Genomic DNA, 115,343 nt, shown 5'->3' on the forward strand with positions numbered 1-115,343 from the left:
AAACTGAGGAGTGAAAAGGAAATCAGGATACGACTAAACCTCTGAATTTACAGTGGAATAACACGAATAGATAAGAATTCAGTCAGGACACACCTCACAGGGCCAGAGTGATCAAGAATTAATCATGCGTTTGCCCTGGGGAACAACCGATGCTTTCATGGTCCATACTCCGGCTGGGGTTGGGCTACTACCAAAGGCCCGCAAAGCAAATTCAATGCCGCCACGCAGCAGGCTTCCCCACTGCATTTCAAGGGTATTCCAGGGTTTTTTGGAGGGGTGATGTACCAAAACATGGACCTGATGTGCAGGTTTCAAGACGTTGGCTGGGGCTATTTTGCGGGCTTCTGCAGAGTCCTATTGACTTACTTGGGAATTGGTTTATAAGGACCGCATACTCTTTCAGCCAAGGATATTCCCTATGCATGGCGCAATATCAAACAAGTATGCACAGCTTCTAACTTTGGTTTTTTTGATGACAGCTTGCGGCACACCCAAGGACGAAGTTCCGAAGGATCAGGGACCTGTGCGGGTGTCCTGGCCTGAGTTGGACCAACAGGGACTTGTGGATGCCGACCTTCCGCCGTTCGAAATGAACGAAAAAAGCTTTATTGGCACTGGACGTTTTAATAGTATTTTTTGGTTGGATTTTGAAGGGGCCACGGTGACCGCGGCTGAATCCTTTATCGTAAAAAATGCCGGCCTTAATCAGGTAACCGTACCGCCCTTTACTTCGGCCGATATTGGTTCGAAAGAAGATCGCGAGGTCCTGAAACTCGCCTTGGTGCAAAACCTCGTCGCCCTCTTTCCTGACGTTGATATTAAACTCACGACTACCAAGCCTATCGCCAATGTTTTCAATCGTGTGCATATCGGCGGTTCGAATTTTACCGGTCGCCCCCGGGTGGTGGGCATCGCGCCTTTGGATCTGGGCAATCGATCCGGCGATGATATCCTCTTTATCTATTCCAAGGATCTGCGTGATCAGGGCAATGTGGAAGCGATTAAAACCAAGCTTACCCATGTGATCGCGCATGAGATCGCCCATTCTTTGGGCGCCAGACATATTGATAATACCCAGGCCTTAATGAAGACCAGCGTCGCGGTTGAAGCCGACTCGTTTAATGCGACGGGTCCGATTGTGGATGCGCCTAAGGAAACGGAAAATTCCCTGCAGGTTTTGCTCAACAGCGCCGGTTCAAGGAGCGCGGCCTTTGCCGAAAAAACGCTGCCGCAGATCGTGGACCTGGGGACGGTCGCTAAAGGGGGCGTGATTCAATACACCGTCATCACCCGCGATAACTTCGTCGCCAACCCGGGTATCAATCTCAACAGTTTCCGATATACCTGGACATTTGAAGGCAAGCAGACGGATGGGAATTCGGTGCTGATGACCTTTGACGATAAAGACGATCATATCCTGGAGTTGAAGGTCCAGGATGATGCGGGCCAGAGTCGATCTTTTCAATTTTCGGTAGGCCGACGCCGCTGATCGTTTTTATCTGAAATCAAGCCGCTTCGTGAATATGGCCCCATCGGGGCAAAGGACGCTCAAAGACCCTTCGCACGCTGGACTTAGATCCTGAAATTTCTTGCGGAAAGCTTCCGGAAATGGATAGGCCTTGAGCCCGGCTTCGATCCCTGCCTTAAGATGCTCGTGACGTTTGGCAATCCAGGGAAAGGCCTCGATCGTCATAAGGTCAAAGCGCTCGAAATCCTTCAAATCGTTCGATGATAAGCCTTGGGTTTCCATAATAAGATCATTGGACAGCACGCAATCCAGACGACCGGCCTTCAGCATTTGGATGCCGGCTTTTTGATCGGTCAGTGTTTGGATCTCAACACGGCCCGAATCCATATGGTCCATCAGCAGCTTCATGAGCAAATAGCCGAGACCCAGCCCGACGTGAACCTTTGGTTTGGACTTGTCCCTATCCACCCGGCACCATCGCGAAATACGAAACACGACCATAGGAAATTCGATCCGGACGAAGTCTTTGGAACCGAGGACGGTATTGAAGTTCCCGGCTCGGCCCACCGAACCGTCGACTCGTCCTGCCTTGAGTTCCATCAGACCACGTTTGGGTGGATAACTCGTTATCTGCAAGCCATACCCTAAATCCTGGACGACCTTGGTCAGGGAACCGGTGACGACGCGACCCATTTCGGTGTCGGGATTCACGGATATTTCAAAGTTCAGGACAGGCAAATTTTTGGAAGTGCCGGCCGCCAGGCAGAGTTGGGAAAGCAACCAACTGATGGTTATTAGGCTCCACTTGAGCATGGGTCCTCCTCCGGGAAGATTTTATATGAGGTTGTCTCTCTTAGTTTAGCCTGAGGCCTAGTGAAAATCTCCCAGGGTTCGGGAAAAGGCGAGCAGGAACTGCCGACTCGGGCCCAAGCCACCCCATGTTAAAATCGTCCCAAGGGCCGGACAATCATCCATTCTGAGGGTCGCACATGAATATGTTATTCCGCATAACTAAGGGAAGCCTTTTGCTGCTGGCGCTCAGCGCAGGTTGCAATAATGATAAAAGTTCGAGCACACCGAGCGCTTCGACTTTTTCCTGCACCTATAAGAAAGCTGGGGAGCTTACGCTCTGCACGCAGTATCAGGAACTCACCGGTTCCACGCTGACGTCGATTCAAAGCGAATGCGAATTGCGGGGTTCGGAAGGTTACAGCTGGGCTGTGGCAGCCTGTCCTGCCAGCACAATAGGCAGCTGCTCGCTGGACGCGACCAGTCAAAAACCAGCGCCCAGCACACAGTTCTATTATGGGTCGTTTGGTTCCCAGGGCACAGCAGCCGGCATGTGTGAAGCGCAACGCGGCACATTCAATTGATGGGTCGCTGCGTTTTGAGGTGTTGAATCAGATTCTGGCTGAAGTCTTCAGCCAGATCGATCACATGTTCAAAATCCTCGGACGTACCGTAATAAGGGTCGGGCACTTCGGACACGCTATGACGCGTGCAGTAGCTCGCCGCGAGCTTGAGTTTGCTCATCAGCTCGGGCTTGGGACAGATACGGCGCAGTTCACGTACATTCTGCTGATCCATCGCCAGAATCACATCAAAATCCAAAAAATCCTGAGACTGAATAAGACGGCAGCGGCTCCAGAGCTGGTAGCCGCGGGCGCGTAAGGCTTTGCGCATCCGGGGATCCGGTTCCGATCCCACGTGATAATCGAGGGTGCCGGCCGAGTCCACAGTCAGGGCATGGCTCAGCCCCTCGCGTTCCAGAAGCTCTCGCAGCACGGTTTCCGCGGCTGGAGAGCGACAGATATTGCCCAAGCAGACAAACAAAAGACGCATCGCGCCTTATTTCCCGCAATTCAGTATGACGGGATTGTCATAGGACGTGAAGCCAATGATGGCATCCACGCTTGCATAATAACGGAAGGTAATCGACTCCAGGGCTTCGAAATCAAGGCGTACGTCATAGCCATTCATAGCGTAGTACGCCGTTGTGCTGAACACGCTCTCGGTCAGTTGAGCGATATAAACCCGCTCTTCCACCCGTTCGATATAGGACTGAAGCTGAGCATTGCCAACGTTTTCATTCGAGGCTGTCATCATATAATACTGACGCGATTTCACGGGCAGGAATACTGTGTTCGATCCTGAAGCCCAGCTTTGAGTGGCGCTGAGTGATGAAAACAGTAGGAAAATCGCGAGTATAAGCCTGTTCATTCAAGTAGCTCCTGTTTTGTATCCCACTCTTGTCTATCATAAAGTGAGTACATCGTATCACAAAAGAAATGGATGCCCCCTTCCGCTTCTGGCAGGTCTTTGAGGGCGTTTAGGTCTTTAATAAACTTTAAAACGAGTTCTTTCAAGCGCGGGACCATTTCTTTTGAGATCGCACCGGTTGCATGCATTAGACTGGCACCGTCGGTGCCGACCAGAGTTTTTTGGAAATGTTCGGTGGAATGACGAACCTGATCGAGGGCATCATCGATATTGCCGAGCGCCCAGCTGTCGTGGGTATACTTCAATCGGCCGTCCGGTGTCTCGATCAGGAGACCAGCGTCCAGCATCTCTTCGGCAGCATCGATACCCATTTGTCCCGCCAGCTGCGTAATCGCTTTGCGATTCGTACCGGCGCGGGTGGCCGCGATATTAAAAATGCGATTGTGCGGTTCCAAACGCAGGAAGCGGCGCAAGGATTCTTCGTTAGGGTCGCGGCGTATGGCTCCGCTGTAGCACTCCTCCATCAGATTGCCGATGGTTGGGAAATGTTGTTTGAGGAACTCGACACGCTGGGGCACAGTCATGACGATCTCGGCTATGGCGAGCGCCGTATAGGGATGCGGAACGCTTTCGTTCTGAGCTATACGCCGAATCGTTGAATAAGCAACGTTTGTGCGGCGAGCCAGGCTCGAAAGGCTTCGGCTCTTGTTGCCTTGAAGCCAAGCGTTGATTGCATCCACTAGATCTGCCAGCAGTGCTTGTTCATTTACCATGCCCTAGCGCTTCCTAGCCGAAAAAAGACAGGATCCTCTGCCGAGAGAACGTGCGAAAGAGGCAAATACTGTCGATCATGTTTTAAGAAGAACAACATATTCATCCGGCCATTGCAAATGAAATGTGCTTAAGCTGAGCGATTGCATTCCAGTAATGTGCTCACCCCGCTCGAAAATGTTCGGCAGCAATTCATAGTTCATTGACGAAAATCGGTGGGTTTGGGAGAACGCTAACAGGTAGTCAACGCTACGAAAGAACTCCAAATAAACAGCCCTTGCAGAAATGTGGGGATGGGGTTGAGTTTGGATTTTTGTGGTAGGTGAGGAAAGTAGTTACCCCAAAAGAACAGCGAAAAATGGGGTAACTGTAAGGTAGTAGCATATCGTACTCCTTATATCGGGCCGAACCTGAGCGGTCAAGTGGTGAGTCTTAAGCCACCTGGACCGACGCCATGATGTCAGCCGCGAAACTAACATTATGGGACTATCGTTCTCCCCCCGTTGATTTGTTCAGCTGCTATCGGCGGCTGGGTGTCTTGAGGTGAAAGCCTCTGTCAGCGGTAGCCATCCTTAAAGGCCTGTATAAGGTCCCCCTAAATCTTCTGAAGGGCAGAACCTCACGCTGCCCTCCGACCTCTCTCTCGCTCGATTTTGAACCCCAGTCTTCACTCGTATAAATAGCGCGCAATCAATTCCATGTTAAACAGCATGACCCTGTAACGTGTATAGATGCCATGACCAAATACGGTGGGTAGACAGTTAATTTTAAAGCCACCCTGATCACCGTAATCTATGAGAAGAGTCCGTCCAACATCACCCACTCGCAATCTGGTAGCGACAGAATGCACCCAAACCCGTGTGTCGATGCCCTTGCCGAGTAGAGCGTCGAGTTTGCGATTGATCACCCGCTCCTTATGAGACGTGGCGAGCGTATCGGAACCTGGACAGCCCCACTGCTGAACGTAATCACCGCCGGCTGTCGTCCAGAGATTCAGCATATTTTCCGCCAGCTCACCTTTGCCCCGATGATTGATGAGATGCAAAAACCGCATGCGATCGGTGACAGCAAAGGGATAGCGCAGGGGGCTGCCGAGCGTGACGAAATCATAGCAGCCGTGCGAAAACTCGCGGGCGATCAAGGGCAGGTCGGTTGTACCGAGTTGCTCGTCATCGATGACCTTCCACAGGGCCTGACCCAGATCACTGTCGCTCAAAAGCTGGGTGAACAATGCGAAAACCTGACGCGCATGACTATGCCCGATCAAAAGGATGCGACCTTCCGGGCCTTTCGGAAAACGCTGATGCAGATCTTCGATGAGCCGCAGAGCGCCTTGCAACCGTCCCCAATGATGATTGGCCGATGACCAATGCAGGGTATGGCAGGGAATCTGATGATCGGTGGCTTCTTCAAAGAGTTTCACATAGTCGGGCAGGAAATTGCCGATGTCACGGGCCAGTTTATCCACGGCGCGTTTCATCTTGTTTTCAATGATCTGTTCCCATTGCTGGGCAAACTGCGGCATCAGGCCTTTCAACGGTGGGAGCACATTGAAGGGATCCGAGCCTGTGAAGGTGCCGTGCAGAAAATAAATCTGTTTGACGTCGGACTTCTGAATGGTTTGGCCCACCCGCTTCATCCTTTGCCGCCAGTTCGGACTTTGTTGATCGAGCAAACCACTGTCGTGGAATGGGAGATCATCGGTCCATTGCAGAACCTCGGTCGGCAGTTTAACGGGTGGAACGAGAGGGCGTGGCGGCAGACGACCGGGATGCGGCGGCTGCCGTAACCAGAAATAGAGTCCCAGGCCAACGATCAGGAGTGTTACGAAACAAAGCAGCAGATACTGTTCAATTGTCATCATGAAGGAACGGAGCCCTTACGCAGAGGAACGACGCCCTGAAGATCCACGATCTCAAGGCAACGGCGGGGTCACCTGACCCTGCTGTGCATCGATAAGAATGTCATTACGAATCTGATTGTAGTCGTTGTTCGGTGCTTCCGGAATGGTATTTTTATCGCGGGCGATGTCGCGAATTTGATCACCCAGGAGCACGTCGGTTCCCGTAGCATTGGCAACTTTCAGCTGCACGAGGATCTGAGTATTCTGAACAGCCGTAAGCAGGGCTGTGCGATTGGGTCCGAAGAAAAGATAGGCCGCGTCGTAACGTGCGTCACCGGCCAGGTCTTTCGCATAAACCTGGATGTCGGGATTATTCAACGCTCTATAGGTATAGTTGAAGTCAGCTGCCAGTGACAGAGCGGGCAGGCGATTGCCGGCGGCGTCATCAAAACGGCAACCGATGAGAGCTTCCGGTGTACTGTCGGTGGGCTCCTGTTCGGTTACGCAGTGCAGGTAGGCGCCACTGATATTGTTAGGTGGATCGACCTTCTCATCATCAGGATCCGCGTCCTTGGTGTCGTTTGCCACCGTGTTGGTTTTTTGCGCCTGCCCGCGTAAAGCGGTCTGCTCGCAGGATGCGAGACCAGCACAACAAACCAGAATGGCAATTCTTGGGACCAACATGGACATTTCCTTGCTGAGGTGACTCGTAAACCAATACTTTTTATCGGAAGTCGGCGGGACCTTCTGAAGGATTGGGGGAATGGGTTGCGAAATTCAGGCCTTGCGTCAACCCATTGCGACTGTCCGAACCGCGAGCCATGGGTTGGCTCGCTGCAGCTTCGGAACCGCGAGTCATGGGTCGGCTCGCTGCTGAACCGCGCGCTGTTAGGCCACCTCATGGCGGCTTACAGGTGGCGGGTTCCCCTATGAAGGATGGGCCCGCAGCATCGCGATCAGGCCGGATACTGCGATATCCAGGGCGCTGGCCCCGCGGGATAAATCACTGAAGGGTTTGGCTGTTCCTTGCAGGATGGGCCCGTAGGCGTCGAATCCAGCCAGACGCTGAGTGATCTTATAGGCAATGTTGCCGGCATTCAGATCAGGGAAAATAAAGCAGTTGGCGCGACCGGCCGCGGGGCTCCCTGGGGCCTTGCGTTGACCGACAGCGGGAACAAAGGCGGCATCAAACTGCAGCTCACCATCACTTAAAATATGCGGGTATCGCGCGTGAAAGGCAGCCGCGGCGTGGGCCATCTTTTCCGCCTGAGGATGCTGCGCTGAGCCTTTGGTGGAAAACGAAAGAAAAGCTACGACCGGAGCTTCACCAGGGAATAAAGCCTGATGGGTGGTGACCGTGGCACTGGCAATATCCACAAGCTGCGCCACAGTTGGATCAATCACGACACCACAATCGGCAAACATAAAATGCTGCTTCGGTTCATCGGGCCTGTCACGGACCATGACAAACGATCCGCTTACCGTTTTGTTGCCTTCAGCCAGTCCCACACCCCGTAGCGCGGAACGAATCACATCAGCCGTGGTGGCCACGCAGCCTGCGACGACCGCATCGACCTGACCCGTAGCCAGAAGATAAGCGGATTGATCGAGGGGAGCTGGTCCGATGGCCGCGAGTTCGCTGGCCGCAAGTGCCTTGCCACGAGCTGCGGCGCGGGCTTGAAAATGATCACGAGTTTTTTGGATCATGTCTTGATCAGAAGGTGCTGACCAACGCAGGGCCTGCTGGTAACTTTGCAGAGCTATGCCACTCTGTTTGGCGATCTCAAGGATATGATCGCGCTCACCAAAGAGTTGAATGCTGCGAGCCGCACCAAAACTCAGCAAATGCCAGGCGGCTTCCAACACCCGTGGATCTTCACTCTCTGGCAAGGCCAGGATCCGACCCAGGCTTCGTGCATCCTGCCGCAGTTTTCTAACAAATGTCGAAACTTCCGCCTTCATGAAAAATCCCCCTCGGCTCCAGCCCAATTCTTACCAGTCCGCTAATATGCAAGGAGCGAAAACCGAAGTCCAGCTTTCCCCCTGGTTTTTATACCTAAAATGACCGACCTTTGGGCTAAAATCTGGAAAGGTGCTTTATGCCTCAACTTTTCAAAACAAGGTCCGATAGAGGTTATGATTGGCTTAGCTCGGCGTCCCCCCATGAATTGCTATGGAAGTCGTTAGATGATTCTGATTGCGACGAAACATACAGAACTCGCAAAGAAGCTCAACGCAGATCTTGCCCAGCGCGGAGTTAAAGCAAAAGCTATTCAGCTGAGTGATCCCAATTTCCTGCGCGAATGCTACAACCCCGAAGTCACCGCAGTCATAGCTGATGATGAGGCTCCCGGGATCCCCCGCGAAGCCAACCTCGATATATTCAATGCCCTGGGTCGCCGCGTCTCTGTTCTGGTGATCCGAGATAGGCGCTTTGAAGAGGAAAGCCAGGTCCGTGAGACGGATAACTTCACCGATCACGTCACAATTCTTACCAAAGATCAGTATGATGAAATCCTGTCCACCGCTGCCTTTTTCGCGGGGAGCCCCACGGAAGGGCTGAAAGCGCGGAGCACGGTTATCCCATTCTATAATCCACAGATACCCATCACCATGCTGAAGAACTTCGGCGGGCTGGGAATTCTGACTTTGGATGCTTCCGGTTTCAACAAGATCTCTGTCGATTACGGTATCGATGTCTATAATAAGATGAAGCGCGTTTTGCATGATGTGCTGTTCAACCTTTGGGGTGTGCACGGCTGCATTCGCGAAAGCGATGTGCTCTGCCGCCGCTCGGCCACCAGCAATTCGTATCTCATCTTTATGAACCGATCCCGTGAGACCGGTGGTTTGCCGTATCCCGGGGCTTTGGAAAAAGTCGCCGATCGTTTGACCAACGGCATTAATAACGCCATGTGGCAGGAACTGTTCGCGCCGCGTAATGCGCGCCGCATTCCGGACTGCGTGCAGACCATTCCTTTGCTGGGTGTGGGTTTCTTTGGTGTGCTGAATAATCCTTGTATTGACGTGCATGAGATATTGGATAATGGCCTTGAAGCCAGCAAGCAGATGGCGCAGGCCCAGTTGAAACGCGGCCGGGAACGGCAGCGGGAACTGATGCAGACGCTGATTCAATCCGACGACCTGCTCACTGCGCATTACCAGGCTGTCTTCTATCTGCAGAACATCGACCATGAAACCGTGAAAAAAGCTGCTGAGCAGAAGAGCATTGCGCCTTTAAAGCAACATATCTTTGGTTTTGAATCCTTAATCCGCGTGAATCAGGAAGCTGTGGCGAGCCACAACAGTTTTGATAGCGGCATCGATTCCAAATATCTGCGGCCGGACGTCCTCTTCTCCCTGGCCAAATATACGAATGTGGCTTTGGAATTGGATCAGGCCTGTATGAAACAGGCCGCCAAGTCAGCAACCCAGCTGCCTGGGACGCTGATGGTCAACATCCTGCCACGGAATCTGTATTACATCGATCGCCTGAAGCTGCATTTTGATGCCATTCCACACTGTATGTTTGAGGTTTCCGAATCGGAAGCCATTAATAACCTGGATCTGATGCTGAAATCCCGCGACCATCTGGAACGTCATAATATGGGGATCGCGGCGGATGACTTCGGTAAAGGTTATTCGTCCCTGGAACGCATTATCAAGATTCGTCCGGATGTGATCAAATTCGATCGCGGCATGATTCAGGAGATCGATAAGGATCCCGTGAAGCAGGCCTACGTTCGAGGTCTGGTCACCGCCGCCAAGATTCTGAATACGACCATCCTGGCTGAAGGTGTGGAAACCTGGGAAGAGGCCGCTGTGCTCAAAGAAATGGGCATAGAGCTGATCCAGGGCTTCCTTTTGCACCGCCCCATGGCCGCGAAGATCATCAAGGATCAGCTCGGTATCAAGGAAAAAGAGCAGGAAGAGCCCAAAGTTGTTCGCCAAGAGAACGTGGCTTAAGACTCTGACGGCCGGTAAAAGTTTCCCCAGCACTGCCAAATCAATGAACTAATCAAACAGTCGGCGCCAGAAACCTGGATAAGCCGATATTTGTTTTTATGACATTGAAACGAAATTCTTTTAACGAAAACGGTTTTACCCGCGTCAGCGTGCTGTTGGGCGTTGCGCTGGCGTCGGTGTTCATTCTCGTCCTAAGTTTTACGTCACGGCAGCGTCGCCCTGCCAAAACCCTGGAAGAAATGGTGCCTCTGCAGGAGACCCTGCAGGATGCCTTGACAAGTTTTGTCCGCACCAAGATCGTACAAACGTCCGTGCCATGCGCGGATCCAGCCGAATATTTCCGTTCGCACCTTTATCTAAGAAGTTTGACCAGCAGCGTAGGGCAGGCGCGGTCGGCCCCTACAGAGGGTCTATCGGCGGCGGCCTGGGATAACCTTTTTCATGGATCGATGGCTGCCAGTAGTTTCGCAGGCGCGGCTCTGAGTCGCTGTCCTTTGTCTTTGCTGGGGACCGGCGGGCGTTTTCACTTTTGCCTGCAGGTGGAGCGTGATTTGAAGGCACCCAAGACGAGTTTTCTGCATACACCCTTGATTTTTACTGAGGTTTCCATTCAGCTGATTGATTTGAAAACGGGCCATAACCTCAGCTGTGCCCAGTATCTGAATCCGAGACGCACGAGTGCCGGAGCCTCGGTCGAGTACCTGCTTTTTGCCATCGATGACAAAGGCGAACAGTTGGAAGTGACCCGCAAAAAGAAGGTGTTCTCCGTACGGCGTTGATTATTTCTTGGCTTGAATGCAGCGCGGATCGTTATAGGGCAGGCTCAAAACTATTTTATCCTTGCGCCTATCAACAGGAGATGATTTTAAGGTCGTATTGTTCTTCCAGGCGGTTTGCACTTCGGAAGCGCTCAGACCTTTTTTGATCAGATGACTGCTGATGGATCTTTGAAAGTCGCTGCTAAAATCATCCGTGCGATAGGCTTCAACTTTTTTACTGTCGATCACCAGGTTTTGAAAAAAGAAAACCCTGTCCTCGCTGCGAGCTTTATTGGGATCCTCAGCCAACTCCGTGCTGGCCTGGCTATGGGTTTCGATGCCTTTGCGCTGACAGCTGTTTTCCTTGCGACCATCGGTACAAATATAAACACCGTAGGCGGTTGTGTCCTTGGGTTTTGGAATCGTAAAGCTATAGCTCACACCTTTTTGGAGTTCCTTGAGGCTGGTCCGGACGAAGGGGTTCTTTCCACCGCGGCCGATGGCTTCCAACGTGATGAGAAATTCCTTGTTGGTGTCGCTTTTCGCTGCGTATCGCATGGTGTCGAGGTCACCGCCCTGGCACCAGACCTTATTGGGGGCAAAGACCAAGGGAATGGTTACGGTATCACCCTGGCTTTTCAAGGGCATGGATTTTAACCCTAGGGATCGAGCCTGGGCAAACTGAGCGCGCTGCTGATTGAGTTCGTCCTGATACTTGCGCACATCGACGGGAGGCTGATGCGAGGGCAGGACCTGAACCGGATTGCCCTGGCCCTCGACCGCGGGCGGAGTTTCGGCCTGCATGCTGATGGTCGTGTTTTTCCCGCGCAGGATGACAAAGGCGATGCCGATCACCAGAACGCCGAGCAACAGATACTCAGTTGAGATCTTCTGCTTCCCCGAGCCGGATTTTGCTGGACGTTTACGGGCCATGCCCATCTCCTCACCGATCAATTCTGGTTGGCAATGTAGCTCAGAGCTTTTTGCGAATAGGTCATGCGGGTCCCCACCTTGGCTTGCCAGTAAAGGCCCATGGTCACCGCCATGCCCGCTGAACCATCCTTGGGATCGGTCTTTTTGCTGACATAGGATGCGCAGGAAATCGCCTTTTGGGTCTGCAGGTCGATGAGTTCGAGGGCCACCTCAGCAAACGCCAGGTCAGCATTCATGATCGAATCCTTGGGGGCCGCAGTATCCTTGCCGAGGCGTACGCAGAAGTAGGCCTTGTTATCCGTATCATTGTTGCCGTTGGTTGGCAGTCTGGGTGTGGCGCAACGTTTTTGAGCCTCGCTATGCAGCGTCGGCGAACCTGGGCTGAGCGGAACAGCATTGGTATAAACATAAGCGGGCGCGGAACTTTCCTTCACGTTCAGGCCGATCATATTCGCTGTGATCGTACCGACATTAATACAAGGAGCTGCTCCTGCGATGTTGCTGTGGATCAGACTCACCAGGTCGCTGATCAGGGCCTGGTTGACATCGGTATAGGACTGCTTGATTTTGATCGCTTTCTGCGTGCTTTGGTGATTAACCCTTGACTGTGTGATCACCAAAATGGCCAGCAGCACAATACCCATAATTAGCAGTACGGAGATTAGGGAAAAACCCTGTTCAGCCTGCCTGGATTCCGGAGAAGGAGTGGGGATTTTTGCCATAGGTACAGTCCTGATGAAATGGAAGGGACGTGTATATTTTCGGCAGTTAGGGCGAGAGAGTTAAGAAAAATGTGCGCCAGGCATTATTTTCCCCGTCTGGAACGGTTTTGATCATGGGCGAAAAGCATGCTCGTTGGGTTTCTTTTCCGGGGGTTATTCTCCAGGCCGCATCGGGACCGTCTGGATAGCGCGACATTCCTGGAGCTTCGGAACATCCCTAAAACAGAGTCTGACAAACGCGTGCTTTTGAGGCATTCTTCGGGCGAGCAACTCTTGAATAGTTTCCTATCGGATTGTCGGCAAGTACTCCAGCCGTAGCCCGTCCCGAGCCGGCGAGGAACCAGACGGGTTTGGCTGGTGGTGAAAGCCGACTGCCGTGATCCGAGCCAAGCGAGGTGAGCGGCCTATTCCACTTCGGCCTGATTTTCAATGTATTGCTTGAGCACCGAAAGTGGAGCGCTGCCAACGGTCAGAAGGCAATATGTCCTGCTCCAAAAGATCGGTTTCCAATAATATTTTTGAATGTGTTCGGCAAATTCCTTTCGGATAAGGCGGGAGCTTACCGTTTTCAGATAAGAAGGCTCAGGATTCCGTGAAAAAGGCCATGAAGAAGAAGAAGGGGACATTGAAGAGCGGTCGCTCGGGGAAGAAGGTAAAAAGCAGAAAGCAGGCGATTGCCATCGGTCTGTCTGAAGCTCGGCAAGGGGCCAAGGTTCCTAAAAAGAAAGCTGCAGGTAAAGCAAAAGCAGCAAAAAAGAAAACCGCTAAGAAAAAAACCGCTACGAAGAAAACAGCGAAATCCAGCACCAGGAAAAAAGCGGCTCCGCGCAAGAAGACAACCAAAAAGAAATCGCGCGCCAAGGCCTAGTAGGGTTAGCTGGCATTGAAAGGGGAAAGTTTCAAGTTAGCTGAAGTCTTTGTGAAGGGATGGGTGCCAGCTGAAGGGGCAAGTCTCAAGTTAGCTGAAGACTTTGTGAAGGGATGGGTGCCAGTTGGAAGGGCAAGACCCCACTGCCAGGCAGCGGGGCTTTGCGTGTTATCCGCGGAGCGGCAGACCGAGATCAGGGAAACGCTGCGGATCGCGTTCGCGCATCATTTCATAGAGGACTTCGATAACGTCTTCCACGCTTGGCTTGGTGAAATAGTCGCCATCGGAACCATAGGGGCTGCGGTGCTCCCGGGCGGTGAGCGTGCGGGGTTGTGCGTCGAGGTATTCGTAACCTTTTTGAACTTCAATGATTTGCTGCAGCATGAAGGCGCTGGCTCCGCCTGGAACGTCCTCATCGACCACGAGAAGGGCATTGGTGGATTCCAGGGATTCCTTGATCAAACCAAAACGGTCGAATGGCAGCAGAGTTTGAACGTCGATGAGTTCGATATCGATCCCCATCTGGTCAAGCAGGGGCAGGGCCTCGCGAATGATACTGATGCACGCGCCATAGGTCACGACAGTGATGTCACGGCCTTTTTTCAGAACTTCGGGGACGCCGAGGGGAACCTGGAAGTCTTCCAGGTTGGTTGGAACATCTTCCTTCACGCGATAGCCGTTGAGAACCTCAACCACCAAAGCTGCGTCGTCGGTTTGCAGAAGGGTATTATACATACCTGCTGCCTGAACCATATTGCGCGGAACACAGACGTGAATCCCGCGGATGCCATGAATGATCATGCCCATGGGAGACCCGGTGTGCCAGATCCCTTCCAGGCGATGGCCCTTGGTTCGGATAATGACCGGCGCGATCTGACCACCGGCGGTCCGATAGTGCAGGGAAGCAAGATCATCCGACATCAGCTGAAAGCAATAAAGCAGGTAATCGAGATATTGAATATCCACGATGGGACGCAGGCCACGGAGGGCTGCCCCCATGCCTTGACCGAAGATCGTGGCTTCACGAATCCCGGTATCGGTGACCCGGAAATCCCCATGCTTGTCGCTCAAGCCTTCGAATTCCAGGTTCACGCCACCCAGTTTGCCAACATCTTCGCCGATGATGAACATGCGTGGGTCGCGCGCGAGGTGATGGTCGAAGCAGCGCTGGATGATGATGCGACCATCGACTTTTTCCACCGAGCCTTCGTAGGTGGGGTGGATGCCAGGGATCTGCAGAGCCGAACGGGATCCTTCCACCGCCACTCTACTGTTGTAGCGCTGGCGGTTTTCCTGCGTGAACTGCAGAATAAACGACCGCAGCGCCTGCACAGCTTCAGTCTCGCGTTCGCGTAGAATGTAGGCGGCGCGACGGGCACTGGAAAGCACGGATTTGCGCGTGATCGCTGGGTAACGCTGGAACGATTCCTTGATCTTGGTGAAGCCCGGTGAGGCGCCCTCATTGATAATGGCTTCAAAGAGATTCAACAGCTGTTCGCGTTCCGCGCGCATGGGCGCTTGGTATTCCTCCCAGGCCTCATTGCGAAGGTCGAGCACCTCGCGGCGGACCTCGTCTTCCATTTGTTCCAGATCCTTGTCCTTGCTGATCCCATGCTGAATCATCCACTCGCGCATGCAGGTGAGACAATCAATGGTTTGCTCATAGGCAAGACGGTCCTTGGATTTATAACGCTCATGACTGCCGCTGGTCGAGTGACCTTGCGGCTGTGACATCTCAATCACATGCACGAGGCCAGGGATATGCTGCTCGCGAGCCGCCTTGGCGATTTCACGATAGGCTTTCAAAAGCTCGGGATAATCCCAGCCGCGAACGACAGCGATATTGTAGCCGTTGGTGCCCTCTTCACGAGCAAAACCGGCCAGGATCTTGGAGATGGATTCCTTGGTGGTTTGAAATTTGTTGGGCACGGATATACCGTAGCCATCATCCCATACCGAGATCACCAAAGGAACTTCCAGAACGCCGGCGGCATTGAAGGTTTCCCAAAAAATGCCTTCCGACGTGCTGGCGTTCCCAATGGTGCCAAACGCTATCTCGTTACCATTGCGGGTGAAATTCTGTTCCTTATCCAGCTCGGGAAACTGGCGGTAAAGTTTGGACGCATAACCCAGACCCAGAAGGCGCGACATCTGCGCGGCGGTGGGTGAGGCATCGGCGCTGGTGTTATACTGCGCCAGCTGACTCTTCCAGCTGCCATCGGCATTCACAAAGCGGCTGGCAAAGTGACTATTCATTTGCCGGCCACCGGAGTGCGGTTCATGCTCCAAATCAGTATCAGCGTAGAGTTGAGCGAAAAATTCCTTGATGGTCAGGGCGCCGAGCGCGAACATGAAAGTTTGATCGCGGTAGTAGCCCGAACGCCAATCACCTTTTTCAAAGACACGAGCCATGGCGAGCTGTGCGAGTTCCTTGCCATCACCAAAGATGCCAAACTTCGCTTTGCCGGACAGCACTTCCTTCCTGCCCAGCAGACTGGCTTCGCGGCTCAACACCGCGATGCGATAATCGGCCAGGATTTCGGCCGGACTCAGGTCGAGCTCCCACTGCAAAGTCTTCTTATTGCTACTACTCTTCGCCATAGCTGATACGCTCCGAATTGCGAGTTCTTGCGAGGTCCCCGACAATTTCCTACCATAATTACCGGAAATCCGACCACTGCGACTTTACGGATCTTAGTGGCGCAACTGAACGACAGTGACGCCATCACCGCCTTCTTCAGGTTCCCCTGGGCGGAAATCGAGCGCATACGGAGCATCCTTGGTCAGGGCTTTGCGCAATCCGCGTTTTAACGTATCAGTGCCATGGCCATGAATCAGGATCACCCAATTTTCGCCCCGCAAAACGGCCTTGTCAATGAAGCTCCAGGTGCGGTCCAGGGCTGTATCGGTATCCATGCCACGCAAGTCAAGACTGTTGGTTGGCGTAGGAATCACCAATCCTATCTGGGACTTATCTGGAGTCACGGCCGGGCCCCGGCCTTTGCTGGTTTTTTTGGCTTCGGCCGATTCCACGATCATGCGCAGATCCTGAATCGATGGACGAAGTTTAAGCAGGCCCGCGGTCACTTCGAGCGTCGGCTGGACTTTGCTCACCACCGCTTCCTTGCCCATCGAGACGATGTAAACCCGACTGCCAGTGATCAGCTGATTGATGTCGGCTGGTGTACCCGGCAGCTCCGCGGCGGAGCGGAATTCACTGGCCAGCCGGTCGAGACCCACACTGAGATCGCGGCCGAGACCTTCGGCTTTTTTCTGCTTGTCTTTCAACGCTTCGCGAACCGCGTCCGGACCCGCTGAAAGTTTTTTCTGTTCCTGAACGGTTTGTTTGATGTCGTCCAAGATTTCATTGTAGCTGCGCTTGAGTTCATCAATCTGATCTTCATAACGAGCTTTGATTTTAGCTGAGATATCAGACTTGGCATTGGCCAAAGCTGCCCGTTCCTGTTCCCAACGGTGTTTTTGACTTTCCATATCGATTTTCAGCTGCCCGTATTTTTGCTTTTCCCGTTCAGCTTCTTCACGCAGCGTCTGCCACGATTCCAAAATCTGATCCATGGCACTGCTGGAGCGTCCCCGCAGATCCTTGGCCCGCTCGATCACGTGCTTCGGCAAACCGATATGTTCCGCCACCTCGATACCATAGGACTGACCCGGCAGATCGAGAATGAGTTTGTAGGTCGGCTGCAGATTCTTCGTCGAAAATTCCATGGATCCATTGCGGAAACGCTGGTCATTGACGGCGAGACTTTTCAGATTATCAAAGTGCGTGGTCACGATGCAGACCGTTTTGCGGTTGACCAGCTCTTCCAGCACGGCCTGGCCGATGGCGCATCCGGTCTGGGGTTCCGTGCCCACAGCCAGCTCATCGAGCAGCACCAAATCGTCCGGACGGGAATTTTGCAGAATGGGTTTGAGGCCCATCAGGTGACCCGAGAAGGTCGAAAGGTTGGCACTCAAATTTTGAGCATCACCGATTTCCACAAAAATACTGCGAAACAGGAAAATCTCCGAATGCTCGTCGCAGGGCAAAAGCAGGCGGGATTTGGCCATCAGGTGGAGCAGGCCTACGGTTTTCAGAACTACCGTTTTACCGCCAGCGTTGGGGCCGGAAACGATAAGGGACAGTTGACCGCCTTCGAGCGAAACCGAGTTGGCAATCGCCTGCGAACCCTGTTGCAGGGCGAGCAAGGGGTGACGGGCAACCGACAGACGCAGACCAGGTTCCTTGCGCAGAATCACCTGACCGGCATCCAGGCGAACCGCGAGACCGGCTTCGGCCGTGATGACGTCCAGTTCGATGAGACCTTCATAGTCCATCGTCAGAATATCAAGCTCGGCGGCCACATGCGTGCTGAGTTCCTTGAAAATGCGCAGAATTTCGATTTTTTCTGCGGATTCCAATTCCAAAAGGGCGTCATTCAATGGCCTGATTTCGGACAGCTCGATGTACAAAGTCTGACCGCTGTCCGAGCTATCATGGATATAACCCTTCACACGACCCCGGCCATCCAAACGAACGGGCACCACGTAACGATCCGAGCGTACGGTAAAAAATTTATCCTGAATATACGGTTCGAGCTGCTGATCGGTGAGCAGTTGGCGAATGTTCTGCTCAATCTTCTTTCGCATCGAAAGTTTCTGGGCGCGGATGCGTTGCAATTCCGGCGAAGCATCATCGAGGAGTTCGCCATCAGCCGAAATGGTTTTTTCAATCATTCGCGCCAGTTTGGGTAGGGGCTGAATGGTTCGATGAAAACGCGCGAGCGTACGGCAGCGATCCATGCGGTCGGCCGCGAACTGGTGCACGTTGCGGACGGTCTGCAAGAGAACATAGACGTTCCACAGCATCTCACCGTCCAGGATCTGGCCGAGCAAGGCACCACGGAAGATAGGCCGCATTTCAGGCAAATCGCCGATGGGCGGGCGATAACCCGAGCGGAGAAGGTCTCGCACGGGCACGACATCCTGCCAGCGCTTTTCAATATCTTCAGCTGCAAACGTTGGCTTCAGCTCGAGGCAGGCTTCGCGGCCTTCCAGCGTCTGGGCTTCCTGAGAAAGGTTCTCAAGAAGTTGGGGCCATTGCAGTTTTTCCAGGGTCAACTCTTGGATCATCGACAGTAAACTCCTCAGAGGAAAGCTGACGGCACGTGGCCGGTCCTATCCCTTATAATAATTTTCCAGGGTTTTAGAGAGCGAATATGAAGGGCAGACTCCATCATATTGACTCATAGCATGGAACACAGGATCTATGCATCGATTGTCCTGGAATTTGTTTCCCAGGGCACCTGGATTTTTTTAGGGGTTGATTTCGTCCTCATGGACAGGAAAGGTCGAGTTGGGCTTGATGGAAGTGTAACAATCCTGGCTGAGGGGGGCGAACCCCCCTATCACGAATTATTTGGTCACGGGAACTCGCAGCGGGTCACCCGGTTCGGTTTGGGTCAGACCTCGCTTGACGCCTTCGCCATAAGCCTGATCCACTTTCATGAAATGGGTGATCTGCCGATCCTGGATAAAAGACGGCACCGATCGCATCGCACCCACGATATTATCGATCAGAAGCTGTTTTTGCTCGGGCTTCATGAGCTTGAACAGCGCGGCGGCTTGAGAATGATAATCCTCGTCCGTCCGATGGTTGTAACGCGAGACACCACCGACGTGAGCATAGGGAACCGGCGTTTCTTCATAGGTCTGCACTTCATCAAAACTATTGGGATGGTAATTGTAGTCCGAACCTCCCACGTGTTCGACCCGACCGGCGCCGTCCCGATGATAGGTGTAGACATCAGAGCGGGGGCGATTGACCGGAATTTGATGATAGTTGACTCCCAGGCGGTAGCGCTGAGCATCCGCATACGAGAATAAGCGTCCCTGCAGCATGCGATCCGGGGAAAAGCCAAGACCCGGAACAATCACCGACGGCGCGAAGGCTGCCTGTTCCACATCCAAAAAATAATTGGCCGGATTTTTGTTCAGGACCACTTCGCCGACTTCCATCAAAGGATAGTCGCGATGCGGCCAGACTTTGGTCACATCGAAAGGATTGATCTTATACTGGGCTGCTTCGGCTTCGGGCATGACCTGAATGCAGAGTGTCCAGCGTGGGTGATCACCCCGTTCAATGGACTCGAAAAGGTCACGCTGCGAATGTTCCGGATCCGTTCCTGCAAGTTCCAAAGCCCGCTTGGGGTGAAGGTTCTTGATCCCCTGTTGGGTTTTGAAATGATATTTCACAAAGAAGCGTTCATCCTTGGCATTGATCATGCTGAAGGTATGACTGCCGAACCCGTCCATGAAGCGATAGCCATCCGGGATGCCGCGATCGGAAAAAAGAATGGTGACCTGATGCAAACTCTCTGGATGCAGCGAGAGGAAATCCCATTGCATGGTGGCATTTTTCGTGTGGGTTCGGGGATGGCGTTTTTGGGTGTGAATGAAATCCGGGAATTTCGAGGGATCCCGCAGAAAGAAGACGGGGGTGTTGTTCCCGACCAGATCCCAATTGCCCTGTTCCGTATAAAATTTAACCGAAAAACCTCGGGGATCGCGCTCTGTATCGGCTGATCCTGCCTCACCGCCTACCGTGGAAAAGCGTATGAAAAGGGGCGTTTTCTTCCCGATTTTAGAAAAGAGATCAGCGCGGGTATATTGCGAAAGATCCTTGGTGACCACGAGTTCGCCAAACGCCCCTGAGCCCTTGGCATGGACCACGCGTTCCGGAATGCGCTCGCGGGCAAAGTGGGCCAGCTTTTCAAAAAGATGAAAATCCTCGAACACAATCGGACCGCGTTCGCCCGCGGTTAAAGAGTTCTGGTTGTCGGATACGGGAACGCCGTTGGCGGTGGTCAGGAATCGTTTTTTCGTCATCATGGTCTCCTCAAGCTATCGTCAGTGGCAGGAGCGTCTTGATCCCGACGGCTGCTCCTTAGGTAGTTCGCAACATCGTTGCGCCCGAACATTTCGGCAAAGGCCAGAGCATCCTGCTGGTTGGGATTTTTTGCGGCCCCATCGGCTCCGGCTTCAACCAGCATTTTTACGATGGGCAAATCTCCTTTAAAGGCGGCTCCCATGAGAATGGAGTTGCCCGCCTGATCTTGCGAATTGGGATCAGCACCTTCATCCAGCAGGTAGCGAGTCAGTTCGCTGTGACCATTGTAAGCTGCCAGCATCAGCGCGGAATGCCCCTTGGCATCCTTGGCATTGAGAAGTTCCAAGGGGAGCTGCAGCGTTTGAATCGCATCCAGATCTCCCTCACGGGCCAGCCTGAAAAGGATGGGTTCCGTGCGGATTGTCGTCTTAAAATCGTCCCATGTGCGCATGAATTTCTCCTTTCGTCGGGCGAGCGTTTGTCCTGGTTTTGCATAAGTATAGGCCTGAAAATTACTTTAATAACGAGGCGGGCGCTTTGTAAACAGTTTCCCTTGATATGCCATATTGTTTATGAAGATTGATTTATGTGGGCAGCTCGTCGAACTTTAAAAAATCATCCGTGAGTTGAACCCAGGGGGCCTTGCTGCGTGTATAGGTATGAAAATTGGGCTGCAATGGCGGATCACCATCCAGAACGTTCAAGGCAATAGTGACGTCATCTCGGGAATGAATTCCCGAGCATCCCTTGCATCAGGCAATTCGCCCAAGGCTCAGCGTCTCACGTCCGAGACGGAGAATGTTCGTTGCCGCATTGACATCGCGGTCATGGACCGCTCCGCATGGGCAGGACCACTCTCTTATACCAAGGCCACTCAGTCCACACGGACCTGTCTTTTGCAAACAGACCGAGCAAGTGACCGTGGAATTTCGCTCATTGATTTCGAGCAGCCGTCCTCCCCGCCTCAGGGACTTGTATGAGAGGAAGGTTTTTATCTGATGCCAGGCGGCGTCATGGACGCCTTTGGCCATTCTGGTTTTGGCCAGCTTCCCTGATGAGGCATTGCCGAAAAAGATGGTTTGATATTGCCTTGCCAGTTCAAAGGACCTTTTGTGATTCCAGTCCTGACGCGAGTTTTTGATCTTCGCATTGATTTTTTTGGTCTGACGCTTTTTTCGGTGCCTTTGGGCTTTTGCCAGCTTTTCAGCATATTGCTTTGTGATATTATTCCGCTCATAGGCATGGCCATCCGATGTTGTCATGACGGTCTTCATGCCGGGATCTATGCCAATTTCAGAACCGAAAGAGGCTGGTTCCTGAAACCAGTTTTCGTCAGAAATTTCACAGGTTAAATTCACATACCATCGACCGCGTGAATCTTCAGAGAAAGATCCTGTTTTAATCTGATAGCCTTCAGGCAGCTGCCGATGCTGCCACAATCTGAACCTATAGCCATTGCAATCGATATAGCCGCTATGGAATTTGACTGTCTGGCCGTTGAATGGAATCCAGCCCAGGTTCTTTTTTCCTGTCCGGAATCGAATGGATTTTTTGGCTTTCTGGACTCTCAAAAGGCACTCGTAAGCGACCGCCTGGATAGTCTGGGAGTTGATCTCAAGAAGTTTCGACGATCCTTTGGTCAGGACATGCAGATCATTTTTGCTCGTGTAAAAACGCGAATCCTTCCAGCGTCTGCGGATGATTTCGTTGCTGAAGTTCCAAACAAAATTGACATTCCCAGCCAGCGTCTTCAGCTCCTCTCGCCTGGTTCCATCTTTAAGTCTGAACTTGTAAGTCAGCAGCATCCTTGCGCCTCCATGTATGGCTTGTACCATAAACGGTGATTGAGGCAAGGAAATAATCTTGGGCCTGGGAGATTGACGAGGCCCAGTCATCCCACATCTGAAAAAATGGGTATTTTGGTCCTGCATTTATAGATAGAAAATCACCGCGCACTTCAAATTTTACAGTTTCGCAGAGGCAGCTGCCATGGAACATGATGCATTCTCCTTGCCTGGTCTTATATTCCAATCAAAGTTATGGCATAGAGCTGGAATTGGAAAGTAGGCAGGAATTCATGACCTGGTCACCTCGAAGTGACCAGACACATGGGCCGAGCCGATGCAAGGAGGGGTCGTGATGGAGAGTTTGGAACAACCAGGCTGTATGGACGATGAACATGGTGAAACGATTCGCAGGGCTCTTGCCATCATCGGAGGCAAGTGGAAGGTTTTAATCCTGTGGTTTCTTGCCACGCATCGTGTGCTTCGCTTTGGTGAATTGCGCCGCAAGCTGTCCGGGATTTCGCAGCATTCCCTCACAAGTCAGCTGCGCGAGCTCGAAGAAAGCGGTCTTGTCCAGCGGGTCGCCTATCCTGAGGTGCCGCTGCGCGTCGAGTATTCCTTAACGCCCGAAGGATTGGATCTTGGCGAAGTCTACCGGGCCGTCTTCAACTGGAGTTGTCGCAACAAGAGTTTGTTGGACAAGGCCGCTGCAGAGGATGTCGCCCGCTTTTGATCAACGTCACTTGGAAAAAGAGGGCAGCCACGCGAAAGATCCCCAGCATGGCCTCTGACCTGAAATCATGAGCTGACGGGAATGTCCTGGATACGTACAATAAGCCCAAACCCCCAAGAGCCGTTCAAGAAGCGATGGACCCGGACCCAACCGACCCTTTGAAAAGGGTGGCCGCTGATCCCTGATGTCGGTACTTTTGGCTGGGATGGCCGCATTCTGTGCCGCGTCCCCCTGCAGGTGTTCGCGCTCCTGGCTTGCATCATCCGCGAGGCGCGAAGCATCGGATGAATGGTATGTTCCGGGGGCTGTCTGCGGGTCAGGGCCTGAGACTGACAGGTTAATAATTTTATAATTGGTTTCGAAGAGAATATAATGGACGCTGCCACCACAATGACAGGCACCGTCGTCTCCACTCCCAAGGAAGACCTATGCTGCTATCGTTCCTCGAATGGGTGCTGCACCTGCAAAGTCCTCTGACCTGGCTGTTTTTTATACTCGGCGCCATGATGGGTAGCTTTTACAACGTGTGTATTTATCGCATCCCGCGCCGCATCTTTTTCGCTGAGGCCCGATCCATCTGTCCCAGCTGCGGCCAACCTATTCCCTTCTGGCATAATATCCCGATCCTCTCCTGGATTTTTTTACGAGGCCGTGCGCGCTGCTGCGGAGCCAGGATTTCCGTCCAGTATGTGCTGGTCGAAATCATCACGGCCCTGCTCTTTCCGACCGTCTATTGGATCTTTCCTTTTGTGATGAGTTGGGAATCGGGACTCGTGATCGATTCGCCCGAGATGATGCGATGTTTTCATGCCCTGGCCTTCACTTCACTTCTTCTCATCTGTTCTGTGATTGACTTTGAACATCAGATCATTCCCGATGTGCTCAGCATTCCCATGATTGTGGTCACGCCCCTGGTGGTGTATCTGCATCCTGATCTGGACTGGAAGAGTGCGCTCTTCGGGGTTTTGATTGGAGGCGGCAGCCTTTATACAGTGGCCTGGCTCTACTATTTGGTTCGTCGTGATTATGGCCTTGGCATGGGCGACGTCAAGCTTCTGGCTGCGATCGGCGGTTGGCTAGGCTACCAATCGATCCTGACCACGGTTTTTTGGGGATCAATCCTCGGTTCCCTGGTGGGACTTGGTGTTATAATCTTCAAAAGAAAGCTCGATCTCAAAATTCGTTTGCCCTTCGGGCCCTTTCTTTCGATTGCGGCCGTCAGCTATCTGCTATTTGGCCAGTTTTTAGCCGAGTATTTGATTACCTTCTAGACGGAGATCACGAGTGGCGATCAAACCCAAATCGATCCGACGCTTTACGGTCAGTCCCGGCAGTTCGGAAGAAGTATTCACCCAGATGGTGGCTGGTTGCGAGGCCCTCTGGCGTGAAACGCACCTGGAAAGCATGGTGAAGCGAACCATGAAGCTGCTGCAGAATAATTTCGGTATTCCCGATTTGAGTTTGCTGAAACTGCATGGAAATGGAGACGATTTGTGGGCCGAGCTGGTCCCACTCCGCTTGAAGAACGCTCATATTTGGCCCCAAAAGCAGCTCGACGCGATCGTGGAACAATTCAAGCACATGGCCGTACAGGAAGCCGATTATGGATCGGGCATCAATCATCTCGATACAGGGGGATTGAGCCTTTGCTTTGCGCTGCTGGGTGATCCCGTGAATGAATGGTATGTTCTGATTTGGACCGAACCGAGTGCGGAGGGTGAAGAGAATCAGCAACGGAACTACAGCTCCGATCTGGCTTTGGATTTCATGATCAAACAGCTGCAGACCACTTGCCGTTGGCTGACCCGGTTTTCGGAAACGCAGACGCTCCTGCACATGGATGACCTTACCGGCCTCTACAATCATCGTTATTTGGAACAGGCCATCGAACGTGAGATCAAACGGGCCCAGCGTTATGATTCGGCCTTCTGCCTGCTCTTTATCGATCTCGATGATTTTAAACCCATCAATGACAAGCATGGACATCTGGCGGGAAGTCAGGTGTTGCGTGAAGTCGCTCAAATCCTCAAAAGCACACTGCGCGACGTAGACCTGGTCTTCCGCTACGGTGGCGACGAATTTGTCATTCTGCTGATTGAATCGGATGCCCGCAACGGCCTGAAAACCGCCCAGCGTATCCGTGAACGCATCCAGTATACCGGCTTTTCCGTAGGCAACGGCGCCACGGCGCATGTGACGGCATCGATTGGAGTGGCTGCCTTTCCCGAGCACGCCCAGGAAAAAGATCGATTGCTGGCCCTGGCTGATGAATGTATGTACGAGAGTAAGCGGCATGGCAAGAACCAGGTGGTTCTGGTCGGCAATCCCCTGCTGGGGACACCGCCGCGGGAGATGAAGGACAAAGATTCATGGGAAACAAATTGAAAACGGAAACCGGTCGCGCGCCGCGTGAAAGCGAAGCGATCATGACCGAAATGATCCTGCCCCAGCATGCCAACGCCATCGGCACCGTTTTTGGTGGGGTGGTGATGTCGTGGGTGGATATCGCAGCCGCAATTTGTGCCGAACGTCATTGCCATCGGCAGGTGGTCACCGCTTCCGTCGATGCTTTGAGTTTTCTGGCTCCCATTAAACTCGGTTGGATCGTGAGCCTGAAATCCTCGATTAATTATGTATGGAAAACCAGCTGCGAAGTCGGAGTGAAAGTCACCGCCGAAAACCCGCGGACAGGAGAGTCCTTTCATACCGCCACGGCTTATGTGACAATGGTGGCGCTGGACAGCAACGGCCGCCCCACTCTGATGCCACCCATTCTGCCGGAAACAGAGGATCAGAAGCGCCGTTACGAGGAAGCCAAGGCGCGGCGCATGGCCCGACTGGAACTGAAGAAGCAAAATGAGGAGCGGCAGAGACAACGAGCGGCCGCTGGAGAGCAGGAATGAATAGACTGGGACGGATACTGCTGCTGTGGTTGGGACTTCTGAGTGCTGTACGGGGACAAGCGGCAGGTTATGCCTTCAATCAGATGCCGTCCGATCTGGATCAGGTTGATGTTTATCTGCATACCGTTGATATCGGGAACATGATTTATACCAATTTCGGGCATACGGCGCTGCGGATCCATGACAAGGTCTCCGGCCGGGACCTGGTCTTCAATTGGGGCATGTTTTCATTCAAGGACCCGATCAACTTTGGTTTGCAATTTTATCGGGGGATTTTGAATTATCACCTCGGTATATATCCTTATCGGGCGGCTCTCGCAGGCTACGAGGCGGAAGGACGCAAGGTCTGGGAAGACAGGATTCAGTTGACCCGGGAACAGAAGCACAAGCTGTTTGAGCAGTTGATTTTCAATAGCCAACCCGAAAACAGCTCGTTTGCTTATCAGTATTTTTTCGACAACTGTTCAACCCGCATCCGTGATCATATGGATACGGCTTTGGGCGGCATCATAAAACCTGCAACCCATTTCAATCACGCGCCACAAACATTCCGCGATATGGTGTACGAGGGATACAGCTATACACCCGGCATGGATTTGTTTTTGGATATTGCGATGAACAGCAATCTCGATCGGCTGATGACACTGTGGGAACGCATGTTTCATCCCCTTTACATGCGCGAAGTCTATCAGCAGACGCAAAACGGTGGCATGCCCCTCCTGACTGACAGTAAAGTGCTGGTGGATTTTCCAAGGCCGGAATCGTATCCGGGTTTAAGTTTCATCCTGGTCCTGCTCTTCTTCGGTGTACCTCTTTCAATGATCGGGATCCTGTTTTTCCTGCGCAATAAGTTGATTCGCTTCCTGCCGATTATTTATCGGGTCTTTGCCTTGATCAGTCTGCCGCTTTTGGGTTTTGGCGCTTTGGTCGGCTTTTTGATGCCGGTAACATGGCTGGTCTCGGATCACCTGGATTTGCATCATAATGCCAATATGCTTTTATTCTGGCCGATCGATGTGATTTTGATCGTTTGGGCGTTCGCTCTTCTGGTGCAAGGACGCGGCTGGCGCCTGCCGGTGAAGGGGACCTTGTTTTTGCGGCGCTACGTGCTTGTGCATATGATCGTGACACTCTCGATGCCTGTGTTGCGCCTGCTAGGGCTGATCCATCAGGATGTGAACCGGGCTATTGTTTGGGTCTTGCCGCCTTATATGGTGATCCTCTTTCTCCTTTGGCGGGTGGGGACTGAAGTGAAAGTGAAAGTGCAAGAACAGCCGAGTCGAGCCGCATGAGTGATTCGCCCTTGATCATCGATCCGAGCGCCCGTTTTGTGGATGAGCAGCATGAGGATCTGGTGGATTTTATCTTCCGCCTGACCGGTGACCGCAGTCGCTCGGGGGTCATGGCCAAGGAAGTGTGTCGGCAGATGAAGGACGAGCTGCAGTCCCAGATCGAAGAACCGGAAATTCGCGCCCGCCTTTTTCAATTGGCCTATGAATTCAATGAAGAGGCCATGCGGCCCATTCCGCGTGATTTTTTTGAGGCCTGGTTCCGTTATCATCACAAGGATCCCAAGTCGGTGGCCAAGGCCTATCGATGGGAAATCAAGCTCCTGGAATTAGGGCACCATGCCGCGCAGCTTTTATTGCTGCGTTATCGCTATGGGTTTTCCCTGCCGGCTTGTGCCTTTATCGTGTATCGCGAAGAAGTTGATGTTCATGCGGAACTGGAAATTCTGGAAGGCCTCATTCACGAGGATCGGGGCCTGGATTACCAGGACTTAGCCACCCTGCCGCGTTATGGATTTCTGCAGATTCCCGAGCATCAGACCACGGCCTTGAGCCATATCATGAATCAGCTGCGCCCGCGCCAGCGTTGGTGGCCTCAGTTGGCTTTGGTTCTGGCATTTTCCATGCTGGCGTTATTTTTCTGGATGCTGCATGCGTTCGTAGGTTTCCGTCAGATCTGGCGCCTCTTGCGGAGCCTGATCCTGGGATGATCAGGCGGATTTGGGTTCCAGTTTGCTCAGGACACTGGCGGCTTTTTCAAAGCCCGGTTTCAATTCCAGGGCTTTGCGAAGCGATAGGATGGCGTTGGCGTTGTCATTCTGCTTATGATACGCCAGGGCCAGGTTATAATGCAGGGCGTACACGTAGGGGTGGGCGCCGATCAATCCAATGCACTTCACGTACATCGCAATCGCCGCATCAATATCCTGGTTGTGGGATAGGCGCACGCCTTCATTGTTAAGCAGCTGCACCAATTCCTTGTGATCATGCGTGCCGGAAAGCTGCTTCATGGCCGTATCATAATCACCTTCCTGAATCGCGACTTTGGCCAGAACTTCGCTGGCATCCTTGCGCTCTTTGTCGAGACCCTGAAGGCGATTCATCGCATCCTTGGCTTCATCCAGATTCCCAACTTCAAAGTTGGAGAGACCGGCATTGGCCAGGAGCTCAATGTTCAAAGGATTGAGCTTGGTCAGCTCGTTCATCAGTTCCGACGCTTTGGCAAAATCCTTTTCCAGCATATACGTCTGGGCCAGTTTTTGTGCGGCGGATGAGGATTTGGGGTTTACCTTCTGGGCGGCATCGTAATAGCGTCGGGCTTCCGACGCATGATTGAGTTTGGTTTCCACATCACCGAGCAGGAGCAGCAGTTTTTCTGAAGGACCATGGGCCCGAAGATTCTTCACAGCCAATTCCTGAGCCATTTCCATAAGGCCGGAGTTCATGGCGGCATGAGCCTCGCGGAATTCGGCTTCCGCTGGCGTCATGTGAGTTTCCTCTTTCCACAGATGCATCAGCTTTTGATGGGTGCGATCGGCGGAATAGGGTTTGGCCAGAACATGCGTGATATTGTTTTCATTCAGGACGAGCATGATTTCCGGGGTCAAGTGATCCACCAGGAAGAGGTGCGGTTCGATTCCATAATTCCCAGTGGAACGCAGGGTTTGAATCATGGTCAGACCGGTCATATCGGGAAAATCATGATGCGTAATGAAGAGTTGAAATTGATTGCGTTTGGCCACTTCCGCAGTGACACGCGGGCTGCTGAACGTCTGGATCTGATCAAAGCCACAGGCTCGGGCGACGTGACTCAGCATGTCACCTTCATCCTTGGTGCGGGCCGTAATTGCAACTTTGGTCGTTTTTTCCCGATTCGCAGCCACGGATCGATCCCCTTGTTCAGGTTGTCAGACCTTGTGTTCCTTGAGACTTTCGACGCAAATGGAGTCGAAGTTAAGGATCAGGCTCATACCTCTAGGTCACGATCGATTTTATTTTTTATTTGTCCTGTGCATCGTAAACGAGGCCGCTGTCGTTGGACCAGATCTCGACCTTATAGGCCACTTCACTGCCTTCTTTTGCACCTTTGGGCAGTACGCTGGGATCTGCGGTGTAACTGGTGCCGTCCGCGTCCTGAACGCGAGCAAAGCGGCTGTAATCATTGGGTAGGCTGATAACGGTTCCAACTCGCATAGCGGACTCCTCTTGCATAGGGGGAGGATCGGAGTCCGCCTGGGAAAACTTTAAAAATGTGAGAAAACATTTTTAATTACAATGGGTTACTATTGAGGGGCGACCTCGGCGAACTGGAACTGCTGCATGATAAATTTATTGTTTTTGACCTCGCCAATCAGGACGATTTGCAGGTTCTTTTTCTTGCTGAAATCAGCCTTGTAGTAAACCTGAGCCTGACCGGAACGGGATCGGGAATCCACCAGGTTGAGGGTCTGGAATGTTCCATAGTCCTGAACTTCAGCTACTTTTTTGAGCAGTTTGGTCGCGTAGTCACTGGTCAATTTTTTCAGATCGTCGCTGGTCATCTGCTTAATCTTTTTGACTTCCACCGGTTTGAAATCGCCGATGATATCGACGCTCAGGATCTTGATGTCCTTTTCCGGCTTCGAGCCATTGGCCTTGGCGTTAACGATGGCATTCACCACATCCATGCCCGCAGTCACTTCACCAAAAACAGAGTGCTTGTTATCCAGATGAGGCGTCGGGGCCACGGTGATAAAGAACTGACTGCCGTTGGTATCCGGACCAGCGTTGGCCATGGACAAAATACCAGGTTTATCGTGCTTCAGATCCTTGTGGAATTCATCGGCAAAGGTATAGCCGGGGCCGCCCGTGCCATCACCCTTGGGGTCGCCGGTCTGGACCATGAATCCCGGGATCACCCGATGAAAGATGATGTCCTTATAGAAGCCCTGTTTGGCGAGATTGTAAAAATTCGAAACCGTTTGCGGAACCTTGTCGGCAAAAAGTTTGATTTCAATATCACCCTGCGATGTTTTGATTTTGGCTTTCAGGTCCTGTTTGGTTTCCTGCGCCAGGGAAAGTGGGGCAAAAAACAAAGCGAGCCATGCACATAGTGAAATGAGGCGACGGGACATACACGCTCCTAATCAATCATACCAGCTCGGGGATGGTATCATAAAATCGGAGCATGTCCTAGTGGTTCGGACTTATGGAAACCGGGGATTGGCTTCAATCACGACTTCATAATAATTGCTGAGGGGTGGAATCTGATGATTCGGGCCCATTTCCCAGGCGGCCTCCTGCCCGTTGAGGCCCAGCGTGGATTGATCGGTCCAGTCGGCCACCAGCAATTTATAGGACGCGCCCACCGGCAGATTTTTGAGGAGCTCCCAGCGACCGTCGGCCCAAGCCGTCAGTCGTGTGGCGACCTGCCAGTGACCCAGGTAGTCGCCTTCACCGGTGATATAAACAGCCTTCCCATAGGGAACCTGGATCGGGGTGCTGAGGCGCACCGTGATGGGCGCCAGGTGCAGACGGGTGACGGTATCTAGCCTCGGGGTCACGTCAAGGAATTGGGGTTCACTCCAAAGTGCTGAATGACTCGACGTGAGCTTCATGACACTCACAGCGGTGGACCCGACTTCGAGATCAAGGCTCACCATGCCTTCGTTATCAGTTTCACCGAGCTTATGGCCGGCGTGCCAATCTCCGGCATAGACTGTGACATTCGGCAGGGGCGAGCTCACCCTTGTTCCCTGCACGTACTGATCACCCAGGACCTGGATGCGGACTCTGGCTTTAGGATAAGGCGTTTCCACCTTGCAGCTCCTGAGGGTGATGGGGCCGTTATCCCACTGAATCAGGGTCTTGCTATTGGCCATGGCTGCGTTGCGCAGATGAACCACCCAACCATCGGCAGTGGGTTCGAGGGAGGGGCGATACTGTCCAGCCAGAAATTGAAGCTGTGTTCCAAAATTCCAGCGTTTCAGGTCATCGATGATCAGACTCTCGTCCTGCCAGTGCGCATTCCCAGCGAGCTCTTTTTTCAGGCAAATCAGATCATGGGTCGGTGAGTAGTAATTCTCTGCGCAGGCTTCCTGGTCAAGGGACGCGCGTATCCGGGAGAGTGATTCCGAATCGCGGAGTCGCACCTGCACGGTTTCCGTTTCCGGCAGCCAATGGATTTCCGATTGGCCACCGTCGCAGATCCACAGGGGAGACGCCTGCAAAGATCCGGGGACAAGAATGAGAGCAGGCCAAAGAAGGTTTCGTGTTGTGGTTGCGATATTACGGCGCATGGTGGACTCCTCTGCTTGTAGTAAATTTACAAGACGCGAGCCTGATATAACCTTGAGCAATGCCGATATCAAGGGCATTTGTGGCCTTTTGCCTCGTGCCGGCTTGGGAAAAAATACAACAAGCGTTGGGTAAAATCAGGGAGCAGACTTCAAAAGGTTTTGGAAATGCAGATCATTTCAAAGCCAAGCTTTTGATAGAGGCGATTGGAATGAGGATTGGTCTGGTCCGCATACAGAAAGACCAACTGCATGGTGGGATCCTGAAAGAGGTGACGACAGAGATATTCCACGGTAAGCCCTGCATAATCATGTCCGCGCAGCCGGCTCGGCGTATAGACGTAGGAGAGACAGCGAGCATGAGCGAGACGGCGGGTCACAGCCGCAATGGAAAGGAGTGTGTCCCCCTGAAAGAGACCAAAAAATTCCTGACGTGTGAATCGGCTTCTGGCTTCATCTTCATCGATCTTTTGATGCAGGGCGTCGTGCATGAAACCCTGAATGAAACGACAGATGGGTCGGCTAAAGTGTGGCAGGCGTTCAAAACGCAAGTCCGGTGGCAAAGGTTTCTGCCGCAACTGATGCGGGGCCACCTGGTAGAGCCAGGTGCAGAGCAGAGGAACATCCTTGATGCTCAAAGTCTGCGCGGCCTTTTCCCAACTCTCACACTGCCCGTCATGACAGGTCAGGACCCAGGAACCCGGAAAGTGTCGATGAATGGCCACCACCTGAGACGCATCGAGCGGCAGATCGGGATGATTGACCAACGCAATTTCCCTGGGCGCGTGCACCATAATTTGCAAAATCCGACCATCCGGATGGCGAAGGACCCAGGCGCTGGCGTCAGCCATCGGTTGATAGGGAATCTCAGCCAGTCCAAGCAGGCCAATGACTCGATTATTGAGGACCAGACGTGGCGTAATCCAGGTGCCGTAGTCCTGCAGAAGGGTTGTGGGTGGGATGTTTTGCCAATGCATGAGGCTCTTCTGAGAAAGCCCCCATCCCCAAGGGGAAGGGGGCCTGCATCGTGAGGTCGTCAGGATCTCATTTCATATCAAGAAACTTGAGGATGACCCCACCATGTTGCACAAAGAATGGTGCAAACACGAGGCTGAGGATCGCCATCAGTTTCATCAGAATGTTGATCGATGGACCCGACGTATCCTTGAAGGGGTCACCGACGGTATCGCCTACGACGGCCGCTTTGTGCGCGTCCGACCCTTTACCGCCGAGTTTACCCGTCTCGATATATTTCTTCGCATTATCCCAGGCGCCGCCTGAGTTGGAAGCGGAGAGCGCCATCACCAAACCGGACACGAGCGAACCAGCCAGCACACCCGCCAGGGCCTGCGTGCCGAAAATGTAACCGACAACCAGAGGCGTGGCCAGAACGAGGATACCTGGTGCAATCATCTGCTTGATCGCGGCTTCGGTGGAAATGGACACGCAGGTTTTATAATCCGGACGATCATGGCCAGTCAGGATACCTGGCTTTTCACGGAACTGCCGACGCACTTCGTCGATCATCGCATAGGCCGCAATACCCACGCCCTTCATGGTTTGAGCCGTAAAGAGGAAGGGTAGAACCCCACCGATCAAGAGACCAGAAAAAACCAGTGGCGACAGCAGGTCCAGGCTATGCATGTTGGAACGAACCAGGAACGCTGAGAAGAGCGCCAGTGCGGTCAGAACTGCCGAACCAATCGCAAAGCCTTTCCCGATGGCCGCTGTGGTATTACCGGCTGCATCCAAAAGGTCAGTCCGACGACGGACCTCAGGACCAAGTTCAGACATTTCCGCAATACCGCCGGCGTTATCGGAAACAGGGCCGTAAGCATCGATGGTCAAGCCCGTGGCAATGGTCGAAATCATCCCCAAAGCCGCAATGGCAATCCCGTACATGCCGGCCAAAGTCCACGAGACATAAACGGTGACAGCAATCGCAATGACCGGAATCACCGATGACTTGTAGCCCAAAGCCAGACCGTAGATGATGTTTGTGCCGGGACCGGATTGTGAGGCATCGGCCACTTCCCGTACAGGTTTGTAAGCATGCGACGTGTAATATTCCGTGACGACACCGATCAAAAGCCCTGCCCAAAGACCTGATAGAAGCGAGATCAACACGCCGTTATTGGTGATGATTTGACCGTGAATCTCAAAGGTTTCCACCATGGCCGCTTTCGTGACGAAAATCATCACGATCGACATCAGAACGGTGGAGATCCAAAGCTGCTTTTTCAAAACCGGTTCAGCGGATGTGGCATCAGCTTTCAGGCGAGCAAAGAGAGCTGTGAAGAAACAGACCGGTACACCCACGGCAGAAATGATAATCGGATAGTAGAGGGAACTGTCTGAGCCGACGATGGCAGCCGACGTGGCACCAATCAGCAGGGCGGCACAGGTGGCCTCGGCGCAGGAACCAAAAAGGTCAGCACCCATGCCGGCAATGTCACCGACGTTATCACCGACGTTGTCAGCAATTACGGCTGGGTTACGTGGGTCATCTTCTGGAATGCCCTGCTCAACTTTACCAACAAGGTCAGCGCCGACATCAGCAGCTTTTGTATAGATCCCGCCACCGACGCGGCCGAAGAGAGCGACGGCGGATCCGCCGAGACCAAAGCCGGCCACCATCTCCATCAGGAGTTCCTGCTCTTTGATGTACTGACCGAACACAAGAACGATCGACATCAGACCGACGATCGCGAGACCGACAAGGCCAAAGCCCATGACAGAGCCCGATTCAAAGGCGACCTTGAAGGCTTCGGACAAACCTTTGCGCGCGCGGATGGTCGTGCGGACGTTACCCATGGTCGCGATCTTCATGCCAAGGAAAGCCGAAAGGCTGGAGGTCACGGCGCCCAGCAGAAAGGCCAAGGCGCTGAACATGCCTTCATGGTGATCGATCGTGGCGTCATTATCCAGGAGCAGATACATCAGCACCGCGAAGAAGGCGACAAAGCCCGCAACGTAGCGGTACTCGCGCGATAGGAAGGCCATGGCACCTTCAGCGATGGCGCCCGAGATTTCATTGAATTTGGCAACCTGCTGCGGATTGTCGCCTTCGATAGGAACTGACACAACGCGCCGGGCGTAAAATGCGGCGGTTAACATGGCTAGGGCCGCAGACCCGTAAATCAAAGTAACTACCAAAACCGACCTCCTGTGCTGCAACAAAGATAAGGCGTAGCGCGGACTCTTACAATTATGAGGGACAAGGAGAGACTTTTATGCCCAGCCTGAACGCAAGAGGCAAGATGAATTTACCAAGGACCACGCGCTTTCTGTGGGTCCTGGCCCTAGTGAGCCTACAGGCCAGCGTTCCGGACGGTTTTCGTTATTTTAATTTCCTGTAATAACACCATAAAAACAGAAATTTTTGAAGGTTTGCCAAACAGTGCCGATCACACTGCAGGGGCGGATAAGTACGCCTTGGAGGAGTGGACGTGTATTTTCTTAAAACATACCTCTTGGCAATTTTGCTGATGCCGTGTTGGGCTGCTTCACTCCAGGCTCAGGGTAAACGCGTTGTGACTTATATTGAAGATGTGCAGGAGGAACGCAAATCCACCCGCTGGACCTTGACGGAATGGCTGCGCATCAAAGAGCGCATGAAAATGATGGACGTTTGGCTCGCGATGTTCTCCGACCCGCGCAAAGATAAATTCGCGCCCGAGCTCAATCTGCAGTACGGTCAAAGTCACGGATCAATTGTTTTGCAATACGGTGACGCCACGGATTTTAACGATAGCACCTGGGCTTCCAGTGAAAGCGATCATTCAAAAGAACATGGACGCCTCCAATTCTGGTTCACCAACCTGGTTTCGTCCACAACCGGATTGCGCACGTTGGATATCGATTTGGGCATCGAAGCCAGCTTTGTCAATCGCTTCATGGCCGAGCAGCAGACGCTCACACCCACGACCATGCCCTCGATCACCACGGCGACCGACAAAATCCAGTTGGGCGGTGTCAACCTTCGCCTCTTTGGTGCCAACGAGCAGGATTCATTCCTGGTCGGTAAAATAGGCAAATTCAATCGCAGCTCAGGGTTCGTCGACTCGCCATTCGCAAGCATCAGCGGGACCTATTATGGTGGCGAGATGGCCCTTTATTTCCTGCGTATTCTGGGGGCGGAAGGCCAATACCTGGCGTTTAAGCCTCAGGTCAGCGAAGACGAGAAAGCCAAGGCTTCGAACGTGGAGTACGGTGCGTTTTTGGAAATCTATAACGTACGCTTCATCTATGGGGTGTACGACCATATCTGGAGTCAGGAAAATCAGGGGTTACGCCTCGACAGCCGCGAACGCGGCCGCATGCTCACCTTCCGCCTTTATTTTTAAGCCCAAACGGTTTAGCCTTGTCCTTTAAGTTCCCATTTTTTAGGAGCGCCCCCTGATGGCTGAGCAGTTGAACCTGCCCTCGCTCTTGATCGCGTTACCCGGGCTTATGGATCCTCATTTTGTAAAATCAGTGGTGCTTCTGATTCAGCACAATCCAGATGGGGCTCTGGGTTTTGTGGTCAACCGACCCATGCCCATGTCGCTGCGCGATATGGTCTTTCAAAACCGCTATCAGATCCCCAATCACGTTCCTGTTTGGATGGGTGGGCCGATCGGCAGCAATCAAGGGCTGGTCATTCACAATCAAGGTGGGGATATAGCGGCCACCGCCTCATCCGGCGATTTGCGGGTTTCATCATCCGAAGAAGCTGTGGACGGCCTCGTGCAGCACATTGAAAATGTGGCGGCGCAAGGTCAGAAAAAAGGCGAGCCCCTTCTGCCTTATCGCTTCGTCATCGGCTATTGCGGGTGGGGTCCCAAGCAACTGGATCTGGAATTGAAATCAGGCCACTGGTATCAGAAGCCTTTGGATTTTAACCTGCTGTTCAATACGCCCTGGCAGGAAATCTGGTCGCGAGCCGTCGCCGAGCTGGGTGTGCATCCGATAGACATCGCCCCGAATATTCAGTCCTATATGAATTGAGTCCAGACGTCAGGTCGGTTCCCGCAAACGACGCAAGGCGCGGCGACTCTCACGAACTTCGCTGAGCTTGCGTTGAAATCCCAAAGCGACAATCAAGAGAGGTAGAAGCCCAAGGTGCAGCGTCACGATCAGGCGGCGGATGTTATCGGGCTGAAAGCGGGCCTTTTCCCGAACCAAACGTCGTTCGGTCCAGAGCCCCGCTTCGGTTTCACGCAGGCGACGGAGTTGACGCTCCTGTTCCTTGGATAAAATGCTGGCCGTGTTTTCTTCCTGCACCTGGAGATCCCCGATCTGTCGTTCGATCTCGGCAATCCGTGCGGAAAGCTTATCTTCGCTATCCAACCATGGTTGGCGTGTTTGTTCCTCGAAACTTTCCAGTTTGGTCAGCGGCCGATGCACGCTGCCGCCACTGCGAATGCTGATCAGGTCCCGATTACCACCCAGAAATTCCACCGCGTGAGTCAGAAGACTGAGGTTATCGTTGCGCGGGCGGATCAGCATTTGACTCATCACCTGCAGTTTTTCCACAGCATGCGGATCGGCCAGGAAATCGGTATCGGCAAACAGCACGATACTGTTCGGCTGCTCGGTTTTTTCGCGGTGCTGCGCAATGGGACTGCCGCTGGGTTTGTCCGGGAACGCCGTCGTCCATTGGCCTGAGAGGATGCCGGCGACCGTACGGATGGTGCCGTCGGGTTTCAACTGTTGCGTCAGCTGCTGCGGCGACATGTAGGCTGCTGTCTCGGTGGAAAGCAAACCGCTTTTATCCGAACTTTGCACCAGCGCTTCCCATTGACGATCGGGTTGATCCTTGATTTCCAGCCAGCCTGGTTCTGGGAACAGAACCTGTTGAATGGTCCTGGTGATTTGATGCTGACGATTGAGATCCTTGCCAATCAGATTCACATGGAAAGGATTGTTGGCCACTTTTTGCAGGGTCATCTGACGTCCAGAGCGGGCCGCGTCACCCACCATGCGCGTCGGATCAAACTCGACCCCCCAGGCTGGGAAAAGCTTGGGCAAGGTGCTGCTCATTTTCAAAGGATTGGCGCCACCGGGATTATTGTAGGAAAGCTCGGTTTCACAGAAAGGATCCACGGCCACGACGAGGTGTCCACCGCGCATGACGAATTGATCGATCGCATATTCGGTCAGTTCCGAAATGGACTTGGGATGAATGACAATAAGGGATGAAATATTTTCAGGGATTTCCTGTACATCGACAGCCAAACGCGTGACCTGATAGAAGCCACGCAGGGCCTCCACAACAGCCCAGTCCGGACGTAGACGCGGTCCGTCGTCGTCACGTTCACTGACCATGGGGAGTGAGGTGATGACTCCGAGGACGGGTTTGACGCTTTGATTCAATTTAACAAAGACTTCCGAGAGCTCATATTCGATTTGGGTTTCCTTGCGCGGATCGAAGAACGGAACGCGCAAAGTTTTCTGACCTTGCGTGAATACAGCGCCCAGGTAAATGTCGCCCTTATTGGTACGCAACCCTTTGAGGCCCTCCCAGCGTGCTTCCGCTTCGAGGGATGTATCAGGGCGCGGATCGAGCACTTCCACCGAGATTTTATCGGGTGCAAAGGCGACGTAACCTTCCAGCAATTCCTGGATGCGATGCCCATGGATACGCTGCAGCGGTTCCATCATGGGATGCGAGCGCGAAAAATAGAGTTTAATGGAGACGGGGGCATTCAATGCCTTGAGGAGCGATCGGCTGCCGTCCGACAGGGAATAGAGTTTTTCCGTACTCAGATCAAAACGCAAAAATTGTTTTTGAGCCAGTGCCACAAAAAGAAGCCCGGCTATCAACCAGATATCCATCAAAACCCAGAACGCCCGGGGTGGGACGTACTGCCCGCGAAGCGACAGCGTCCGCTGTTTTCTTTGCAAAAGGATCTGGGCTGCCAAAAGCCAGAGCGCGCCGCCAATGAAAAAGCTCAGATTGCGATTATCCACCACGCCCCGTTTCATCGTATCCAGATGGGAAAGCGGGCTGATGGCATTCAAAACATGACCAGGGACCAGGGGGAACATGCGCGTGATCTGATCCACCAGATCAGGCAGACCCAGCGCCTGCAGAATGGAAAGTACGATCATGCTGGCCAGCAGTGCGGTCCCGATGCGTTTGAAGAGACGCATGAAAAGGCCGCTTAAAGCAAGTTGCCAGACGCTGAAGCACCAGAGCCCCAGGAGGGATGAAAGCCACATGCCAAGATCCAAAGGACCCATGAGCATAATAGTAAGTGCCATCGGTACGGTGCCGACAATCAGAACCAGACTGACGAGACTGCCTGCCACACACTGAGCGGTCACACGCTTCAGACCGCCGAGGCCGGACGACTGCAGCCATTGTTCATAACCAGGGCGCGCTTCCGGATGCCAGAGCTGACTCGCCAGAAGAGGCATCATTGCGGTCAAAAGCCAGGGCAAAATCTGAAGGGCTTCCCGTAAGCTGGCTTCTCCTGTTTCAAAAAAACGAGCGCCGAAGAAGGTCCATAGGGCAAAGCAGAACAGCCACATCGCAGCCCAGAGAGGGACGAAGCGGATGCGAAAGATGCTCTGGCATTCCCGAAGGATGAGGGTGAAGAGAGTTTTCATGGACTCCCGCTTTCGGCAGAAAATTGCAGCGCGGCTTGCAGCTGCCTTGGCGTTTTCAATTGATCGGGTTCATAGCTACGTATGATCGAGCCCTCATGCAGAACCAAAATGCGCTGGCAAAGGGGCGTCAGATCCTCGAGGACATGACTGCTTAAGATACGGATCGCAAAGGGCGCAGGATTCTTCAGCCACTGCAGAAGACGTTCCTTTTGCCAGCTATCCCGAGGCTGCAAGGGTTGATCGAGCAGCAAAATCTTAGGATCATGAATCAAGGCTTGGGCCACACAGATCAGTCTTTGCAGACTGGGCGGCAAATGGCCAAAGCGTAAATCCCAGCAATCTTCCAACTGAAATTTTTCATTGAACGTTTGCGCCACATAACGAGGGTTCGGCATACCGCGAAGGCTTGCGGCAAAGTGCAGAATATCGCGCACGCGCATGGCCGTGGGCAAGGCCAGGCGCTCGGGGACATAGGACAGGACCTTGGTCACATAAGGGCGATCGCTTACCGCATTGCGATCATCGATCAGAACGCGTCCCGTGGTTGGCGTCAGTATTCCGGCAATCATGTGCATCAAAGTCGTGAGGCCCGTTTTTGGACGACCCCAAATACCCAGTGTCTCGCCCGGATGAATGGCGAGATTCAGCTCCTTGATGATTTCATCGTGAGCAAAATCCTTGCGAAGATCCTGAATTTCGATCACGCCCAACTCCCAAGGTGTAGTGAGGCCTTCTTATAGTTTAGGGGACCCGGGTGAAAGCTGGGAGGGCAGGAATTGCCGGCGTCGCCCGAGGGGGGTGGTTGAGTTGGTTCAAATCTGAATTTTACGGCGAGACACCTTGTGCTGCCATGCGTTGGCATAGACGTTGCTGGTTATGTCGTCATTAGCGCACATCAATCGAGGAGGTTTTATGGAGGTACTGGTCACGGTTTTGGGAGCGCTCATTGCCACCCTGGTGATGGCCTCAGTGATGTATGCAATGATCTGGGACGGATTTGAGCATGGCGACATGATTCGGCTTTTGGGATCCGATATCACGCAGCAGCCAAGGCGATACTTTGTCATGGGCATGTTTTTGTATCTGGGAACGGGCCTCGCGCTTTCATGGTTATATTATAAGGCCCTCAACGTTCTTAAGTTTGATTCTGTGATTATTTCAGCGGGTCTCGGTGGCTTCATGGGGTTCGTGCAGGGCTTTGTTCTCATGTATTTCTACATTTTGGAGCTCGGCTCAAGGCACCCCAATGAGCAGTTTAAAACGCACTGGCTTCCCTTGTCGTTCGCACACTGGTTCGGCCATATGGTGTTTGGAATGGCACTGGGGAGCATCATTGCTTCCTATCTGATTTATGGTCCTCGTGGGTTTCTCATCAGTGCCTTGGTTAATATTCTCATTGCAGGAGGTGTTGGCTTCTTTGCGAAGAAATCGGAAATCAGGGCTCTCATGCATCGGCAGCGTCAGGTTCGCTAATCTTTAAAAGCAGGAGGGTCATGATTCCCTCCTGACTCCGTCTCTGCCTCACTTCAATCGATTATTCTCCAACGTCTCATCACATTTAAAATCACATTCTGCAAAAAAAAATGCTTTTGCACGCAATATGATTTCACCTCTGACGTCATCTCAAACGAACCGATTGATTACAAACTTGAAAAAGGAAACAAACCATGACATCGAAACTCATCCTCTCTCTTCTGCTGACTGCTAGTTCAAGTGCTTGGGCATCAACGTCGACAGCCCCTGCCGGACTTCCCACAACCGATGATATCGCAGAAGCTGTATCGACTGTGAGTGCCATCCAAGGTTCCATTGAAAGCCTGATTTCTCAAGCGGAAGGCGGCAACCTGGAAAACGATCGTTTGGCTCGGGATATCCTGCTCCGCATGTCGGCAAACATTGAAGGCATCGTGGATGACCTCGATGCACTTGACAAACTGGTGGCTCACAAGAAATTTACCGAAGCTACCAAGAAGCAAAAATTGATCTGCACTGACCTGAATAAGGTCAAGTCAGACAACGGTAACGCCAGACTGGGCGCTGGTTTGCCAGATGAAGGCAACATCCTCGGCAGCGATCCCCTGTTTGATGACATCGATCACGATGTGAAAGACACTCGTAAAGTTCTGAAGTGCAAGTAATTGTCCACGATCAACCCTGACAAAAATATTTTTTAAAATTTTAGGAGTACGTTATGAAAAAGTTTTTCGGTATGGTTCTGGCTCTCTCGACTCTCGCTGGTTCGGCTCAAGCGGCTTCCCCCGAATCGCAAACTCTGCGCGCTGGTATCGAACGCGTGAAGGCCAATGTGGACTCGGTCATCACCCAGATGGGCGGCAGCGTGTCTTTGAATGAAGCTGACGCTGACCTGCTGCGTTACCTCCTGACCTCCAGCAAGCGTTTCGAACAAGGTCAGACCGCCCTTGACGACTCCGATGAAGCTCTGGATAACGGCGACACCGATGGTTACCTGAACGGTTTCGCAGAAGCCTGTAACCGCGTGGCCGCCGCCCGCGCTCAACTCGGCAACGCAGCCCGTCGCGCTCGCGATATCAAGTCCACCTTCCCCAAAGCCGACTTTGTTGAAGAGCAAAAAACCGACATCACTGATACCCGCGATCTGGCGAAATGCCCACACTAAGCGGTCTATCCTGAGGCGGAGTCACTGGCCCTTGTGGCCCGTGACTCTTCCATGTCCAAGGAGTGCGTGATGAAAAAGACTCTGATCGGTCTGGTTTTGATGACGTCGTCTCTGATGATGACACCCCGAATTTTAGCAGCAGACGCTTGCACGGTACCTGCCGAGCATGCGGAACTGACCAAAGTCCTGCAGGGCGCCCTGAGTATTCATCAGGATGTGAAACAGGAAATGGTTGAATTGCAGGCCCTCGTCAAGAATCTGGATGGTTCTGCGGCGGAAGTGGCAGAACAGATTCTGAAGCGCGTGGGTGAGAGCAAGGCCAACCTCCAGGATGCCTTCTCCCAGCTCGACAACACCGCTGATTTACCCTTGATTTTGGCTCAGGCACAAGGCCGTTTAACGGCAGCATTGGGCAAGTATCGTGGTTTTAAGACCATGACATTGGACGACAGCAAGCGTGAACGCATCCAATGCTCGGAGCAAAGGCTCCAGGAATTGAATCAGCGCTTGCAGGAAATTTTGAAGGCACCTCTATGAAACCGATCACAACGCTGAGTCTTTCCGTCTTGATTCTGGGCTGTCAGCCGACGCCCTCAGAAACGTCACGAACCCAGTCCATGATCGAAACCTCCGATCTGCGCCTGGTGTCCATGGAACAGAGCCGGACCGGACCGGCGTTGTATCAGTCCCTCGGCGCACTCAGTGAACCGGTGATTGACCCTGAGTTCCCTGAGTTCGCCGAACTTTATGCGCTTTGCACCGGCATTCAGATCAGCCCCAAATATGTGCTGACAGCTGGTCATTGCAAGAGTCAACGTTATGTTTTCAATAAAAATTACTTTGCCGATCAGGATTCTCTCGATCAGTTACGATTTAAAGCCTTTGGCAAGATGATTCGGCTGATTTTTGATGGGGAAGCCGTGCCGGAATCCAATGCGGCTCTGCAGTATCCCACGGAATCGGCTCCGGTCTATGCAAGTGCTGATTTGGATTTTGCGATCTGGGAATTTAAGGATCTACCCGAAAATGGATGGATCGATATTCGGCACTACAGCCAGAACTGGCAGCAGCTGAGCCTTCTGGGATATCCCAACGGTGCGCCGCTGACCGTCGCCGAACCGTGCCGGGGTCAAGCGTCTGCGGAAGATCCCACCCGCATTCTGCACGATTGCGATTCGCTATCCGGCAGCTCGGGGGGACTGGTTTGGGATCAGCTGTCAGGCCTGCCCGTAGCCCTGCATGTGCAGAGTACAAGTAAGAACGATGCAGATTACTGGAAGAAAGAAGGAATTTTTGAAGGCAGCAATCAGATCGGTTTGAATCAAGCCGTTGGCTGGTCCTCGATTCTCGACGATATCACCCGGCACCATCCGCAACTCACGAAAGAATTAAAACTCACCCTTAAGAAGGATTGTCCCTAATGAACGCTCGCTTGTCTTCGATGATCGCTGCTGGAATTTTTATGCTGTCCACTTCGCATGCAGCCTTGCAGGCCAATACCTTGCCCAAGCCGTCCCAGGATACGCTGCAGGCGATGCAGGCCCAGGTCGGTAACCTCTTTGCGCGCTGCAGTGAAATGCTGGAGCTGACGGGTGATGGCAACCTGGAAAACGATGCCAAGGCTCGGGTTCTCATTCTGGAATTTTCCAAGAGCCTGGAAAAACTCCAGGATGCCCTAGACCAAGCGGACGCCAACTATCATGATGATTCGCAGTATGGCCCGGCGATCAAGAATTCATGCCTTGCGACGCGCAAACTCTTCCTCAGCAATTCCCGGGCTCGCAGCGCCGCGGGTGAACACAGTGTCGGAGGCTTGCGGCCTGATAATCCAGCTTTTGATGATAACCGATTCGATGTGCAGGATATCCGAAACACGGTTTTCTGCGATGACATTGAGAAGACTGTGAACGCTCATGCGCCTCATGATCTGAAAAACACGCACTGGAATTCCGGTTATTGGGTGAATGGGAAAAAAGTTGATGTCAGCCTGCAGCTGAACGGTGGAGTCGGAGGCTATCAGGCGAGCGGCCTGCAGGGACGGTTCTTTGATGTGGTTTATTTTCCAGGGCATGTCTCAGGACGCTGGGAGGCCAATGGCAACAAGGGCTGGTTTGAATTTCCTTTGAGTGGCGATCAACGCAGTTTCTCAGGTTTCTGGGGACGCGATCATCTCGGAAGCCCCATTGGTGGTGAGTGGAGCGGTCGGAAGAAGTGAGCCCAGGATAGGGCTCGAAAAGACTAACTGGGGTTGAATGTCTCAGCCTCGGGGTTGTCTCGATTCAGAGCCCGAAAAACCAGGAATCCAATTCCACCAATGACGGCCAGGGTGACCAGTTTTTTTGTGTTCATGGTCTTGATAACAGGCAAAGCTTTGTCCAAGGCCACATCAGCAAATTTTCTTCCGGCCAGGCCAGCCACGCGACCGACCGCAAAATCAGCGACTCTATTCGTTACATAGGATGGTGCGCTCGAATTCATGTATCCTCCCTATCCATGTGTTGGGCATCACAGGTCATCTCTTGCCATTTATATTCAGTTCGTAACATTTGTCGAGACAGGACTTTACGAACTGCAGGAAAGTGCGGAGCAACCGGCTTTGTTCTCGGCCCAGTCGGGCCTTCTGCTGGCCAAATCCTTGTGTTGCGGATGCTCATCATAAGGCCTCTGCATCACCTGCAGCAGGCGCTCGATCAGGCTAAAGTCGCCCTGGTCAGCGGCATCGATCGCCTGTTGACTCAGATAATTTCGCAGAACGTATTTGGGATTGGCCAGATTCATAGAGCGGCGTCGAGTTTCCAGGTCGATATTATCGGCCCGACATCGCGCAGCATAGCGATTCAACCAGGCAGCGATCGCCTCGTCATGTTCAGGTCGCCTGGTTTGAGCATAGTAAGCTTCGTGGACAGCTTGCAGCCGCTTCGCTTCATCCCCCTCAGCCAAGGGAAGATCGGCCAGGGCCCGGAAGAAAATTGTCATGTCAGTGGGTGTGAGGCGGAGCATATCCTCCAGATCGCGGACGAGATTAAGGTCATCCTGATCCTTGAGCCCCGGGAGCCCCAGTTTGTCGGCCATCATGTGACTGTAGTATTCGGAAAACCAGGTTTGATAGTCATTCATGGTTTCTTCAACCACATTGGGATCCGGGAAGAGAGGAATCAGAGCCTGACCCAGTTGAGCGATATTCCAAAGCGCCACGGCCGGTTGGTTGCCGAAACGGTAGCGACGTCTTTGAGCATCGGTCGTGTTAGGTGTCCAGTCCGGATCAAACACATCCAGCCAACCGTAAGGTCCATAATCAATCGTGAGACCGAGGATCGACATGTTGTCGGTGTTCATGACACCGTGCACGAAACCAACCCGCTGCCAATGCGCGATCATGAGCGCGGTCCGTCGGGCTATTTCCTTGAACCAACTTACGTAGACATCGGGTGCTTTGAGATCGAATTCCGGATAGTGCTGCTGAATCACATAATCAGCCAGCTGCCGCAGTTCAGCCTGTTCTTCATAAGCCGTCAGGATTTGAAAGTTGCCGAAGCGGACAAACGTAGGGGCAACCCGGGTGACAATCGCGCAGGTTTCCATTTCAGGATGACCATCATAGAACATATCGCGAACCACCTGATCATCAGCCTTGATCAGGCTGAGAGCACGCGTTGTAGGAACGCCGAGGTGATGCATGGCCTCGCTGCAGAGGAATTCACGAATCGATGAACGCAGCACGGCGCGACCGTCGGCTCGCCGCGAATAGGGTGTGGGTCCGGCGCCCTTGAGCTGCAGTTCCCAGCGTTGATTCTGAGCATTGATCGTTTCCGCGAGCGTGATGGCACGTCCATCACCCAGTTGTCCAGCCCAATGCCCGAACTGGTGTCCACCGTAGCGAGCCGCATAGGGCCGCATGCCAGGGAGAATGCGATTGCCAGCCAGGACCTCGACCGTAGGATCCTGATCGCGCGCGGGACGAGCGAGACCTAGAGTCTGTCCCATCGCATCCGACCAGGCTATCAGTTTTGGGTTGTTCACAGGAGTGGGTTTCACAAAAGAAAAGCAGGCATGATAAACCGGTCTGGTCCCTTTATCTTCAAGCGGATCAGCCGGCAGAGTGCGGACGAAGCTATCATCCAAGCGCAAGGCGCTCAGTTCGACCAGAGTAGGATTCGAATCAGCTTTCATAGACATTCCGATGAATGGCCCTGAATGTGATTCAGCGAGCTTTTGGGCCTTTCTCAAGCTGCTGAATTTTTGCGTGCAGGAGCGGCTTCAGATCGGAAGTCTCCGGCTCAATTTTGATTTGTTTCAAACGTTTGAGCGCGGCGTCCTGCAAACCAAGTTTTTCGGCGTTGATAGCGGTCACCAGATCATCGGCAGCGCCGAGATCACGATCACCCAAAAGATTTCGATACTGCAATTGCGTGGCAATGGCTTCGCTGGTCATGCCTAATTCGGCCTGAATGGAAGCCAGGGTATTCAGATTAGCCACCGATTCCTTGGCGGTTTCGGTTGCAGATTGGGCCAACCGGAGCGCCTCCTGATTGGTGCGACCGCTGGTGAAATAAAACCAGGCGAAATTATTTTGTGTCAGTCCGTTCGGGGCCGGGTTCTTGAGCCACTGTTGAAATACCTTTTCGGCGCCTTGTTCATCACCGAGCAGATTTTTGATTTCTGCTAAAAGGCTCAGGCGCTCCTCGACTTCAGATTGTTCCAGCTTGTTGAGCAGCGGTTTAACGTCCGCAGCGCGAACCTCGCCGCGGCGTGCCAGGTCCAAAAGGTTTTGCACCATGGCAAATGTGAAGGGGCCTTTCTCGCTGCGCGCCGTGAGCCTTTTTAAAGCCTCCTGCGATTTCTTCATGCTGACCAGACGTCCTGTAGCCAGAACATCGAGGATGTCCGACTGTTCCGGTTTATAAGTGCCCTTGGCCAACTCACGATCCAAAATGCGCACAGCCTTGTCATTTAAAATATCAGGCGCGTAGATGGCGGCGACAACCTCCTGTTCCGCAGGGCTGCCTTGGAGCAGCTGCCGGAAATTGCGCACGACATTGCGATAATGCCGAGCCTCCGCGCTCATTTTGGATTCATCGGTTTTGGCATTCATGGATCGGTCCAGAAGATCACCAAGCAGCTGCGCATAATCCTGGGCCGCCTTGTTGTTACCTGCTTCATGAGCCCGGAACCACAGCACACTTAAAACGCTGGGCGCGTCGAGGGCAATGAAACGCCAGCCGCTTTTTTCCTGCACGGCCAGGAGTTTGGGTTCAAACCCGGATTCCGGCTGTTCCGCTGAAAAAGGCGAGGCTGCAAACACCTTGGTGTTTTTCAAAACCAGAACCTGCCCTTCGTGTAATTTGGATCCCTGCACCACATCATAGGCGGTGCTGGCGGAATCAATGAGGAAGTATGGGGGCAATGATGGATCGGCGCGCGACGAATCAAGACGCCTCTTCCATTCCACCTCTTCGAAGTATTTCTGATAATCCACATACTGTCGGGCAAAGCCTGGCACGAAATCCTTGCCTTCAGCCAATGTACTATCGGGGGACAGCATGGTGCAGATGTAATAACGCACGGACATTTTCAGATCCGGATCCGGCTTGCTTTCTTCCGGACACGCTTCCATCGCGCCCAGAGCCTCGGCCGCACCTTTGGTGTCGGGCAGCCGATCTTTCAGCAGCGTGAAAAGCTGGGCCGCTTCCTTGTAACGACGATCCTGCATCATTTCCTTGATCAGACCTTGCATGCTGGCCTGACCATCATTGCGTTCCAATAACTGATCGAGCTCAGTTTTGGCCTCTTCGGGATGCTGGTTGCCAATCAGGGTAATGACCCGCCAGGCACTCACCACAGCCGGTGGCATGGACTCGGGGGGGCGCCGCAGGACCTGATCCAAAGCGATCCATTGACCGGTGAAGGTCAGATGCTGGAGATAGGTGTTAAAGAATTCCTGATCCTCGATCAAGGAACTCTTCATGGCCTTGGCAAACGCGGCATCCGCTTTTTGCAGATCGGCTCCACGTCCATAGCGTATGCCTTTATCGTTATAGACCAAAAGCAGGGGCAGCGTTCTGAGGGCCACGCGATCCGAGGGATCCAATTTCAAAGCCTGCTCATAAAGCTTGCGGGCCTCCGGGCAGTTCGAGCCGGGGCTGCAATCCTTTTGATTTTCGCCACGGATGAAAAGTTCGGCAGCATGCAGCAGAATGCGCTTTTCCTGGGGCTGTGCTTTCACCGCATCACGGGCCATCTGCTGGGCTTCCTCGATCAATCCAATGCGATTCATCAGCTGGGCCAGTGTCAGCTGGTCAGCAGGCTGATTGTCCTTACTTCGAGCTGCTTTCTGGGCAAACTGCACCGCCTGACGAAGTTCACCCTGTTCGAGCAGGACAAAGGCCCGGGGTTTGATCGAAAGCGTATAGAGTTTATCATCCAGAACTCGTGCGAGGCCGTTCGCATAATCCTGGGCGTCCTGCGCACTCCACACCTGAGCCGGTCCGGTGCTGAAGGTATAATGAAGCTCCAGGCAGGACGTCCCGCATTCTTTGGTTTTCAAGGCAAACGATGCCGGGCCCAAATCGAAACGGGTTGCGTCCGGCTTGCTACTGACCTCAAGATTCGGCGGCATATTGTATTGAAAAATGTAATCGCGTTGAAAGGGGAAGGATAACGTCAAAGGCTGCTGACGACTTTCCAGCTGTTTTCTGAGCTCGACTATTTTTCCGCGCACGTCCCTTTCATTCAAAGGGTCCAGAGCTGCTGGCATGCCGGAAAAAAGCTGATGCGGAAAGGCAAAGACCTGGACCCCGGCTGGCCAGACGTCCACTGAGCCCATGTTTTGAAAGCGTCCTTCCAAACGGATGGGTTGATTCAGATCCTTGTAATCTGAAGCGGTGGCGCTTTCCAGTTCGGCCGCCGGATCCACGGTGAGTTCAATTTCCTTCATCAATTCAGCCGCGGTTTCCGTAGCCAGAGAACGGCGATAGAACGTATCAAAGATACCCTTGGCTGTTTCCGTGCGCACCATGCGGGACGGTCCCAAACGCGAGAGCTTGAAACTTTTTTGAATGGTCAGAGCATTATCTTCCAGGCGACCGACGGGAATGGTGCGCAGCTCGCTGCCCTCGGGTCCCACCAGCAACGCTTTCTGACCAGCAACGGCCGGTGGCAAAAGACCTGGTTTAAAAAATTCCGCGGTCAGGTCGATCCAGGTCCAATCCTTGCCTTGCTGGACTGCCAGGATCACATGATTGAATCGATCGAGTCCTGGCATGTCATCGCTTTGCTGGGGATGCGGCGCCGCGTGGAGCAGGGCGAGACGGGAGGTAATCCCGGCTTCCTTCAATAGGGCCTGAGCGAGCGTGGCTTTATCTTTGCAATCACCATAACCACGTTCGATGGTTTCATCAGGACTGCGCGGAACAATCGAAGCTTCACCAAAAGCCAGGCTCGTATAACGAATTTCCTTTTGCACATAGTACGTCACGGCAGCGATGATATCTTCTGATTTTTGGCCTTTTTTCAGCTTCTTCAGCACCGCAGGAATTTTACTCCTCTGCCTGGCCTGTTCATCGACGATCTTTTGATATTCGCTGGCGGCCTGTCCCCAACTTTCCGCACTGGAAAGCTCCAGGTAGCTGCTCCCGCTATCTTCAAAAGCCGACAGAGCTTCCTGCGGAGGTTCGGCCTCGATCTGCTCGCCTGTAAGTGTGACGAGCGGCCAGCCGGCGGCATTTTTACTTTCGGTTTTTTTCAGGCGTATGCCATCAGGCCAACGATAACGCAGCTTCTGTGAAGGATGCCAACTGAGAGTGACCTGCAGGCGTTCCATCGGGAGCATGGAACGCAGAGGAGATTGATCGTAACGTCCGGATTGAAAGCGCGCCTTGCTCTCATGTTCCTGCACAGAAAGTTCCAGAATACTGCCTGGAGCCAATGCAGGCGGCAGGACTTTCAGGACAATGGCATCGGAATAAACCCCACTGTCCACTTCACCGGCGGGTGCCTCAACCACCGTTGCCGGATCCAACATGCGGACTTCGCCGTCAGGTCGGATGACGCGGGCTGCGATTTCAGGTCTTGTTTCATAGGCTTTGCGCCAGGGGATATTCAGACTGCTCCAGCGCTGCACATCGCGATCGTCGCGAATTTCAATGATGCGATGAATGCGCCGATGAAAACGACCAGCCTCGTCCAGCTCGATGTTGAGTTCGTGCTGCAGAATATGGCTATTCTTTTTATCACGAGACTGAGCTTCCTTGGCCCATGCTCGTAGACGTTCTGGAGATTCAACGAAAGGAGTTTTGCCGGGAACCTGTGCCAGACTGCAGGTTGCAAACATCAAAAGCGCAACACGAATTGTCCAATGAAGGCCCACGCTGCAGTTCTCCTTGCTATCAGTTCTGCCTGAATTCCGTTATGTCAGGCGTTTTCTGAGAATAGCATAAGTATTAAAAACTGCGGTGAAAAAGAGGCCGAGGGCGAGTCCCACCCATAAGCCCCAGAGACCCTTGTCGAACCAGAAACAAAGAGCGAATCCGATTGGCAGACCGATGCCCCAGTGCGCAAGCAGATTGGTATAAAGCGCGGTTTTGGTGTCGCCCAGGCCGCGCAACGCCCCGGCTGATACCACCTGGATGCCATCAAAGATTTGGAACAGAGCACAGAGGAATATGATCGACACACCCAGTGTGATCACAGCGGTGTCCTGGGTAAAAAGACGGAGCAGCTGATTCGGTATAGCAAAGAGAATCAAAGCTGAGCTGGCCATCATAAGGGTGCCAAGGATGATGGCTATCCAGCTCGTGCGCAAGGCCTGAGGACGGTCCTTGCGACCCATATGATAACCCACGCGGGTTGCCGTCGCGCCTGACAAACCTAAAGGAAACATGAAAGCGAAGGACGCAATGTTCAAAACAATCTGATGCGTGGTCAGCATTTCAGCGCCTAGCCGAGCGATCATCAGCGTCGTCAATGAAAAGGCGCAAACTTCCAAGCCCATCTGCACGGACGAAGGCAGGCCCAGTTTAAAGATGCGACGGTGCATATCCCGATGAATGCTTTTCAGCAGCGGCCGCAGACGGGCAAAGTCGGGTCGATAGTAAGGGCGCCGGCGCCAGAGCCACAGGGTATAACCCACAGCAGCGCTCACACTCACGATCCGCACCACAAAGGTAGCCCATGCGGCTCCCTCCGCTCCCATCGCTTCGAAACCCCAACGACCTTGGACGAAGGCGACGGCGAAAAAATAGTTGATGACGTTGCTCAGCACCATGATCAAGGTAAAGGGCAGGGCAATTTCCATCCCTTGCCAGTAGCGCTGCAAAACTTGAAAGATCATAAGTGGCAAAAGTCCATAGGCCATCGTCCGCAGAAAAGGTTCGGCTGCGGCTGCCACATCAGGAGCCGCACCGGTCCAAAGCAAATGCGAGGCCATAAAAAGCATGATGGGCGTGGCGATCAGAGAATAAACCACGGCCTGTTGCAATGCGGTCGCGAGACATTGCAAAGCCTGTTTCGGTTCACGCGCGCCGTGCGATTGCGCCACAATCGGATCCATTGCGCCTAGAAAACCAATGCCGATCATCGCGACGGTCCAGAAAATGCTATTGCCCGCAGCCACCCCAGCGAGTGCGAGCGATGAGTACTGGCCGACGACCATGGTATCGACAAGTCCCATCAGCATGTTGCCGACAGAGGTGAAAATAACGGGAATCGCAAGACGGAGCAGGCGTCCGGTCTCACGCGAAGTAACGTCTGTGAGCATGAATGAATCTCTTTACGGAGTCAGAAGTTGTTCCACGGCCGGGATCATATCAGAAAATGTTTCGAGGACGAAATCAGGCTGCGGCGCATCCATGCTCGCCGGATCCAGAGCCACGTTTTTTGCGACGTTGTTGAGCGGACTGAATTCGAGCAGGAGTTTTTTGGAAGCATCCTGGATTACGGTGCCATAGCGGGCCCATCCGGTGTGGACGCCCAGGCGTTTACCCAGGCCGACATCCTTGCGAAGGTTGTCGCCGACCCAGAGCACATCCGCCAGATGCGATTCCATTTCGAAGTCCATGAGGACGGTTTTTAAACCCTTGGTTCCTGGTTTTTCGTAATCATCCGGTAATACACGAATGCGGCCGGCGAAATCAAAATTGCTTTTCTGCAGATGCTTCATCAGGATTTCCGGATCGACTTTGACCTTTTGCGAGGTGAAATCAGCCGGGATACGTGGATCGGGCAGTCCATAAACCGCATCGAAAAATGGCAGAAGATGGAGTTTATTGAGTTTCCACATGGCCACATAACGGGGCGCATCCGTCAGCGCTATGACGGGGATGGAGGGCCAGCGTTGCTTGATGGTCTGCATCGTTTCCATAACGCCGGCATAGGGAACCAGGGTGTTTTGCGCCGCGGCATTAAAAGCAATGCGACCGGGTTCCACGGCTTCACGCAGCATGCGTTCGATGTCGCTGCCATAAAATTGAATGACTGAGGGAAGTTCCTGGACCAGGAAAGGATATTCAATCGATCCTTCCTTTTCAAAAATCAACCGCGCTTCGTGGAAGAGGGTTTCCGGCGTGACCCCGATTATCTTCGCCACCGTCTGCGCCAGAGCATTCATGCAGGACACATAGTATTCAACCCAGTTGAACACGGTGTTGTCGATATCGAGCACAATGAGTTTGCCGGCTTTTTCCAAGGTGCTGCTCCCGTCCACAGGGCGAAGCCTGAGCTTCGCTTTGGTGATTCACGCTGTTCTATACCAGATGGAAACGCTTTGCCAAAAAAAGTTTTGCAAACCGGGGACTTTACCCCGATACGCGGTTTAAAAGCGGCAAGGCGGCATTTTCTGCAGGGTTATCAGGGAGATGGGTAGTATGTCATATTGTGTGATCATGCTGACCTGGTTATACTGATGGAAATGAAATCATATCAGGGTGGGATGATGAAACATGTTTTGATGAGCCTCGGGCTCGTGAGCTTCCTTTGGACTGGACCAGGGTTGCGGGCACAAACCGCGGAGCTGATTCACCAATCAGCCAACCCTGAGCCAACAGCAGCCTATCGTTGGTTGGATATCCTCCTGGAAACCAGTGCCCGCGAAGTGGACAAGGTGGGCGCGCGTCCCACGATTCTGGCCCGTTCGATGGCGATTGTGGAAACTGCGATGTATGACGCCTGGGCCGCCTATGATGCCAAGGCCGTGGGCACGCGTTATGGCGATCAATTGCGCCGTCCTGAAAAGGAGCGGACGCAAAAAAACAAAGAAATCGCCATTGCGTATGCTGCTTATCGCACGCTGCTCAACATCTATGCGGATGATCAGGAATGGGTTCGCGAGCAGATGAAAAAAATGGGCTACGATCCCGATAATAATAGCTCGGATCGCACGAAGCCTGAAGGCATAGGTAACGTAGTCGCCTCGGCTGTGCTGCAGTATCGGCATCATGATGGCGCCAATCAGCTCGGTGATGAACCTGGCAGCAGCGGCAAACCCTATTCAGATTACACCTACTATCGCTCCGTGAATAAGCCTGATGCTTTGCAGAACCCCACGCTGTGGATGCCGATTGCCTTTAAGAACAAGGAAGGCAAAAATTTCTCACCCAATTTTCTGACCGCGCATTGGTATCGGGTGAAACCCTTTGCCTTGGAAAGCGCCAGTCAGTTCCGGTCTCCGCCACCACCTGAATGGGGCTCCAAGCTTTTGGAGAAAGAGATTGCGGAATGTGCCGAGATCAACGCCAACCTCAGTCTGGAACAAAAAGCCGTTGTCGAATTTATGCGCGATGGACCACGTTCCACGGGACAGTCGGGCCATTGGCTCCGCTTTGCTCAGGATGTTTCGCGTCGGGATAAGAATGATCTCGATAAGGATGTAAAGATGTTCTTTGCGGTGGCGAATGTGGTGCATGATACCTTCGTCTCCAGCTGGGATACCAAACGTTTTTATGATACCTCCAGGCCCTATCACTGGGTGCGGCAGCAGTATGCAAAGAAACAACTCGTCGCCTGGAAGGGACCTGGTCAGGGTTTTGGCAAAATTCCTGGTGAAAAGTGGCATCCATATTCACCTGACGGGTTCGTCACGCCTCCATTCCCAGGCTATGTGTCCGGTCATGCCACCGCCAGCGCAGGGGCTGCAAGAATTCTGGAGTTCATCACGGGTTCAGAAAAATTTGGAGCCGTTGCGATTCGTCAGGCTGGTGAGTTAACCGAAGAGAATTTTACCACAGCGCAGATGCAGGCCCGCGACGGTAAACCTGCGAAGGATGTTCCGGCGTCCAAGGAAGTGCGCCTGGCTTTGCCAACGTTTATGGCAACAGCGGAAATGGCGGCGACTTCCCGGATGTGGGGCGGCTATCATATCCGTACGGATAATGAGCAGGGTCTAATCATGGGCAAGAAGATTGCAGATTACACTTGGCCGAAATACCAGGCTTATTTTGAAGGCAAGGCTTTGGTCGCACACTGAGCGTCAGGCCTTCCAGTGCTGCCGGATAAATTCATCCGGCAGTCCCAACTCCCGCGCATATTCAATATCAATTCCGATCAGACGCACACTCAGAAAATGCTTGACCCAATCATCCGCATTGAGAATCAGATCTTTCCACGAGCCATCGGCTACGACTTCGCCTTCATGCACCATGATCAACCGTTCGGCAAAGCGTATCGCAATTTCCACCGAGGATGTGGCGACCAGCTGCGAGCCCGTTTCAGTTTGAACCCCTAGCTCCTGAATCATATTCAGAATGATGGTGGACGTCACAGGATCGAGGCCTGAGGTCGGTTCGTCAAAAATCGAAATCACGGGATCGGTGGCCAGGGCCCGGGCAATCCCGATGCGCCGTTTCATGCCGCCGGAGAGCTCATGGGGATACATGGTCCGGGTCCGGGTGAGCTTGACTGTCTTCAAAAGCGCATCGATGCGCTGCGACATCTGCTCGGCATCCATATCCGTCATATGTTCCATGGCAAAGGTCAGATTTTCCTCAACCGTCATAAAATCGAACAGCCCGCCCTGCTGAAAAGCCATTCCCACTTTACGCAGGGTTTGCTGCTTTTCCTCCTCGCTGGCGGCCACCATATCCCGGTCCATAAGCTGAACCTTGCCGCCGTTGGGAGGCTCCAAACCCAGGAGGATCTTAAGAATTGTCGATTTTCCACAGCCCCCCGGTCCCAAAAGGCTTACTCTCTCACCTGGCTTGATTTGAAAGCTGATGTTTTTCAAGACAGGGATCTTGTCGTATGATTTGGAAACGGCTTCGAGGGTCATCACGGGTGTTGGGCTCCTGCAGCGTCGCTTCGATTGTAGCCCAACCAGCGCCCGGTGAAAAGCGGAACACACGTAAGGGGACCTCATGAAAAGGATCATCTGGACAAGACCGGCCGAGGATTGGGCGCAGGATCAGAAAATCGTGAAGCTCGACCTGCCTGTGCTGCGGTTCCCAGTCACCAAACAGGTTTGTATCGCTCCACAGCTGCCGCCGAAGCCCTGTGACATTGTGGTCCTGACAAGCCGCAAGGCGGCCGAGGGTTTTCTGCATCAGACGACCTCCATCCGGGACCAGCTGCAAAAAGCCGAATTTGTCACTTTTGGGATGGAAACTTATAAATTCCTGGTGAGCCAGAATCTGAAGGTTCGGCTCATTCCAGTCCATAATGGCAAGGACTTTGCGAACGCTTTGGTGCATGAGGTCAAAAAAGGGCCCGTGATTTGGTTCCCAAGGCCCGCCGAACCCGCTTTTGCCATCGGGGACTATCTGCGCACACACGATCTTGAAATTCACGATATTGAAATGTATCGCACCGAGGGCATCAAACACTTCGAACATGATGCCTTGAAGCGTCTGAGCAGTGAACCTTCGGTAGTTTGTTTGGCCAGCCCGAGCACGGTCAAAGCCTTCGTGGATGTCATACGCACGTCCGATGACGCACGCTTTTACCGGTATACCCCGGTTGTCATCGGCAGTACGACCTTTATGGCCTCTCAAGGTTATTTTCCCGACGTCTTTCAGGCTGCGCATCCCACTCTCCAGTCTCTTTGGGATAAGGCCCTGGAAATTGCCCGACATGAACCGACTTTGAACAAGGACTGAGCGGAGCTTTCTTCCTCTCTCCTCAGGATTACACACCATTCGGTGTGATTTGCTCGGGAATCATCACCCAATCGTTCCCACCTGTCGCTCCTCAAAATCGTCTTGTCCGTTTCCTCGCCAAGCTTTTTTCCCCATAAAGGGAACTGAAAAAAGCTGCCGAGGTGAATCGTATGACAAAACAAAAGTTGCTTCTGGTCGGGCTGGGTATGGTGGGGCATCGCTTCTGCGAGCGCTTTTTGGAAGAAGATCAAACCAGAACATGGCAGCTCACTGTGCTCGGCGAAGAACTCGTGGCGCCCTATGATCGGGTGCACCTCAGTTCGATATTTTCCGGTAAAACTCCAGCGGATCTGGAGCTGGCCCCGGCGTCCTGGTATCAGGAGGCGGGCATCGATCTGCACCTGGGTCAGCGGGCCGTTGGCATCGATCGCGAACGCAAACAGGTGATGACCAGTCAGGGTCAAACCTTTTCCTATGATCACCTGATCCTTGCCACCGGATCGTCGGCATTTGTGCCGAATATGCCGGGCACGCAGATGAAGGGCGTTTTTGTTTATCGCACGCTCGATGATCTGGCCGCGATTCAAAACTATAGCCATGATTGTCAAAAGGCTCTGGTCATCGGTGGTGGACTCCTGGGTTTGGAAGCCGCCAAGGCTCTTTATGATCTAGGCCTGAAAACAACGGTTATGGAAGTGGCAGATCGTCTGATGCCGCGGCAGCTCGATGATCAGGGCGCCGGGTTGCTGAAATCCAGCATTGAGTCCCTGGGCGTGCAGGTGCTCACGTCGCAAAAAATAAACAGCATCGTCGGCGTGGGTCAGGTGCAGGGCCTGGCTATGCAAAACGGCGAGATTTTTCCCACCGATATGGTGGTGATTTCCGCTGGTATTCGGCCTCGTGATGAGCTGGCGCGAGAAAGTGGACTTGGCATGGGGTCGCGAGGCGGCATTCGTATTGATGCCAACCTGCGAACCAGTGATCCCTCGATTTCAGCCATTGGTGAATGCGCCCTTTATGAAGAGATGATCTACGGACTGGTGGCGCCGGGCTATAAAATGGCTGAGGCGCTCGCTCAACAGCTCTGCGGCGGGAACCAAACGTTCACTGGTGCGGACATGTCCACGCGGCTTAAGGTGCTGGGCATTGAAGTGGCCAGTATCGGTGATCCCTTTGTCAGCGGGTCCAATATAGGGTTCTGGACCAGCTGGGACGCCGGGCGCGGGTTCTATCGCAAGCTCGTTTATGAAAAGGCTGGACGGAAACTGCTGGGAGCGATCCTGGTGGGAGATACGGCTCCTTATAATACCAGCCTCTATCAAAGAGGAGCGGCCGTTGATGAGCAGCCGGAGAAACATTTTGTAACGGGTGGATTGATCGGCAATTCCACTCTGGAAACCTTGATCTGCAGCTGTGAGAATGTGGCCAAAAGCAGCATTGTCGAATGCATTGGCAAAGGTGCAAGGGATGTCAAGGCTGTGCAAAAAGGCTGTCGCGCCGGAACAGGCTGCGGATCCTGTCTGAGTCTTGTCAAAGATATTCTGAATGAGGAAATGGAAAAACTCGGCGAAGAGGTCGATCGCTCTCTCTGCGAACATTTCGCCTTTTCCAGGCCGGAACTTTATCAACTGATTAAAAGCACGCGGATCAAGAGTTTCGATGAACTGATCAAACGCTATGGTCGCACTGGCTTTGGCTGCGAAATCTGTAAACCCACAGCGGCGTCTATCTTTGCCTCGCTCTGGAGTGAGTATGTGCTGAAGCCTGATGTGGCGACTCTGCAGGACACCAACGATCGTTTCCTGGCCAATATTCAGAAAAACGGAACGTATTCCGTAGTGCCGCGCATCCCGGCCGGGGAAATCACGCCGGCCAAACTTTTGGTCATCGGCCGCATTGCCGAAAAATACGAACTCTATACCAAGATCACGGGAGGTCAGCGTATCGATCTCTTCGGCGCGCGTCTGGAACAGCTGCCGATGATTTGGGCGGAACTCATTGCGGCGGGATTTGAAAGCGGACATGCCTACGGCAAGTCGGTTCGCACCGTAAAATCCTGCGTGGGTTCCACCTGGTGCCGCTATGGGGTCCAGGATAGTGTGGCCATGGCCATCCTCATCGAGGAACGCTACAAGGGAATTCGATCCCCACACAAAATAAAGATGGCGGTATCGGGCTGCGCGCGTGAATGTGCCGAGGCCCAGAGCAAGGACGTTGGTGTGATAGCCACGGAAAATGGCTGGAACCTTTACGTCGGTGGCAACGGGGGCATGAAACCTCGTCATGCTGATCTTTTGGCTGCGGATTTGGATGATGCGTCCTTGATTCGTTTTATCGATCGTTTTCTTATCTATTACATCCGCACTGCAGACCGGCTGATGCGGACTTCCACATGGATCCAAAAATTGCCGGGGGGACTGGCTCACGTGAAAAAGGTGGTGCTGGAAGATGCCTTCGGCATCGGGGCCGAGATGGAGGAGGAGATGGCCTCGCTGGTGGCTTCCTTCCAATGTGAATGGAAAACCACCCTGGAGTCCCCGGATCGGTTGAAGCAGTTCCGCAGCTTCATCAATACCAATGAACCTGATGACAGTATTCAATTCGTGCGCCAACGCGGGCAGATCGCGCCGACGCCCGCAACCCTTCCTACTTGAAATAAGGAGATCCTTATGTGGATTGCCGTTTGTAAGGTTGATGATGTGCCAGGAGATGGCGGAGCCTGCATCAAATGGGGTGAGAAGCATATCGCACTTTTTAATGTCACGAGCCGTGACGATTGGTACGCCATGGATAATCGTTGCCCGCATGATGGGCAAACGGTCTTGGCTCGTGGCATTGTGGGTGACGCGGGTGGATCCCCCAAGGTGGCCTGCCCCCTCCATAAAAATAGTTTCTGCCTGAAGGATGGTCGACATCTGGGCGGACAGGATGATTGGCGTCTGACCACCTATCCTGTGAAGGTGGAAGGAGGGCAGGTGTTTATAGAACTGCCTGAGGAGAAACATCGTGGCGCCAGCTGATCTGCAAAGAACGGTCACGGAACTTTTGCGGCAGCAGCAGGACACCTCGCTGCAGAGTGCGGTGGCGGTCTTTGCGGAGCGGCAGGAGTCCGGGACTGGCAAATATCAGAGCCTCATTCCTTTGGATAAACCGGGCCCGGGGCAGCAGTATCGATTTGAAGTGGACCTGGATGAATGCACCGGCTGCAAATCCTGTGTCACGGCCTGCCATAATTTAAATGGTTTGGATCCACAGGAAACCTGGCGGAAAGTGGGGACCCTGGAGCAGACCCAGCCCGGACTCTTTCCCTTCAGTCAGACGGTGACGAGTGCGTGCCATCATTGTCTGGAGCCAGCCTGCGCCTTGGGCTGTCCTGTCAAAGCCTATGAAAAAGACCCGGTCACCGGCATTGTTCGACATCTTGATGATCAATGCATCGGCTGTCAATACTGTCAGATGATGTGCCCCTATGATGTTCCTGTTTATAATCCCAGGCTCAAGATCGTACGCAAATGCGATATGTGCAGCTCACGATTGGATCAGGGTGAAGCGCCGGCCTGTGCGCAGGCCTGTCCCACGGATGCCATTCGCATTGGGATTGTGGATCAGTCGGAACTCTCGCAGCAAACATTTTTACCTGCGACCGCGGATCCGCATCTGACGATCCCTTCCACCCTTTATAAAAAACGTGGCGTGATGCCGGAAGGCCTGCGTGCTGCCAATCATTTTCAACTGGCGGCTGAAGCTTCGCATCAGCCCCTGGTCTGGATGCTGATCATTTCCCAGGCGGGCGTCGGCATGCTGCTCTGGGAAGTGCTGGCGGTCCTCATGAACATAAAACTGACCCCTTGGGTAAGCCCGGTCGCCGTGGGTCTGGTGGCCCTGGCCTTGGGTCTCGCCACCCTGCATTTGGGGCGACCTTTGAAGGCCTGGCGTTTTATGCTGGGCCTGAAAACCTCGTGGATGAGTCGCGAAATATTAGCCTTTAATCTTTTTATGCTCACGGCCGCTGTGGAATTTTGGGATCAGGGTTTTCAGGCTTCAGGTTGGACGCTCGGTAAATCATTCATGCTGATCACAGGGCTGCTTGGTATTTATTGCAGCTGCATGATTTACATTGAAACTCGTCGCGCAACCTGGAGCCGTTTTCGCTGTTTCCTGCGCTTTGGCGGTACCACGCTGCTCCTGGGATTGTTCGGCGTTCTGCTCGTCGCTCTGGTGGAAGGATCGACCTGGGTTCATGATGTGGCGATCGCGGTGACCCTCTTTCTTCTGGTTGTGAAATGCGGTCTGGAAGCGCGTGAACACCTGCCTTTACGTTCTGGCTATTCCTTGCACCTGCGATCCCTGCTTTTGCAGTGGAAGCTCCTTGGTTATTGGACCTGGACCCGGTGGATGGCCGCCTGGATTTGTGCCAGTGCTTTGGTTCTGGCTCTTACAGAAGTCGGACCTCCCACCTTTATTATTCTGGCTGCGGCTGCGTGTTTACTCGGTGAATTTTGCGAACGTTCCCTGTTTTTCCGGAGTGCCCTGTCACGTGGTATGCCCGGTCTTTGATTCGCTGGCGGAGATCGTATGTTCAGTTTATCTGATATCAGGGAGCTGCTGCGTTCCCACGATGGAGTTTTAACCGAGGAGCTGCGGCAGAATCCCAGCCAGCTGGGTCTGGGCCAATTGCCCAAGCATCGGCAGCCGGATGCGCTGACCACGATGGTCTGCGGTTACTGTTCCACGGGCTGCAGCCTCGTGATCCATATGAAGGACGGCCAGGCGATCAGCCTGAGTCCCGATGGGCGCTATCCCGTGAATCGAGGCATGGCCTGCCCCAAGGGATGGGAGGCGCTGCGGGTTTTGGATAGTCCGGAACGGGCGGTGGTGCCTTTGCGTCGCAATGATGATGGGGGTTGGTCGGAGGTGAGTTGGGAATATGCGATCCTCACCTTTGCCAGCCGTATGAAAGCCATCCAGGAAAAACATGGGAAAGGCAGTGTCGCGTTTTTGGGAACGGGACAGATTCCTACCGAGGAATTGGCCTTTCTCGGGGCGCTGGCGAAGTTTGGAATGGGTTTTCAGCATGGTGATGGCAACACCCGACAGTGCATGGCGAGTGCGGTGGTCGCATATAAACAGAGTTTTGGTTTTGATGCTCCGCCTTATACCTATCAGGATCTGGAGGAGAGTGACACCATCGTACTGGTGGGTTCGAATCTTTGTATTGCGCATCCTATTTTGTGGGAGCGCATTACGCGGAATCCCCATCAGCCCAGGATCATTGTGATCGATCCGCGCCGAACCGAAACAGCTCAGGTGGCAACGCATCACATAGCGCCGATGCCGAAGACGGATTTGACCCTGTTCTATGGAGTGGCCCATCTGCTCATCGCCTGGGGAGCGTGGGATCAAAAATTTGTTGACGAGCACACGAATGAATTTGAAAAGTTTCGGGAGCATGTGGCGCCCTATACACCTGATGATGTCGCTCGGCAATGCGGTTTGGCCGTTGGTGAGGTTGAACAGCTGGCTCGTCTGATTGCGGACGGCCAGCGTGTTTCCTTCTGGTGGACCATGGGTGTCAACCAAAGTCATCAGGGGGTGTTGACCGCGCAGGCTTTGATAAACCTGGCGCTGATGACGGGCAATATCGGGAGGCCGGGGACTGGGGCGAATTCCATAACCGGACAGTGCAATGCCATGGGGTCGCGAATTTTTTCGAATACCGCGAGTCTTTTAGGTGGACGGGATTTTACCAATCCCGAACATCGGAAGAAGGTGGCCGATGTTTTGGATATAGCCGAGGATCGAATCCCTCATTCCAGTGGGTATGCCTATGATCAGATCATCGAGGCGATTGAACGTGGAGAGATTAAGGGCCTTTGGATTATTGCAACCAATAGCGCCCATTCCTGGGTCCAGCAGACTCGGCTGAAAAAACTTTTACCTCAATTGGATTTTCTGGTTGTGCAGGACATGTATGCAACCAGTGAAACGGCGCAGCTTGCTGACCTGGTTTTGCCGGCGGCTGGCTGGGGAGAGAAGGAGGGAACTTTCATCAACTCCGAGCGGCGCATCGGACGGGTGCGCCGCGTTTCCAAAGCTCCGGGCCAAGCCCTGGCGGATTTTTATATTTTCCGTCTGATTGCGGAGGCCTGGGGTTTGGGGCATGAATTTGCAGCCTGGAAGGATCCGGCCGCTGTGTTTAATATCATGAGCCGGCTTTCCCAAGGTCAGCCCTGTGATTTTTCACGCATCGCATCGCATGATGAACTTGGGCCTTTGGGTATCCAGTGGCCTGTGCATGATGGTGTGAATGCCACGGAACGGCGGCTCTTTGCGGATGGTCAGTTCTTTCATAAGGATGGCCGGGCACGATTTATGTTTGCGTCACCCGTGTTGCCGAGGGAGCGCCCGAGCCGGGAGTTTCCTTATATTTTGCTGACCGGTCGTGGTACATCAGCGCAGTGGCATACGGAAACACGGACCCGACAGTCGCCCATTTTGAAACGTCTCTATCGAGACGAGCCGATGATTGAGATGTGTCCGGAAGATGCCAAGCGGGAGGGATTGGAAGCTGAAGATTATGTTCAGGTGACATCAGCCTATGGCCAGGCTCGATTTCTTTGTGTGATTACCAATAAGGTGAAGCCGGGACAGGTTTTTATTCCCATGCATAAGGATGGGGTGAACCGGTTGATTCAGAGTGAGTTTGATCCGCAGTCGCGCCAGCCGTCTTATAAAATGTCGGTGGTGCAGCTGAAAAAGGCGACCGTTTAAAAAAAAGGGAATGCTCGTAAACGGAGCATTCCCTGGGGTATTGAGGGATAATGGAGTATTCCAGCGGAAGCCTAAAGTTGACTCACCTTCACGGAATAGATTCCACTTTGATAGCTTTGTATTTGAATTTTCACACACGTGGTGCCATCTCCGATGGCATAAACATGCTGCTTGGAAACCACCGTGTGGGTTATAAAATCATAATCATACCAGACATTCAAGACAGCATTGCCTGAGTAGGGTTGTGAACCCGGTGCGCCCGATGCGGGTAGCATCTCATCATACGTATAAGTTAGGTTCGCACAGCTGCTGATCGCCGCAAAGTCAGTCGATGCGGAATTATAAACGCCAACACCAAGGGTGCCGCTGGTGCCAGAGTTGGTTTGAAACTGCGTGCGTTTCACAGCGAAGAGCCAGGGTTGATCGCTGGTCGTTGTGACGAGTTGTCCTTGATCCAGTGTCAGGTAAACAGAATCCAAAGTGGATGAGGCATCAATGGTTTGCTCATGGATCACGGGTGCTGGCGGTGGCGGAACTGGTACGGAATCAGTCTGCACTTTATATACGCCAGCAGAGTAACTCAGGATCTGCATTTTATAGCAGGTGGTGCCGTCGCTGATCAGATAGACCAGTTTTTTCGAAGACACGACATGGGTGGCAGGATCATAGTTATACCAGGCATTCAAAACAGAGCTGCCGGAGTAAGGTAGGGATCCGGGTGCGCCGGAAGCTGGCAGCATTTCATCATAGGTGAACGTGGTGGCCGTGCAGCTGGTAACCTGGGCGTAATCGGTGGAATCCAAAGCCGCGACGCCGAACTGAAGAGTCCCGCTGGTTCCGGAGTTGGTCTGAAATTGAGTGCGCTTGACGGCCATCTGCCAGGTGGCATCCGCGCTGGAGGTGACCAGACGACCCTGATCGAATTTCAGATAAAGTGAGGCAGCCCCGGAAGAAGCATCAAGGGTTTGCGACGGATCGATGGCAGCAGGTGGCTCCGGTATGGCCATGGGATCGGCCACGACCTTATAGAGGCCTGACGCATAGGAAATGATCTGAAATTTGAAGCAGCTCGTTCCATCGCTAATGAGATAGACGTGTTTTTTTGAGGACACGACGTGCGTGCTGGCATCATAGTCGTACCAGCTGTTTAAGATAGCATTGCCTGAATAAGGCAGAGAGCCGGGCGCGCCGGAAGCTGGCAGCAGTTCATCAAAGGTGAGCGGACCTGCGCTGCATTGAGTAAAGCTTGCGTAGTCGCTCGTATTACTGTTGAACACACCAAAATTTTGAATGCCGCTACTGCCCGAGTTGGTTTGAAACTGGGTGCGCTTCACCGCCACTTGCCAGCTTTGGTCACTGCTGGACTTGATCAGACTGCCATTCTCCAATTTAAAATACACAAAGTCTGTCGCCGATCGAGCATCGAGTTCAAATTCATTGGTGGCCGTAACCGCTGGTGTTTCCGTTGATGGGAGCGGGTCAGCTACGGGAGAAAGGGGGCCGGTCGATTCAGATTCCGGGAGAGGATCGGCCGTGGCGCTTTGCGTTTGATCGCCAGCTTCCTGGAATGGATCCCCTTGATCCCCTGATTTTTTTCCACAACTTACTATAATTACTAGGAAAATAAGAGATATGAATTTCATGAGGTCCTCACACATGATAATGATTTTCAATATCACTTATCGGGTCTTCTTGTCAAAACTTTAGGTGTGTAAGGACCCACGGATTTTGCGCTTAGGACTGCCCCAAGGACGACAGCAACTCGCCCCAGCTGTCGGATGGCTGAGCCTCGTCTTTACGATAGCCGAAAAAGCTGAGGATCAGTTCGCCTTGGGCCGTGAAGACTTCCAGGCTGCTGATCAGTCCGAAGCGGGTTGGTTTATGCACCACGAAAACGCGATGTATGCCTTTTTCATCGATATGCAGGTTGAAGGTTGGGTCGAGGACATTCATCCAATCACCCATTCGCTTGGTGTTCATGACTTTCCCGCTATAGATTTGAATCATGCCTGGATTCCCGACAAAAGCCATCAAAGGCTCACCCTGGGCTTGAGCCTGTTCCAGGAGGTGGGCCACGGATGCTTGGCTCACTTCGCGCACGAATTCCGGTCCGGCGATGTCCATCGCCTGCAGGCGTGGGACGCGGTGTTTACGCAGCATGCTGAAGAAATCATGGGTATCCTGCAGGGCGGCCCAATCCTTGCGGAAGCCCTCGATTGCGGCGGTTTCAATCTTTCTGGCTGCTTCAGGTGCTGGCTGCGGAACGAGCTGGTCTGGTAAATCCGGACGGCTGATCCTGAGCGCCTGAACAATGGCGCGATAGGCATCCAGATCACCACCTTTCTCCAGATAAATTTTATGAACAGCAGACCCGCTGCCGTCAAAAATCTGCAGGCTGTGCAGGATGCCACGAGGATTTTGCACCTGTACGGCATAGAGATATGTCCACCGACTGGAGAACATGCGCAAATCGATGTTCTCACCGTGCACGAGACCCATAGGGCCTTGCCACGAAGCCGGAACATACTGGCCTTTGCACTCGTGAACGACGAATTCATTGCGGGTCAGGGCCATGATGGGTCCCAACGTGGGCAGCGCTGCAAAGAGCTTCTGCCAATCCGCTTGTAAAGCGACAATGGTGTCGTCATCGACCTGGCAATGGATGGCTTCCATCTCACTCACATTCAACGCCTTGGCTATATCCACGAGGCGGGCCTTGGGATTTTCTTCCTTGTAAGACACGAGGCGATCCTTCAGAACACTGGTTTGAAGACTTTGCATCATAAGCTCCGGAGTTTGGGTTCGTTAGCGAGTTGCTGATGTTGAGGGCCGAGAGTAAAGATCAACGGATGTTCGAGTCGTGGGTCATGGACGGTGTGAATTTCCACGGAAAAAACATCTCGCAGGATGGACTCACGCATCATGTCGCGCATGGGCCCGGCTCCGGCCAGACGGCCTTCCTTTAAAAAAACAATGTGATCTGCATAACGCGCGGCCAGGTTGAGATCATGGAGAATGGCAATCACGCAGACACCCTGTTCGGCCAGCTTTTTAGCTTTCAGCAGACACAGGTGTTGATACCCCGGGTCCAGGCTGGCTGTTGGTTCATCGAGAAGAAGGATACGCGGGTGCTGCGGATGGTCCTCCCAAATTTGCGCCAGGATGCGCGCTGTCTGCACTCTTTGCAGCTCGCCGCCTGATAGAAATTGCGTGCTGCGATCGTTAAGATGTTTCACACTGCATTCGGCCAGCGCCTCCTGCACAATGTGTTGATCGTGGTGATCCAGCGCAGCACGCTTCTTATGCGGATAGCGTCCCATCAAGACAAGTTCCGCCACATCCATTGGAAAGGCTACGGGATGGGATTGCGACAGGACGCCGCGAAACAGAGCCATATCCTGTGTCGACCAGTTTTGTAAATCCTTGCCGTGCAACTCAATCATGCCTGATGTGGGCAGCATTTCCTTGGAGCACAGCCGCAAGAATGTGGACTTACCCGCTCCGTTCGGCCCCAGAACGACTGTCAACTGCCCGGCCGGCATTTCCACGCTAATATCCTGAAGCAGAAAGCGGGAATTCTTCACATAGCTGACGTTATTCCATCGAATCATGGGTTCATTCTCCGTGCGCTGCGTTGGAGCAAATACAGAAAATAGGGAGCACCTATCGAAGCTGTCACGACACCAAGCGGCAATTCCAAGGGAGCCGCCACAGTTCTGGCGATAATGTCCGAGGCCAGCAGAAGACAGCCGCCAAAGATGAGGCTGGTGGGGAGAAGCCTTTGATGATCAGCTCCCAGCCAGAGTCTTAACAGATGGGGAACGACCAGTCCCACAAAGCCAATGACACCGGTAAAAGCTACCGAAGCACCGACGGCGAGAGACACACAGACCAGTATTAGTCGTTTTTGTTTTTCCACGGGAAAGCCTAAGAATTGCGCTTCCTGCTCGCCGAGGAGCATGGCATTTAGCGAGCGACCCATCCAAGGTAGAATCAGGATAGCCGGCAAGGAGAAGACTGCGATGCAAAGAACCTGTGACCAGGTGGCTGTCCCCACACTTCCCATATTCCAAAATGTTATGCTACGCAGCTGAGCATCGTCAGCGATGAACGTAATAAAACCGGTTCCTGCACCGGCGAGACTGGTAATCGCCACACCAGCCAAAAGCAAAAGGGCGGTATTGGTTTGCCCTGATTGTCGAGCCAGTCCGTAGAGCCAGAGTGAAGTGAGAAGACACCCCACAAAGGCTCCCGCCGCAATCATGGATTCCGCCCAGGCCGGATGCAAAAAAGACAGAAAACTATGTTGGGCGATGATGATAATGGCGGCGAAAAGTGCGGCGCCTGACGTCATGCCCAGGAGACTGGGCGAGGCCAAAGGATTGCGCAAAAGACCTTGCAGGCAAACGCCGGTCAAAGCCAGAATTCCACCGACCAAAAAAGCCATCGCTGCGCGCGGCAGACGCAGATCCCAGATGATCATGGCCTGAGCCGGTTCCAGATGACTGAAATTCTCCCAAGGAATCGATACAGCACCCATTTTGATGGACGCCACGACCAGAACCAGGGCCAGGACAAAACCAGCCAGTAAAGTCACTGTGTAGCGTACCGAGGGTTTCATAGGTTATTTCCTTGCAAGATACAGTTCATCCATGAGCTGGAGCGCGGCCTTGCCCAGGCGAGGCCCCATACCCAGTAAAAAGAGATCTTCCATCACAACCAAGCGCTTCTTTTGAAAGGCCGGAGTCATAGCCAGGCCAGGCAGTTTCCAAACAGCTTCCAGGCCACCGACACCGGCGATGCCATCCTTGGTCATGAGAATGACATCCGGTGCTGCCGCCACCGCGGCTTCAGGTGTTAAACCCTTGTACTCGTTGAATCCCGTGAAGGCGTTTTTACCGCCAGCGAGTTCAATCATGCTGGCTGCTGCCGTATGATCACCCGAGACCTGCAGGACTTTGGCTCCGCGTGCATAGATGAACATCACCTTCAATGGTGTTTTGATTTCCATCCGACGCATCTGCAAGGCTTGCAGATCTTTATCCAGGTCCTGGAGAAGATTCTTCGCCTCGGCTTTTTTGTCGAGAATATCGCCCAGTGCCGTGATGCGGGCTTTCGCGGCGTCCACGGTGATGCCACCGTCGACCGCCTGAAACTTAATACCGGTCACTTTCACTTTTTCAATCACACTGTCAGGACCGGCACTGGCTGTGGCAAGGACCAGGTCCGCTTTCTGCGCAATCAATCCTTCGGCATTCAAAGACCTGGCATACCCGACCTGGGGCAGCTTTGTCAGCGAGTTGGGATAAAGGCTTGAACTATCCGTGGCCACGATATTCTCACAATAGCCGAGGGCGCATGCGGTCTCGGAAACGTTGCCACCGATTGTGATAAGGCGCCGGGCATCTTTGGCACTGGACAGAGTCGAGATCAGACCCAGAGTTACCATTAGAAGTTTGTTCATGGTTCCACCTCTTTCAATTCCTGGAATTCGAAGTTTAAATAAGCTGGAAGTCGGGCGGCGTTATAGTAGTCCAGGATTTTTAATTTGAAGTGGCGGCCTTCATTCGTTTCGATCCCATAAACGAGGCCACGGCTGCTGACGACATGAGTGTTGATGTCATAGGCATACCAGGCAGGATCCTTGTGAAAGGCGAGGCCGGTTGTCTCGACAGCTGCAGGATCCGTGGAAGGCTGGTCGATCTCATAGCCTTCTTTCGGTGCCACATCAATCGCGGCAAAGTCCTTGGTGATGACCTGCATTTTCACATTGGCGCCATTCATTTTGATGCTGGTGCGTTTGAAGGCCAGATCCCAGCTGCTGTTGGCAGACAAGTCCGCGGCTGCAATAAAAGTTGCCGAGTCGAAATCAAAGCCAACCCAATCGGTCCGACTGGTCGCGTCGACTTCAATCGCTTGGGTTTGTCCGGCCGCTTCGAGAGGCGTAAAAGCTGACTCTTCCTGAACGGGATCCGACTTGTCTTTGCTTTGCGCGCAACCGACAAGGCCAAGAGCAAGTATTAAACTTATGGTTTGACAACGATTCATGTTTCAGTCCTTTCTTTCGAGCTGATGATTCCAATTCAGAGTCAGGATATAGCTGCGCGGTCGCACCTGGAGGATGCGATCCTCCCAGCTGTTGGTAAGATTTTCGATTGTGAGTCCACTCGACCAGGTTGGGTTCCAGTCGTAGAGGGTTCCTGCGCTGGCGACATGGGCACGGGGCGTTTTCCGGGCGTCGCCATTCGTATAATAATACTGGGGACCCATCCAACGGGAACTGAAATGCAGCCGCCAATCATCGGTAAGCGAAAGCCGATTGATCTGGAGCGCCACGGTATCCCGGGAACGAGCCTCAAGGGCTTGATCGGTAGACCGGTCACGCGCATCCAGGTATTGATAGCTGACCATCGTATCCACAGATGTCTCGCTCCATCGCCACGAAATATCCGCGCCTCGGGTGCGAGCTTCGGCAACGTTACCATATGTGTAATGGATCACGCCTTCGCCTTGTTCTGCCAGTTGAGTCGCCTGAATCAGATTGGAAATATCGTTCTGGAAGAGGTTGGCACTCACCGAATGATGGGGATTGAAGCGATGATCGACGGCGAACTGATAACTTTTTGAGGTTTCAGGCTGCAGCCCCTCGTAGCCAATCACATCATAGCCCACAGAAAGATTTTCAAAGCGCAGATAGAGTTCTTTAAATGCAGGGGCACGATAGCCTTCTCCGTACGACGGGCGAAGGATGGTGTTCTCAGTCAAGGCATAGCGGAGGGCGAATTTCCCAGAGGCATGGTCACCGAACTGGCTGTCGTCATCCAGACGGAAACCGGGAACCAGAGTCCAATTCGAACCGAGCGACCATTCATCCTGGCCAAAGAGAGATGTGCGCTGGCGCTGGACGTGATCGCTTTTCAGACGATCGGATGCGAGATATTCCTGGATATGCGTCAAGCCCCAGGTCAGGAGATGCTGGCTGGTCAGCTCATGCTGATAGGTCAGCGTGTGTTCCTGGAGTTTTTCCCGGGTTACCTCCTTGGTATTCTCCGATTTCTGTAGGCGGGCGACGGTTCTATAAATATCGTCATATTGCTGAAACTGGGAATCCAATTTGAGTATGGAGCCATTATCAAAACGTTTTTCTGGACTCAGTTGGAGGCTGAGTCGGCTCGTTAGATTCTTGCGATCCCAGATGGCCCCGGCTGCGGACACGTCCGTACCTTCGATGGTATTGCTTTGATACCCGAGGCGCGCTTTCAAAGCCCAATCGGAAGCGATATCCCAGTTATGCTGTGATGAAATTTCCGAGAGTTGTGTGCCGCTGAAATGGGTGGCAGGACTGCTGGTCCGGCGCCAGGGCTCCAGTTTTGAAATGCTGGCGTTGAACGTATGATCATTTGTGTCACCGACAAAACTGACTTGACCACCTAGGGCTGTTTCCTTGTCCGTTCCCCAACGCAGGCGAAGATCCTGGCTGCTCTTGCGGGGGCGACGCAAAATTACGTTCACCACACCACCGATCCCGTCTGAACCATAGAGGGACGAGACGGCGCCTCGGACAATTTCCACGCGTTCAATCTGGTCCAATGCAATGGATTCCAGGTCAAAACTTTCGCCGACTTTTCCTGTCACGCGCTGACCATCGATCAGGATCAAAACATATTTACTATCAAGTCCCTGCAGGCGAATGGTTTGTCCCCGAATCGCTGGAACCACTTCGACTCCAGGCTGTTCGGCCAGAACATCGGCAAGGGTTTGCTTCCCCATTTTGCGGGCATCCTCGATGGGAATACTGTCCGTCGGGATAGGGGAATCCCATGAACCATGCTGGCTGCGGGTCCCTGTGACCACGACAATTTCGCCTTTTTCGGTGGCTCGCAGCTCCCCCGCGTGGAGCGTAACAGGCTGTAATAATAGTAATATCATTGATTTCTGCACAAGAACATCCCGCCCGGGTCCAGCCCGCTAGATAATTGTGATAATCAATATCATTATCAATATCGGTTGGAAAGGGCAAAGCTTGAGCACTTTTTTGAACAAAGCTTCATTATGCCGGCTTGGAAAGTTTTATTAGGGACTTGGGAAAATTTTGGGGCACAGGGGGTGAGCCGGAGTCATGCACTATGAATTCAGTCGAATTTTTAGGAGGGGATCCACTGGCCGATGCCAGTGGATGCGAGTCGCTAGGATTCCACAGCGGCTCGATAAGCGAGAGCTGCTTCGGGGGAGCGACGAGGTTCTCTTTGACGAACGAAAAGGGCAAGGCCCGAGAGGACAGTCGTGGCAAAACCGAGATACAAAAGGGCAGTGGGCCAGGCGATGCCACCTCCAAATAAAAGGCCGGTGGCGATAGCACCGACGTTGCCACCGGCACCGACGAGACCAGCGACGGGACCGAGTGCTTTGTTTTGGATAAAGGGAACGACAGCGTAGGTGGCGCCGCAGGCCATCTGACAGAAGAGGCTAAAGACGAGCATGAGGCCGATCGCGGAGCCGAGTGTGGACATTTGGGCGAAGCCGATGAGTGAGAGACCTTCGCCAAGGATCACCAGGGCGAGCCAGGACACACGACCATTGAGTCCGCGGCGTCGACCCCAGACATCGCCGAGATAGCCACCCAGCGCTCGCGAGAAAATATTCATCATACCGAACGAGGCCGCGGCAAAACCCGCCGTCTGAATATTGAGCTGAAAATAATCGATGAAATAAAGGGCCGCAATATTATCGATGGTAAGTTCCAGGCCGAAGCAAAGCCCATACATGAGAGCTAAAATCCACACGCGGTAATCCCGCAAAGCCAGAGAAAAATTCTGTGAAGTTTTCTGCGGGGGCGGCAGCCGCCCTTCACGACGCAGGTCGATCAAGTCACCATCGGGTGTGTCCTGCGTAAAACGATAGTAGAGAATCCCCATGATACAGCACAAGATTCCCACCACGATCATCGACAGACGCCACGAGAGAGACTGGGAAAAGCCAAGCATCATGATACCTGCAAAGAGAAGCGGCATGACCAGATGAGTTGCACCGCCGCCCATATTGCCCCAACCCGCGGTGATGGCGTTCGCTGTTCCGACAATGCGCGAACTGAACATCTGCGTTGTATGATACTGGCTGATGACAAAGGAAGCCCCGATCGCACCAATGGCTACGCGCGCCATCAGGAAGGTTTCATAAGTATGAGTGAAAGCAATGGCGATGACGGGGATGGAACCGAGGATCAAAAGCCCAGCATAGAGACGACGTGGACCGACGCGCTCCAGCAGCCCACCCATCAGGAGGCGAAAGATGATCGTAATGGCAACTGAACCCGTGATGATATGTCCGATCTGTGATTTCGATAACTGCAATTCCTCGCGAATGACGCCCATCAACGCTGCGGACCCAAACCAGGCAAAGAAGCACAGAAAAAAGGCCATCCAGCTCATGTGGAAGGCGCGCATGGGCGCCGAACGAAAATCCCAGAAGGATATGGAATCAGCCTGATGATGCGACAACATACATGCTCCTCTTTGCTTGATGATCCGGACACGCTGTTTAAGAAACGTGATTTAGGTCGGGATATCCAGTCATTCCCGACGCGAAACACCCAGGTTTTTCGCTTCGTAATGGTAGGGAAAGAGGAAGGTCCTACCGACTCGTCCACTGCGCGAGCATGCTATGCAAAGGAGGCGGTTGCGGGAATTCTTTATTCAATGACGCTGGGAAATCCCACCATCCATCGACGCGGGTAAGTCGAACCGAGCTGAATGAATAAACCGCAGGAGAAAGGAATTGACAAGAATGGAGGCCAGTGAAATAAACGCCATGCGTATAGTCGCATAGCTTTGGGTTTCCGCAAGGAAGAGAAGGGAAGACGGTGAAAGACCGTCGCGGTCCCGCCACTGTAAGTAGTTAGACGCCACCAGGACCACTCAGTTTTCTGGGGAAGGAGGGGGCGGCGCCGGACACACGACCGGCTTCACTACAAGCCAGGAAACCTGCCCAAAGTGCACAAAATTCAAAACGTCCTCGGGGTCTGGGAGGTTTTGGCAGGAGCTTGTCCGCCAAGCGCGTTCTTGCCTTATCTACATACAGATAGCAGTGGAACTGTCAGCCTGATTTCGGGACTGGGGAGCCGTGCTTATGAGCTTTGCGACCGTGATCGTCGGACACGGGAGTCGCGATGCTGAAGCCGAAGCCGCGTTTTTGCAGTGGATGGATCTTTATCGATCCCTGCATCCGCACCGGATCTTTGCGCATGCATTCCTGGAATTGAGTCCGCCTTTTGTCGGCGATGTTTTGCGCGAGCAAGCCACGGAGGCTGATAATATTGTGGTCGTGCCGCTGAGTCTTTTGCCAGCCGCCCACGTAAAGAATGATATCCCGCTCGCTCTTACGGCTCTACGTCGGGACTTTCCCCAGCAGAATTTTACCGTAACACAGCCGCTGGGATTGCACGCGGCCTTGATTCAGGCCCTGCAGCAGCAGATTAAAAATGAACCTGATTTTGATCCGAAAGAGTGGACTCTGCTCGTCGTGGGGCGAGGGGCCAGCGATCCTGATGCCAATGGGCAGCTTTACCAGATCGCGCGCGTGTTGGCCGAAAGCGTGGGCATTCGGCAGCTGGAGTTGGGCTTTATTGGTATCACCTGGCCCAAGGTCGAGGACGTTCTGCAGCGCCTGGCTCGGCTGAAACCGAAAGGGGTCCTTATGGTCCCCTATCTGCTGTTTCCTGGCATTCTTGCCACCAAAATCGCGCAACTCTTCGATACATTTCTGGACCAGCATCCCTGGATATCCGGGGCACGAGTCCGGCCTTTGGGTGTCACAGCCGCTCTTTGCGAGGCTGTTGAGGATCGTATTGCCGAAGCGCGAGGGTCGCCTCGGTATGCTTTGCCTTGCGTCACCTGTCAGTACCGGGTTCCACTGGGGACTTTGCAGGAGCAGGTGGGTGGACTAAAAAGTTTGCTCTGGAGTCTGCGGCATCAGGCCACGCATCAGCAGGGCAAACCGCATCAGCATGCCCATGCAGCCATGAAAAAGCACATCCTGATTTGCACAAATCATGATTGCAATAGCAAGGGTGCCACCGTGATCGCGGAGCAGCTGCAGCGCGATCTGCGAAAAAAATCCTTGCACCGAGACTTTAAGGTGACCCGCACCAGCTGCCTCGGACGCTGTGGGGAAGGGCCAACGGTGGCTGTGTACCCCGACGGGATTTGGTATCGCAACTTTCAACAGGACGATGTGCCGACTTTGGTCGATGAGCATTTGCTCAAGGATCGATTGCTCAGTGAGCGTATCGATTCCATTTTATAAGGAGAACGAAATGGCTTGTCATGAAATCGCAGCCCTGCGCCTGGGAATGATGCGTATTCTAGGAATTCAGGATCCCGGCCTCGTGGAACATGAACTGGCTGAATTGGGCGACGCCGGTGAAAAGCCCGGGCCTTTGAAAATGCTGAGCCAGGCCAACGATATGCGCAGCCTGAACTACGCGTTCGAGCTGGCTCGCACAGACCTGGAAGATCGGTTGAGCCGTATGAACGCCGCTGATCCTGAGCGGAGCTATGTGCAGACGCTGGCTGTGCTCAACAAGAAAATTGAATCCGATCTGACCAATCTTTATAACTACTATTCTCAATTCTTTGAAGATCTGGAGCAGGTCCACGATCACATGCACGTCATTTACCCAGCTGAATAAAGAGGGAAGCCATGGCGGAACCCCGACACGCGCGCGTGCTGGCCGATCTTTCAGATGAAGAGAGTGGAGCGCTTCTGGCTTTGCAGCTGGAGGGTCATCCGGAAATCGTCCTGCAGGGCGGCCGTTATATTATCATCAATACCGGCCTGGAAAACGCCGAAGGTAAATTGATCAAGCGCGCTTATAGCCTGTTTGCACCCAAGCCTGAAGCCCAGCAATTTTTTCTGGCCGCTGCCCCTGTAGCTGATGGAATAGCGTCCGGTTATCTGGCGTCTTTGAAGGCCGGCGATGTCATCACATTTTCCGGTCCATGGGGACGTTTCCATTGGCCAGCTGAAGCCGAGGAGGACAAGATGCTGGCTTTTGCGTTTGGGAGCGGCATTACGGGTGTTCTGAGTTATATCGCGACTCTGCCGCACGGCTGTGCCGTGGAATTTTATTGGTATAAGGATGAGTACAAAGGCCTCGTCAGCGAGGACATCGTGCGGGAATGTGCGGCGCATGTCGAACTCGAACTCCATCACCGGGACATGCGCGATGATCCGATTCTGGATCTGCACGCCATGGACGCTAAAACCCGTTTTGTAGCCGCTGGTGAAGGCACCCGTATTGATCGCTGCGTGAGCTTTTTGAAAGGGTGCGGGTACCCCGAAAGTCAAATACAGACCGATATTTTTTATCGTAGTCAGGACCAGAGCGATGCAAAAGCAGACCGGTGATAAACCTCTGCGCAGTGGATTCACCACGGGAGCGTGTGCGGCCGCAGCCGCTCGTGCCGCCAGTCAGTTTTTTCTGCGAGGGGTCCCCTTGCAGGAAATCGAAAGCATACTCCCCAACCGCCAGACGGTGCGTTTCGCCCTGAATCGCTGTCAATGGGATGAAGGTTTTGCGCTGACCAGTATCATCAAGGATGGGGGAGATGATCCGGACTGTACCCATGGGGCCGAGATTATAGCGCGGGTTCGGCTGCATCATGAGAGCGATCTCAAAATATATGGTGGCGTCGGCATCGCTCGTGTCACCAAACCCGGCCTCGGATTGGATGTGGGCACTTCGGCCATCAATCCTGTTCCCAGGCAGAATATAGCCGAGATGGTGCGACTTGAACTGGACGACAGCATTTATCGCGGGGCAGATGTAGAAATATCCTGTCCCGATGGGGAAGAACGCGCGAAAAAAACCCTGAATGCCCGTCTGGGTTTGCTGGGTGGCATTTCGATACTGGGGACCACCGGGATTGTCTTGCCTTATTCCACGTCAGCCTTCATTGCCAGTATCGTGCAAGCCATTCAGCTGGCCGAGGCCGAGGGGCAGAGGCAGCTGGTGTTTACCACCGGGGGACGGTCGGAACAGTATGCGATGCGGCTTCTCCCGCATCTGCCGGAATGCTGCTTTATCCAGGTCGGCGATTATGTGGGCATTGCCCTGCGCAATTCCGTGCGTTGCCACATGGAAGGCGTGCACATCGTCGGTATGATGGGCAAGCTTTCGAAGATGGCCGATGGCCGCATGATGACCCATGCCTCGGCGTCGGAAGTGAACATGGAACTGCTGGCATCGATTGCTGCCGAACACGGCAGCCCGATCGCAATCCAGGAGCAAATCCGCGCCGCCAACACCGCCCGTCATGTCCTCGAAATCTGCCAGGCGCATGACCTGGAAAAAATGCCGAGTATGATCTGCACCCGAACCCGCAGCATTTGTGAAAAATTCGCCCGTGAAAAACTTTGGGTCGAAGTCACGATGGTGGATTTCGATGGCAAAACTCTGGGCTTTGATGACATGCGAAAGGAGCCGTCATGAGCGATATGCGCCAGATGACCGAACAGGGTCGTCGCATTGAAACCGATAGTTTTGCCATTATCGACAGTGAAGTCGGAGTCCACAGCTTTCCTGCTGCGGAGTGGCAGATTGTAAGGCGTGTGATTCACGCCACGGCTGACTTTGAATTCAAGGAACTGATGGCTTTTCATCCGCAAGCGGTTGCTTCAGGGGTCGCAGCCTTACGTCGCGGTTGTCCTTTGGTGCTTGATGTTCAGATGATCGAAGCCGGCCTGAACCAGGAACGCATGAAACATTTTGGTTGTCAGACCTATTGCAGTATTTCGGATCCGGATGTGATCGCGCGCGCCAAGGAACTCAATAGCACGCGGGCCATTGAATCGATGCGCAAGCTCCACCTGCTCGGTAAACTTGAAGGTTCGATCCTAGCCGTCGGCAATGCTCCCACGGCCTTGCTGGAGGTGCTGCGGCTTATCGATCAGGAGGATGTTCGTCCTGGTTTGATCATAGGGGTGCCGGTTGGGTTTGTCTCTGCCGCGGAATCAAAAGAGTTGTTGACCCAGAGCGCCGTGCCATGGTTGGCCGCGCGCGGCAGGAAAGGCGGCAGCACGATCGCAGTGGCTATCCTTCATGCGCTCTTTGCTTTGGCCGTGGAGGCATCCTGATGAGACAGCCAGCCGTGATTGTGATTGGGATCGGCGAGGATGGATGTCTCGGACTTTCCAGCCGCGCGTACAACTGCATTCGCCAGTCGCAGATTCTGGTCGGTGGACAACGGCAACTGGATTTTTTCAATGACTATCCGGGGCGGCGCGTCGTACTCGCAAAAAAGGTCAAGGATACCCTGGAAGGTTTGCGCGATGAATCCGGGGATCATAACATCGTTATCCTGGCTTCGGGTGACCCTCTCTTTTACGGCGTTGGCAGCCTGGCTGTGAAAATATTTGGGGCTGAATTCTGCGGTTTTATTCCCCAGCCCAGTTCCATGCAATTGGCTTTTGCGGCTGCCGGCCTTTCGTGGTCAGATGCCACGTGTCTCTCGGTCCATGGTCGATCCATCGAGGGCCTCTGCCAGAAGATGCGGCGCCTCAGCAAGGTCGCGTTGCTGACCGATCAGGAGAATTCTCCGGTTCGTGTGGCGCTTCACTTTAAGGAATATCATGATGCGCAGTGGGATGCTGTGCTTTGTGAAAACCTGGGTGGCACCGAGGAGCGGGTTCGGCGCTTGAATCTGGAAGAGCTGAGTCAGCTGACCGATGTATCGCCCTTGAACGTACTGATTCTGACCCGGCACGCGAACTGGCGTTGCCCGCCCGCTTTTGCTTCAGAACCCGAGGAAGCCTATGCGCGCCGCATCCCGAAACTTGGCCTCATTACCAAACGGGAAATTCGTGTCCTCTCTCTGGCCGCGCTCCAGCTTCCATCCCATGCGGTAGTTTGGGATATCGGCGCCGGGTCCGGATCGGTCTCCATCGAAGCCTCACGCATTGCAAACGAAGGCCGGGTCTTAGCCATCGAATGCGAAGAGGAAAGCCAAGGCTTCTGTGCTGAAAATATTCTCAAACACGGAGCCGATAATGTGCGGCTCATCGCCGGGGAAGCTCCCGCGGCTTTGGAAGGTCTCGATAGCCCGGATGCTGTTTTCATCGGCGGATCCAAGGGCAAGCTTGATGCCTTGATCCAGTTCGTCTGGCAACGACTCAATCCCGGTGGACGACTGGTCATCAACGCTGTGACCATGGAAAACGTCAGCCAAACCGTGAATACATTGAACGGCATGGGCCTGACTTACGATGTGAACCTGGTTCAGATCGCTCGCAGTTCACTCCTGGCCGGCAAATATCACCGCTACGAAGCGCTGAATCCCATCCATATTTTTTCACTGAGCAAGGATATATCCCTATGAAAACGGGCAAACTCATCGGTATCGGTTTGGGGCCTGGCGCCAGCGATCTTATTACGCTCCGGGCGCTGCGGCATCTGCACACGCTGCCCGTTTTAGCCATTCCCAGGCCGAATCCATGGACACCGTCCCTGGCGTTTCGCATTATCAAGGAACACCTCTTAACGGATAACGGTCAGGAACATCTGTTTCTGGAATTTCCGATGAGCCGTGATCCCGAGATTCTGATTCCAGCCTGGACCAAAGCCTTTGCTGCGATCCGGAGCCGGCTTGAGGCGGGCCTTGATGTTGGATTCGTAACGCAAGGTGATCCCTTTGTCTTTAGCACCTTTATTTATGTCTATGAATCCTTGAAAGCGGATATTCCGGGCCTGGACGTCGAGATGGTCCCTGGTGTGAGTTCCATCAATGCCGTGCCGAACGTCGCCGGGCGACCTTTGGTGGACGGGCAGGAGCGTCTGGCGGTGATACCAGCGACCTATGGCATCGAGGATCTGCGCAGTATCTTGCGCAGCTTTGATTCCGTGGTTCTAATGAAGGTTTCGAGCATCATGCCGCAGATCGTCCAGGTTCTTGAAGAGGAAAATCTGTTGGAATGCTCAGTCTATGTGGAGAAAGCCACCACCGAAGACCAGCGGATCATTCATGATCTGCGCAGCATACGCAATGACCGTTGCGTGTATTTTTCCATGGTGGTCGTCACGAAAAAGCATCGCAATGGCATTCTGCGTGGTGATGCCCCGAAATCCGAGCGGGAGGCTTTGCATGTCCAGTAAAAAGAAACTGGCCATTCACGCCATCACGCGTCACGGTTTTGCCCTGGCGCAAAGACTCCAGGCAGCTTTTCCTGATAGCACCCTCTATGTATCGAATAAAATTTCGCAGGAAGAAAAGCCCGGCGTTGTTCCGGTGAAGTTGCCGCTGGGCCCCCTACTCGAAGACGTCTTCCATGCCTATGAAACGCATGTTTTTATAATTAGCGTCGGCGCTGTCGTGCGCATGATCGCTCCGCATCTTCGCGATAAAAAACAGGACCCCGCTGTGGTCTGTATCGACGATGCCGGGCAGTTTGCGATCTGCCTCCTGTCAGGGCATGTAGGCGGTGGCAACCGTGAGACTTTACGGATAGCCTCGGCCCTTTCGTGTCAGCCGATTATCACCACAGCTTCAGATGTGCAGGGAACCCTGACCGTTGATATTCTGGGCCGCGAGCTGGGCTGGGTGCTTGAGGACCAGGATCATAATGTGACAACCGGCTGTGCGGCCGTGGTGAACGAAAGGCCGGTACTGATCGTTCAAGAATGTGGGCAACCCGATTTTTGGCCTTTGAAAAAATCCTGGCCGCCCGGTGTTGCCTACACGCGGGATATCGATACGGTGGACCCGCAACCTTGGGATCATATCCTGATCATATCGGATCGGGATATTCCCCGGATTTATCCCGACATCTATGCGAAAGGCCTTGTTTTTAGGCCTCCCACGTTATGGATCGGTATCGGCTGCGACCGCGATGCGCCTTATGAACTGCTGAAGCGTGGTCTGCAATCCTTATTACAGGAATTCAGGCTTTCGGAAAAATCCATAGCCGGATTGACCAGCGTTGATGTCAAAGAGGATGAGCCAGGACTTTTGCGGCTGTGTGCGGACTATGGAAAGACCTTGAAAGTTTTCAGTGCCGATTCTCTGGATCGCGTGGGGCCGATCCAGAATCCGTCGGAAAAAGTACGGGAACACGTTGGTACCCGTTCCGTTTCCGAAGCCTCGTGTCTTTTGGCTGCCGGGGCTTCGGATCTTTTGGTACCGAAACAGAAATATGGCGAAGCCGGCATCAAGCAGAAGATGACTCTGGCCATCGCCAGGCAGCCTTTTGCAACGCGCGAAGGAGTCTCGGGATGAGTGATCACGGCAAACTCTGGATTATCGGCATTGGACCCGGGGCGCATGACTTGATTGCTCCCCGAGCGCTCGCAGCCCTCGAAGAAGCCGAACTGGTGGTCGGTTATCAAACCTATATGACCCTGGTCCGTAAACTCATCAAGGGCAAGGACAAGATTCGCACAGGCATGACTGAGGAAATCGGTCGCGCACGGGCCGCTGTGGATGCGGCGCGATCGGGTCGCAAGGTGGCGGTGATTTCATCCGGTGATTCCGGTGTCTATGGGATGGGGTGTCTGGTTCTGGAAGTCCTGAAGGAAATCGGCTGGAAACAGGGGGAATCCCCCGAGGTGGCTTTGATTCCCGGTATTACGGCCTTGAATGCCTGCGCCTCGCTGGTGGGAGCTCCGCTGGGACATGACGCTTGCATGATTTCCTTGAGCGATCTTCTCACGCCCTGGGAGCTGATTGAAAAACGCATCCAGCATGCGGCGGCCGCTGATTTTGTCATCGGCTTTTATAATCCAGCCAGCGGTCGTCGGCAAAGGCAGATTGCCCGAGCTCGTGAAATCCTGTTGGAACATCGGCTGTCCACCACACCGGTGGCTCTGGTGAAAAGCGCCTATCGTTTTCGCCAGGAAATCGTACACACCGATCTGAATTCCATGCTGGACTATAACATCGGGATGCTCACGACTGTTCTGGTCGGATCCACGCAAACCTATTGTTACGAAGGACTGATGATCACACCACGTGGTTATCGCAATAAATATGATTTGGACAGCAGCGCGGTCCGTCCGGGCCAGACGCCAGGGCATTCGCTGACTGTTCCCCTTTCCGAGGTGCAAAGACCATGGCTCAAGTCGGCCGGCTCGTCGGAGCCATCATCGCTGTAAGTGGGGAAGATATTTATCTGGTCGGTGATTGCAAGGAACCTTGTGACTTTCATCGATACGGTCTGGAAAATCCGGCGGAACGTAACGTCCTGGAACAGCCTTATATCAAGCTGCAAAAGCGTGGCGCGTTTCAGATCGAAGGGCAAAAACTCCATATCGCGTTGGAAGGAGAAGCCCTGCCGCAGTTGCTGGTGGATACCTTTCTCATCTTTCGCAATGGTTCGGTTAGTGAAAGGCTTTGGCGTCTTTGTCTGCAGTATAGTCCTGAGCCCATCGACGGCTTGATTGATGCGGACTGGCTCCGGCACACGCCGCGCGGCGTCTGGGAAATCGTACGGGATACCATTTTACGTTGTTCATGAGGTGAACCTTGACCGTTTATATCATTGGGGCCGGACCGGGTGATCCGGATCTCATTACTGTCAAAGGCCGCAGGTTGATTCAAACCTGTCCGGTTGTGCTTTATACAGGATCGCTTGTTCCGCGGGCTCTCCTCCAGGATACCGCTCCGGATGCTTTCATAGCCGATACCTCCAGCATGAATCTGGATGAAATTATCGGGCATATGAAAGCGGCTCATGATCGTGGCCAGGATGTGGCGCGCGTGCATACCGGTGACCCTATGATCTATGGTTCGACCGCGGAACAGATGCGGCGCTGCGATGCGCTTGGCATTCCCTATCAGGTCATTCCAGGCGTTTCATCCTATGCCGCTGCCGCCGCCGCTCTCTCGCAGGAATTAACCCTGCCGGAACTTTCGCAGACGGTGATCATATCACGCTGTGAAGGTCGAACACCCATGCCCGAGGGTGAGGATCTGGTGGCTCTGGCCCAGCATAAGGCGACGCTGGTTCTGTTTTTAAGCGTAGCCATGATCAAAAAAATTACCCGGCAGCTGCGACCGCTTTTGGGTGACGATTGCCCTGTGGCCATTGTTTATAAAGCGACATGGCCTGACCAATTGATTCTGCGAGGCACCCTTGAAAATATTTCAGCTCAGGTCACAGATGCGAAGATCACCAGCCATTCCATTATCATTATCGGGCGGGTTTTAGGCACCACTGATTTTGCAGAATCCCGTCTCTATGCATCTGACTTTTCGCATGGATTCCGTAAAGCCAAAGTCGAGGAATCACTGACATGAAACCGCAGCAGGGTTGGGTTTACTTTGTGGGAGCCGGTCCGGGACCCCTGGACCTTCTGACCTTGCGAGCCGAGCGTCTGCTCCGCACAGCGGACCTTGTTGCTTACGATCACCTCGTGGAACCTGAACTTCTTACAGTCGTCAAACCTGAGTGTGAACTCCTATCCATCGGTTATCGAGCCCGGTCCCGAGGGGGGCAGCATCCCATCCTTCATGAACGGGTGATCGATGCGGCTCGGCATGGGGCCCAGGTGGTGCGCTTGAAATCGGGTGATCCGATGATCTTCGGTCGCGCGGCCGAGGAAATGGCCATGCTGGATGAGGCGGGTCTTTCTTATAGCGTGGTGCCCGGAATCACGGCGGCTCTCGCTGCAGCGGCTGCCGGATGCTGGCCCCTGACGCGCAAAGGTCACTCGACATCTCTGCGGCTGATGACCTGGAGTTCCGACGAGACTTCGCATCATCCGTCCGAAACGCTGGCTGTGTATATGCCTCGGCATGGGCTTGAAAACCTGATGCATGATCTGCTCGACCAGGGCTGGTCCCGACACACACCCGCGGCCTATGTGCAGTCTGCATTGCGTGGTGATCAATCGGTTGTGATGTCGGACCTTTCTGAACTGCAACGTATTGTGGAACAAACCTGTGATCATCGGCCGGGCATTTGCTTAATCGGTGAATCACTCCGTCGAGGCGTCGAACCTGTGCTGGCCGACATTCACAGAGGTTACGGGCTCGACTCAGCAATCTCGCCATAAGGAATGATATGGGACAAATATTGGTTTATACCGGCCAGGGGAAGGGCAAAACCACAGCCGCCCTCGGTCTGGCGTTTCGAGCTCTGGGACGCGGCCACAAGGTGGGTGTGGTGCAATTTATCAAAGGCAAGTGGATGACGGGCGAACGACACCAGGCAGCCCGTACCGAAGGTCTGGATTTTTATGTGATGGGTGAGGGCTTTACCTGGGAAAGCGAAGACCTGACCCGCGATCAGAAAGCGGCGCAAAAAGCCTGGGAAAAAAGCCAGGAAATGATCAACGGCGGTGCGCATCAGGTGGTGATCCTCGACGAGATCACCTATGCGATCCATTATAACTGGCTCGCGCTCGATGATATTTTGCAGACACTGGCGGCTCGTCCCGAGGGCATCAGCGTGGTGCTGACCGGTCGTCATGCGCCGCAGGGTTTGATGGACGCAGCCGATTGTGTGACCGAAATGAACAAGGTCAAGCATCCCTATGATCACGGCCAGAAGGCCCTTATCGGAGTCGATTTCTAATGCCCTCCCTACCTCGCCTGGTCATTGCGGGTGCCGGCAGCGGTGTGGGAAAAACCACGATCGTAGCGCTGCTGGCTCTCGCCTTTCGAGCCCGCGGGCTTAAGGTTCAGTGTTTTAAATGCGGCCCGGATTATTTGGATCCAACCTGGCACAAGCGGGCCAGCGGTCGCGATCCCCAGAATCTTGATAGCTGGATGATGGGTCGGGATGCTGTGCTGCAAACGTTTATGGAGGCTTCGGCCGACGCTGACATCGCTTTGATCGAGGGCGTCATGGGGCTTTACGATGGCGCTGAAGCCACGAGCGATGTTGGGTCAACGGCAGAAATTTCCCGTATTCTGCAGGCACCAGTGATCTGTGCTCTCGATGCCAAAGGTGTAGCCCGTACCCTTCTGCCTCTTTATTTGGGACTCAAGCAATTCGATCCTGAAGTCCGAACGGTTGGACTTCTTGCCAATCGCGTGGGTTCGAAAGGGCATTTGGATCTTCTGAAAAAGGCCTGCGGTGAGGAACTGCTCGGCGGCTTGCCCAAGGATCCCAACCTTGCCATTCCCGAACGGCATCTGGGATTGCATGCAGCCCTCGCGGATGTTTTTGATGAGGCACGCATCCAACATTGGACCAGCCTGGCTCAGGAATGGTTGGATGTGGATCGGCTTTGGGACCTGGCCTGTTCAGCGCCGGCTCTACCGGATCCGGCGCCATCCCATCAAGCTGTGACGCCGAAGCGTTGCCGCATTGCTGTGGCCTATGATGAAGCCTTTCATTTTTATTACAGCCATAACCTCCAGCTTTTGCAGAAAGCCGGTGCTGAGCTGGTCTATTTTTCCCCGCTGAAGGACCAGACTCTGCCGCGTCAGATTCAGGCCGTGATTATTGGAGGGGGTTACCCCGAGCTGTACGCCCGAAACCTTTCTGAACAGCATTCCATGCGTAAGGAGTTGCAGGATTTTGCAGCCCAAGGTGGAACCATTTTCGCGGAATGCGGCGGGCTGATGTATTTATGCCGAAGTCTGCAGACTCTGGATGGCACTACGTACCCAATGCTGGATCTACTGCCCGCCAAGGCCATCATGCAGGATAAAATTCAGGCGTTGGGCTACACGGAGGTTGAACAGGATGCGGATACCATTCTGGGTCCCGCTGGTCTCCGTTTCCGAGCTCATCAGTTCCGCTATTCCTATCTTGAAACGGATGAAACGATTCCAACGGTCTGGCGCTTGCGCGGGAAACGGCAAAAAACAGTTGTGCAGGAAGGTTATGCCAAGGGCCGAATTCTGGCCAGCTATGCGCATGGACATTGGGCTTCGAATCCAGCCGTGGCCAGGAATTTTGTCGACGGGCTGATGTAAAAAAAAACGGTGTTGACCCCTGAAGGCCAACACCGTTCCGTTATATCAACACCCTCTTAGGGTTGAATAGCTTTGTAATAGAGCTTCTTCAGATCCCTAAATTCCGGGCTGAAAACCGGGTTGGCAGCGTCCCATAGGAAGTCAGGACGCAGATCTGAGATCCAGCTGCCACCGATGATGTTGCCATTGCTATCGATCTCAATTTTGTAACGATAGCTCTGAGGCAGGTGGTAGCGCTTGTCCAGGTCGGTGCCGTTGCCAAACGGTTCCCATGCTGGATTCATCTCGCCTGTGTAATAGAACGTGGTCGCGATTTCGACTTCCTTGACTGTGCCTGGGGCAGCGGTCTTCGAAATCTTGTCGCCTGTCAGGGTACGAATTTCTCTCGACGTGTAACCTGCAACAGCCTGGTTCCAGACTTCGCGATCGCGGGTGATATCAACCACAAAACTTTGCTTTTGAAGGCCGACGATGTTGGCGAGGACCAGGTGGAAGGCGCCAGCGTTGGTGTCACTGCAACCCGTAGTACGCATGGCTTCCTGCAAGCCTGCCAGGCGTTCGGCTGGAGTCAAAGTTCCTGTGCCAGCCAATGCCAGAATTGCAGGAGCTCTGTTATACGCTGTTTCGAAATCAGCGCGGACGCGGTCTCTCACATAGCGACGAAGGTTGGTGCTGACTTCACCAAAACGTTTCTGGGCATATTCCACAGAATCCGAGTAAGCCAGAATATAAGGAAGCATTCCCACCTTGATGGCCACATCAATCGATGTTTCTTTCAGCAGTTTCTCGATCGCCTGCTCGACGTGTGCATTGTTCTTGGCTTCCAGCGTTTCAAACCACTCCTTGTCGAGTTTGGAAACGTTGGTTTGGCTGATATCGCTGTCACAACGGACACCCATAAAGCTGTTGTAACGTGTCACGTTGTCATCAACATCGATCATGTGCGAGAGGAGTGCTTTCACATCCGAGGCGCCGAAGTCAACTTTGATGTTGTCCTTGGTTTCGACGCTGATGGCCGCTGGTTCCTTGAACATGATGGTAGCAGGAGCCCAGGCATGGCAGATACCAAACCAGGTCTCGATTTTCTTGTCCTTTTTGTAATCCGGCTGATCGCGCAGAGTTTGCAGAATACCGGTCCGCGCGCGCTCTGATTTCAGCGTCGTGTACTCAAAATCACCGCGGTAGATATCATACTTCTCGGCAGGCGAAAGGCTGCGAATGGTGGCTTCGCGTTCAGCTTCCGGCATGGCCAGCAGCTGCTCCTTGGTATAAGGCGTGTAGCCGTAGACTTCGCTGCGCAGTTTCTGCAGTTCGGGATTCTCATCCAACTGGCCCCGGTACAGACGATCGGTTGATTTCGATTCGAGCCGGCTCAGTTCACGGCTGTTTTCTGCATTCCAACGATAGCCGACGCCGCCTTGATAGGTAGGCCAGTAGTTATCGCTCCAGGGCGCAAGCGCGGGGCGACCGCTTTTCGGCAGAGCGTCGTAGCTCGTTTCGAAGGAATTGTCAGTCGCCATCATGGTGACTGGATTATTGGCGGAATCCCATCTGTCTTTGACGTCTGAAGACTGAGGCGCTTCACAACCAGCAAGGAGGGCGAGCAGAAGACCGGCCGATATTTTATGATTCAACATATTGCTTACTCCTGAGTACAAAGATTTTTCAAAGGTTTATTCGTCACTTCACTCTTTTTGCAGTCGATCTTTTCCGCGTCCGTGTCGAAGGATTTCATAGCGCTCAAGAGGTAGAGTGGGCTGAAGTCCTTCACGTCTGTAAAGTCCACGTCGAGGCGTGTCAGGCTTTTGAGAGATGCCAAGGGGCTGACATCAGTAATCGGGTTGTCCGTCAGGATCAACTCACGGAGTCCAGTCAAACGAGCCAGGGGCTCCAGGTTGGTCAGATTCCTACTGTCCAAAGCCAAGGTGAACACTGCGTTGCGGAAATAGACTGAATCGCTGTTCAATGTACGGAGCGCTTTGTCCATGCCTTTGCAGTCCTTGGCGCGCAGGAGTCCGTTGATGGCTCCGATCGTCAGCTTGATCGCGGGGTCTCTGTCGGCACAAGTGTCAAGGAAAGGACGATATTTCGAAACAGTCAGCTGCTCGCGAACGGTTTCCTGTTTACCATTGGTGTCCAGCACATAAGTCAGGAAGCCAGCGCAAAATTTCGTTTCGGGAGCTGCTGTGATATCAGCCAGAACTTCGACGACGCCGTCTTTCTGCTGAGCGGAAAATTTGCAAGTCGCAGGTGACAGTTCTGCAATTTTGTGCGCGACAACAGCGAGGTTCGTGAGTTTCACATTGCTCGACAGTTTATAGGTCAGGGTTGCGATGAGGTTGTCAGGCTTCGAAGCATCTTTCAGAATCGATTCCTTGAAGTCGATGGACACAAAGCGAACAGGCACATCCACAGTCAGAACAGGCTTCTGGCCAGCAGCTGAGGTTACGGAAATTTCAGCCTGACAAGCTTCGGGAATGACCTGGCTTGGCGCGGCCTTGAGGTTGACGTCCACCATCCACCGACTTTGGCTGAGGTAAATTCTGAACGAGCAGACTTCATTTTTCGACACGATAACGGGTGTCTTTTCCACAGATGGGCCTGACAAGGTTATTTGCGCCGCTGCTGTGACGTAAGGGTGGTCAGCCGTCACGGTGCCTTCATCCTTAGGATCCCGGGTGGCTGCAGTTTCCAGTTTCAGTTCGTCTTCGATGGTCAATTTGGTTTGGGCGGTGATCGCATCGCCAGCATACTTGGCTGTGATGGTCACGCTGGCGCCAGGAGTCAGGACCTTGGCAACGTTATTTTCGATGACCACTTTTTGAGTGTCGCTCGATTCGAGCACGAGTTTGGCAGAATCGACGGCCACAGGCTTATCGGCAGCAAAGCCCAGGACTTTCAAATCCAGAGTGTCACCGTTCTTCAGCAGGTAGGTTTCCTTTTCAAAACTGATCCGAGTGGGTTCAATCTTGACCTTGGCCAGGCTGATGGTTTTGGTGAAGGTGAGATACTGAGCTTTGATCGAGGCATCTTCCACGAGGTCAGCGGACAGCGCAATGTTGCCGTCGGCGACCGTGATCTTGCCTTGATCCGCAGCGGCCGCTTCAACGGTCCACTTGACGTCAGCAAAGTTCAATGCGCCTTTGAATTCAGATTCATCCACCGCTTCGGCCGTCACAGGACGGCTCTCGCCACCTTTGAGAGCCAAGGCTTCGGGGTTGACGCTGAACGACTTGACTGGGGCAACCTTACACTCGGTGATGGAGTCTTCGGGTTTGAAAACAAATTCGCCGTTATCGCAGAGGGCCTGAGCCTGGTAGGATTCACACTTCGATTGGAAGTTCACCAGAGCGGCTTTGAAACGTGGGAATTCCTTGGTGGCGCCGTCCTTGATTTCGCCGCAGTCCTTGCGAACTACGGGAGGAACACTGACGATGGCCGTTACTTTCACTTCAGCCACAAGATCTTTGACCACGGCTTTGATCACAACATCGTTGACCATCGCTTTGGCCGTAACATGGCCGTCGGCGGTCACTGTCACCAGCTCGTTGGACGAGGTCCAGGTCGCGAGGCTGTTATCGACCACAACGGTTTGACCATCCTGATCGACACCTTCCAGCGTCAAGAGCAAAGGAGCTTCATCCACCTTGACTGTAGTGGACGTGGCTTTGATGGTCACTTTGGATAAAACAGTTTCATCACAGGCAGGAAAACCTTCGCCCTGGATGTTGAGCTTACCCTGCTGACAGGTAGCGGTGACCTGCAGTGCAAGATTGGAACAAGTCTCATTCAAGGCAGCACGAGCTTTCTTGTAATAAGTAAGAGCCTTCTCCTGTCCTTCTGCAACGTCGCTACAGCCGGGGCCCGCAACGGGCGGGATGACTGGGTCTTGCCGCTTGTCTGAATCATTTTTACTACAGGTGATCATGAGCGAAGCCAGTACAAAGGCGTACGGAAGCCTTTTTGAAACCATCGAAGCTCTCCAAAAGAAATGAATGGTCCATCAAATGTGACTCACGCCTTGGAATCTGTTGCCAGATTCCGCGTGTATTCCACCCTGGATAAACAGTGAAATTTTAGAATATTGCGGTTGAATAACGTGGTGCGTGAGAATTAAGAAATTGCTGCCCAACCGTTTCAAAGCCGCATCAGTCGGAACATCCGAGAGCAAGGGTTGTGCCACATAAAGTCAGTCCGATGATGGGCCTTTATGAGAAAGTGCGACCCAAGGCAGACAGGCTATCCCAAGCAGCACGAGGGGCCATAGTTCACCACGCGCGATGTTATAGGTGTCGAAAATCTGCTCCCAACTCAAATGAGAAATCCAACGGTTCAACACAAACGTCTCCGTTAGGATGGTCAGCACCAACCAAAGGAGCCCGATCATGACGGCTTCGCGTGAATTTTTGATCCTGGTCCTGTTCCAAATTCCAAACACGTAGAGAGTAAAGATCACAAGCGCGGTCAAAGCGGAGAGGTGATGAGCATAGGGTTCGGGAACGAAGCGCTTGATTCCAAGTTCGCGCAGGGCTCCGTTCAAAAATCCGAGGCCAAACAGGCCAAGCCATATAAGCGTATTTCGCGGAATGAGAGAGAGATGCATGGCTTTCTTCCCAGGTGAGATAGGTCCTGCCACGGCTTTAAGATAATCCTCTGGAACGGATCATGCAGCTTCCTATCGCGTTTTGATGAGAGCTGTCCCACGAGGAGGAAGCGCAACGTGAAGCGACTTATGTTCAGTGGTTTCGGCTGTCCCAAAGAGCCCTGGATCGACTTCCTCGGAGCGGGCACGACTGTGATCTCTCTGCATGACGTTTTGAAAGCGACCCAGTCGCCTCAATTGGATGTCTGGGGTGATTTCGTGGCGGCGGAGATCAGTCGGATCCGTCCTGATTCCATCGTGGCTCACGATTTTGGTGGGATCATGACGCTGAAAGCCCTTATGCAGCTTCAGGAGAAAAAAAACCGTATCTCTGCGACGCTAACACTCCTGAACACCGCCTTTCGCGACTTCGATGTCCTTAAGAATCCACACCCATTTCTGATGCAGATCTCGCCCTGGAGTTTAACCCAACATATGATTCGTGTTTCCGGTGGTGAGGTGGACCCTGCATTGAAACCCTGCTACGGCATGATTCGCGAGGTCTACCGTCAGGTGATTGCGACCAGCCTGGCCAGAAAAATTCAGCTGAAATTATATTCACGGGAAAAAGCCCGTCTCGATACTCTTGATTTCGATCTGCGAATGCCAGCGCAGATCATTGCGTCGCCGAACGACCCTTATATCAGCATGCACACCATCAAGCGGATTCAGGAAGACTTTCTGATTCCCAATTTTCATGCCGTTGAGTATGGGCATTTCCCTTACTCATCTTCCAACCGTGAGTCCGTGCGGCAGCTCATCCAGACCTTCGAGGTTGGCCCTAGAGCCCTTCATGCAAAAAACTGATTCCGGTCGCCAACCGATCGACTGGCGTAAACTTTCTGATCGTGCGCGCGACCAGTTCGGCATCCGCCGCTTTCGTCCCGGACAAAAAGAGCTGATGGAAGCTGTTTTTAAGGGTTATGATGCCATCGGCGTTCTGCCCACAGGGGCCGGTAAATCCTTGACGTATCAATTGCCCGCGTTGCTGCTTGAAAAATCTGTGCTTGTGGTCTCACCGCTCCTGTCCCTCATGCAGGATCAGCAGGAGAAATTGGAAACATTCGGCATCGAAGCGGCCCGGCTGGATTCCACCCTAAGCACCAGCGAGAAAAAGGAAACCATCCTTGAGATCAAGGCCGGCGTACAGGATCTCATCTATGTGACGCCGGAACATTTGGAAAAACCGGTTCATTTGGAATCCTTTCGCGCTCGCGGCGTATCACTCTTTGTGGTGGATGAAGCGCATTGCGTCTCGCAGTGGGGTCATGATTTTCGGCCGGCTTATTTAGCTCTCCGGCATGCCATTGAACAGTTGGGCCGACCGCCTGTCCTGGCGCTCACGGCGACAGCCACACCTGAAGTCATCGACGATATTATTCGGCAGCTCGGGATGCGCAAGGTGCGGCGGACCACACTGGGCGTGGAGCGGACCAATATTTTTATGGAAGTCGCGTTCACGGTCAATGCCCAGGCCAAGCACGATAAGATCCTGGAGTTGATCAGGCGTGAGACCGGCACCGGCCTAATCTATGTGGCCACAGTGAAAGCTGCGGATGAGCTTCGTCAGTGGCTCCCGGAGCAGGGGATCCAGGCTGGATGTTATCACGGCAAGATGAAGGCGAGTCTGCGGCAGGATACGCAAAGACGATTCATGGATAACGAATTTAAAGTCGTGGTGGCAACCAAAGCCTTCGGTATGGGCATCGACAAATCCAACATTCGCTTTGTCATTCATTATAATTTCCCTGATTCCGTGGAAAGCTATTATCAGGAGGTCGGACGTGCCGGACGGGATGGTGCTCCGGCTCGCGCCATACTCCTCTTCCAGCTGGAAGATAAGCGTATCCAGTCCTATTTCCTAGGCGGCAAGTATCCCGGCCCTGAGGAGTCGCGGCGCTATTTTGAATTGATCCGAAGGCTTGCCACCAGCCGCCCTGCGGGCATGGGCATTCGCCTGACGGAACTGAAAAACCTGTCGGGTCTGTCCGAGAAGCGGAGCAAGGTTATTGCCGCTCAACTGGATGGGGCTGGGATCATCAGAAGGGAACGACAGAGCGTTCACCTTCTGCGGGATTTCCAGACGGATGAGGAGTTTGAAAGCTTCCTCTCAGCCTATGAGGATCGGCACAAGACCGATCATGAAAAGCTGGAGGCCATGATGAAATATGGTCAGACAGCCCAGTGCCGCACGGCTTACATTCGCACGTACTTCGGCGAGGAAAATCCGCAAGCCTGCGGGCACTGTGATAACTGCCTTGTGCCTCTCGAGGACCGCCTGGGCATTCACGTGGCTCCAACGCTCGGCAGCGAGGAATCATCGCCTCTTGAAGTCTGAGGACCAGCCTCGACCGTGATCCGGTTGAGGACATTGGTCACACCACGGATCTCCGTGAGAATATCTTCGATACGGCTTTTTTCAATCCGGCCGCTGACAGTGCCAGTGAGCGTGACTTCACCATCCTGCACCTGCACCTCCACATCGGACGCATCGATGACGGGATCCTGAGTCAGGCGTTCGCAAATGTCATCCTGAATGCTGTCATCAGACCGGTGATAGCCTTTAGGGCCCAGGCCTGAGTTTCCGACTCTCGATCCTCGGAGCTGGCCTTCCTCGTCCTGGTTGAGGCGTGGTTCCCCACCTTCCCAGCCCTGCGCGCCCATGACATCACTGGCCCGCAGAAAGTCGATGGAGCGCCTCCGCTCGTTGGATTGTTCATCCTCGAGCGGAATGGTGCTGTCCCCATCGGAACCCATTCCGCCCAGCCCTCTTTCTTCGCTCATCCCTGCTTCTTTTTCAGTCTTCTGATTCTGTTGTTCGGACATGGATGCCTCCTTGCCATGATTGCTAACTCCAGGGAAGCAAGACTCGTGCGAAAGTGTAGGCTCGGTTCCTGCAGGCATCTCGTGCCTCCTTCTCGAAAAAATATCCGGGAAATTATGCATGAAAACGATCGATATTCAGACGCGTGAACATCTTTTGAATACACTGGCTGAAGCGGCGGAGTTGGAGCACAATTTAATGTGCCTCTATCTCTATGCGGTTTTTACTTTGAAAGAGTCAGAGGCGGAAGGTTTATCCCGCCATGAAATGGAAGCGGTAGGACGTTGGCGTCGCTCCATCCTGGATGTTTGTGTTCAGGAAATGTCGCACCTCGCTTTGGTTTCGAATCTCACCACGGCGGTCGGCGGCACAGCTCACTTTTTTCGCAGCGACTTTCCGATGAAACCCGGCTATTTCCCCGCGGAATTTGTCATGGAGCTGGCACCCTTTGATCTGGATACGATCCAGCATTTTATTTTTTTGGAGCGGCCTCAGGATCTGGCGATTGAGGACGATGCCAACTCGAAGGAAAAGGAAGATTACCGACGTGGTGCACCACGTGGGCGGTTGATGACGCATGTGGGAGATTATAAAACTGTAAGCCAACTTTATCAGGCTGTTGAAGATGGAATACATTTCCTGAAAGACAGGATTGGTGAAGCTGCTTTGTTTTGTGGACCTGCCTCGCTGCAGTTAGGGCCAGCCGATGTTCAATTGGAGGGTCTTGAGCTGATCACGGATGGAGATTCCGCGGTGAGGGCGTTGCATGCGATTGTGGAGCAGGGTGAAGGGGGGCAGGGGCAGGAAGGATCTCACTTCGCAGCGTTCTGTCACATCAAAGACGAATACATGACCCTGCTTGAAGCCAATCCCCACTTTCAGCCGGCTCGACCGTGTGCTCGCAATCCTGTCATGCGTCGGCCTGCTGAAGATGATGAACGTGTTTGGGTCAACGCTCAACCGGCTGCTTTGGTTTTGGATCTGGCCAACGCCCTGTATGGTTTGATGCTGCGCTTTTTAGTTCAGATTTATTCCATGGAAAGTCGATCGGCGGATCAGAAAAAAATTCTTTTGAATGCCGCCTTCACCCTTATGCACGCCTTGTCCGCCACGGCCCGATACTTGTGCCGCCTTCCCGCCGATCCCAAGCGTCCAGGCGTGAATGCGGGTATGAGCTTTGCCTTGAATCGACATTTTACGCCGTTTGAAGTCGGCAATGAAAAAATGCTCCTGAGTGAGCGTCTCACTGAAGTCATGGCGGGCATGGAAGCCATCATGAAGGAACCGGGCACAGATTCTCTTCGACCTGTGCTTCAGTCTCTGGAAGCGATTCGGGTTTCGCTCCAGAAACTGCCAGCTGTTCAGTAAGCAAAGGTATCGTAGGTCTCATTTTTGGGATTTTGGCCGATGATATCCACGACCGGATTGTAACGCAACATGCGTCGGGCTCGATGCGAAAGTTCACCGAGCGTCGAGCGTGGCATCTCAATCGAAACTTCCGGTCGGAAGAGCCATTTTCGACTGTAGCCAATCACCGCCATGGGTCGGGGAATCGGCGTGTGGTTGGGCGTGCCGCGGTGCAAGGCGCGCACGTCCCGGATCATGACATCGCCGCGTTTCATATAAACTGGCGCGATCTTGAGCTGGCCTTTTTCCACGAGCTCCGTGCGCTCCGCTTTGGTCAGTAAATGCGTCCCGGGAGCGATTTCAAGGGGACCATTTTCGGGCGTCACATCCACCAGCGGGAAGTTAATGGCCAGCTGGAACGGTGGTGTCTCGATGCCGGCTTCTGGAAACAGCGGTGGAGCATCGCGATGAATATCCTGAAAGTCCGAGCCGAGGAGAGGCGTGTCGGTTGCGAGCTGACACATGACAAAATCCTCGCCTACCAAGCTTTCGACAATGCTCAGGATGTCATCGTCTTCAAAAATCATGGGATCCGCAAAAGGCTGCGTAAAAGGCAAGGTCACATAATAACGAGCCGCGCCGCGACCCACTGTAGTGCCGCCAGCATCGATGTACGAGCGTAGCAGAGGCATGAACTGCTCATTCCAATGTTCCAACACGGCCGGTGAAAAATGATTCTGCAGGACGCAGTAACCATCCTGCAAGACTTTCTGGGTAAAACCAGTGATTTCCTGGGGACTATATCTATGATTTGGCATAATGAATTCCTGCTCTATGAGGGGCCGGCATGATCCGTTCGCCGATCCCATGGGCGATTTATAGCAGATTTTCCGTACGTGAGTCCAGGGTCGCCTGATCGGCTCGGATTCCTGGAAGGTGACCATGCGAGCGTCGGTCCGACGTTTCCTGGGCGGCTGTTAATTTAACGTCAAAAGGTGTGGCTGATCCGTGGGCCCGTTGCGAAAGAGGCAGATGCACCTCAAAAGTTGACCCCTCACGCACGCGACTATGCACTTCAATCGTTCCTCCATGCGCCATGACAATTTTTTTTGCCGTAAAAAGACCAAGTCCTACACCTGGTATCGTATCCTTCGTAGCGGATGCGCGGCGGAAGGGTTCAAAAATAGTTTCTTGATCCTCTACGGAAATTCCAATTCCAGAATCTCGAACCGAGACCACAGCCTCGGTCCGACCTTGTAAAACCGAAACTGTGATCTGCCCACCGTAAGGAGAATACTTTATGGCGTTGCTGATGAGGTTGTTCATAACTTGAGTCAGACGAGTCGGATCGATCTCCAAAAGAAGCGACGTTCCACATTCAAATACGACCGTGTGCGAGCGGGAGTAACAAGAAAATAGGTCGACACAGCCCTTGATGAGGGAGTTCAGATCACAAAGGGACTTTTTGAGCTCAAGGTCACCGCTTTCCGCGCGAGTCGTATCCAGGAGATCTGATACCATGCGTTCCAGGTGAACGGACTGACGCTGAATCAACTCAAGCAACTCTTTGGCATCATCGGGGATTTCAGACCCATACTCCACCAAGGTGAGGTCGGTGCTCATGATGATCGCAGCGATCGGATTGCGCAGGTCATGAGCCACAGCCGATAGGTACCTGATTTGTGTTTGGCTCTGCTTTGTGAGTTCAGAAGTCATATCGGATAATTCAGTTGAAATCGCTTTAAGCTCCACAGCACCCGAAGTCGGCTGCCCTGCGACACGATGCTTGCGAAAACTGCGGAGCGAATTCGCGATTTCAAGAACAGGTCTATAGATCATGCGCCTGAGAAGCCAGATGATCGTCGGTATGGAAACAAGCACCAGGACAACCACGACGGCGCCCATCAGAGTCGCCAGGCTATCAGTACGTTTGGACTGCCTGATCAACTCTTTGGACTGTTCCAGGTTGAGATCTGTGACTTGCTGAAGTCGACGGATGGCCTCGTCGGCCTCGTCCGCGATACCCGTCGCAATATCGTTGAGTGAGGCGTTCGACTTTTCAAGCTGGTTTTGGACGTCAAAATATTGATTTACCGCGTCTTCGGCAATTTTAATGAGCGTACCTTCATCCTCGGAACCAATGTGGAGATGGCTTTCTTCGAACCACTTTGTGAGATCTTCTCGCGCTTTGTGGCGATTGGCTAAATGCACTGCATCGCCCGTAATCGTCCAGAGTAAACTCTCCCTGCTGTGAACATGAAGGCTGGTCTCAAGCTCTTCAACTGCAACGATACTCTGCGTCGAGCTAAGCAAGTTTGCTGAGGAGTGATGAAGAGCGTTGGTTATCGTGATGAGGGCGAGAGAAACGACGAGCGCGAGTGTGCTCAAAGTTCCAACAAAAAGAAGAGCGATCGATTTTAATTTCATGATGGCACGCTCAATGAATAGGGAAGAATCGATAAAGTCTCTAATATTCATCATAAAAATATGATGAGAGCCGATTTGAATATCGAAGAAGGAAGGCTAGGATGTTGCTGGAATGACGTTATAATTCTGTACGGTGCTCGTTGGGTCATGCTCCACAGCGCCGGTTACCTGAGAAATTTAACCAGCTGCTCGCGATAAGGACTCTCAGGATCGCCGAAGGCACGGGTGTGACCGTCCCACTCGACATCCACCCAGACCTTGGGTGCGGTGGCCTTTTCAAAAAGGTCCTTGCCAAGGTTATAGGGCACCACGGGATCATGGGGGCTATGGAAAAAAATCATTCTCATTTTGAGTTGAGCCACGCTGTCGATCGGACTCCAGTCATCGGTCACCAGAAACGAAAGCGGATACTGCAAAGGCCAGGTGACAAAAAAACCGCCGAGCTTTTGCCTGGCGATCTTTCGATAGGAAGAAAAGGTGCTATCCAACACGAGACCCTTGACCTGATCCGTTGGGCAATGAGCCAGCACACTCACGGCCACAGCCCCGCCTAGGCTCTGACCGATCACATACAGTTCATAGTCCTTGAGGACAGGATGCTGCTGCACCCAGCGAAATACGGCGCAGCCGTCCTGAATCAATCCTTCCCGTGTGGGTGCCACGGCCGACGAGCGACCATAGCCCCGGTAATCAAAGGTCAGAACATCGAAGCCCTCCTGGGTCAACCAGGCGGTAAACATAAAGTGGCTGGTCATGTTTTCGGCGTTGCCATGAAAGTGGACAATCAGTTTCTTATAGCTTTCCTTGGCTATGGATTTGAACCACCAGGCTGCCAGAGTTAGGTCCTGATCCGACGGGATGCGTTCCTCGCTGTGCTGCAATCCCAGCTTTTTGGGATCATAGAGATCCTGCTGCAACGGTTGATAAAACACACTATTGCAGGCGCCGAGTAAAGATGGAAAGAGCAGTGGCAGGAATTTCTTTTTCAAAAACAGCCCCTCAAAAATGCTGCAAAATCCCTAGCTGTATATCACTCCGTGTGGGTTCCTCGCGATCGGAATTTTTCTGTTCCCAGCTGGCGTTCAAGCGAACCTGCTGCAGGCGCGCCAGGCGCAGACTCATCTGCAGATCACTTTTTACATACCAGTCGGCGTAGCCTTCGGCGTTCCAGCGACGGGCCCAAAGACCACGCAGGGCATAGGATTGTGACCAAGGGGTCGTGCCATGCAGCAGAACCTCAGGACCGGCCTGAAAGAAGGCCACGTTCTGCCCTTCAACCTGTTCAGCACCCGTGGACAGGGATAAGAAACCAGCTCCCAGCGGTGCATAGGATCCCTGACCGAGCGAGGCGGCCGCGCCACGGCTATAGCTCAGTCGACTTTCCGGACAGATGCGCTGTATCTCGCTCTGGCAAAGGACCTGCCGCTCGTAGCCGAGCTGGAACATCCAGCTCTTGGGCTGCAGGCGCCGATTATAGGGTTGAACGGAAATCACATTCAAAACATCCACCTTATCGAGGGCCACGGTCTGTGACTCCAGATCCAGTGAAAAACTCATGGGCATGATCTGCAGCTGCATATCATTCGCGTAGCCTTTATTTTCCCCTAAAAGATCATGGAGGACCGGTTGCCAGCTAAGACGCAGGAAGGATTGATCGTCCCGCTCCGCCCCGCTGAGCATGACCCACGACTCGGAAACGGCAAGACGGGGATCACGGTCGGCGGGCCGACGCTCCAAGGCCAGCGGAGCTTCGCCGGCTTGACTCCGCTGCAGCAGAAGATCGTGACGAAGCGCTGCAAATCGGACCGGAGCCTGGGTGCCGGCTAGCTTTTCCTGGAAATCAATGTACTCAAGGACAGAATCCAAGACCCGAACCGAGGTCTCGCGCTTTTCACCGGATTTTTTAGGGTCGATGAGCTGGGCAAAGCGATGTTTTTCTGAGCCGGACAACTGATCGTAACGCTCCTGATAACGACTCAGGGCGGAGGGGCGAAAACGGGTTTCCAATATAAAGCCGGGTTGATCGACCACGGCCTTTAAAGACGAACTCGGAGTGGACCAGACCCGATTTTGACCTGTGAGATTCCAACTGACATCCCCCGTTTCCATGAGCATCAGCATTACATAGGAGCAGTTATCATCGAAATAATAATAGTTCGCAAAATGCGGCCCGAACTCCCAAAGACTGAGGAGGATGCGCTGCAGCTGCTCCTTGGAAGCCTTCAGCGGATACTCCCATAAGTCACGGCTTTCGAGATTATTATATTCCTGAATTTTCATGTAATAGGGCATCAGGCTGAAGCGGCCGGGAAAATAACCCGAAACGCCTTTGATATTATAAAGCAGGGGATTGTTGGTATTGGTAAAGGCTGCAAAATTGATGGAATCATCGAGCAGGTCAGAGCTTGCCCCCCGTTGGGATCGATGCAGACGCAGAAAAATATGGCCAAACATCGAAGCCGGATTGTCCGGATAAAAGGACGAGAACACGAGCGAGACCGATTCGTAATGCCGATCCTTCCACCAGGTTTCAAAACGTGGACAGGAAACCTTGGGCAGGCTGGTAGCAAGACCCTCCATCTTTTGCTCCAGGTAAGAGCGTCGCGCCGGAAAACGGCAGAGGGCATGCTGATCAGGTTCGGTGGCAGTTTGAAGCTGAAAAAAGGCTTCGAGCGTGGCCGCAAGTTCCGCTGAGGCATTCGACTTGCCATCCCGCGCCAGGTAAAAGAGAGGATCATCGACCAGGCCATGCGGCCCACGCACGAGGCTATGTCGCTCGTAAAAAAGCAGACGTTGCCAGACTTCATCATCAGCCAAGGCCAGCTTGTGAGCCTGTTCTGTGTAAAGACGGGAAAGCGCCTCCCCGTGGAGGGGGGCGCCGTAAACTGATAGCCATATCAGGAAACCAAAGACGGTCACGAAAACTTGCATGAGTTATCAACTGGCCTTTGTACAAGATTTTGCGAGCTGAGGATCCGCGTTGACCACGATCAGGTAACGCTGGAGGACTTGTTCAGGCTCAGGTTGGGCAAACAGTTCGGAATAGTGGTTCTGGCTCAACTGACCCAGACGAACTTTATCCGCTTCCTGGCGGCAGCCAAAGACTTCAGCGAGGGCTTCGATATGCTCGCCCGATCCCTGAGCGGCTTCGCGCGAAATGGAATTAAGGTTCGCGGTGAAATACACTTCCTGCTCCATAGCAGCCATGTCCGAGCGGTTTTCCACGCAGTTACTCGTGCCCGAGGTCATGCCGTAGGTCTGGTTGGAGTAGATGCCATTCAAGAACCAGGCACCCACCTGAGGTAAAAGTTCATCACGATCGACAACCAGAGCGCCAAGACCGCAGCCAGCCATTCCGTATTTTCCGCCAGCCGGTGCGCTCCGCGCGGCCATGGTCGGGGGCGCCTCCTGTGCGGCAGGCTGCTGGGATTTTTGCTGTGGGGTGGATTCGGTGGTCGCGGCGGGTTTGGGAGCGGCTTTTTTGGGTTTAGGGGCCGCCATCAGACTGGACGAGACAAGCGCAAGGCAGGAACCGATCAGAATATGTTTCATAGTGTCCTCAATAAAGCTGATTTGCAGTCAACGCGAAAGCTTAGCCAACGATGGTGCACTGGTTCTTCAGAGTCTCGTCCTTCTTCAGCTCTTCCTTGGCTGTGTCGAGGACACCCTCAATTCCAGGTGATTTGAAAATGGTTTGATAGCCTTTGGCCAGCTTCTCTGTCGCTTCTTTTTGCACTGCAGATGGGCAGCCGAGAATATCGGCAAATGCGCTCAGGGTTTCGCCGCGACCTTGGGCCATTTCCTTTTGCAAGGTGTTAAGGTTGGCAGCCAGGAATTCTTCCTGCTTCATCACAACAGCCATTTCCTTGGAGGGCAGGCAGTTCGAAGTTCCTGAAGAGATGCCGAATGCTTGTGTATAAGTCGATTGGTTGGTCGTTGCCGCGGAAATCTGATTGCCGCCGGGGCCCATCATCTGCGACCCCCAGCCGCAGCCTGCCGTGCCGTAGTTTCGCTTGGCCCAGGCGTTGCCGCTCAAGCCTATTCCCAATACCAAGCACATGCCAATTCTTGTTCCATGAACGCACCGCATTCGGATTCTCCTTAATTGGGGACTTTGAATGCCGATTGTGCCAATTTTCGCGTGGGTTGACAAGTTCTTGAGTGTTTGAGGAGAAAACGAACTCACTTTATGGCAGGTTGGAACAGATCTAAATATTGTTGTTAAATTTTAGGCAGGGATACATGGAATTCCCAAACACCCGCAGAACTCAGGTTCTGCGGGCTGCTTTGGGACTTTTTCAACCGGCTCTTTCCTGAATCGCTAGGGGCATCAGCTCTTCCGCCAGCTGCTCAGCGTCAGCAGGAGTTAAGTGAAAGCGTGGCAGCAACTGACCAAAGTATTCCCGATCGATCTGATGCGGCTGGAGCCAGATCCAATGCGCAAATTGGTTGGCCAGACCGATGAGTTCATTGGGAGTCGGATCGTTGGTGGTGCCGATGCTATGGTGACCCCGGATCGCGTTGATGGATGATTCCGATAAACCCCAAAGAGCGCCTCCAATCTCGCCCATCACCGTATGTTGAAATCCGGCATGTCTTTGTTCGGCTGTCGTCCACGGACCCATGGTGTGGATGTCGTTGACCTCGACTTGAAAGCGATCGGCAATATCGGGCCGGCATAAAGCCAGGACCAGCTTGCCCAGATTGCAGAGACAGCCGGTGATGTAGGCTTCATCATCGGCAAGTTCGGTTTTGAATTTTTTCGCCAGATGTTCGGCAATGCGGCCGATAGCCATCGAATGATCCCAGAACTCATCGCTGTGAAAGACGCGTGTTTTCGCTTCGACGCTGCTGATGGCCGCCAGCAGGACGATTTCCTTCACATGATACCGCCCGACCAAGGAGATCGCATGCGAGAGCGATTTGGGTTTGGCGCGGTAATTCATGGTTTGATTTTCTGCAATACGCAGAATCTTGGCCGAAAGCAGCGGATCATTGCGCGCCAGCGCTGCCAGTTCATGCGAACTTGCATTTTGATCATCAATTTTTTGCAGAAGTTCCATGACCGACATCGGCAGTCGCGGCAGCGTCTGGAGATTGGGAATCTGATTGAAGATCGACTGGGCCTGGGGACTCAATTTGCTGAAGGGGTTATACCATTCGTGGCTGCCCTTTTTGATGACATTGGTCGATTCACAGGCGCAGTTAAACCACAGATGGCCAGCTGAGCAGACCCGCCAGCGGCTGGTGTGAGCGAGGAAATCCTCGGTCGAGAAAAACAGGCGCCCGCAGTTATTGCAATCCATGATCGGGTGCTCATTCGCTTCCATGTATCATCCTTGATTAAAAGCTCATGGTGAGTTGAACACTGACAAAATATTTAGCACTGGCTTTCAGCGCCAGAGTCTGCTCGTTATTGTCATGCACAGGAAGCTTGATGAACACCACCTGTTCCACAGATTGGGCTGGGTCCGGTTCCAGCCCCAGGAGGCGGGCGAGGTCGCCTTCATTCACGATCAGCATATCGGGGTAGCCCGCAGGCGTTTGCGGATCGGAGGCAATGCCGACCACGCGGGCTCGACCCCTTGGCGTCAGGAGATCGATTTCATCCGGGTTCATATAAAGGATGGCCCAGTATTCCGCATAACTCTCGGCCTCCAAGGCCACATCAAGGGCATTGAACCCCGATCGCATCAGCTCCCAGGTCACGGGAAAGCGGAAAAAGCGATGGCCAGGACGGATGAAATTGGGCTCATCGGGACTGGCAAGGGCAGCCGCATGCAGGGCTTCTGCCCAAGGCAACAGAAGCAAGGGAAGAAGGATGCGACCAAGAAAAAAACCCATCAAACCGCCCGGACTTGGTGAAGTTGATCAAACCCTGACTATTGTATGTTAAAATACGTCCTGATTCCATGGCCCAGATCATGGAGCGGAGTGGAGGGTCAAAGATGGCACGATCGGTTTGGGTCGCTTGCATCCAGCAGGGGCTGATGCTGTTTCTGATAAGTTGGATGGCGCCCCTGAAAGCCGGCATTCATCGCGCTCCCATTGTCATTCCATCGCACAAAATGCGCGCCATTGCCCAGTACCCGGTCAAGACCTATCGCGTGTTTCGCAGCGGTACGGCGGGTGAAGCGGTGCCGATTCCCTTTCAAATCGATGAAATCAACGGCATTGGCGATTATGTCCTGAATGAGGGACCACAGCCCAACCTGCAGACGGGTGACGGCGTTTTCAATAATCTGGATGAGCTGAGTTTCATGGGTGACGACGTGGGGCCGGTGAGTCCGCCCAAATCGTGGCCCAGTGGGCAACAGCCGCATGCCGTTTTTGAAATCCGCATCACGCCTCCTGCGGGTGTGCCCGAGACGTCCGAAGGTGCGGTTTATGTCGCTGTGTTCCTGCAGAATATTCCAAGCCAGGTCGATCAAAAGTATGTCATCTTCAATCTAAAATCCGGCGAAATCCAGACCTCCCGTTACCGCTATCGTTTTGATCAGAAAAATTATCTGGTGGTCAATGGGGTGGAAATGGTGAAGCCCGGGCAGGTGTCAGGTCCCGCAAATGTGCCCTTGATTGATTCCTCGACGTTTTATGCCAAAGCCGATTTGAAGTATTTTCTGACCCTGCAGGTCAACCACCGCTCGGTCAACAGCCGCCTGGAAGCCTTTAAAACAGGGCCGGTCCGCACCATCGTACGGGTCACCTTCATTTATCAGTTTTTGAAATTGAACTTTGAAGTGGGGATGTACACCGAGGTCAGTTTCTTCAGCAACTCGGTCATCCTCCCCGCCATCATCTATAATCCGCTCGATGGGGTGAAAAGCCTGAACAAGGGCAGCGGGTTTTATTACGGTTTTGCACTGCACGAAAGCCCGAACCGGTATGAATTCAGCACCAACATGAAACCCTATGAAGAGGCTCACGAGGGCAGCGGCCTCCTCAGTTTCCTGAAAAAAGAGGTCAAGCCGGAAAAGGAGTATTGGGCCAGTCTGATCGGTGACGACCGAATGATGTATGTCCTGATGCGGCCCTCGCAGCAAATGCTCCAGGATGGCAATATTCCTTATTACTATGTGAAGGATATTCAGGGTGAGGCTCTGAAAAAGCGCAATAACAACGAAACCAGGCCGATCGTCGAGAGCCCGGTGAACCTGGGCCTCTATTTCGACCTCACCCGCTTTCGTGAAGGCGAGCATTTCATGTCGTTCCAGCTTTTCTTCGAGAACAAGAAGGACTATAAAAACATTGAGCTGTTCAAATCACTGGACCGCTGGGCTATCAAAGCCGCTCGGCTTTTCTAGAGGAAACCTGGAATGGAGCACGATATTCCCGCTTCGCAGAGAGATCGCCAGCTGCCCATGATCATCAACCTGCGGGGGGATGAGGAGCTGGTGGATGAGTTCAATTGGGATGCGGACCAGGTCATGGAGTTCCTAGGTATTAAACGATCCCGATTGACGCAAATTTCCGGCAAGGAATTGCGGGTGGCGCGGATTCGCCGGGATCGGTATTTGCGGCCGATTTATCGGGAAGCGGACGTGCGGGATTATCAGGAGTGGACCCGCGCCACGGCCACTCATCAAAGTTCCTCACGGGCGATCGAGCAGGCGATCGATAGTCTGGATGATCGATTCAGCGATATTCTGGTCGTCCTGCAGGAAAAGCTGATGCAGTACGAGGATCGATCGACGGCGCTGCTGAAAAAGCAGGTTCATAAGCTGAATGAGGCAGATTTCGAGCGCTATCAAACACTTTTGGAGCAGGCTGAAGTCCAGCATGCCGCCAGCGATCGGCACGAGAAAAAACAGGGCCGGGTCCTGGATCAGCTGACCAAACAGAGTGGAGTCCTGGAAGACTGGCAAAAGGAACTGCAGGATATGCGCGGTTTGCTGGGCAGTTTTCATCAGGATATCCGGGCGCTTCATGTCGCTCAGCAGGCGCTGCGGCGCGATATGGAAGAGTCCCAAGCGGCTTTGCGCGAGGCTTTGGAACAGCAAACGTCCCGTTTTACTGAATCCTGGCAGGCGCTGCAGGAAACCCTTGCGGTTCTGAAGACCGGCCAGAATCAAATTCTGCAGCAAACCGAAAAAGAGACAATACCCCCACGCCCATCCCCGATCCGACGCACGAAGCATCGTCCGATTCGGACCCTATTGGCCCCAAGACAGCCCGAAATTCAGGCTCAGATGTTACCCGCGTCCCCCGAGCCCGACACAGAGCCGGCTTGAGACGCAACACCGAACCTGCATGCTTTAGGTTGAGACATCATCCGCGTCCCCGAGCCTGGCACACAGGCGGCTTAATCTCGGGGTTCGAGTGGACTCATGCGAAGTTCAGACTTTAATTTGAGTTTTGATGAGTTGAATCATGGCGTCGATCGAGCCTTTGATATCCAGATCACTGGTATCAAAAACAATCGCATCGGGAGCCTGGATCAAAGGTGCCGTGCCGCGTTTGGCATCCTGCTGGTCGCGGTGCAGAATGCTCGACTTGATGGATTCGAGCTCCGCCGGATCCGGCATCTGCCCTTCCTGAAGCTGGCCCATGCGCCGGAGGGCGCGCACTTCCAAGGATGCCGTCATGAAAATTTTCAGATCCGCATCCGGAAAGACGACCGTTCCAATATCACGTCCATCGACAATAGCTCCGACCGGTGATTGCAAGGTCAGCTTGCGTTGGAGTGGTAGCAGCAGTTCCCTTACCAAAGGATTCTTGGCAATCAGACTCGCGTCCTTGCCGGCTTGATCCGTATACAGCTGCGGGGTCAGATTCTGTCCATGAAAGCCCACAGCCTGGGTCTTGGGATCCCATTGCAGAGCTTCGCAGAATTCATTGATGATACCGCGCAGGGATTCATTGTCATCGAGGGTTTTTTGTCTTTGCCGCGCAATCAAGGCAATGGAGCGGTAAAGAAAACCAGTGTTGACGTAGGTCCAGCCCAATTGTCGGCAGACTTCACCACAGACGCTGCTCTTGCCGGAACCAGCGGGACCGTCGACAGCTACGATTTTACAAGCTCGGGATGAAGGGGCAGAGGGAATCATGCAGTCTCCCGAAAAAGCACTGTTCAAACGATACTGTGCAACACTTCATAAAAGTCAGGAAAGCTAACACCTACACATTCCGAATCCAAAATACAACAGGGCTTTTTGCTGCGTCGAGCCATGATTGCCGCAGCCATGGCCAGCCTGTGATCACCTACGGAATCATAGGTGAATGCTTGAACCTCCTGCAGGCGGCCAGCGATTTTGAGCGAGTCACCCTGAACGGAAACCTCAGCTCCCGCCAGACGCAGAAGTTCAGCGGTCTTGCTGAGGCGGTCGCTTTCTTTGACGCGCAACTCTTCCAGACCATGAAATGTTGAAGGACCATCCGCAAACGCAGCCGCAACAGCCAGCACCGGAATCTCGTCCACAAGGGTTGGCACCTCAGCCGCGGCAATATCGGTGGCGCGTAAGGAAGTCCCGCCTTGGAGCGTGATCTGCATGACCGGTTCCACAAACCGCTGATCGTTGTCCGGCGCCAGAGACAGGGCCGAACTCATTCTTTGAAGTACTTTCAAAAAGCCGGTGCGGGTGGGATTGTCCAGGACCTCGGGCAAGCGCAGGGTTCCACCTTTGCGCAGGAGGCCGAGGACGCAAAAAAATGCGGCCGATGAGGGATCCACCGGAATCATATAGCGACCCGGAGGCGGGGCAAATGGGCCTTGCACGCGCACATATTCCCAGCCGTCCTGAATCTCACTGATCAATTTTGCACCCATGCGTTGCAGCATGCGTTCGGTATGATCGCGCGAACCCGCGGGGAGACGCACGGAGGTTTCCCCCCCACAAAAAAGCCCGGCCAGGAGCAGCGCTGATTTTACCTGAGCGCTAGCTTTGTCGACTTCGTGCGACAGGGCCCGCATTTTTTGTCCTCGGATGGCAAGTGGCAGAAAATTTCCCTCTTCAGCGCCATCAATCATGGCTCCCATACGACGCAAAGGATCTACCACGCGGCGCATCGGACGACTGGAAAGACTGGCATCACCGGTCAGACGCACATTCAATCCCGGCTGCGCCGCTAAAATCCCGGAAATCAGACGTGCGGTGGTTCCGCTATTGCCGCAGTCGAGATCGACCGTCGGGGTTTTAAACGCAGCAAAACCTTCCGAATGGACACGAATGCTGCGTGCATCCAGGGCATCGATTTTCACGCCGAGCGCCCGAAAACAACTCATGGTTGACAGGCAATCGGCGCCGAGCAAGGGTTCACGAATGATAGTTTCGCCAGGGGCCAAAGCCGCAAACATCACCGCGCGATGGGTCAGTGATTTGTCCCGACCGCAGAGTATGGTGGCATCGTTGGGAAAAGCCGAAGGTGAAGCCTGAATGGAGCGCTTAGGGGTGACGGTCGACTTCGTCATGATATCTTGTAATCCTCCAGATTCCGGGCCGTAGTCTGCGGGTCAGTATGGCGAGAGAACTTCGGCTTGTCCACATCCCAAAGCTTGTCTGCTACCAGGACGTTGCGATGATGAAGCCTTCAAAAGGCCACGAAGTCTGGCTAAGTTTCAGTATCCACTGCTAATAGTTGCGTCTCGTCACAAGGTCTTGATAGAATAGGTCTTGGGCCTCCGTTTCTAACAAGGGGAAATCAATGGTAAAGTCTGAACTGATCGAGAGTCTGGCCGAACGTGCGGACATAACGCTGGCCAAGGCTGAGGAAGTGGTCGATCTGTTTTTCAACAGCATAACCGAAACCCTCGCGCAGGGCGATCGTGTTGAAATCCGCGGATTTGGTGCGTTTACCGTCCGCGACTACAAATCCTACAAAGGCCGTAATCCCAAGACTGGGGAGCAGATCACCGTTCCACCGAAACGTTTGCCATTCTGGAAAACGGGTCAGGAGCTGAAACAACGTGTGGACTCCGCCTTCATGGATAAGATTAAGCGAGGCGAAGCCTGAATCGGGCTTCTTTTCCTTTGTTGGAGCCTGCCTAAACGGCCATTAAAAAATCTCAGCCCGCGCGGGACCTTTCAGGTTAGCGCGGGTTTTTGATGCTCTCCCCTTGACAACCGGCTTAAGCGGCATGATTTAAATAGCGTTGAAGTCACGTTTCGAGGAGATTTAGGGATGCCGCTTTATGAGTTTCGCTGTGGTGAGTGTAGTAAGGTCTCGGAATTTCAGCTCAAAATGTCCGATCCGGCGCCTGCCGTTTGCCCGGTCTGCGGCAAAGGGACTCTCACCAAGATCATGAGTGTGCCGGCTTTTCAGTTAAAGGGAAGCGGCTGGTACAAAGATTCTTACGACGGCAAATCGAATAAAAAGCCGGAAAGTCCTGCCAGCTCTGGAACTGAATCCAGCGCTGGCAGCACGCCTGCGGCTCCAGCGGCATCTCCTGCACCGGCAGCTCCTTCAGCACCGGCGCCTGCGGCTCCGGCGAAGTCATCGGACAGTTGAGCTAAGGCTTCAACTCATCGGTGATCAGGGCCTTGATATCGGCAATGCCATGTCCCGCGGAAGGCACTGCATAGATGCGGTGGATGGCAACCGAATCGTTGCTGGCAATCAGTGACGAGTGATCTTCAATGGGAGCGATACGAGGCAGCTGCCTTTCATCCTTGCGGATCAACCGCAGGTAGTTGCGACTCCGCGACTGCGAGCCCCGTGGTTGAAATCGGGTCAATGAATTGCCCGACGAAATCAGCTGATGCCGAATCCCATGCCGGGTCAAAATCCTTTGCACTTCCTCGACCGTTTGCATCGAAAGAGTCTGGGCCGGTCCGGATATTTCGTAAACCCGTTTCCACAAACGCCGATTATAAAGCAAATCAGCCACCAGAATGATCACACCGTCCCGCTCCGCCGGTGAACGAAGAATCCTGGCCGCCTCATAAAGGGCCTGGCCGATGTTGTATTCGTCAATCGCAGCATAGCTTTCAACCCGCGCCGGCAGCCGCCAGCCCTGCAGGATATCGGTGAGATGCCGCATCATGGCTTCCGCAGCCACGGATGATTTATGGAAATAGAGCTGCAGATACATCGAATATCGCGCCCGCAGGTAATCTTCAAAGGCGGATAAACCCGAAAGAAGGATGGCCACGTGCAGCTGCTGGTCATTATCATCATAATAAACACAGAGCGAATCCAGGATCCGGTCCACATCGAAAACCCCGTACACTACCCCGCATTCCCGGCTATCACGCAGAAGATAATCCATGCGATCGATATCGAGTTCCCCTGAAATCAATTCACGGACCAGGGGATAGGCTCCGACTTTTAAGAGAGGGGACTGCTCCGATGGAGCAATGGCGGGATTGATGATCGCAATCACATCGCGGACATCGAATTTGGGCAGATTATCCACCGAACTCCGATAGATGTCGCGGAACATTCTTTCAATCAGCAGGATCGAATATATCTCGTGCCGGACCCGGGTCAGAGCCGGATCCTGGCCTTTGCTCTGCAGATCTTCAATGCGATCGCGCAGGTATTTTTGCAGGTAATCCGGCAAATCCGGATTGGCCTGAAGAACCTCGGTCCAGGTCGGCATGAAATGTTCCCCGCTATGGGAAAACGGAGGATGACCGACATCATGCAGGAGCGCAGCCAGACGAAAGCATTGCAGAACGTAGTCCGAGGAAAAGACTGTATCCATAAGCCCAAACGTGGGCGCGAGGCGTCCATGGCTGCCTTCACCCCGCGGTTCTGAGCCGGCGAAATCCTGATAGCGGGCCAGAGAATTGCGCAGGCGGGCCTGATTGGTTTTTAATTTTTCCCAGGCCAGAGTTCCCAGATGCAGGACCCCGAGTGAATGCTCAAAACGGGAGTGCGTGGCACCAGGGAAAACATAGTGCAAAAACGCCAGCTGTTTGACCCGCCGGAGCCTTTGAAAGAAGGGGTGAGCGATGACCGCATCTTCGAGTTCCGTAATATCAATGCTGCCATGAAGATTGTCACGGATTCGACGAACGAGATTTAGACTCATAGTAATAGCTGCCCTTCACATCCGACAGAAATTTGACGCCTCGCAGATCCATTTCGTTTCGCAGTTCCTGAAGCATCAGAAACACAGCCAAAGGACCGCGATACACAAGACTTGTATAAATCTGCACCGCGGATGCACCACGGGCTATCCTTTGATACACATCCTGACCAGAAAGAATACCGCCTGAAGCGATCAAGGGCAAGGCTCCCCGGGTCACCTCATAAGCCCATTCCAGGCAGGCATTGGCTTGCACTGCCATCGGATGTCCACTCATGCCGCCTTTTTCAGGGCGCTCGACCCGATGGGTATTGGTCAGCACCAATCCTTGAAAACCCGCTTCAGCCAAGGCTTGCACCAGGGATTGAAAGGTGGCCTTGGGCATGTCGGGATCCAGCTTCACCCAAATTTTTCCCAGATCTTTTTTATGGCGGAAGGCCAGTTCCTTGAGAAAATGCTCGTTGGCCAGCCCCCGCAATCCTTCGGTGTTGGGTGAGGACACGTTGATCACAAAATAGCGGGCATAGGGGGCAAAAACCTCGAGCCCATGCGAGTAATCCTCGATGGCCGCATCCTCGCGGGTGTCCTTGTTTTTGCCTAAATTAATACCCAGGGGAACGGGATCGTGATTCCACGCAAGTTTTTCCAGACGACTGCGCACGCGCTCGGCGCCATGACTGTTAAAACCCATACGATTGATCAGTCCATCCTGATCTTCCAATCGAAAGAGTCGCGGTTTAGGATTACCATCCTGCGGCCGCGGTGTGATGGTCCCCAGTTCCAAAAACGACAAACCCAGGCGGGAAAACCCCCTGGGAGCGCGGGCATTTTTATCGAAACCCGCAGCTAGACCAATTGGATGCGCCAAATCTCCGATACCAGGTATCGGTGCATCCATTCCATCCAGTAGTGGCGACAAACTTGGCAGTGGCAAAAAATCGATGAGATCCCGTTCCAGCATCCACATGCCAACATCATGCGCGGCTTCGGCCGGCAGGAGTCGCAGAAGTGCCGTGCCCCAGCGGGCCAACAGGGCCGTGGGGCTGTAATTGCGAAGAGCGAGACGAGATTCCATGACATACCCATGCAGAGAAAAGAAAAAGTTTGATGACGCTTATCAATAACTCCTGAAGCATAAAGTTGTCCATGACACTCTCTGTGCTCCGGGTCAACACCTACGCAAACCGCTGAGTAGGATGTTATACTGGAAGAATAAAGCCTATCGTTTCGTCTAAAGTCAGCCCGCCTCGCGCAATGCAGGCCAACAGGGCTCAGGTCCTTGGGACAAGGAATCCGCATATGTTTATCGAAGGAATGAAAATCATCCTGCAGGATGGCGACACACCGCGTCTCTGGCGTTTTCGCAATGATCAAGGCGCGCATCGGAATATCTGCATCATCCAGGCTCCTGAAGATGATCAGCAACTCTTCATGGCCGCGCTGCGCTGGGGTTTTGGAGGACCACGTGATCCTCGCATCAAAGCCGCCATGATTCACCTGACCGATAATGATGGCGATTCGTGGGTCCTTGATCGCAGTGTGGATCAGCTCCGCGCCTATAAAAACCGTCAGGCTTTTGACGGTCGTCCCGAAAATTTCCTGAAAGAAATTTTGAAAGATTATCTGCCCGCTGCGCATCAGGAAGCCGTAACGCTGACGGATGTTTTGCGCGAGTACGATGTGAATTTCGATGGCAGCGCCGTGCAGGCAAGGCCACGGTCCCTCGGTCGCGTCCGAAAATCGGCCATGGAACGCCAGGGTCGTGAGCGTGCCGATGAACTTCGGCAGAGTCTGCAGACACTTTTAAATCTTGAACAACTGCCGAATCGTTTGCAGATCGAACAGCTTCTGCAACATGGTGAAAGCCTCATGCGGCGAAGTCTGGCCTTAAGACAGCAGGCACGGGATATCACCGGCGCCACAGCCCATCTCAGCCAGCTGGACTCCAATCTCAGTGCCCGGCTGGAGCAGGAGCTGAAGCAGCTGGAGCAGATCCAGGACACCGCCGCGCCTCTGCTCGATCCTGCTCGCAACCCCAAGGTTGTGAAGGAACGCCTCGTGGAAGTAGAGACGGAACTTTTGGCTTTGAGCACCCAGCTCGAGCTGAAAATTGCCCCGACGGCCGATGCTGATGTCGATTGGAGTCTGATTCTTCAAACGCTGACTCGTTACCTGGCCTACGAAAAACTTGAAAAGGCGGCCCGCAAGACCGTTCAGGATGCCCGTTCGCTGGTGAAGCCGGCCTATGATGAATATCGCGCGTCCGTGAGTCGGTTCCTGCAGATTGATCGCGACCTGATCCGGGAGCTGGAACAATGTCTGGCCGAGATCGCTGATGGTGTGCGGCGTTCCGAAGGTGATGAAGCCGGGAAAAAGGATGGACTCGCGGTCAAGCTGAACAAACTTTTGGGCTGGCAGGCGAAAGAGGGCGAGCAACCTGGACAGCCTGCCCCAAGCGCTGCGCAGCAGCTCGATCAGTCCCGCTCGGCGGTGAATCTGTGCCTGAACCAGATCGGCAAGCTTTATGCCGACCTGGAACGTCATGGCGAGCTGCATGATGAAAAATTACAGGACCTGGATGAGCGCTATGAAAAAGTGGTCGCTGAATACGGCAAGGCCCGTGAGCAGTGGCTGGCTGTCAGTCGCAAGGCGCAACTTCCGGCCGAAACCAGCCTGAAGTCACTCATTAATTACATTAATAATTATAGTAAGATAACGCTCCTTTCGCAGAAGAAGTTGCGACTGGAGGAAGAACTCTCGACCTATCGCTCGCAGGTGAAGATTCTCGGTCGACTGCTTCAGGATTGGAGAACCCATACGGGCAGTCAGAAGTCGCTCGCCCTGGATAACATCCATTTGATCCTGGCCGAGGCGCGCGGAGTTCTCCAGTATGTGGCCAAGAAGAAGAACCAGCTGGAAAAGATTCGGGCCATCGAGAGCAAGCAGGACGCCTTCCGGCAGCTTCGCGAAGGCATCGAGCAGGATTTTGCTCATCTGTCCGCCCGCTGGAAAAAACTTGCCGAACAGATCGGGCTCGGCGAGCTGGCGATGCCGGCCGAGCAGTGGGGACAGATCTATGCTTCGGGTATTGAATGGATCACTCTGGACCGCCTGCTCATCGAAGACAGCAAAGCCCTGAAAAATGAGCAGATTTTTGCTGCTGAGACCCTTGATCATCCTCTGCTTTCCTATCATTGGAAAACCGGGGCTCAGGGTAACAAGGCGAGGATCGCTTTGCTTCAGCAGCTGGAGCATGCGGATGAAGGTGGCCTCGTCCTCCTCCTGACCGAGGATTCGGTGCTGGTGGAGATGATCCAGAAGCTGGGCGTGAACCTTGGAACACGAAGCACACCAAAGGCTCCACAACCTCAGCCCACCCCTCAGCCCGCGGTGAAGACGGTGATGTCCGAGAAGGCCAAAGCCGCGCTTGAAGTCTTCGCCAGCAGACACGGAAGTGGTCAACGCGATCGAAGCTGAGCAGCAGCGCTGAGAAATTCACCTGAAATCGGCAAAAAAATGGGGCCAAAAAAAGGCGGAAAGCGGCGCCACCAAAAGGCTCCAAGGCAGGGAAAACTCAGCGGAAAAAAATGCTAAAGGTTTTTTGAGAGTGGATTTCTCGAAGAAAATGCATCACGAACTCTTTAGTTCTTAGCATGTGGTCCGATAGGTAAACATCAAGTTGAAGAGAAGGTGACATGAGAACCTTCTCACACACAAAAGATGTGTGCTAAGATTAAAAACAGGTTCAGCTCTTCCGTAAGGTGGTAACCGGGGTCCTTAGAGATCCCGTCGGTCCCGGGTGGGACTTATATCACATCCCAAGTTAGGAGGAATTGAGAGTTATGGCGAAGAAGACTACAAAGAAAGCTGGCAAGAAGAAGGCAGTTAAGAAGGCGGTAAAGAAAGCTGTGAAGAAGAAAACAGCCAAGAAAGCCACCAAAAAAGCTGCTGCCAAGAAGAAGCCAGCCAAGAAGAAGGCAAAAAAAGCCTCCAAGAAAAAGGCCACCAAGAAAGCCGCCGGCAAAAAAGCCGCTGGCAAGAAAAAAGGCCGCAAGAAGGCCAAGCGCAAAAGCCGCAAGACCTCTGTAACGGTCGACGGTGGAATGCCACAGCCGATGTAATCGGATACTGCTCAAAAAATATTAAACACCATCCAAACTTGGATGGTGTTTTCTTTTTTTGGCTGTGAATATGACGTTTGGGATGAGAGGGACGGGCAAACTTTACCCAAAGGTCAGAGTCAGGTCAGATCCAGAGCCTTGGTCACCCGATCGATCAGGTCCTGCAGCTTGATGGGCTTGGCAAACACATCTTCAGCACCTGCCGCCAGCGCTTCCTCGCGCGTTTTATCGCTATAACCTGTGATCAAAAAAACTTTTGGTCTTTTAGGGTTATGCTTCTTGATGTCCTCGAGCAGCTTCATACCGCCACCCTTGGGCATGCGAATATCACTGACCACAAGGTCAGGGTCCTTGGCTTTCACGATTTCAAAAGCCTGGGCGGCATCGTGAGCCACGAAAGTTTCAAAGCCCTGGCTGTCGAAGGTGAAGGACATCATTTCACAAATGTCGATTTCATCATCCACGATAAGGATCTTGGCCATACAGCACTTCCCCAACTTTACCGGCGGTCTTGTTTGAAGGCTATCATCTCATCATTGCTCGGCAAAAGGAAGCAGGAACACAAGGGGAAAAGACGAAAGGGACGCAATGACGCGTCCCTTGATAGCGGCCCATGAGGCGCGAGGATTACAGCTTTTCGAAGATGCCGGCGGCACCCATTCCGGTCCCGATACACATCGAAACCAGACCATACTTCTGTTTATCCCTTTGCATGCCGTGCAGAAGAGTGGCCGTGAGTTTGGCTCCCGTCGCACCCAGAGGATGGCCCAAAGCGATGGCGCCGCCCGATGGATTCACGATGCTCGGATCGATTTCCAAATGCCGCATCACAGCCAGAGCCTGGGCCGCGAACGCTTCATTCAGTTCGATCCTTTGGATCTCTTTCAATGACAGTCCACCGAGTTTCAAAGCTCGGGGAATCGCCTCGATGGGGCCAATCCCCATCACCCTTGGGGGTACGCCTGCAACGCTGAAGCTCACAAAACGGGCCATGGGTTTCAGATTATATTTTTTAACGAATTCTTCGGACACGACCATGCACATGGCCGCGCCATCCGACATCTGCGAGGAGTTCCCCGCGGTCACGACGCCGCCGGTTTTGAAGGCTGGTTTCAACGAAGCCAGAGCTTCATAACTGGTATCGAGACGCGGACCTTCATCCGTATCGACTGTGACTTCCTGAAGGGCCACAGCACCGCCCGGACCAGGGGCCCGAAGGGTCGTTTTCACCGGCACGATCTCGGCTTTGAAAAGGCCTTTCTGAATGGCTTCCCCGGCCTTTTTATGGGACTCATAGGAAAAGCGATCCTGATCTTCACGACTGACTTTGTAATCCTTGGCGACGTTTTCTGCCGTCAGACCCATGCCAAGGTAATAATCGCCGCGACCATCTTTCATGATGGTGCGACTGCCGACCGCTTTATGCCCCATCATAGGCACGAGCGACATCGATTCGGTACCACCGGCCAGAATACAGTGTGCGGCCCCCGCCTGAACCTGGAAAGCAGCCATGGCTATGGTCTGCAGACCAGACGAGCAGAACCGGTTGACCGTGACACCAGGGACGTTGTCCGGCATGCCAGCCAGCAGAACAGCAAATCGGGCGACGTTCATACCCTGTTCCGCTTCCGGCATCGCACACCCGACGATACAGTCATCGATCTCATGCGGATCGATACCAGGGTTGGCAGCGACCACCGCGCGGATGAGATCAGCGCAAAGGTCGTCGGGACGTTTGCTGCGCAGGTTGCCCCGGAAGGCCTTGCCCACCGCAGAACGCATAGGACTGACGATATAAGCAGTTTTCATGGAAAAGTCCTTTCTGATCAATTGCGCAAAGGTTTACCGGTCTTCAGCATGTGCTCGATGCGTTCCTGAGTTTTGCTTTCTTTGCAAAGCTCGACGAACACCCGGCGTTCCACTTCCAGAAGGTATTCTTCCGAAACCAGCTGACCGCCATCGATCTCACCGCCGCACAGAACTGTCGCCACTTTTTCACCGACAAAGGCATCATAAGGCGAAATCTGCCGCGCCTGCACCATGTTATGAAGCATCATATTGAAAGTCTGAATGCCAGGATCACCCGCGACTTTAATTTGGGCCATCGGCAGTGGCGGTTGATAACCGTTTTCCACCAGCTCCAGCACCCGACGCTTGGCGCGAATGATCTGATAATCACGGGCGATGGCAACGGTGGCTTTATGTCCATAAAGGCCCATTTCAATCGCTTCGATACCCGAGCTCGAGGTTTTTGCCATACCGATCAGGAGGAAGGCGCGCTGGAGGAAGGGCATCGGATCGGCGTTTTCGCCGAGCGCTGCATTTCTGTAAGCACGGACAGCCAATTCCTTGGTCCCGCCGCCGCCTGGAATCAAACCCACACCCACTTCCACCAGACCGGCAAAGGTATCACCGGCCAGGATCTGTTCCGAAGTATGCAGAGAGACTTCGCAGCCGCCGCCGAGCACGAGGCCGTGAGGGCAGCTGACGCTCGGGAAGCTCGCGTATTTCACCATCTGCATCACGCCCTGGAAGCGGCGGATCAGGGTATCGATATCGCTGAACTTGTTTTCCTTGATCGCGCCCAG

At 53.5% G+C, this 115,343-nt stretch carries 104 protein-coding genes, 2 pseudogenes and 1 riboswitch (1 of these 107 running past the window's edge); of the genes and pseudogenes, 48 read left to right on the forward strand and 58 right to left on the reverse strand.

Annotated features, from left to right (window positions below; genetic code table 11):
* Nucleotides 1-111: 111 nt before the first annotated feature.
* A complete protein-coding gene (locus VE954_RS20185; protein WP_324956093.1) occupies nucleotides 112-246 on the reverse strand; it encodes a hypothetical protein in 135 nt (44 codons plus the stop codon).
* A 172-nt stretch (nucleotides 247-418) separates the two neighbouring features.
* Here VE954_RS20185 and VE954_RS20190 point away from each other — a divergent pair, with 172 nt between their 5' ends.
* The gene (locus tag VE954_RS20190) at nucleotides 419-1,489 is read left to right on the forward strand and encodes a matrixin family metalloprotease (protein WP_324956095.1); all 1,071 of its coding nucleotides are present in this window, start codon (nucleotides 419-421) and stop codon (nucleotides 1,487-1,489) included.
* Nucleotides 1,490-1,495: 6 nt separating this feature from the next.
* Here VE954_RS20190 and VE954_RS20195 read toward each other — a convergent pair whose 3' ends face one another.
* Entirely contained in the window at nucleotides 1,496-2,281 is a 786-nt protein-coding gene (locus VE954_RS20195) for a hypothetical protein (RefSeq protein ID WP_324956096.1), read from the reverse strand.
* Between the two features lie 176 nt (nucleotides 2,282-2,457).
* Here VE954_RS20195 and VE954_RS20200 point away from each other — a divergent pair, with 176 nt between their 5' ends.
* Nucleotides 2,458-2,841 carry a hypothetical protein gene (locus tag VE954_RS20200; RefSeq protein WP_324956098.1) on the forward strand — a complete coding sequence of 128 codons (384 nt, stop codon included), beginning with the start codon at nucleotides 2,458-2,460 and terminating at the stop codon, nucleotides 2,839-2,841.
* On the opposite strand, the gene VE954_RS20205 is transcribed toward VE954_RS20200, so the two are convergent.
* The 6 genes from VE954_RS20205 to VE954_RS20230 form a co-directional block, all read right to left on the reverse strand.
* Entirely contained in the window at nucleotides 2,834-3,310 is a 477-nt protein-coding gene (locus VE954_RS20205) for a low molecular weight protein-tyrosine-phosphatase (protein WP_324956101.1), read from the reverse strand. The two genes, VE954_RS20200 and VE954_RS20205, sit on opposite strands and share 8 nt — an antisense overlap.
* A 6-nt stretch (nucleotides 3,311-3,316) precedes the next feature.
* The gene (locus VE954_RS20210; protein WP_324956103.1) at nucleotides 3,317-3,688 is read right to left on the reverse strand and encodes a hypothetical protein; all 372 of its coding nucleotides are present in this window, start codon (nucleotides 3,686-3,688) and stop codon (nucleotides 3,317-3,319) included.
* Complete coding sequence (locus VE954_RS20215) at nucleotides 3,685-4,461, reverse strand: hypothetical protein (RefSeq protein WP_324956105.1); 777 nt, start codon at nucleotides 4,459-4,461, stop codon at nucleotides 3,685-3,687. Before VE954_RS20215 ends, VE954_RS20210 begins: the two co-directional genes overlap by 4 nt.
* Before the next feature lie 665 nt (nucleotides 4,462-5,126).
* Complete coding sequence (locus VE954_RS20220) at nucleotides 5,127-6,323, reverse strand: hypothetical protein (RefSeq protein WP_324956107.1); 1,197 nt, start codon at nucleotides 6,321-6,323, stop codon at nucleotides 5,127-5,129.
* 51 nt (nucleotides 6,324-6,374) lie between these two features.
* On the reverse strand, nucleotides 6,375-6,986 hold the full coding sequence (locus VE954_RS20225) for a hypothetical protein (protein ID WP_324956109.1): 612 nt from the start codon (nucleotides 6,984-6,986) through the stop codon (nucleotides 6,375-6,377).
* A 243-nt stretch (nucleotides 6,987-7,229) separates the two neighbouring features.
* Nucleotides 7,230-8,264: a phosphate acyltransferase gene (locus VE954_RS20230; RefSeq protein WP_324956111.1), complete on the reverse strand. Its 1,035-nt coding sequence runs from the start codon at nucleotides 8,262-8,264 to the stop codon at nucleotides 7,230-7,232.
* A 225-nt stretch (nucleotides 8,265-8,489) separates the two neighbouring features.
* On the opposite strand from VE954_RS20230, the gene VE954_RS20235 reads away from it, so the two are divergent.
* Nucleotides 8,490-10,268 carry an EAL domain-containing protein gene (locus VE954_RS20235; protein WP_324956113.1) on the forward strand — a complete coding sequence of 593 codons (1,779 nt, stop codon included), beginning with the start codon at nucleotides 8,490-8,492 and terminating at the stop codon, nucleotides 10,266-10,268.
* 98 nt (nucleotides 10,269-10,366) lie between these two features.
* Nucleotides 10,367-11,047, forward strand: a complete 681-nt coding sequence (locus tag VE954_RS20240; protein ID WP_324956115.1) for a hypothetical protein — start codon at nucleotides 10,367-10,369, stop codon at nucleotides 11,045-11,047.
* Here VE954_RS20240 and VE954_RS20245 read toward each other — a convergent pair whose 3' ends face one another.
* The 3 genes and pseudogenes from VE954_RS20245 to VE954_RS20255 form a co-directional block, all read right to left on the reverse strand.
* Nucleotides 11,048-11,959 (reverse strand): hypothetical protein, encoded by a 912-nt coding sequence (locus VE954_RS20245; protein ID WP_324956117.1) that lies wholly within the window; start codon nucleotides 11,957-11,959, stop codon nucleotides 11,048-11,050.
* A 17-nt stretch (nucleotides 11,960-11,976) separates the two neighbouring features.
* On the reverse strand, nucleotides 11,977-12,681 hold the full coding sequence (locus tag VE954_RS20250; protein WP_324956119.1) for a hypothetical protein: 705 nt from the start codon (nucleotides 12,679-12,681) through the stop codon (nucleotides 11,977-11,979).
* A 404-nt stretch (nucleotides 12,682-13,085) separates the two neighbouring features.
* A pseudogene (locus VE954_RS20255) lies at nucleotides 13,086-13,250 on the reverse strand (transposase); the annotation flags it as partial.
* A gap of 35 nt (nucleotides 13,251-13,285) precedes the next feature.
* Between VE954_RS20255 and VE954_RS20260 the strand changes: the two are divergent.
* A complete protein-coding gene (locus VE954_RS20260; RefSeq protein ID WP_414699022.1) occupies nucleotides 13,286-13,549 on the forward strand; it encodes a DUF6496 domain-containing protein in 264 nt (87 codons plus the stop codon).
* Between the two features lie 168 nt (nucleotides 13,550-13,717).
* Here the strand turns inward: VE954_RS20260 and VE954_RS20265 are convergent, their stop codons facing one another.
* The 6 genes from VE954_RS20265 to VE954_RS20290 form a co-directional block, all read right to left on the reverse strand.
* Entirely contained in the window at nucleotides 13,718-16,150 is a 2,433-nt protein-coding gene (locus tag VE954_RS20265; RefSeq protein WP_324956121.1) for an alpha-ketoacid dehydrogenase subunit alpha/beta, read from the reverse strand.
* Between the two features lie 93 nt (nucleotides 16,151-16,243).
* A complete protein-coding gene (locus tag VE954_RS20270; protein ID WP_324956123.1) occupies nucleotides 16,244-18,682 on the reverse strand; it encodes an endonuclease MutS2 in 2,439 nt (812 codons plus the stop codon).
* 282 nt (nucleotides 18,683-18,964) lie between these two features.
* On the reverse strand, nucleotides 18,965-20,437 hold the full coding sequence (locus VE954_RS20275; RefSeq protein ID WP_349263833.1) for a catalase: 1,473 nt from the start codon (nucleotides 20,435-20,437) through the stop codon (nucleotides 18,965-18,967).
* A complete protein-coding gene (locus tag VE954_RS20280; protein WP_324956127.1) occupies nucleotides 20,437-20,889 on the reverse strand; it encodes an ankyrin repeat domain-containing protein in 453 nt (150 codons plus the stop codon). The genes VE954_RS20275 and VE954_RS20280 overlap by 1 nt, the downstream gene beginning before the upstream one ends.
* Nucleotides 20,890-21,190: 301 nt before the next feature.
* Nucleotides 21,191-22,243 (reverse strand): transposase, encoded by a 1,053-nt coding sequence (locus tag VE954_RS20285; RefSeq protein ID WP_324956129.1) that lies wholly within the window; start codon nucleotides 22,241-22,243, stop codon nucleotides 21,191-21,193.
* Nucleotides 22,215-22,436 carry a hypothetical protein gene (locus VE954_RS20290; RefSeq protein ID WP_324956131.1) on the reverse strand — a complete coding sequence of 74 codons (222 nt, stop codon included), beginning with the start codon at nucleotides 22,434-22,436 and terminating at the stop codon, nucleotides 22,215-22,217. Before VE954_RS20290 ends, VE954_RS20285 begins: the two co-directional genes overlap by 29 nt.
* A 141-nt stretch (nucleotides 22,437-22,577) precedes the next feature.
* On the opposite strand from VE954_RS20290, the gene VE954_RS20295 reads away from it, so the two are divergent.
* The 6 genes from VE954_RS20295 (at nucleotide 22,578) to VE954_RS20320 (ending at nucleotide 27,857) form a co-directional block, all read left to right on the forward strand.
* Nucleotides 22,578-22,955, forward strand: a complete 378-nt coding sequence (locus VE954_RS20295; protein ID WP_324956384.1) for a helix-turn-helix domain-containing protein — start codon at nucleotides 22,578-22,580, stop codon at nucleotides 22,953-22,955.
* Nucleotides 22,956-23,383: 428 nt separating this feature from the next.
* The gene (locus VE954_RS20300; protein ID WP_324956133.1) at nucleotides 23,384-24,226 is read left to right on the forward strand and encodes a prepilin peptidase; all 843 of its coding nucleotides are present in this window, start codon (nucleotides 23,384-23,386) and stop codon (nucleotides 24,224-24,226) included.
* A 13-nt stretch (nucleotides 24,227-24,239) separates the two neighbouring features.
* A complete protein-coding gene (locus tag VE954_RS20305; RefSeq protein ID WP_324956135.1) occupies nucleotides 24,240-25,340 on the forward strand; it encodes a GGDEF domain-containing protein in 1,101 nt (366 codons plus the stop codon).
* Nucleotides 25,325-25,858: an acyl-CoA thioesterase gene (locus VE954_RS20310; protein ID WP_324956138.1), complete on the forward strand. Its 534-nt coding sequence runs from the start codon at nucleotides 25,325-25,327 to the stop codon at nucleotides 25,856-25,858. Before VE954_RS20305 ends, VE954_RS20310 begins: the two co-directional genes overlap by 16 nt.
* Nucleotides 25,855-27,150, forward strand: a complete 1,296-nt coding sequence (locus tag VE954_RS20315) for a DUF4105 domain-containing protein (RefSeq protein WP_324956140.1) — start codon at nucleotides 25,855-25,857, stop codon at nucleotides 27,148-27,150. The genes VE954_RS20310 and VE954_RS20315 overlap by 4 nt, the downstream gene beginning before the upstream one ends.
* On the forward strand, nucleotides 27,147-27,857 hold the full coding sequence (locus tag VE954_RS20320; RefSeq protein WP_324956142.1) for a hypothetical protein: 711 nt from the start codon (nucleotides 27,147-27,149) through the stop codon (nucleotides 27,855-27,857). Before VE954_RS20315 ends, VE954_RS20320 begins: the two co-directional genes overlap by 4 nt.
* Here the strand turns inward: VE954_RS20320 and VE954_RS20325 are convergent, their stop codons facing one another.
* The 6 genes from VE954_RS20325 to VE954_RS20350 all read right to left on the reverse strand — a co-directional run bounded on the left by VE954_RS20325 (nucleotide 27,858) and on the right by VE954_RS20350 (nucleotide 34,577).
* Nucleotides 27,858-29,030, reverse strand: a complete 1,173-nt coding sequence (locus VE954_RS20325) for a tetratricopeptide repeat protein (protein WP_324956144.1) — start codon at nucleotides 29,028-29,030, stop codon at nucleotides 27,858-27,860.
* Between the two features lie 115 nt (nucleotides 29,031-29,145).
* The gene (locus VE954_RS20330) at nucleotides 29,146-29,340 is read right to left on the reverse strand and encodes a hypothetical protein (protein WP_324956146.1); all 195 of its coding nucleotides are present in this window, start codon (nucleotides 29,338-29,340) and stop codon (nucleotides 29,146-29,148) included.
* A gap of 89 nt (nucleotides 29,341-29,429) precedes the next feature.
* Nucleotides 29,430-30,260: a peptidylprolyl isomerase gene (locus tag VE954_RS44350; protein ID WP_324956148.1), complete on the reverse strand. Its 831-nt coding sequence runs from the start codon at nucleotides 30,258-30,260 to the stop codon at nucleotides 29,430-29,432.
* Between the two features lie 72 nt (nucleotides 30,261-30,332).
* A complete protein-coding gene (locus tag VE954_RS20340; RefSeq protein WP_324956150.1) occupies nucleotides 30,333-31,424 on the reverse strand; it encodes a carbohydrate-binding module family 20 domain-containing protein in 1,092 nt (363 codons plus the stop codon).
* Between the two features lie 149 nt (nucleotides 31,425-31,573).
* On the reverse strand, nucleotides 31,574-32,398 hold the full coding sequence (locus VE954_RS20345; protein ID WP_324956152.1) for a GNAT family N-acetyltransferase: 825 nt from the start codon (nucleotides 32,396-32,398) through the stop codon (nucleotides 31,574-31,576).
* A 67-nt stretch (nucleotides 32,399-32,465) separates the two neighbouring features.
* Nucleotides 32,466-34,577, reverse strand: coding sequence for a V-type H(+)-translocating pyrophosphatase (locus VE954_RS20350; protein WP_324956154.1), 2,112 nt, complete (start codon nucleotides 34,575-34,577; stop codon nucleotides 32,466-32,468).
* Between the two features lie 77 nt (nucleotides 34,578-34,654).
* Between VE954_RS20350 and VE954_RS20355 the strand changes: the two genes are divergently transcribed.
* The 3 genes from VE954_RS20355 (at nucleotide 34,655) to VE954_RS20365 (ending at nucleotide 36,410) form a co-directional block, all read left to right on the forward strand.
* A complete protein-coding gene (locus tag VE954_RS20355) occupies nucleotides 34,655-34,780 on the forward strand; it encodes a hypothetical protein (protein WP_324956156.1) in 126 nt (41 codons plus the stop codon).
* Between the two features lie 90 nt (nucleotides 34,781-34,870).
* Nucleotides 34,871-35,767 (forward strand): hypothetical protein, encoded by an 897-nt coding sequence (locus VE954_RS20360; RefSeq protein WP_324956158.1) that lies wholly within the window; start codon nucleotides 34,871-34,873, stop codon nucleotides 35,765-35,767.
* A gap of 55 nt (nucleotides 35,768-35,822) precedes the next feature.
* Nucleotides 35,823-36,410, forward strand: a complete 588-nt coding sequence (locus tag VE954_RS20365) for a YqgE/AlgH family protein (RefSeq protein WP_324956160.1) — start codon at nucleotides 35,823-35,825, stop codon at nucleotides 36,408-36,410.
* 9 nt (nucleotides 36,411-36,419) lie between these two features.
* Here the strand turns inward: VE954_RS20365 and VE954_RS20370 are convergent, their stop codons facing one another.
* Together VE954_RS20370 and VE954_RS20375 are read right to left on the reverse strand one after the other, a co-directional pair.
* Entirely contained in the window at nucleotides 36,420-39,017 is a 2,598-nt protein-coding gene (locus VE954_RS20370) for a Gldg family protein (RefSeq protein WP_324956162.1), read from the reverse strand.
* Entirely contained in the window at nucleotides 39,014-39,721 is a 708-nt protein-coding gene (locus VE954_RS20375) for an ABC transporter ATP-binding protein (protein ID WP_324956164.1), read from the reverse strand. Before VE954_RS20375 ends, VE954_RS20370 begins: the two co-directional genes overlap by 4 nt.
* A gap of 208 nt (nucleotides 39,722-39,929) precedes the next feature.
* Between VE954_RS20375 and VE954_RS20380 the strand changes: the two genes are divergently transcribed.
* The 6 genes from VE954_RS20380 (at nucleotide 39,930) to VE954_RS20405 (ending at nucleotide 43,870) form a co-directional block, all read left to right on the forward strand.
* On the forward strand, nucleotides 39,930-40,490 hold the full coding sequence (locus tag VE954_RS20380) for a hypothetical protein (protein ID WP_324956165.1): 561 nt from the start codon (nucleotides 39,930-39,932) through the stop codon (nucleotides 40,488-40,490).
* A gap of 194 nt (nucleotides 40,491-40,684) precedes the next feature.
* A complete protein-coding gene (locus tag VE954_RS20385; protein WP_324956167.1) occupies nucleotides 40,685-41,155 on the forward strand; it encodes a hypothetical protein in 471 nt (156 codons plus the stop codon).
* 53 nt (nucleotides 41,156-41,208) lie between these two features.
* Nucleotides 41,209-41,655, forward strand: a complete 447-nt coding sequence (locus VE954_RS20390) for a hypothetical protein (protein WP_324956169.1) — start codon at nucleotides 41,209-41,211, stop codon at nucleotides 41,653-41,655.
* 69 nt (nucleotides 41,656-41,724) lie between these two features.
* Nucleotides 41,725-42,192: a hypothetical protein gene (locus tag VE954_RS20395; RefSeq protein ID WP_324956171.1), complete on the forward strand. Its 468-nt coding sequence runs from the start codon at nucleotides 41,725-41,727 to the stop codon at nucleotides 42,190-42,192.
* A complete protein-coding gene (locus tag VE954_RS20400) occupies nucleotides 42,189-43,076 on the forward strand; it encodes a serine protease (protein WP_324956173.1) in 888 nt (295 codons plus the stop codon). The genes VE954_RS20395 and VE954_RS20400 overlap by 4 nt, the downstream gene beginning before the upstream one ends.
* Entirely contained in the window at nucleotides 43,076-43,870 is a 795-nt protein-coding gene (locus VE954_RS20405) for a hypothetical protein (RefSeq protein ID WP_324956175.1), read from the forward strand. The genes VE954_RS20400 and VE954_RS20405 overlap by 1 nt, the downstream gene beginning before the upstream one ends.
* A gap of 23 nt (nucleotides 43,871-43,893) precedes the next feature.
* Here the strand turns inward: VE954_RS20405 and VE954_RS20410 are convergent, their stop codons facing one another.
* From VE954_RS20410 to VE954_RS20430, 5 genes are all read right to left on the reverse strand, one after another.
* Nucleotides 43,894-44,133 (reverse strand): hypothetical protein, encoded by a 240-nt coding sequence (locus VE954_RS20410; RefSeq protein ID WP_324956177.1) that lies wholly within the window; start codon nucleotides 44,131-44,133, stop codon nucleotides 43,894-43,896.
* An 84-nt stretch (nucleotides 44,134-44,217) separates the two neighbouring features.
* Entirely contained in the window at nucleotides 44,218-45,825 is a 1,608-nt protein-coding gene (locus tag VE954_RS20415; protein ID WP_324956179.1) for a protein adenylyltransferase SelO, read from the reverse strand.
* A 31-nt stretch (nucleotides 45,826-45,856) separates the two neighbouring features.
* Nucleotides 45,857-50,020: a DUF3857 domain-containing protein gene (locus VE954_RS20420; protein ID WP_324956181.1), complete on the reverse strand. Its 4,164-nt coding sequence runs from the start codon at nucleotides 50,018-50,020 to the stop codon at nucleotides 45,857-45,859.
* Between the two features lie 39 nt (nucleotides 50,021-50,059).
* Nucleotides 50,060-51,409 (reverse strand): MATE family efflux transporter, encoded by a 1,350-nt coding sequence (locus tag VE954_RS20425; RefSeq protein WP_324956183.1) that lies wholly within the window; start codon nucleotides 51,407-51,409, stop codon nucleotides 50,060-50,062.
* 12 nt (nucleotides 51,410-51,421) lie between these two features.
* Nucleotides 51,422-52,336, reverse strand: a complete 915-nt coding sequence (locus tag VE954_RS20430; RefSeq protein WP_324956184.1) for an HAD family hydrolase — start codon at nucleotides 52,334-52,336, stop codon at nucleotides 51,422-51,424.
* 216 nt (nucleotides 52,337-52,552) lie between these two features.
* Between VE954_RS20430 and VE954_RS20435 the strand changes: the two genes are divergently transcribed.
* Nucleotides 52,553-54,112, forward strand: coding sequence for a vanadium-dependent haloperoxidase (locus VE954_RS20435; RefSeq protein WP_324956186.1), 1,560 nt, complete (start codon nucleotides 52,553-52,555; stop codon nucleotides 54,110-54,112).
* A gap of 3 nt (nucleotides 54,113-54,115) precedes the next feature.
* On the opposite strand, the gene VE954_RS20440 is transcribed toward VE954_RS20435, so the two are convergent.
* Complete coding sequence (locus tag VE954_RS20440; RefSeq protein ID WP_324956386.1) at nucleotides 54,116-54,913, reverse strand: ABC transporter ATP-binding protein; 798 nt, start codon at nucleotides 54,911-54,913, stop codon at nucleotides 54,116-54,118.
* Between the two features lie 85 nt (nucleotides 54,914-54,998).
* On the opposite strand from VE954_RS20440, the gene VE954_RS20445 reads away from it, so the two are divergent.
* From VE954_RS20445 to VE954_RS20465, 5 genes are all read left to right on the forward strand, one after another.
* Nucleotides 54,999-55,736, forward strand: a complete 738-nt coding sequence (locus tag VE954_RS20445; RefSeq protein WP_324956188.1) for a uroporphyrinogen-III synthase — start codon at nucleotides 54,999-55,001, stop codon at nucleotides 55,734-55,736.
* Between the two features lie 170 nt (nucleotides 55,737-55,906).
* On the forward strand, nucleotides 55,907-58,390 hold the full coding sequence (nirB, locus tag VE954_RS20450) for a nitrite reductase large subunit NirB (protein ID WP_324956190.1): 2,484 nt from the start codon (nucleotides 55,907-55,909) through the stop codon (nucleotides 58,388-58,390).
* Between the two features lie 15 nt (nucleotides 58,391-58,405).
* Nucleotides 58,406-58,756 (forward strand): nitrite reductase small subunit NirD, encoded by a 351-nt coding sequence (gene nirD / locus VE954_RS20455; protein WP_324956192.1) that lies wholly within the window; start codon nucleotides 58,406-58,408, stop codon nucleotides 58,754-58,756.
* Nucleotides 58,743-60,293: a DmsC/YnfH family molybdoenzyme membrane anchor subunit gene (locus tag VE954_RS20460; RefSeq protein ID WP_324956194.1), complete on the forward strand. Its 1,551-nt coding sequence runs from the start codon at nucleotides 58,743-58,745 to the stop codon at nucleotides 60,291-60,293. The genes nirD and VE954_RS20460 overlap by 14 nt, the downstream gene beginning before the upstream one ends.
* Before the next feature lie 18 nt (nucleotides 60,294-60,311).
* Nucleotides 60,312-62,507 (forward strand): molybdopterin oxidoreductase family protein, encoded by a 2,196-nt coding sequence (locus VE954_RS20465; protein WP_324956196.1) that lies wholly within the window; start codon nucleotides 60,312-60,314, stop codon nucleotides 62,505-62,507.
* Between the two features lie 71 nt (nucleotides 62,508-62,578).
* Here the strand turns inward: VE954_RS20465 and VE954_RS20470 are convergent, their stop codons facing one another.
* From VE954_RS20470 to VE954_RS20505, 8 genes are all read right to left on the reverse strand, one after another.
* Nucleotides 62,579-64,150, reverse strand: coding sequence for an HmuY family protein (locus VE954_RS20470; protein WP_324956199.1), 1,572 nt, complete (start codon nucleotides 64,148-64,150; stop codon nucleotides 62,579-62,581).
* 91 nt (nucleotides 64,151-64,241) lie between these two features.
* A complete protein-coding gene (locus VE954_RS20475; RefSeq protein ID WP_324956201.1) occupies nucleotides 64,242-65,291 on the reverse strand; it encodes a hemin-degrading factor in 1,050 nt (349 codons plus the stop codon).
* Nucleotides 65,288-66,118: a heme ABC transporter ATP-binding protein gene (locus VE954_RS20480; protein ID WP_324956203.1), complete on the reverse strand. Its 831-nt coding sequence runs from the start codon at nucleotides 66,116-66,118 to the stop codon at nucleotides 65,288-65,290. Before VE954_RS20480 ends, VE954_RS20475 begins: the two co-directional genes overlap by 4 nt.
* Nucleotides 66,115-67,128: an iron ABC transporter permease gene (locus VE954_RS20485; RefSeq protein ID WP_324956205.1), complete on the reverse strand. Its 1,014-nt coding sequence runs from the start codon at nucleotides 67,126-67,128 to the stop codon at nucleotides 66,115-66,117. The genes VE954_RS20480 and VE954_RS20485 overlap by 4 nt, the downstream gene beginning before the upstream one ends.
* A 3-nt stretch (nucleotides 67,129-67,131) precedes the next feature.
* Complete coding sequence (locus VE954_RS20490; RefSeq protein ID WP_324956207.1) at nucleotides 67,132-67,971, reverse strand: heme/hemin ABC transporter substrate-binding protein; 840 nt, start codon at nucleotides 67,969-67,971, stop codon at nucleotides 67,132-67,134.
* Entirely contained in the window at nucleotides 67,968-68,555 is a 588-nt protein-coding gene (locus VE954_RS20495) for an HmuY family protein (protein WP_324956209.1), read from the reverse strand. Before VE954_RS20495 ends, VE954_RS20490 begins: the two co-directional genes overlap by 4 nt.
* A 3-nt stretch (nucleotides 68,556-68,558) precedes the next feature.
* Nucleotides 68,559-70,436, reverse strand: a complete 1,878-nt coding sequence (locus VE954_RS20500; RefSeq protein ID WP_324956211.1) for a TonB-dependent receptor — start codon at nucleotides 70,434-70,436, stop codon at nucleotides 68,559-68,561.
* 257 nt (nucleotides 70,437-70,693) lie between these two features.
* The gene (locus VE954_RS20505) at nucleotides 70,694-72,007 is read right to left on the reverse strand and encodes an MFS transporter (protein ID WP_324956214.1); all 1,314 of its coding nucleotides are present in this window, start codon (nucleotides 72,005-72,007) and stop codon (nucleotides 70,694-70,696) included.
* A 312-nt stretch (nucleotides 72,008-72,319) separates the two neighbouring features.
* A riboswitch (cobalamin riboswitch) is annotated at nucleotides 72,320-72,509 on the forward strand.
* Nucleotides 72,510-72,632: 123 nt separating this feature from the next.
* Here VE954_RS20505 and VE954_RS20510 point away from each other — a divergent pair.
* From VE954_RS20510 to VE954_RS20575, 13 genes and pseudogenes are all read left to right on the forward strand, one after another.
* Nucleotides 72,633-73,808: a CbiX/SirB N-terminal domain-containing protein gene (locus VE954_RS20510; RefSeq protein WP_324956216.1), complete on the forward strand. Its 1,176-nt coding sequence runs from the start codon at nucleotides 72,633-72,635 to the stop codon at nucleotides 73,806-73,808.
* A 10-nt stretch (nucleotides 73,809-73,818) separates the two neighbouring features.
* Entirely contained in the window at nucleotides 73,819-74,193 is a 375-nt protein-coding gene (locus VE954_RS20515) for a DUF3209 family protein (protein ID WP_324956218.1), read from the forward strand.
* Nucleotides 74,194-74,204: 11 nt separating this feature from the next.
* The gene (locus VE954_RS20520; protein WP_324956220.1) at nucleotides 74,205-74,912 is read left to right on the forward strand and encodes an FAD-dependent oxidoreductase; all 708 of its coding nucleotides are present in this window, start codon (nucleotides 74,205-74,207) and stop codon (nucleotides 74,910-74,912) included.
* Nucleotides 74,893-75,996, forward strand: a complete 1,104-nt coding sequence (locus VE954_RS20525; protein WP_324956222.1) for a cobalt-precorrin-5B (C(1))-methyltransferase — start codon at nucleotides 74,893-74,895, stop codon at nucleotides 75,994-75,996. Before VE954_RS20520 ends, VE954_RS20525 begins: the two co-directional genes overlap by 20 nt.
* Nucleotides 75,993-76,640, forward strand: coding sequence for a precorrin-8X methylmutase (locus VE954_RS20530; RefSeq protein ID WP_324956224.1), 648 nt, complete (start codon nucleotides 75,993-75,995; stop codon nucleotides 76,638-76,640). The genes VE954_RS20525 and VE954_RS20530 overlap by 4 nt, the downstream gene beginning before the upstream one ends.
* Complete coding sequence (gene cbiE / locus VE954_RS20535) at nucleotides 76,640-77,881, forward strand: precorrin-6y C5,15-methyltransferase (decarboxylating) subunit CbiE (RefSeq protein ID WP_324956226.1); 1,242 nt, start codon at nucleotides 76,640-76,642, stop codon at nucleotides 77,879-77,881. Before VE954_RS20530 ends, cbiE begins: the two co-directional genes overlap by 1 nt.
* On the forward strand, nucleotides 77,878-78,654 hold the full coding sequence (cobI, locus tag VE954_RS20540; protein ID WP_324956228.1) for a precorrin-2 C(20)-methyltransferase: 777 nt from the start codon (nucleotides 77,878-77,880) through the stop codon (nucleotides 78,652-78,654). The genes cbiE and cobI overlap by 4 nt, the downstream gene beginning before the upstream one ends.
* Complete coding sequence (locus tag VE954_RS20545; RefSeq protein ID WP_324956229.1) at nucleotides 78,644-79,774, forward strand: cobalt-precorrin 5A hydrolase; 1,131 nt, start codon at nucleotides 78,644-78,646, stop codon at nucleotides 79,772-79,774. The genes cobI and VE954_RS20545 overlap by 11 nt, the downstream gene beginning before the upstream one ends.
* Nucleotides 79,771-81,011: pseudogene (cobJ, locus tag VE954_RS20550) on the forward strand (precorrin-3B C(17)-methyltransferase). The gene VE954_RS20545 and the pseudogene cobJ overlap by 4 nt, the downstream one beginning before the upstream one ends.
* Before the next feature lie 8 nt (nucleotides 81,012-81,019).
* On the forward strand, nucleotides 81,020-81,793 hold the full coding sequence (cobM, locus tag VE954_RS20560; RefSeq protein ID WP_324956235.1) for a precorrin-4 C(11)-methyltransferase: 774 nt from the start codon (nucleotides 81,020-81,022) through the stop codon (nucleotides 81,791-81,793).
* Nucleotides 81,790-82,551, forward strand: coding sequence for a uroporphyrinogen-III C-methyltransferase (gene cobA, locus VE954_RS20565; protein WP_324956237.1), 762 nt, complete (start codon nucleotides 81,790-81,792; stop codon nucleotides 82,549-82,551). Before cobM ends, cobA begins: the two co-directional genes overlap by 4 nt.
* An 8-nt stretch (nucleotides 82,552-82,559) precedes the next feature.
* The gene (cobO, locus tag VE954_RS20570; RefSeq protein ID WP_324956239.1) at nucleotides 82,560-83,072 is read left to right on the forward strand and encodes a cob(I)yrinic acid a,c-diamide adenosyltransferase; all 513 of its coding nucleotides are present in this window, start codon (nucleotides 82,560-82,562) and stop codon (nucleotides 83,070-83,072) included.
* The gene (locus tag VE954_RS20575) at nucleotides 83,072-84,424 is read left to right on the forward strand and encodes a cobyrinate a,c-diamide synthase (RefSeq protein ID WP_324956241.1); all 1,353 of its coding nucleotides are present in this window, start codon (nucleotides 83,072-83,074) and stop codon (nucleotides 84,422-84,424) included. Before cobO ends, VE954_RS20575 begins: the two co-directional genes overlap by 1 nt.
* Before the next feature lie 56 nt (nucleotides 84,425-84,480).
* Here the strand turns inward: VE954_RS20575 and VE954_RS20580 are convergent, their stop codons facing one another.
* The 3 genes from VE954_RS20580 to VE954_RS20590 form a co-directional block, all read right to left on the reverse strand.
* Nucleotides 84,481-86,061, reverse strand: a complete 1,581-nt coding sequence (locus VE954_RS20580) for a hypothetical protein (protein ID WP_324956243.1) — start codon at nucleotides 86,059-86,061, stop codon at nucleotides 84,481-84,483.
* Between the two features lie 5 nt (nucleotides 86,062-86,066).
* Nucleotides 86,067-88,397: a leucine-rich repeat domain-containing protein gene (locus VE954_RS20585; protein ID WP_324956245.1), complete on the reverse strand. Its 2,331-nt coding sequence runs from the start codon at nucleotides 88,395-88,397 to the stop codon at nucleotides 86,067-86,069.
* Between the two features lie 216 nt (nucleotides 88,398-88,613).
* Nucleotides 88,614-89,027 carry a hypothetical protein gene (locus tag VE954_RS20590; protein ID WP_324956247.1) on the reverse strand — a complete coding sequence of 138 codons (414 nt, stop codon included), beginning with the start codon at nucleotides 89,025-89,027 and terminating at the stop codon, nucleotides 88,614-88,616.
* A gap of 117 nt (nucleotides 89,028-89,144) precedes the next feature.
* On the opposite strand from VE954_RS20590, the gene VE954_RS20595 reads away from it, so the two are divergent.
* Nucleotides 89,145-89,873 (forward strand): hypothetical protein, encoded by a 729-nt coding sequence (locus VE954_RS20595; RefSeq protein ID WP_324956249.1) that lies wholly within the window; start codon nucleotides 89,145-89,147, stop codon nucleotides 89,871-89,873.
* The gene (locus VE954_RS20600; protein ID WP_324956251.1) at nucleotides 89,860-91,404 is read left to right on the forward strand and encodes an ATP-dependent DNA helicase RecQ; all 1,545 of its coding nucleotides are present in this window, start codon (nucleotides 89,860-89,862) and stop codon (nucleotides 91,402-91,404) included. Before VE954_RS20595 ends, VE954_RS20600 begins: the two co-directional genes overlap by 14 nt.
* Here the strand turns inward: VE954_RS20600 and VE954_RS20605 are convergent.
* Nucleotides 91,353-91,892: a BON domain-containing protein gene (locus VE954_RS20605; protein ID WP_324956253.1), complete on the reverse strand. Its 540-nt coding sequence runs from the start codon at nucleotides 91,890-91,892 to the stop codon at nucleotides 91,353-91,355. The genes VE954_RS20600 and VE954_RS20605 overlap by 52 nt on opposite strands.
* Nucleotides 91,893-92,010: 118 nt before the next feature.
* On the opposite strand from VE954_RS20605, the gene VE954_RS20610 reads away from it, so the two are divergent.
* The gene (locus VE954_RS20610) at nucleotides 92,011-93,258 is read left to right on the forward strand and encodes a ferritin-like domain-containing protein (RefSeq protein WP_324956255.1); all 1,248 of its coding nucleotides are present in this window, start codon (nucleotides 92,011-92,013) and stop codon (nucleotides 93,256-93,258) included.
* Here VE954_RS20610 and VE954_RS20615 read toward each other — a convergent pair.
* From VE954_RS20615 to VE954_RS20650, 8 genes are all read right to left on the reverse strand, one after another.
* Nucleotides 93,252-94,055, reverse strand: coding sequence for a phytanoyl-CoA dioxygenase family protein (locus tag VE954_RS20615; protein ID WP_324956257.1), 804 nt, complete (start codon nucleotides 94,053-94,055; stop codon nucleotides 93,252-93,254). The two genes, VE954_RS20610 and VE954_RS20615, sit on opposite strands and share 7 nt — an antisense overlap.
* 58 nt (nucleotides 94,056-94,113) lie before the next feature.
* Nucleotides 94,114-95,664 carry a HAMP domain-containing sensor histidine kinase gene (locus VE954_RS20620; protein WP_324956259.1) on the reverse strand — a complete coding sequence of 517 codons (1,551 nt, stop codon included), beginning with the start codon at nucleotides 95,662-95,664 and terminating at the stop codon, nucleotides 94,114-94,116.
* Between the two features lie 164 nt (nucleotides 95,665-95,828).
* Nucleotides 95,829-96,653: an alpha/beta hydrolase gene (locus VE954_RS20625; protein ID WP_324956261.1), complete on the reverse strand. Its 825-nt coding sequence runs from the start codon at nucleotides 96,651-96,653 to the stop codon at nucleotides 95,829-95,831.
* Nucleotides 96,654-96,663: 10 nt separating this feature from the next.
* On the reverse strand, nucleotides 96,664-98,595 hold the full coding sequence (locus VE954_RS20630) for a DUF4105 domain-containing protein (protein ID WP_324956263.1): 1,932 nt from the start codon (nucleotides 98,593-98,595) through the stop codon (nucleotides 96,664-96,666).
* Nucleotides 98,596-98,601: 6 nt separating this feature from the next.
* Complete coding sequence (locus VE954_RS20635) at nucleotides 98,602-99,216, reverse strand: DUF3015 family protein (protein ID WP_324956265.1); 615 nt, start codon at nucleotides 99,214-99,216, stop codon at nucleotides 98,602-98,604.
* Between the two features lie 40 nt (nucleotides 99,217-99,256).
* Nucleotides 99,257-99,754, reverse strand: a complete 498-nt coding sequence (locus VE954_RS20640; RefSeq protein ID WP_324956267.1) for a DUF3015 family protein — start codon at nucleotides 99,752-99,754, stop codon at nucleotides 99,257-99,259.
* 208 nt (nucleotides 99,755-99,962) lie between these two features.
* Nucleotides 99,963-100,994, reverse strand: a complete 1,032-nt coding sequence (locus VE954_RS20645; RefSeq protein ID WP_324956269.1) for an HDOD domain-containing protein — start codon at nucleotides 100,992-100,994, stop codon at nucleotides 99,963-99,965.
* Nucleotides 100,995-101,007: 13 nt separating this feature from the next.
* On the reverse strand, nucleotides 101,008-101,508 hold the full coding sequence (locus VE954_RS20650) for a hypothetical protein (protein WP_324956271.1): 501 nt from the start codon (nucleotides 101,506-101,508) through the stop codon (nucleotides 101,008-101,010).
* Between the two features lie 104 nt (nucleotides 101,509-101,612).
* Between VE954_RS20650 and VE954_RS20655 the strand changes: the two genes are divergently transcribed.
* Nucleotides 101,613-102,968, forward strand: a complete 1,356-nt coding sequence (locus VE954_RS20655; RefSeq protein WP_324956273.1) for a hypothetical protein — start codon at nucleotides 101,613-101,615, stop codon at nucleotides 102,966-102,968.
* Nucleotides 102,969-102,980: 12 nt separating this feature from the next.
* The gene (locus VE954_RS20660) at nucleotides 102,981-103,895 is read left to right on the forward strand and encodes a hypothetical protein (RefSeq protein WP_324956275.1); all 915 of its coding nucleotides are present in this window, start codon (nucleotides 102,981-102,983) and stop codon (nucleotides 103,893-103,895) included.
* Between the two features lie 105 nt (nucleotides 103,896-104,000).
* On the opposite strand, the gene cmk is transcribed toward VE954_RS20660, so the two are convergent.
* Together cmk and aroA are read right to left on the reverse strand one after the other, a co-directional pair.
* Nucleotides 104,001-104,711: a (d)CMP kinase gene (cmk, locus tag VE954_RS20665; protein ID WP_324956277.1), complete on the reverse strand. Its 711-nt coding sequence runs from the start codon at nucleotides 104,709-104,711 to the stop codon at nucleotides 104,001-104,003.
* A gap of 23 nt (nucleotides 104,712-104,734) precedes the next feature.
* Nucleotides 104,735-106,072 (reverse strand): 3-phosphoshikimate 1-carboxyvinyltransferase, encoded by a 1,338-nt coding sequence (gene aroA, locus VE954_RS20670; RefSeq protein WP_324956279.1) that lies wholly within the window; start codon nucleotides 106,070-106,072, stop codon nucleotides 104,735-104,737.
* 233 nt (nucleotides 106,073-106,305) lie between these two features.
* Here aroA and VE954_RS20675 point away from each other — a divergent pair, with 233 nt between their 5' ends.
* Nucleotides 106,306-106,614, forward strand: a complete 309-nt coding sequence (locus tag VE954_RS20675; protein ID WP_141732027.1) for an HU family DNA-binding protein — start codon at nucleotides 106,306-106,308, stop codon at nucleotides 106,612-106,614.
* 168 nt (nucleotides 106,615-106,782) lie between these two features.
* Nucleotides 106,783-107,109 carry a zinc ribbon domain-containing protein gene (locus tag VE954_RS20680; RefSeq protein ID WP_324956283.1) on the forward strand — a complete coding sequence of 109 codons (327 nt, stop codon included), beginning with the start codon at nucleotides 106,783-106,785 and terminating at the stop codon, nucleotides 107,107-107,109.
* Nucleotide 107,110: 1 nt separating this feature from the next.
* Here the strand turns inward: VE954_RS20680 and VE954_RS20685 are convergent, their stop codons facing one another.
* Nucleotides 107,111-108,637, reverse strand: coding sequence for an HD domain-containing protein (locus VE954_RS20685; RefSeq protein WP_324956285.1), 1,527 nt, complete (start codon nucleotides 108,635-108,637; stop codon nucleotides 107,111-107,113).
* A complete protein-coding gene (locus VE954_RS20690; protein ID WP_324956287.1) occupies nucleotides 108,606-109,709 on the reverse strand; it encodes a quinone-dependent dihydroorotate dehydrogenase in 1,104 nt (367 codons plus the stop codon). Before VE954_RS20690 ends, VE954_RS20685 begins: the two co-directional genes overlap by 32 nt.
* Nucleotides 109,710-109,933: 224 nt before the next feature.
* Between VE954_RS20690 and VE954_RS20695 the strand changes: the two genes are divergently transcribed.
* Both VE954_RS20695 and VE954_RS20700 read left to right on the forward strand, forming a co-directional pair.
* On the forward strand, nucleotides 109,934-112,111 hold the full coding sequence (locus VE954_RS20695) for a hypothetical protein (protein ID WP_324956289.1): 2,178 nt from the start codon (nucleotides 109,934-109,936) through the stop codon (nucleotides 112,109-112,111).
* A 365-nt stretch (nucleotides 112,112-112,476) separates the two neighbouring features.
* The gene (locus VE954_RS20700) at nucleotides 112,477-112,755 is read left to right on the forward strand and encodes a hypothetical protein (RefSeq protein ID WP_324956290.1); all 279 of its coding nucleotides are present in this window, start codon (nucleotides 112,477-112,479) and stop codon (nucleotides 112,753-112,755) included.
* A gap of 119 nt (nucleotides 112,756-112,874) precedes the next feature.
* On the opposite strand, the gene VE954_RS20705 is transcribed toward VE954_RS20700, so the two are convergent.
* The 3 genes from VE954_RS20705 to VE954_RS20715 form a co-directional block, all read right to left on the reverse strand.
* Entirely contained in the window at nucleotides 112,875-113,237 is a 363-nt protein-coding gene (locus tag VE954_RS20705) for a response regulator (protein WP_324956292.1), read from the reverse strand.
* A 145-nt stretch (nucleotides 113,238-113,382) separates the two neighbouring features.
* Nucleotides 113,383-114,564 (reverse strand): acetyl-CoA C-acyltransferase, encoded by a 1,182-nt coding sequence (locus VE954_RS20710; protein ID WP_324956294.1) that lies wholly within the window; start codon nucleotides 114,562-114,564, stop codon nucleotides 113,383-113,385.
* Nucleotides 114,565-114,581: 17 nt separating this feature from the next.
* A protein-coding gene (locus tag VE954_RS20715; RefSeq protein WP_324956296.1) for a 3-hydroxyacyl-CoA dehydrogenase/enoyl-CoA hydratase family protein crosses the window boundary here: on the reverse strand, nucleotides 114,582-115,343 show its 3' portion. It continues 1,665 nt past the right edge of the window; the window shows 762 of its 2,427 coding nt (coding positions 1,666-2,427); the start codon falls outside the window, past its right edge — the gene reads right to left on this strand; its stop codon occupies nucleotides 114,582-114,584.

Source organism: Oligoflexus sp. (assembly GCF_035638955.1).
In the GTDB taxonomy this organism is placed as follows: domain Bacteria; phylum Bdellovibrionota_B; class Oligoflexia; order Oligoflexales; family Oligoflexaceae; genus Oligoflexus.

Bases quoted from the DNA above. Each gene is read 5' to 3' on its own strand.
- VE954_RS20185 (WP_324956093.1), bottom strand. From the start codon at position 246: ATGCAGTGGGGAAGCCTGCTGCGTGGCGGCATTGAATTTGCTTTGCGG.
- VE954_RS20190 (WP_324956095.1), top strand. From the start codon at position 419: ATGCATGGCGCAATATCAAACAAGTATGCACAGCTTCTAACTTTGGTT.
- VE954_RS20195 (WP_324956096.1), bottom strand. From the start codon at position 2,281: ATGCTCAAGTGGAGCCTAATAACCATCAGTTGGTTGCTTTCCCAACTC.
- VE954_RS20200 (WP_324956098.1), top strand. From the start codon at position 2,458: ATGAATATGTTATTCCGCATAACTAAGGGAAGCCTTTTGCTGCTGGCG.
- VE954_RS20205 (WP_324956101.1), bottom strand. From the start codon at position 3,310: ATGCGTCTTTTGTTTGTCTGCTTGGGCAATATCTGTCGCTCTCCAGCC.
- VE954_RS20210 (WP_324956103.1), bottom strand. From the start codon at position 3,688: ATGAACAGGCTTATACTCGCGATTTTCCTACTGTTTTCATCACTCAGC.
- VE954_RS20215 (WP_324956105.1), bottom strand. From the start codon at position 4,461: ATGGTAAATGAACAAGCACTGCTGGCAGATCTAGTGGATGCAATCAAC.
- VE954_RS20220 (WP_324956107.1), bottom strand. From the start codon at position 6,323: ATGATGACAATTGAACAGTATCTGCTGCTTTGTTTCGTAACACTCCTG.
- VE954_RS20225 (WP_324956109.1), bottom strand. From the start codon at position 6,986: ATGTTGGTCCCAAGAATTGCCATTCTGGTTTGTTGTGCTGGTCTCGCA.
- VE954_RS20230 (WP_324956111.1), bottom strand. From the start codon at position 8,264: ATGAAGGCGGAAGTTTCGACATTTGTTAGAAAACTGCGGCAGGATGCA.
- VE954_RS20235 (WP_324956113.1), top strand. From the start codon at position 8,490: ATGATTCTGATTGCGACGAAACATACAGAACTCGCAAAGAAGCTCAAC.
- VE954_RS20240 (WP_324956115.1), top strand. From the start codon at position 10,367: ATGACATTGAAACGAAATTCTTTTAACGAAAACGGTTTTACCCGCGTC.
- VE954_RS20245 (WP_324956117.1), bottom strand. From the start codon at position 11,959: ATGGCCCGTAAACGTCCAGCAAAATCCGGCTCGGGGAAGCAGAAGATC.
- VE954_RS20250 (WP_324956119.1), bottom strand. From the start codon at position 12,681: ATGGCAAAAATCCCCACTCCTTCTCCGGAATCCAGGCAGGCTGAACAG.
- VE954_RS20260 (WP_414699022.1), top strand. From the start codon at position 13,286: ATGAAGAAGAAGAAGGGGACATTGAAGAGCGGTCGCTCGGGGAAGAAG.
- VE954_RS20265 (WP_324956121.1), bottom strand. From the start codon at position 16,150: ATGGCGAAGAGTAGTAGCAATAAGAAGACTTTGCAGTGGGAGCTCGAC.
- VE954_RS20270 (WP_324956123.1), bottom strand. From the start codon at position 18,682: ATGATCCAAGAGTTGACCCTGGAAAAACTGCAATGGCCCCAACTTCTT.
- VE954_RS20275 (WP_349263833.1), bottom strand. From the start codon at position 20,437: ATGACGAAAAAACGATTCCTGACCACCGCCAACGGCGTTCCCGTATCC.
- VE954_RS20280 (WP_324956127.1), bottom strand. From the start codon at position 20,889: ATGCGCACATGGGACGATTTTAAGACGACAATCCGCACGGAACCCATC.
- VE954_RS20285 (WP_324956129.1), bottom strand. From the start codon at position 22,243: ATGCTGCTGACTTACAAGTTCAGACTTAAAGATGGAACCAGGCGAGAG.
- VE954_RS20290 (WP_324956131.1), bottom strand. From the start codon at position 22,436: ATGTTCCATGGCAGCTGCCTCTGCGAAACTGTAAAATTTGAAGTGCGC.
- VE954_RS20295 (WP_324956384.1), top strand. From the start codon at position 22,578: ATGGAGAGTTTGGAACAACCAGGCTGTATGGACGATGAACATGGTGAA.
- VE954_RS20300 (WP_324956133.1), top strand. From the start codon at position 23,384: ATGCTGCTATCGTTCCTCGAATGGGTGCTGCACCTGCAAAGTCCTCTG.
- VE954_RS20310 (WP_324956138.1), top strand. From the start codon at position 25,325: ATGGGAAACAAATTGAAAACGGAAACCGGTCGCGCGCCGCGTGAAAGC.
- VE954_RS20315 (WP_324956140.1), top strand. From the start codon at position 25,855: ATGAATAGACTGGGACGGATACTGCTGCTGTGGTTGGGACTTCTGAGT.
- VE954_RS20320 (WP_324956142.1), top strand. From the start codon at position 27,147: ATGAGTGATTCGCCCTTGATCATCGATCCGAGCGCCCGTTTTGTGGAT.
- VE954_RS20330 (WP_324956146.1), bottom strand. From the start codon at position 29,340: ATGCGAGTTGGAACCGTTATCAGCCTACCCAATGATTACAGCCGCTTT.
- VE954_RS44350 (WP_324956148.1), bottom strand. From the start codon at position 30,260: ATGTCCCGTCGCCTCATTTCACTATGTGCATGGCTCGCTTTGTTTTTT.
- VE954_RS20340 (WP_324956150.1), bottom strand. From the start codon at position 31,424: ATGCGCCGTAATATCGCAACCACAACACGAAACCTTCTTTGGCCTGCT.
- VE954_RS20345 (WP_324956152.1), bottom strand. From the start codon at position 32,398: ATGCATTGGCAAAACATCCCACCCACAACCCTTCTGCAGGACTACGGC.
- VE954_RS20355 (WP_324956156.1), top strand. From the start codon at position 34,655: ATGCCCAGCCTGAACGCAAGAGGCAAGATGAATTTACCAAGGACCACG.
- VE954_RS20365 (WP_324956160.1), top strand. From the start codon at position 35,823: ATGGCTGAGCAGTTGAACCTGCCCTCGCTCTTGATCGCGTTACCCGGG.
- VE954_RS20370 (WP_324956162.1), bottom strand. From the start codon at position 39,017: ATGAAAACTCTCTTCACCCTCATCCTTCGGGAATGCCAGAGCATCTTT.
- VE954_RS20380 (WP_324956165.1), top strand. From the start codon at position 39,930: ATGGAGGTACTGGTCACGGTTTTGGGAGCGCTCATTGCCACCCTGGTG.
- VE954_RS20385 (WP_324956167.1), top strand. From the start codon at position 40,685: ATGACATCGAAACTCATCCTCTCTCTTCTGCTGACTGCTAGTTCAAGT.
- VE954_RS20390 (WP_324956169.1), top strand. From the start codon at position 41,209: ATGAAAAAGTTTTTCGGTATGGTTCTGGCTCTCTCGACTCTCGCTGGT.
- VE954_RS20395 (WP_324956171.1), top strand. From the start codon at position 41,725: ATGAAAAAGACTCTGATCGGTCTGGTTTTGATGACGTCGTCTCTGATG.
- VE954_RS20400 (WP_324956173.1), top strand. From the start codon at position 42,189: ATGAAACCGATCACAACGCTGAGTCTTTCCGTCTTGATTCTGGGCTGT.
- VE954_RS20405 (WP_324956175.1), top strand. From the start codon at position 43,076: ATGAACGCTCGCTTGTCTTCGATGATCGCTGCTGGAATTTTTATGCTG.
- VE954_RS20410 (WP_324956177.1), bottom strand. From the start codon at position 44,133: ATGAATTCGAGCGCACCATCCTATGTAACGAATAGAGTCGCTGATTTT.
- VE954_RS20415 (WP_324956179.1), bottom strand. From the start codon at position 45,825: ATGAAAGCTGATTCGAATCCTACTCTGGTCGAACTGAGCGCCTTGCGC.
- VE954_RS20425 (WP_324956183.1), bottom strand. From the start codon at position 51,409: ATGCTCACAGACGTTACTTCGCGTGAGACCGGACGCCTGCTCCGTCTT.
- VE954_RS20435 (WP_324956186.1), top strand. From the start codon at position 52,553: ATGGAAATGAAATCATATCAGGGTGGGATGATGAAACATGTTTTGATG.
- VE954_RS20440 (WP_324956386.1), bottom strand. From the start codon at position 54,913: ATGACCCTCGAAGCCGTTTCCAAATCATACGACAAGATCCCTGTCTTG.
- VE954_RS20445 (WP_324956188.1), top strand. From the start codon at position 54,999: ATGAAAAGGATCATCTGGACAAGACCGGCCGAGGATTGGGCGCAGGAT.
- nirB (WP_324956190.1), top strand. From the start codon at position 55,907: ATGACAAAACAAAAGTTGCTTCTGGTCGGGCTGGGTATGGTGGGGCAT.
- nirD (WP_324956192.1), top strand. From the start codon at position 58,406: ATGTGGATTGCCGTTTGTAAGGTTGATGATGTGCCAGGAGATGGCGGA.
- VE954_RS20465 (WP_324956196.1), top strand. From the start codon at position 60,312: ATGTTCAGTTTATCTGATATCAGGGAGCTGCTGCGTTCCCACGATGGA.
- VE954_RS20470 (WP_324956199.1), bottom strand. From the start codon at position 64,150: ATGAAATTCATATCTCTTATTTTCCTAGTAATTATAGTAAGTTGTGGA.
- VE954_RS20475 (WP_324956201.1), bottom strand. From the start codon at position 65,291: ATGATGCAAAGTCTTCAAACCAGTGTTCTGAAGGATCGCCTCGTGTCT.
- VE954_RS20480 (WP_324956203.1), bottom strand. From the start codon at position 66,118: ATGATTCGATGGAATAACGTCAGCTATGTGAAGAATTCCCGCTTTCTG.
- VE954_RS20485 (WP_324956205.1), bottom strand. From the start codon at position 67,128: ATGAAACCCTCGGTACGCTACACAGTGACTTTACTGGCTGGTTTTGTC.
- VE954_RS20490 (WP_324956207.1), bottom strand. From the start codon at position 67,971: ATGAACAAACTTCTAATGGTAACTCTGGGTCTGATCTCGACTCTGTCC.
- VE954_RS20495 (WP_324956209.1), bottom strand. From the start codon at position 68,555: ATGAATCGTTGTCAAACCATAAGTTTAATACTTGCTCTTGGCCTTGTC.
- VE954_RS20500 (WP_324956211.1), bottom strand. From the start codon at position 70,436: ATGATATTACTATTATTACAGCCTGTTACGCTCCACGCGGGGGAGCTG.
- VE954_RS20505 (WP_324956214.1), bottom strand. From the start codon at position 72,007: ATGTTGTCGCATCATCAGGCTGATTCCATATCCTTCTGGGATTTTCGT.
- VE954_RS20510 (WP_324956216.1), top strand. From the start codon at position 72,633: ATGAGCTTTGCGACCGTGATCGTCGGACACGGGAGTCGCGATGCTGAA.
- VE954_RS20515 (WP_324956218.1), top strand. From the start codon at position 73,819: ATGGCTTGTCATGAAATCGCAGCCCTGCGCCTGGGAATGATGCGTATT.
- VE954_RS20520 (WP_324956220.1), top strand. From the start codon at position 74,205: ATGGCGGAACCCCGACACGCGCGCGTGCTGGCCGATCTTTCAGATGAA.
- VE954_RS20525 (WP_324956222.1), top strand. From the start codon at position 74,893: ATGCAAAAGCAGACCGGTGATAAACCTCTGCGCAGTGGATTCACCACG.
- VE954_RS20530 (WP_324956224.1), top strand. From the start codon at position 75,993: ATGAGCGATATGCGCCAGATGACCGAACAGGGTCGTCGCATTGAAACC.
- cbiE (WP_324956226.1), top strand. From the start codon at position 76,640: ATGAGACAGCCAGCCGTGATTGTGATTGGGATCGGCGAGGATGGATGT.
- cobI (WP_324956228.1), top strand. From the start codon at position 77,878: ATGAAAACGGGCAAACTCATCGGTATCGGTTTGGGGCCTGGCGCCAGC.
- VE954_RS20545 (WP_324956229.1), top strand. From the start codon at position 78,644: ATGTCCAGTAAAAAGAAACTGGCCATTCACGCCATCACGCGTCACGGT.
- cobA (WP_324956237.1), top strand. From the start codon at position 81,790: ATGAAACCGCAGCAGGGTTGGGTTTACTTTGTGGGAGCCGGTCCGGGA.
- cobO (WP_324956239.1), top strand. From the start codon at position 82,560: ATGGGACAAATATTGGTTTATACCGGCCAGGGGAAGGGCAAAACCACA.
- VE954_RS20575 (WP_324956241.1), top strand. From the start codon at position 83,072: ATGCCCTCCCTACCTCGCCTGGTCATTGCGGGTGCCGGCAGCGGTGTG.
- VE954_RS20580 (WP_324956243.1), bottom strand. From the start codon at position 86,061: ATGTTGAATCATAAAATATCGGCCGGTCTTCTGCTCGCCCTCCTTGCT.
- VE954_RS20585 (WP_324956245.1), bottom strand. From the start codon at position 88,397: ATGGTTTCAAAAAGGCTTCCGTACGCCTTTGTACTGGCTTCGCTCATG.
- VE954_RS20590 (WP_324956247.1), bottom strand. From the start codon at position 89,027: ATGCATCTCTCTCTCATTCCGCGAAATACGCTTATATGGCTTGGCCTG.
- VE954_RS20600 (WP_324956251.1), top strand. From the start codon at position 89,860: ATGCAAAAAACTGATTCCGGTCGCCAACCGATCGACTGGCGTAAACTT.
- VE954_RS20605 (WP_324956253.1), bottom strand. From the start codon at position 91,892: ATGTCCGAACAACAGAATCAGAAGACTGAAAAAGAAGCAGGGATGAGC.
- VE954_RS20610 (WP_324956255.1), top strand. From the start codon at position 92,011: ATGAAAACGATCGATATTCAGACGCGTGAACATCTTTTGAATACACTG.
- VE954_RS20615 (WP_324956257.1), bottom strand. From the start codon at position 94,055: ATGCCAAATCATAGATATAGTCCCCAGGAAATCACTGGTTTTACCCAG.
- VE954_RS20620 (WP_324956259.1), bottom strand. From the start codon at position 95,664: ATGAAATTAAAATCGATCGCTCTTCTTTTTGTTGGAACTTTGAGCACA.
- VE954_RS20630 (WP_324956263.1), bottom strand. From the start codon at position 98,595: ATGCAAGTTTTCGTGACCGTCTTTGGTTTCCTGATATGGCTATCAGTT.
- VE954_RS20635 (WP_324956265.1), bottom strand. From the start codon at position 99,216: ATGAAACATATTCTGATCGGTTCCTGCCTTGCGCTTGTCTCGTCCAGT.
- VE954_RS20640 (WP_324956267.1), bottom strand. From the start codon at position 99,754: ATGCGGTGCGTTCATGGAACAAGAATTGGCATGTGCTTGGTATTGGGA.
- VE954_RS20645 (WP_324956269.1), bottom strand. From the start codon at position 100,994: ATGGAAGCGAATGAGCACCCGATCATGGATTGCAATAACTGCGGGCGC.
- VE954_RS20650 (WP_324956271.1), bottom strand. From the start codon at position 101,508: ATGGGTTTTTTTCTTGGTCGCATCCTTCTTCCCTTGCTTCTGTTGCCT.
- VE954_RS20655 (WP_324956273.1), top strand. From the start codon at position 101,613: ATGGCACGATCGGTTTGGGTCGCTTGCATCCAGCAGGGGCTGATGCTG.
- VE954_RS20660 (WP_324956275.1), top strand. From the start codon at position 102,981: ATGGAGCACGATATTCCCGCTTCGCAGAGAGATCGCCAGCTGCCCATG.
- cmk (WP_324956277.1), bottom strand. From the start codon at position 104,711: ATGATTCCCTCTGCCCCTTCATCCCGAGCTTGTAAAATCGTAGCTGTC.
- aroA (WP_324956279.1), bottom strand. From the start codon at position 106,072: ATGACGAAGTCGACCGTCACCCCTAAGCGCTCCATTCAGGCTTCACCT.
- VE954_RS20675 (WP_141732027.1), top strand. From the start codon at position 106,306: ATGGTAAAGTCTGAACTGATCGAGAGTCTGGCCGAACGTGCGGACATA.
- VE954_RS20680 (WP_324956283.1), top strand. From the start codon at position 106,783: ATGCCGCTTTATGAGTTTCGCTGTGGTGAGTGTAGTAAGGTCTCGGAA.
- VE954_RS20685 (WP_324956285.1), bottom strand. From the start codon at position 108,637: ATGAGTCTAAATCTCGTTCGTCGAATCCGTGACAATCTTCATGGCAGC.
- VE954_RS20690 (WP_324956287.1), bottom strand. From the start codon at position 109,709: ATGGAATCTCGTCTCGCTCTTCGCAATTACAGCCCCACGGCCCTGTTG.
- VE954_RS20695 (WP_324956289.1), top strand. From the start codon at position 109,934: ATGTTTATCGAAGGAATGAAAATCATCCTGCAGGATGGCGACACACCG.
- VE954_RS20700 (WP_324956290.1), top strand. From the start codon at position 112,477: ATGGCGAAGAAGACTACAAAGAAAGCTGGCAAGAAGAAGGCAGTTAAG.
- VE954_RS20705 (WP_324956292.1), bottom strand. From the start codon at position 113,237: ATGGCCAAGATCCTTATCGTGGATGATGAAATCGACATTTGTGAAATG.
- VE954_RS20710 (WP_324956294.1), bottom strand. From the start codon at position 114,564: ATGAAAACTGCTTATATCGTCAGTCCTATGCGTTCTGCGGTGGGCAAG.